This is a genomic window from Luteibacter sp. 621 (assembly GCF_050435445.1).
Taxonomy (GTDB): domain Bacteria; phylum Pseudomonadota; class Gammaproteobacteria; order Xanthomonadales; family Rhodanobacteraceae; genus Luteibacter.
Genome location: NZ_JBNDKI010000002.1, coordinates 1 through 115,343 on the forward strand (window position 1 = coordinate 1; position 115,343 = coordinate 115,343).

84 protein-coding genes and 2 riboswitches (1 of these 86 running past the window's edge) are annotated in these 115,343 nt (G+C 65.3%); of the genes, 23 read left to right on the forward strand and 61 right to left on the reverse strand.

The window, feature by feature from the left end:
- Positions 1–201: 201 nt before the first annotated feature.
- The 5 genes from ABIE56_RS02305 to ABIE56_RS02325 all read right to left on the reverse strand — a co-directional run bounded on the left by ABIE56_RS02305 (position 202) and on the right by ABIE56_RS02325 (position 8,468).
- A complete protein-coding gene (locus tag ABIE56_RS02305) occupies positions 202–3,558 on the reverse strand; it encodes a GH92 family glycosyl hydrolase (protein WP_429242225.1) in 3,357 nt (1,118 codons plus the stop codon).
- 102 nt (positions 3,559–3,660) lie between these two features.
- Positions 3,661–5,988 (reverse strand): DNA internalization-related competence protein ComEC/Rec2, encoded by a 2,328-nt coding sequence (locus ABIE56_RS02310; protein WP_429242226.1) that lies wholly within the window; start codon positions 5,986–5,988, stop codon positions 3,661–3,663.
- Between the two features lie 82 nt (positions 5,989–6,070).
- Positions 6,071–6,667 carry a hypothetical protein gene (locus ABIE56_RS02315; RefSeq protein ID WP_429242227.1) on the reverse strand — a complete coding sequence of 199 codons (597 nt, stop codon included), beginning with the start codon at positions 6,665–6,667 and terminating at the stop codon, positions 6,071–6,073.
- Between the two features lie 108 nt (positions 6,668–6,775).
- Complete coding sequence (locus tag ABIE56_RS02320; protein WP_429242228.1) at positions 6,776–7,696, reverse strand: hypothetical protein; 921 nt, start codon at positions 7,694–7,696, stop codon at positions 6,776–6,778.
- Positions 7,697–7,859: 163 nt separating this feature from the next.
- Positions 7,860–8,468 carry a rhomboid family intramembrane serine protease gene (locus ABIE56_RS02325; protein WP_429242229.1) on the reverse strand — a complete coding sequence of 203 codons (609 nt, stop codon included), beginning with the start codon at positions 8,466–8,468 and terminating at the stop codon, positions 7,860–7,862.
- Between the two features lie 132 nt (positions 8,469–8,600).
- Here ABIE56_RS02325 and ABIE56_RS02330 point away from each other — a divergent pair, with 132 nt between their 5' ends.
- Positions 8,601–9,476 (forward strand): PhzF family phenazine biosynthesis protein, encoded by an 876-nt coding sequence (locus ABIE56_RS02330; RefSeq protein WP_429242230.1) that lies wholly within the window; start codon positions 8,601–8,603, stop codon positions 9,474–9,476.
- Positions 9,477–9,480: 4 nt separating this feature from the next.
- On the opposite strand, the gene ABIE56_RS02335 is transcribed toward ABIE56_RS02330, so the two are convergent.
- The 4 genes from ABIE56_RS02335 to ABIE56_RS02350 all read right to left on the reverse strand — a co-directional run bounded on the left by ABIE56_RS02335 (position 9,481) and on the right by ABIE56_RS02350 (position 12,855).
- Positions 9,481–10,335 (reverse strand): dimethylarginine dimethylaminohydrolase family protein, encoded by an 855-nt coding sequence (locus ABIE56_RS02335; RefSeq protein ID WP_429242231.1) that lies wholly within the window; start codon positions 10,333–10,335, stop codon positions 9,481–9,483.
- A 62-nt stretch (positions 10,336–10,397) separates the two neighbouring features.
- Entirely contained in the window at positions 10,398–10,679 is a 282-nt protein-coding gene (locus ABIE56_RS02340) for a hypothetical protein (RefSeq protein WP_429242232.1), read from the reverse strand.
- 100 nt (positions 10,680–10,779) lie between these two features.
- The gene (locus ABIE56_RS02345; protein WP_429242233.1) at positions 10,780–11,664 is read right to left on the reverse strand and encodes an NAD(P)-dependent oxidoreductase; all 885 of its coding nucleotides are present in this window, start codon (positions 11,662–11,664) and stop codon (positions 10,780–10,782) included.
- 15 nt (positions 11,665–11,679) lie between these two features.
- On the reverse strand, positions 11,680–12,855 hold the full coding sequence (locus tag ABIE56_RS02350) for an NAD(P)/FAD-dependent oxidoreductase (protein ID WP_429242234.1): 1,176 nt from the start codon (positions 12,853–12,855) through the stop codon (positions 11,680–11,682).
- 89 nt (positions 12,856–12,944) lie between these two features.
- Between ABIE56_RS02350 and ABIE56_RS02355 the strand changes: the two genes are divergently transcribed.
- Positions 12,945–13,427 carry a YajQ family cyclic di-GMP-binding protein gene (locus ABIE56_RS02355; protein ID WP_429242235.1) on the forward strand — a complete coding sequence of 161 codons (483 nt, stop codon included), beginning with the start codon at positions 12,945–12,947 and terminating at the stop codon, positions 13,425–13,427.
- A gap of 715 nt (positions 13,428–14,142) precedes the next feature.
- Here ABIE56_RS02355 and ABIE56_RS02360 read toward each other — a convergent pair.
- From ABIE56_RS02360 to ABIE56_RS02375, 4 genes are all read right to left on the reverse strand, one after another.
- Positions 14,143–17,232, reverse strand: a complete 3,090-nt coding sequence (locus ABIE56_RS02360) for a ligand-binding sensor domain-containing protein (RefSeq protein ID WP_429242236.1) — start codon at positions 17,230–17,232, stop codon at positions 14,143–14,145.
- Positions 17,222–18,766, reverse strand: a complete 1,545-nt coding sequence (locus ABIE56_RS02365) for a putative bifunctional diguanylate cyclase/phosphodiesterase (protein ID WP_429242237.1) — start codon at positions 18,764–18,766, stop codon at positions 17,222–17,224. Before ABIE56_RS02365 ends, ABIE56_RS02360 begins: the two co-directional genes overlap by 11 nt.
- A 247-nt stretch (positions 18,767–19,013) precedes the next feature.
- A complete protein-coding gene (locus ABIE56_RS02370) occupies positions 19,014–21,068 on the reverse strand; it encodes a S9 family peptidase (RefSeq protein ID WP_429242238.1) in 2,055 nt (684 codons plus the stop codon).
- Positions 21,069–21,245: 177 nt separating this feature from the next.
- Positions 21,246–21,536, reverse strand: a complete 291-nt coding sequence (locus tag ABIE56_RS02375) for a GNAT family N-acetyltransferase (protein WP_429242239.1) — start codon at positions 21,534–21,536, stop codon at positions 21,246–21,248.
- A gap of 126 nt (positions 21,537–21,662) precedes the next feature.
- Here ABIE56_RS02375 and ABIE56_RS02380 point away from each other — a divergent pair, with 126 nt between their 5' ends.
- The 4 genes from ABIE56_RS02380 to ABIE56_RS02395 all read left to right on the forward strand — a co-directional run bounded on the left by ABIE56_RS02380 (position 21,663) and on the right by ABIE56_RS02395 (position 25,413).
- Positions 21,663–22,088: an OsmC family protein gene (locus tag ABIE56_RS02380; protein WP_429242240.1), complete on the forward strand. Its 426-nt coding sequence runs from the start codon at positions 21,663–21,665 to the stop codon at positions 22,086–22,088.
- A gap of 60 nt (positions 22,089–22,148) precedes the next feature.
- Positions 22,149–23,111, forward strand: coding sequence for a CorA family divalent cation transporter (locus tag ABIE56_RS02385; RefSeq protein ID WP_429242241.1), 963 nt, complete (start codon positions 22,149–22,151; stop codon positions 23,109–23,111).
- 3 nt (positions 23,112–23,114) lie between these two features.
- Complete coding sequence (locus tag ABIE56_RS02390; RefSeq protein ID WP_429242242.1) at positions 23,115–24,041, forward strand: oxygenase MpaB family protein; 927 nt, start codon at positions 23,115–23,117, stop codon at positions 24,039–24,041.
- Positions 24,042–24,345: 304 nt separating this feature from the next.
- Complete coding sequence (locus ABIE56_RS02395) at positions 24,346–25,413, forward strand: GGDEF domain-containing protein (protein WP_429242243.1); 1,068 nt, start codon at positions 24,346–24,348, stop codon at positions 25,411–25,413.
- A 152-nt stretch (positions 25,414–25,565) separates the two neighbouring features.
- Here ABIE56_RS02395 and sodC read toward each other — a convergent pair whose 3' ends face one another.
- The 3 genes from sodC to ABIE56_RS02410 all read right to left on the reverse strand — a co-directional run bounded on the left by sodC (position 25,566) and on the right by ABIE56_RS02410 (position 28,035).
- The gene (gene sodC / locus ABIE56_RS02400) at positions 25,566–26,096 is read right to left on the reverse strand and encodes a superoxide dismutase [Cu-Zn] SodC (RefSeq protein WP_429242244.1); all 531 of its coding nucleotides are present in this window, start codon (positions 26,094–26,096) and stop codon (positions 25,566–25,568) included.
- Positions 26,097–26,242: 146 nt separating this feature from the next.
- A complete protein-coding gene (locus ABIE56_RS02405; RefSeq protein ID WP_429242245.1) occupies positions 26,243–26,947 on the reverse strand; it encodes a pseudouridine synthase in 705 nt (234 codons plus the stop codon).
- Positions 26,947–28,035, reverse strand: coding sequence for a class I SAM-dependent methyltransferase (locus ABIE56_RS02410; RefSeq protein ID WP_429242246.1), 1,089 nt, complete (start codon positions 28,033–28,035; stop codon positions 26,947–26,949). Before ABIE56_RS02410 ends, ABIE56_RS02405 begins: the two co-directional genes overlap by 1 nt.
- A gap of 133 nt (positions 28,036–28,168) precedes the next feature.
- Between ABIE56_RS02410 and ABIE56_RS02415 the strand changes: the two genes are divergently transcribed.
- Positions 28,169–28,990: an alpha/beta fold hydrolase gene (locus ABIE56_RS02415; protein ID WP_429242247.1), complete on the forward strand. Its 822-nt coding sequence runs from the start codon at positions 28,169–28,171 to the stop codon at positions 28,988–28,990.
- Between the two features lie 137 nt (positions 28,991–29,127).
- Here the strand turns inward: ABIE56_RS02415 and ABIE56_RS02420 are convergent, their stop codons facing one another.
- Entirely contained in the window at positions 29,128–30,681 is a 1,554-nt protein-coding gene (locus ABIE56_RS02420) for a protein adenylyltransferase SelO (RefSeq protein WP_429242248.1), read from the reverse strand.
- Between the two features lie 166 nt (positions 30,682–30,847).
- Between ABIE56_RS02420 and ABIE56_RS02425 the strand changes: the two genes are divergently transcribed.
- A complete protein-coding gene (locus tag ABIE56_RS02425) occupies positions 30,848–31,474 on the forward strand; it encodes a hypothetical protein (protein WP_429242249.1) in 627 nt (208 codons plus the stop codon).
- On the opposite strand, the gene ABIE56_RS02430 is transcribed toward ABIE56_RS02425, so the two are convergent.
- The 16 genes from ABIE56_RS02430 to ABIE56_RS02505 all read right to left on the reverse strand — a co-directional run bounded on the left by ABIE56_RS02430 (position 31,459) and on the right by ABIE56_RS02505 (position 59,650).
- Positions 31,459–33,135, reverse strand: a complete 1,677-nt coding sequence (locus tag ABIE56_RS02430) for a putative bifunctional diguanylate cyclase/phosphodiesterase (RefSeq protein ID WP_429242250.1) — start codon at positions 33,133–33,135, stop codon at positions 31,459–31,461. The two genes, ABIE56_RS02425 and ABIE56_RS02430, sit on opposite strands and share 16 nt — an antisense overlap.
- 135 nt (positions 33,136–33,270) lie before the next feature.
- Positions 33,271–34,212: a general secretion pathway protein GspK gene (locus tag ABIE56_RS02435; RefSeq protein WP_429242251.1), complete on the reverse strand. Its 942-nt coding sequence runs from the start codon at positions 34,210–34,212 to the stop codon at positions 33,271–33,273.
- A complete protein-coding gene (locus ABIE56_RS02440) occupies positions 34,209–34,856 on the reverse strand; it encodes a prepilin-type N-terminal cleavage/methylation domain-containing protein (RefSeq protein ID WP_429242252.1) in 648 nt (215 codons plus the stop codon). The genes ABIE56_RS02435 and ABIE56_RS02440 overlap by 4 nt, the downstream gene beginning before the upstream one ends.
- Positions 34,853–35,290, reverse strand: coding sequence for a hypothetical protein (locus tag ABIE56_RS02445; protein ID WP_429242253.1), 438 nt, complete (start codon positions 35,288–35,290; stop codon positions 34,853–34,855). The genes ABIE56_RS02440 and ABIE56_RS02445 overlap by 4 nt, the downstream gene beginning before the upstream one ends.
- Before the next feature lie 125 nt (positions 35,291–35,415).
- Positions 35,416–36,732, reverse strand: coding sequence for a substrate-binding domain-containing protein (locus ABIE56_RS02450; RefSeq protein WP_429242254.1), 1,317 nt, complete (start codon positions 36,730–36,732; stop codon positions 35,416–35,418).
- 326 nt (positions 36,733–37,058) lie between these two features.
- Entirely contained in the window at positions 37,059–49,904 is a 12,846-nt protein-coding gene (locus ABIE56_RS02455; RefSeq protein WP_429242255.1) for a filamentous haemagglutinin family protein, read from the reverse strand.
- A 20-nt stretch (positions 49,905–49,924) separates the two neighbouring features.
- Positions 49,925–50,335, reverse strand: coding sequence for a hypothetical protein (locus tag ABIE56_RS02460; RefSeq protein WP_429242256.1), 411 nt, complete (start codon positions 50,333–50,335; stop codon positions 49,925–49,927).
- 86 nt (positions 50,336–50,421) lie between these two features.
- A complete protein-coding gene (locus tag ABIE56_RS02465; protein ID WP_429242257.1) occupies positions 50,422–51,048 on the reverse strand; it encodes a hypothetical protein in 627 nt (208 codons plus the stop codon).
- A gap of 9 nt (positions 51,049–51,057) precedes the next feature.
- On the reverse strand, positions 51,058–52,764 hold the full coding sequence (locus tag ABIE56_RS02470) for a putative porin (RefSeq protein ID WP_429242258.1): 1,707 nt from the start codon (positions 52,762–52,764) through the stop codon (positions 51,058–51,060).
- 44 nt (positions 52,765–52,808) lie between these two features.
- Positions 52,809–53,489: an energy transducer TonB family protein gene (locus ABIE56_RS02475; RefSeq protein ID WP_429242259.1), complete on the reverse strand. Its 681-nt coding sequence runs from the start codon at positions 53,487–53,489 to the stop codon at positions 52,809–52,811.
- A 4-nt stretch (positions 53,490–53,493) separates the two neighbouring features.
- A complete protein-coding gene (locus tag ABIE56_RS02480; RefSeq protein WP_429242260.1) occupies positions 53,494–53,901 on the reverse strand; it encodes an ExbD/TolR family protein in 408 nt (135 codons plus the stop codon).
- A gap of 10 nt (positions 53,902–53,911) precedes the next feature.
- Complete coding sequence (locus tag ABIE56_RS02485) at positions 53,912–55,696, reverse strand: DUF2341 domain-containing protein (protein ID WP_429242261.1); 1,785 nt, start codon at positions 55,694–55,696, stop codon at positions 53,912–53,914.
- Positions 55,697–55,730: 34 nt separating this feature from the next.
- Positions 55,731–57,338 (reverse strand): ShlB/FhaC/HecB family hemolysin secretion/activation protein, encoded by a 1,608-nt coding sequence (locus tag ABIE56_RS02490; protein WP_429242262.1) that lies wholly within the window; start codon positions 57,336–57,338, stop codon positions 55,731–55,733.
- A gap of 136 nt (positions 57,339–57,474) precedes the next feature.
- Positions 57,475–58,443 carry a FecR family protein gene (locus ABIE56_RS02495; protein ID WP_429242263.1) on the reverse strand — a complete coding sequence of 323 codons (969 nt, stop codon included), beginning with the start codon at positions 58,441–58,443 and terminating at the stop codon, positions 57,475–57,477.
- Between the two features lie 5 nt (positions 58,444–58,448).
- Positions 58,449–58,991, reverse strand: a complete 543-nt coding sequence (locus ABIE56_RS02500) for an RNA polymerase sigma factor (protein WP_429242264.1) — start codon at positions 58,989–58,991, stop codon at positions 58,449–58,451.
- A complete protein-coding gene (locus ABIE56_RS02505) occupies positions 58,988–59,650 on the reverse strand; it encodes a secretin and TonB N-terminal domain-containing protein (RefSeq protein WP_429242265.1) in 663 nt (220 codons plus the stop codon). Before ABIE56_RS02505 ends, ABIE56_RS02500 begins: the two co-directional genes overlap by 4 nt.
- A gap of 182 nt (positions 59,651–59,832) precedes the next feature.
- Here ABIE56_RS02505 and ABIE56_RS02510 point away from each other — a divergent pair, with 182 nt between their 5' ends.
- Positions 59,833–60,183: a hypothetical protein gene (locus ABIE56_RS02510; protein WP_429242266.1), complete on the forward strand. Its 351-nt coding sequence runs from the start codon at positions 59,833–59,835 to the stop codon at positions 60,181–60,183.
- 114 nt (positions 60,184–60,297) lie between these two features.
- Here the strand turns inward: ABIE56_RS02510 and ABIE56_RS02515 are convergent, their stop codons facing one another.
- From ABIE56_RS02515 to fusA, 4 genes are read right to left on the reverse strand one after another with little or no spacing between them, the layout of a single operon-like run.
- Positions 60,298–60,636: a DUF7009 family protein gene (locus tag ABIE56_RS02515; RefSeq protein WP_429242267.1), complete on the reverse strand. Its 339-nt coding sequence runs from the start codon at positions 60,634–60,636 to the stop codon at positions 60,298–60,300.
- The gene (gene mobA / locus ABIE56_RS02520) at positions 60,633–61,163 is read right to left on the reverse strand and encodes a molybdenum cofactor guanylyltransferase (protein WP_429242268.1); all 531 of its coding nucleotides are present in this window, start codon (positions 61,161–61,163) and stop codon (positions 60,633–60,635) included. The genes ABIE56_RS02515 and mobA overlap by 4 nt, the downstream gene beginning before the upstream one ends.
- On the reverse strand, positions 61,160–62,356 hold the full coding sequence (locus ABIE56_RS02525) for a molybdopterin molybdotransferase MoeA (protein ID WP_429242269.1): 1,197 nt from the start codon (positions 62,354–62,356) through the stop codon (positions 61,160–61,162). Before ABIE56_RS02525 ends, mobA begins: the two co-directional genes overlap by 4 nt.
- A 17-nt stretch (positions 62,357–62,373) precedes the next feature.
- The gene (fusA, locus tag ABIE56_RS02530) at positions 62,374–64,440 is read right to left on the reverse strand and encodes an elongation factor G (protein ID WP_429242270.1); all 2,067 of its coding nucleotides are present in this window, start codon (positions 64,438–64,440) and stop codon (positions 62,374–62,376) included.
- 504 nt (positions 64,441–64,944) lie between these two features.
- On the opposite strand from fusA, the gene ABIE56_RS02535 reads away from it, so the two are divergent.
- Positions 64,945–65,925, forward strand: a complete 981-nt coding sequence (locus tag ABIE56_RS02535; RefSeq protein ID WP_429242271.1) for an aldo/keto reductase — start codon at positions 64,945–64,947, stop codon at positions 65,923–65,925.
- Between the two features lie 89 nt (positions 65,926–66,014).
- On the opposite strand, the gene ABIE56_RS02540 is transcribed toward ABIE56_RS02535, so the two are convergent.
- A complete protein-coding gene (locus ABIE56_RS02540) occupies positions 66,015–67,313 on the reverse strand; it encodes a glycosyltransferase (RefSeq protein ID WP_429242272.1) in 1,299 nt (432 codons plus the stop codon).
- 49 nt (positions 67,314–67,362) lie between these two features.
- Positions 67,363–67,584: riboswitch (cobalamin riboswitch) on the forward strand.
- A gap of 193 nt (positions 67,585–67,777) precedes the next feature.
- On the opposite strand from ABIE56_RS02540, the gene metE reads away from it, so the two are divergent.
- The 3 genes from metE to ABIE56_RS02555 all read left to right on the forward strand — a co-directional run bounded on the left by metE (position 67,778) and on the right by ABIE56_RS02555 (position 72,322).
- Positions 67,778–70,063, forward strand: a complete 2,286-nt coding sequence (gene metE, locus ABIE56_RS02545; protein ID WP_429242273.1) for a 5-methyltetrahydropteroyltriglutamate--homocysteine S-methyltransferase — start codon at positions 67,778–67,780, stop codon at positions 70,061–70,063.
- A gap of 255 nt (positions 70,064–70,318) precedes the next feature.
- Positions 70,319–71,539: a methionine adenosyltransferase gene (gene metK, locus ABIE56_RS02550; protein WP_247432923.1), complete on the forward strand. Its 1,221-nt coding sequence runs from the start codon at positions 70,319–70,321 to the stop codon at positions 71,537–71,539.
- A gap of 258 nt (positions 71,540–71,797) precedes the next feature.
- Positions 71,798–72,322 carry a DUF4142 domain-containing protein gene (locus tag ABIE56_RS02555; RefSeq protein ID WP_429242274.1) on the forward strand — a complete coding sequence of 175 codons (525 nt, stop codon included), beginning with the start codon at positions 71,798–71,800 and terminating at the stop codon, positions 72,320–72,322.
- A gap of 111 nt (positions 72,323–72,433) precedes the next feature.
- Here the strand turns inward: ABIE56_RS02555 and ABIE56_RS02560 are convergent, their stop codons facing one another.
- The 5 genes from ABIE56_RS02560 to xylA all read right to left on the reverse strand — a co-directional run bounded on the left by ABIE56_RS02560 (position 72,434) and on the right by xylA (position 79,193).
- Entirely contained in the window at positions 72,434–73,579 is a 1,146-nt protein-coding gene (locus tag ABIE56_RS02560) for a sugar ABC transporter permease (RefSeq protein ID WP_429242275.1), read from the reverse strand.
- Between the two features lie 39 nt (positions 73,580–73,618).
- Positions 73,619–75,166: a xylose ABC transporter ATP-binding protein gene (locus tag ABIE56_RS02565; protein ID WP_429242276.1), complete on the reverse strand. Its 1,548-nt coding sequence runs from the start codon at positions 75,164–75,166 to the stop codon at positions 73,619–73,621.
- Positions 75,167–75,314: 148 nt separating this feature from the next.
- The gene (gene xylF, locus ABIE56_RS02570) at positions 75,315–76,325 is read right to left on the reverse strand and encodes a D-xylose ABC transporter substrate-binding protein (protein WP_429242277.1); all 1,011 of its coding nucleotides are present in this window, start codon (positions 76,323–76,325) and stop codon (positions 75,315–75,317) included.
- Between the two features lie 32 nt (positions 76,326–76,357).
- On the reverse strand, positions 76,358–77,863 hold the full coding sequence (gene xylB / locus ABIE56_RS02575) for a xylulokinase (RefSeq protein ID WP_429242278.1): 1,506 nt from the start codon (positions 77,861–77,863) through the stop codon (positions 76,358–76,360).
- Positions 77,864–77,876: 13 nt separating this feature from the next.
- The gene (xylA, locus tag ABIE56_RS02580) at positions 77,877–79,193 is read right to left on the reverse strand and encodes a xylose isomerase (RefSeq protein ID WP_429242279.1); all 1,317 of its coding nucleotides are present in this window, start codon (positions 79,191–79,193) and stop codon (positions 77,877–77,879) included.
- A 152-nt stretch (positions 79,194–79,345) separates the two neighbouring features.
- Between xylA and ABIE56_RS02585 the strand changes: the two genes are divergently transcribed.
- The 3 genes from ABIE56_RS02585 to ABIE56_RS02595 all read left to right on the forward strand — a co-directional run bounded on the left by ABIE56_RS02585 (position 79,346) and on the right by ABIE56_RS02595 (position 83,580).
- On the forward strand, positions 79,346–80,524 hold the full coding sequence (locus ABIE56_RS02585; protein WP_429242280.1) for a XylR family transcriptional regulator: 1,179 nt from the start codon (positions 79,346–79,348) through the stop codon (positions 80,522–80,524).
- A 28-nt stretch (positions 80,525–80,552) separates the two neighbouring features.
- The gene (locus ABIE56_RS02590; RefSeq protein ID WP_429242281.1) at positions 80,553–81,596 is read left to right on the forward strand and encodes an aldose epimerase family protein; all 1,044 of its coding nucleotides are present in this window, start codon (positions 80,553–80,555) and stop codon (positions 81,594–81,596) included.
- 103 nt (positions 81,597–81,699) lie between these two features.
- On the forward strand, positions 81,700–83,580 hold the full coding sequence (locus ABIE56_RS02595; protein WP_429242282.1) for an ATP-binding cassette domain-containing protein: 1,881 nt from the start codon (positions 81,700–81,702) through the stop codon (positions 83,578–83,580).
- A gap of 13 nt (positions 83,581–83,593) precedes the next feature.
- Here ABIE56_RS02595 and ABIE56_RS02600 read toward each other — a convergent pair whose 3' ends face one another.
- Both ABIE56_RS02600 and ppc read right to left on the reverse strand, forming a co-directional pair.
- A complete protein-coding gene (locus ABIE56_RS02600) occupies positions 83,594–85,579 on the reverse strand; it encodes a methyl-accepting chemotaxis protein (RefSeq protein ID WP_429242283.1) in 1,986 nt (661 codons plus the stop codon).
- Positions 85,580–85,820: 241 nt separating this feature from the next.
- Positions 85,821–88,526, reverse strand: a complete 2,706-nt coding sequence (gene ppc, locus ABIE56_RS02605) for a phosphoenolpyruvate carboxylase (RefSeq protein ID WP_429242284.1) — start codon at positions 88,524–88,526, stop codon at positions 85,821–85,823.
- A 95-nt stretch (positions 88,527–88,621) separates the two neighbouring features.
- A riboswitch (S-adenosyl-L-homocysteine riboswitch) is annotated at positions 88,622–88,709 on the forward strand.
- A 19-nt stretch (positions 88,710–88,728) separates the two neighbouring features.
- Here ppc and ahcY point away from each other — a divergent pair.
- A complete protein-coding gene (ahcY, locus tag ABIE56_RS02610) occupies positions 88,729–90,162 on the forward strand; it encodes an adenosylhomocysteinase (protein ID WP_429242285.1) in 1,434 nt (477 codons plus the stop codon).
- Between the two features lie 62 nt (positions 90,163–90,224).
- Here the strand turns inward: ahcY and ABIE56_RS02615 are convergent, their stop codons facing one another.
- On the reverse strand, positions 90,225–90,710 hold the full coding sequence (locus ABIE56_RS02615) for a DUF4232 domain-containing protein (protein WP_429242286.1): 486 nt from the start codon (positions 90,708–90,710) through the stop codon (positions 90,225–90,227).
- Positions 90,711–90,807: 97 nt separating this feature from the next.
- On the opposite strand from ABIE56_RS02615, the gene metF reads away from it, so the two are divergent.
- From metF to ABIE56_RS02635, 4 genes are all read left to right on the forward strand, one after another.
- Positions 90,808–91,632 carry a methylenetetrahydrofolate reductase [NAD(P)H] gene (metF, locus tag ABIE56_RS02620; RefSeq protein WP_429242287.1) on the forward strand — a complete coding sequence of 275 codons (825 nt, stop codon included), beginning with the start codon at positions 90,808–90,810 and terminating at the stop codon, positions 91,630–91,632.
- Positions 91,633–91,721: 89 nt separating this feature from the next.
- A complete protein-coding gene (locus tag ABIE56_RS02625) occupies positions 91,722–92,231 on the forward strand; it encodes a DUF4124 domain-containing protein (RefSeq protein WP_429242288.1) in 510 nt (169 codons plus the stop codon).
- 75 nt (positions 92,232–92,306) lie between these two features.
- Positions 92,307–93,224 (forward strand): branched-chain amino acid transaminase, encoded by a 918-nt coding sequence (locus ABIE56_RS02630; protein ID WP_429242289.1) that lies wholly within the window; start codon positions 92,307–92,309, stop codon positions 93,222–93,224.
- 215 nt (positions 93,225–93,439) lie between these two features.
- A complete protein-coding gene (locus ABIE56_RS02635; RefSeq protein ID WP_429242290.1) occupies positions 93,440–93,910 on the forward strand; it encodes a DUF2846 domain-containing protein in 471 nt (156 codons plus the stop codon).
- Positions 93,911–93,991: 81 nt separating this feature from the next.
- Here the strand turns inward: ABIE56_RS02635 and ABIE56_RS02640 are convergent, their stop codons facing one another.
- The 8 genes from ABIE56_RS02640 to ABIE56_RS02675 all read right to left on the reverse strand — a co-directional run bounded on the left by ABIE56_RS02640 (position 93,992) and on the right by ABIE56_RS02675 (position 103,956).
- Positions 93,992–94,867, reverse strand: coding sequence for a hypothetical protein (locus tag ABIE56_RS02640; protein WP_429242291.1), 876 nt, complete (start codon positions 94,865–94,867; stop codon positions 93,992–93,994).
- A gap of 13 nt (positions 94,868–94,880) precedes the next feature.
- A complete protein-coding gene (locus ABIE56_RS02645; RefSeq protein WP_429242292.1) occupies positions 94,881–96,386 on the reverse strand; it encodes an esterase-like activity of phytase family protein in 1,506 nt (501 codons plus the stop codon).
- On the reverse strand, positions 96,386–98,707 hold the full coding sequence (locus tag ABIE56_RS02650; RefSeq protein ID WP_429242597.1) for a TonB-dependent receptor: 2,322 nt from the start codon (positions 98,705–98,707) through the stop codon (positions 96,386–96,388). The genes ABIE56_RS02645 and ABIE56_RS02650 overlap by 1 nt, the downstream gene beginning before the upstream one ends.
- A 261-nt stretch (positions 98,708–98,968) precedes the next feature.
- Positions 98,969–100,246: a sensor histidine kinase gene (locus tag ABIE56_RS02655; RefSeq protein ID WP_429242293.1), complete on the reverse strand. Its 1,278-nt coding sequence runs from the start codon at positions 100,244–100,246 to the stop codon at positions 98,969–98,971.
- On the reverse strand, positions 100,230–100,916 hold the full coding sequence (locus ABIE56_RS02660) for a response regulator transcription factor (RefSeq protein ID WP_089975032.1): 687 nt from the start codon (positions 100,914–100,916) through the stop codon (positions 100,230–100,232). Before ABIE56_RS02660 ends, ABIE56_RS02655 begins: the two co-directional genes overlap by 17 nt.
- 184 nt (positions 100,917–101,100) lie before the next feature.
- Positions 101,101–102,036, reverse strand: coding sequence for a 30S ribosomal protein S6--L-glutamate ligase (gene rimK, locus ABIE56_RS02665; protein WP_429242294.1), 936 nt, complete (start codon positions 102,034–102,036; stop codon positions 101,101–101,103).
- Positions 102,033–102,482: an ATP-dependent zinc protease family protein gene (locus ABIE56_RS02670; RefSeq protein ID WP_429242295.1), complete on the reverse strand. Its 450-nt coding sequence runs from the start codon at positions 102,480–102,482 to the stop codon at positions 102,033–102,035. Before ABIE56_RS02670 ends, rimK begins: the two co-directional genes overlap by 4 nt.
- Before the next feature lie 166 nt (positions 102,483–102,648).
- Positions 102,649–103,956 carry an MFS transporter gene (locus ABIE56_RS02675; protein ID WP_429242296.1) on the reverse strand — a complete coding sequence of 436 codons (1,308 nt, stop codon included), beginning with the start codon at positions 103,954–103,956 and terminating at the stop codon, positions 102,649–102,651.
- 134 nt (positions 103,957–104,090) lie between these two features.
- On the opposite strand from ABIE56_RS02675, the gene ABIE56_RS02680 reads away from it, so the two are divergent.
- On the forward strand, positions 104,091–105,956 hold the full coding sequence (locus tag ABIE56_RS02680; protein WP_429242297.1) for a DUF1302 domain-containing protein: 1,866 nt from the start codon (positions 104,091–104,093) through the stop codon (positions 105,954–105,956).
- Positions 105,957–105,976: 20 nt separating this feature from the next.
- On the opposite strand, the gene ABIE56_RS02685 is transcribed toward ABIE56_RS02680, so the two are convergent.
- The 3 genes from ABIE56_RS02685 to ABIE56_RS02695 form a co-directional block, all read right to left on the reverse strand.
- On the reverse strand, positions 105,977–106,582 hold the full coding sequence (locus ABIE56_RS02685; protein ID WP_429242298.1) for a hypothetical protein: 606 nt from the start codon (positions 106,580–106,582) through the stop codon (positions 105,977–105,979).
- Complete coding sequence (locus tag ABIE56_RS02690; RefSeq protein WP_429242299.1) at positions 106,579–106,884, reverse strand: hypothetical protein; 306 nt, start codon at positions 106,882–106,884, stop codon at positions 106,579–106,581. The genes ABIE56_RS02685 and ABIE56_RS02690 overlap by 4 nt, the downstream gene beginning before the upstream one ends.
- A gap of 130 nt (positions 106,885–107,014) precedes the next feature.
- Positions 107,015–107,791 (reverse strand): HAD-IIA family hydrolase, encoded by a 777-nt coding sequence (locus tag ABIE56_RS02695; RefSeq protein WP_429242300.1) that lies wholly within the window; start codon positions 107,789–107,791, stop codon positions 107,015–107,017.
- Positions 107,792–107,983: 192 nt separating this feature from the next.
- Between ABIE56_RS02695 and ABIE56_RS02700 the strand changes: the two genes are divergently transcribed.
- Complete coding sequence (locus tag ABIE56_RS02700) at positions 107,984–110,941, forward strand: bifunctional diguanylate cyclase/phosphodiesterase (protein ID WP_429242301.1); 2,958 nt, start codon at positions 107,984–107,986, stop codon at positions 110,939–110,941.
- On the opposite strand, the gene ABIE56_RS02705 is transcribed toward ABIE56_RS02700, so the two are convergent.
- The 4 genes in view from ABIE56_RS02705 to ABIE56_RS02720 are tightly spaced (at most 59 nt apart) and all read right to left on the reverse strand, a layout consistent with a single transcriptional unit that may run on beyond the window.
- Positions 110,942–112,720, reverse strand: a complete 1,779-nt coding sequence (locus ABIE56_RS02705) for a tetratricopeptide repeat-containing diguanylate cyclase (protein ID WP_429242302.1) — start codon at positions 112,718–112,720, stop codon at positions 110,942–110,944. It abuts the gene before it with no gap.
- Positions 112,717–114,489, reverse strand: a complete 1,773-nt coding sequence (locus ABIE56_RS02710) for a diguanylate cyclase (protein ID WP_429242303.1) — start codon at positions 114,487–114,489, stop codon at positions 112,717–112,719. The genes ABIE56_RS02705 and ABIE56_RS02710 overlap by 4 nt, the downstream gene beginning before the upstream one ends.
- A 9-nt stretch (positions 114,490–114,498) precedes the next feature.
- Positions 114,499–114,813: a hypothetical protein gene (locus ABIE56_RS02715; RefSeq protein ID WP_429242304.1), complete on the reverse strand. Its 315-nt coding sequence runs from the start codon at positions 114,811–114,813 to the stop codon at positions 114,499–114,501.
- A 59-nt stretch (positions 114,814–114,872) separates the two neighbouring features.
- Positions 114,873–115,343, reverse strand: the 3' portion of a protein-coding gene (locus tag ABIE56_RS02720) for an SAM-dependent methyltransferase (protein ID WP_429242305.1). The gene runs 360 nt beyond the window's last position; 471 of the gene's 831 nt are visible here — the last part of the coding sequence; its start codon lies beyond the right edge, outside the window; its stop codon occupies positions 114,873–114,875.

A 115,343-nucleotide genomic window follows, 5' to 3' on the forward strand; every position in this document is an offset into this window, starting at 1 on the left:
GCTTGTGGGTGGGGGGGTCTGTTTGGGGCTCCGCCTGGGCCCCCCCCGCGGCGCCCCCCCCCCACCCCCCGCCCCCCCCCCCCCCCGGCGCGGGGGCGGCGCGGGGGGGGGGGGGGGGGGGGCGCGCCCCCCCCCCCCCCCCCCCCCCCCCCCCGCTCCTACAGGTACGGGCGTGTGGAACGCCCCGTGGTGCGGCTGGCCTTAGCGGGCCAGCAGTTCCAGTTCGGCCACGGCCGCGGGGCCGGTGCCATCGAGCGTGAGACGGTAATGAGCGTAGGCACCCGGCTTGGCGATCGCGAACGCTCGGGTCTGGCGGTGCCACGGGAAGCTTTCGCCCTGGCGGGCATCCAACACCTGCCAGTGCTTGCCGTCGGTGGAGCCCTCCAGCTTCCAGGCGGTCGGCACGGCGGCCGCGGCACCGGAGCTGATCGTGTACATGGACACGTTGGCCGGCTTGGCCAGGCGATCCACGATCACGGCCTTGCCGGTGGGCAGCGCCAGCTCGGTCGAGGAATCGTTATCGACCGCCGCCGCCAGCGAGGCAGCCTTCTTGCCATCCAAGGTGAGGTCGGCCGCCTGGAGCACATCGTGCAGCGGCGACGGCTTCGCGCCCTCGGCCGTGATCGATGCCGGGAGCGCATCGGCCCCGGTACCCCAGTTCGACGGCGCCGAACCCATGGTGAACTCCAGCGTCGCGCCCTTCGCCAGCAGATCGTGCGGCAGGGTCAGCTTGTTCCACGGCTGTCCGTTCACCTTCAGCGACTGGACAAAGCGGTTCGTATCACTGACGCCCGGTGCGCGGATATCCAGCGTGGCCCCGTTCTCGAGCTTGATGCTCATGTGCGGGAAGTACGGCGCGCCGATCACGTATTCCGGGGTACCCATGCGCAACGGGTAGAAGCCTGCCGCACCGAAGATCCACCACGCCGACATCTCGCCGTTGTCTTCATCGCCCGGATAACCCTGGCCGATCTCGCTGCCGACGTACAGGCGTGACATGGCATCGCGCAGCTTGTCCTGGGTCTTCCAGGGCTGGCCTGCTTCGTCGTACATCCAGATGATGTGGTGCGACGGCTGGTTCGAGTGGCCGTACTGGCCCATGCGCACGTCGCGGGCCTCGAGCATTTCGTGGATCTCGCCGCCGTAGTCGCCCACGTCGTAGTTGCCAGGTGCGCTGAAGAACGCATCCAGCTTCGCACCCAGCCCCTCGCGGCCGCCATAAAGCCCAGCCAGGCCGGCACCGTCCTGCGGCGCATCGAACGCCATGTTCCAGGCGTTGGTCTCGGTGTAGTCGCCGCCCCAGCGGATCGGGCTGAAGTCCTTCGCGGTCCAGCGCCACTTGCCGGCCGGATCGCGGGCCACGAAGAAACCAACTTCCGGCTCAAACAGGTTTGCGTAGCCCACGGCGCGGGCGCGATACCACTGCGCGTCGTCGGCATAGTTCTTGTAGGCACCGCCGTTGGCGCTGTCCTTCGCAAGCGCGTCGGCCAGGTTGGCAATACCGAAATCGTTGATATAGCCGGCCGTCGACCACGACAGGCCTTCCTTCACGTTGTCATCGGTATAGCCGTTGAACAACGAGCGCTCGATGCCCTTGCGGCCCGCGCCCTTCACATCGGTGCTCACCGTGGAGGCGTTGCGGATGGCCGACAGGTAGAAGTTGGCCACATCGAAATTGCGCACGCCCTTCAGCCACGCATCGGCGAACGCCACGTCGGAGCTGGTGCCCACCATCAGGTCGGCATAGCCTGGCGAGGTCCAGCGCGCGATCCAGCCGCCGTCGCGGTACTGCTGTACGAAGCCATCGATCATCTGCCCGGCTTCGGTCGGGGTGAACAGCGCGTACGCCGGCCACGCCGTGCGGTAGGTATCCCACAGGCCGTTATTCACGTACGGCTTGCCATCCACGATGCGCGCGCCGGTGTGGGTATCGGTGTTCTCACCCGTGGCGGCGGAGAACGGGCTGGCGTACTGCCACTTCGGCGCATCCTTCGTGCCGGTGTTCTCGTAGGCCTGGTTCGGGTACAGGAACAGGCGGTACAGGTTCGAATACAGGATGGTGCGCTCATCGCGGCTGGCGCCTTCCACCTGGAAGCGGCCAAGACGATCGTCCCATGCCTTGCGGGCGCGTTCGCGCACGCTGTCGAACGTATCGTTCGCCGCGACTTCCTGGCCCAGGTTGGCCTTCGCCTGTTCCACGCTGATCAGCGAGGTGGCGATGCGCATCGTCACCTGCTTGCCGCCCTTCTTCGCCGTATCGAAGCCGAACCATGCCGAGGCGGCGTCGCGCTTTTCACCGGCCAGGCGGCCGCTTTCGGCGACCGGCTTGTCGAACTCGGCGTAGAAGAACATGCGGGTGGCACCGGTGGAGAGGCCACTCTTCACGTCCGACCAGCCCTGGATGCTGCGGCCTGCCGGATCCAGCGTCACCGACGCCTTGTCGTTGAGGTTATCAAACACCAGCTGCGCACGCTTACCGGTGAACGTGAAGCGGAACAGAGCGGCATGGTCGGTCGGGGTGATTTCGGTGCGGATGCCGTTATCGAAATGCACACCGTAGTAATCGGGGTGCGCGGTTTCTTCATCGTGGGTAAACGACAGCGCACGCGTTTCGCGCTTCAGCGCCGGCGCACCGCTTTCGGCCTGGGCCGGCATGACCTGGAAGGTCTGGCGCTCACCCATCCACGGGCTGGGCTCGTGTGAAAGCTGGAAGGCCTCGATGCGCGGACGGTTATCGTCGCCGTTACGGTCCTGGTACTGGTACAGCCAGTTGGAGCCCGAGTTGGTGACCGGCGTCCAGAAATTGAACCCGTGGGGCATGGCCACGGCCGGGAAGTTATTGCCACGCGAAAAATTCGCGTTGGCGTTGGAACCGCGACGGGTATCCACGTAGTCGGTCGGATGGCTGCTCTGGAACGTCGGCTGGGCGGCGATGCGGATATCGTCCACCCAGCCTTCGAATGCCTTGCCAGCCGGTGCATCGGCCGCCAGTTCGATCGATTTGACCTTGCGGCCCTTCGCTACCGCGCCAAGATCGACGCTTACATAGTTCCACTGGTCCGGGTAAAGCACGCGGCCTTCGCCCTGGCCCTTGGCCGTCGCCGGCACGCGGTGCTGGTCACGGGCGCCGGTGGCCGAAAGCTTCGAGCCGTCATCGAACACCACGTCCACGCTGACGTAGTTGGCCGGATTGGCCAGGTCATCCTTGTTGGAACGCGGGAATACCAGCCAGGAAAGTACCGTGTCGTCGGCCACCGGGACGCTCGTGGCAAACAGGCGCGCCGTGAGCGGCGAACCGGTGGAGGTGCCGGCGTAATGCAGCGAGTGGGTACCGGTGAAGCCGACATCCGGCTTGGCCGTAAGCACCACGTCCTTCGGCGGGCCGCCGGCGATCTGGACGTCCAGCCCGCCAAACGCCGCGGCGGAGAGCGCGGGATCACCGGCCTCGAACGAGCTGTGGAACCCCGGCGTGGCCGCCAGCACACCTGCCGGCACCACCAACGATGCGATTGCGAGGGCAAGCGCCGCCCTGCTCCATCCCAGCTTCGTTTCGACCACGCGCTGTTCCCCTAAGTTTTATGGATCGCGCATTTAAATCGTTCTAAATCGCGAATGTCAAACCGCAGTGCAACACATGGAACCCCGCTGTGATGCCTGTCGCTATTCCCTCCAGTAGCGATCCGCCGGCCGCCGCCATTCGCGCATAACGCTTGGCGCACCTGCCTTAGGCACATCGATGCGGACTGCGCCGCTGCGCGCCGTGTCATACACCTGCGACCCGATCGCGGCGTGCCGGTCCACGACCAGCGGGTGCGGATGGCCAAAGCGGTTGCGCCACCCCGAGGACGCCACCGCCACACGCGGCCGCACCTTGCGCAGCCAGGCCGCGGAGGATGAGTGGCGACTGCCGTGGTGGGCGATCGTCGTGATGGTCGGCACCGCGGAGCTCAGCTCCTCGACGGCCATGCGTGCTTCTGACGACGCGCCGATATCCCCCGTCAGCAGCAACCGACCGCCGGCACCCTCCACCGAGAGCACGCAGGAGCGCTCGTTCGCCTTGACCTTTCCCTTCGGCGGAGCCGGCACGGCCAGGAAGTGAAAGCGGACGCCATCCCACTCCCAGGGCGCCGTACCGGCACACGGCTCGGCGGGAAAGTGCAGCCGGCCCGGCTCACCAGCAAGCGCGCGCGCGTTGGCGTAACGGCGTTGCACCGACCGCGCGCCGCCGGCGTGGTCATTGTCACCGTGGCTCACCACCAGCGTATCGACGGGACCGATGCCCAGCGCGGTAATCGCGGGCAGGACGATGCCAGCTCCCGCATCGTGGCCAGCGGCGAACTCGGGGCCCGCGTCGTACACCAGCGTGTGCGTTCGCGTGCGCACGATCACCGCCAGCCCCTGGCCGACATCGAGCACCCATGCGCGAAACGCACCATGCGCCGTTGAGTCGCGCAGCGGCACCAGTAGTGGCAGGAAGCACAGCGCCGCGAAGCCCCGCAACGGTACGCCGCGTGGTGCAAATACCCACGCTGCGGCGACCGTGGCGAATACGACAGCCCATGGTCCCGACGCCGGCACCACCACGTGTGCGCCGGGCCACGCGGCCATCGACACGAGTACGCGCCAGAGCCCGTGCATGACGGCGGAGGCCGCATGCAGCAAGGGCGACGCCACGGCGCCGAACGCCAGCCCCGCACAGCCGGCCAGGGTGAGCGGGATGACCGCGAAACTCACCAGGGGCGCCGCCAGGAGGTTTGCCGCGAACGAAACCAGCGACGCGCTCCCGAACAACCACAACGACATGGGTAGCAAGGCCACGCTCATCACGGCCTGCGTGCGCAGCATGGATACCAGGTGGGCGCGCCAGCCGTTTCCCGCCGGCGCCACGCATGCCATGAGAAAGGCGACGCCCGCGAACGACAGCCAGAACCCCGGCGAAAGTACCGCCAACGGATCCACGGCGAGTACGGCGACCAAGGCAAAGGCCAGCAGCGCAAGACCACCCGCCCGACGCCGTACCACCGCCGCGACGACGAGGACGGCGACCATGAGCAGCGCGCGCACCGTGGGTAATCCCATGCCCGCCAGCAAGCCATAGGTAAAGGCGACGCCCAGGCCCAGCAGGGCCTGGGTGATCCGCCGCGGAACCCGGGTAGCCAGCCACGGCGCCAGGAAATACAAGCCGCGTGCGAACAGAACACCACCGCCTGCGGCGACACCCACGTGGAAGCCTGAAATGGCGATGAGGTGCGAGGTACCGGTCGAGCGCGCCACATCCCAGTCCGCCGCGTCGAGCCCACGCGTATCGCCCACGGCCAGCGCCTTGAGTACCCGCGCATCGCGAACACCCAGTACGCCATCCAACCGCTTGCCGATGGCATCACGCCAGCCATCGATACAACGTCCGTGGGCGACGCGGGCATTCAGCGGCGAAGCACGCACATAGCCAGTGGCGACGATACCCGCCGTGAGCGCGCTGCGCTCGGCATCGCTGCCACCAGGATTGACGACGCCGCGAGGCCTGCGCAGGCGCACGGTGAGGCGCCAATACTCACAGGGCGCCGGTGACTGGTTCGCGCGGTACCACGTGAGGCGCAGCGGCCCGGCGATGTGCGCCTCGCCCGCGCGCGGCATGGGCTGGAACAGGAATGCGATATCACCACCGCGGCGCCGGGGCAGATCGGCAATGCGACCCGTGATGACGAGATCGCTACCTTCCAGCCCGGGCTCCAGGCGGTTGGCCATGCGCTGCGTGGCGTGCAGTGCTGCCCAGCAGGCGAACACGAGCATAACCGCAGGCAGGCGAAGCGCCGCGGCGCGCCGTACCGCAAGGACCAGCAGCGCCAGCACGGCCACGGCACACAGGACCGGCACGGAAGGCAGCGCGGGAAACACCTGCACGACGGCGCAGCCCGCGAGCGCGGCGAGGGCGAACGTGCATAACGTGAAGGGGGGCGCGCGAAACGACACGACGGCCTGCGATGGCATGGGGAGATAGCCAGCGTAGGCGGCAACACGCAGGCAATGGCCCTACGCGCCGTGTCAGCGCAGGGCGCTAAACCATGTCAGGTCAATCGCTCCTGCCACGCGAACCGCCGCGATCACCGCGATCACCGCGGCCGGGTGAGCCTTGTGGTGGCCGTTGGCCACTACCCACGTTCGAGGGGGGTGAAGGCCGGTTGCCGCGCCACCCGCCGGGCGGTGACTGCGGTCGGTCCCCGTTCCGCCAACCTCCCGGCGGGGGCGAGCGATCACCGTTGCGCCAGCCACCTGGCGGTGGACGGTGATCATCGCCACGCGAGCCCCAGCCCCCCGGCGGCGGCGGACGACCATGGCCATCACCGTCGCCCCGGCCAGGGCGGTTGTTCCAGCCACCCGGCGGTGGACGGCCATGGCCGTAACGATCGCCGTCATAGCGCCGGCCGTACGCATCGCGGTAAATCACCGTGGTACCGCCGTAACAGCAGCCGCCATAACCGTAGTAACCGTAATCAGGGCCGTCGTAATAGCCCACCCCGCCGCCCACCACCGTGGTCGTGGTTTGCGTTCCGTAATACGCATCCGCACCCGTGCCGTTACGCACGTACCCGTAACCGGGGTCGTAGTAACACCCGGTGAGCGCAAGGCACACCGGTAATGCCAGCAGGGAAAGCGAGAGTCGGCGCATAAGTGCCTCGGCGTGTGTGATTCCCACACTGCGCCGCATTCGTTGAACGCGCGCTAAAAAAGAAAGGGCCGCGAAAGCGGCCCTTTCCCTTCGTTCAGGCGACGCGGATCAGCCCTTGTTCTTCTGCTGATCGCCACGCTCGTGCGCGCTGTTGGAATAACTGGCTTCCGGCGATGGCACCTTGGGCGCGGCCGTCTCGTTACCGGGCTGCGCACCCGGGTTGCCATTGCGGTCGCCCGCGGGCCACGGCGGCGGCTGCCGATCGCGCTCCTTCTTGGCTTCAAGCAGCGCCTGGATGTGCGCTACCGCCTCTTCCTGGGTGATGTGCTGCACCGGCTCGTTCGCCGGTTCCGCCGGCTTGGCCTTTGGTGCAGGGCGCGGACGCGGTGCGGTGCGGGCTGCTTTCGGCGGCGTCGCGACAGGCGCGGCGGCCTTCTTCACCGGCGCCTTTACTGGCGCCTTCCTGGGCGCCGACTTAACGGCGGCAACCTTACCCGCGGCGGCCTTACGGCTTGCGGTCTTCGGTGTGGCGCCCACGGAAACCTTCTTTGCTGCGGTCTTGCGGCTGGCTGTCTTCGGCGCGGTACCGACCGCTACCTTCTTCGCAGCGGCCTTGCGGCCTGCGGTCTTCGGCCGGGAGCCGACCGACACCTTCTTTGCGGCTGCCTTGCGCGCTGCGGTCTTCGGCGCCGCCTTGCGAGCGGCGGCCTTTTTCGCGGTGCGTGCCGGTGCCGCGCCACGCTTCGGCGCCGCTTTCTTCGCGGTCGCTTTCTTCACCGCGGTTTTCCGGGCCGGTGCCTTCTTCGCCGCCGCCTTACGCGGCGCCGTCTTCTTGACGGCCTTCTTCGCCGCGGCCTTGCGTGCCGGGGCCTTCTTCACTGCCTTCTTCGCGGCCGGGCGTGCGACCTTGCGTGCGGTTTTCTTCGTGGCAGCTGCTTTTTTGACCGAGGCTTTCTTTACAGCGGACTTCTTCGTTGCCGATTTCTTCGCCGTGGACTTCTTCGCGGCAGACTTACGGGTGGTTGCCATGCGCTCACTCCTCCTGCGGTAGTAGCCGACGCGAACCGTCCCCCAGCGGGGAAACCCGCGTGCATGCCGGACGATCAATGCGATCAAAAGGATCCGGTAGTCGGATGATCTAACACATGTCGACGGAAGTCACATCAATTTGTCGGAAAAGTTCAGTTCCGAATCAGAAAGCGCCGGGCTGGGAGATCACGTTGAGGAAATGCGAGATCACATCCGGGCGCAGGATGATGGTGAACAACACGCCGTATGCCGCGCCCCACAGGTGAGCGCCATGGTTCACGTTATCGCCGCCACGGCGGTCCATGTAAATCGAATACACCACGAACAGGATGGCGTAGAGGATCGCAGGCATGGGGATGATGAATACCAGGATCTTCGACCAGGGGGCGATCAACACGTAGGCAAACAGCACAGCTGACACTGCACCCGAAGCGCCCAGGCTCGTATAGCCGGCGTTCTTACGGTTCTTCATGTAGGTCGGCAGGATCGAAAACAGCAGCGCGCCGATGTAGAAGGTGACGAAGCCCAGCGGGCCCATCGAGGCGGTGTACAGCTGCTCCATCACCCGGCCGAAGAAGAACAGGGTGAGCATGTTGAAGAACAGATGGCCGAAATCCGCGTGGACCAGGCCGTAACTCACCAGGCGGTAATACTCGCGGCTGCGGTTGATGGCCGGCGGCCACAGTACCAGGTCATCCATGAGGCGACGGTTCTGTAATGCGATGAACGAGACCACACAGGTCACGAGGATAATGAGGATCGTGGTGATCATGCGTGACGACTGCGTCCTGGAAACGGCTAACCAGCGCGCATCTTGGCGGCATCGCGCGGCATTGTGAACCCCGCCGCGCCCCCGATGGGGGCTATCATTCACGACTTCCCCCCCCCTGCCCCACCCCTGCCGATGTCCTCCATCCGATACAAGCAGCTCGATGTCTTCGCCGCCCGCCATGGCGGTGGCAACCCCCTTGGCGTGGTGATCGATGCCCAGGGCTGGTCGGACGAACGCATGCAGCGTTTCGCCCATTGGACCAACCTGGTCGAGACCACCTTCCTGCTCCCGGCGCGTGCCGAAGGCGCCGACTACCGCGCGCGTATCTTCACGCCCAGTAAGGAAATTCCCTTCGCCGGCCACCCCACCATCGGCAGCGCACACGCCGCGTTGGATGCGGGCCTGATCACCCCGGATGCGGCGGGCGTGGTGTGGCAGGAATGCGGCGCCGGCGTGCTTCCCATCCTGGTGGAAGGTACCGGCGCCGACCGCGAATTGTTCGTGCAATCGCCCAGGGCGCGCGTCGTCGGCGATGCCTCGCGCGGCGGTGAATGCCTTTCTAGCGTGCTCTATGGCGTGGCCCTGGGCCCGCTCAAGCCGGCGTGCGTGGAAGGTGGCCGCCGCTGGTGGGTAGCCGAGTTCGCCGATGAAGCGGCGCTACGCGGCTGGCGCCCGGACCACGCGGCCATCCGCGCCCTGGCGCTGGCCACCGATACGCTGGGCCTGTGCATCTTTGCACGCACCCATGAAGGCCTGGCCGTCCGCGCCTTCCCGGCCGGCGTCGGCATCGTTGAAGATCCCGCCTCGGGCGCCGCCAACGGCCTGATTGCCGCTTACGTCGCCACGCATGACACCAGCGGGGCCCTGGCCAAGGGTTATGTCGTCAGCCAGGGCCGCGAAGTAGGCCACGATGCGCGGATCATCATTCGCATCGAAGGTGAGCACGTCTGGGTCGGCGGCCGCACCAACACCATCATCGATGGCAACGTGGACTGGCGCGACGCCTGACCGGTTACGCGCCCACCGCCTCATCCAGGCGCAGGGTGAGGCACTTCGCCGCTCCACCGGATTTCATGTACTCATCGAGGGCCACCTCGATGACCATGAAACCGGCGCCCTCCAGCCGCGAGCGCAGGTTCGCGCTGGCCCGGTTCAGGATAACCACCCGGCCAACATTCACCGCATTGCAGGCGAACTCCACGGCATCGTGCTCATGCACGATGATCCGCTCGGAGGGCGGCACATGCCGTTCGATAAGCGCAAGCGATGCCGCATCGAACGCGGCCGGGAAGTACAGCAGGTAGCCATTAGCCAGCGGGCAGAAGCACGTATCCAGGTGATAGAAGCGCGGATCGGCCAGCTTCAGTGGCAAGACCTCGACATCCAGCAGGCGGGCCAGCGTCGGCGCGGCATCCAGGTCGGAACGGTGGCCATGGCCCATCCACAGGCGGCGGTGGGTGCCGCGATCGAACAGGGCATCGCCGGCGCCTTCGAAGAAGATGCCTTCGGGCAGTTCCACGATATCGAAGCCGTGGCGGGCGAAGAATGCGTGGTTGTGCGGCTCCTCGCCCTTGCGCTCGTCATAGCGGAAGCGGCTGGGCACGAAGGTGTTGCCGAACACCAGGCCGGCATTGGCCGCGAACACCATATCGGGCTGCCCGGCGGCGGGCGGCTGGATCACCACATCGGCGTGGCGCTGCACCGTCTCACGCAGCGCATCCCACTGGCGCTCGGAGCGCTCGCTGGTGGTGTCGTGCACATGGCCGGTCATCCAGGGATTGATGACGTAGCTGACCTCGAAATACGTGGGGGCGCACATCAGGATGCGAGGCACCGTGCGCTCGAAGGTCGGGGTCGTTTCTGCCATGGAAGCCGTGCGCCTTGACGGGGGAACGAGCCCCCATCATGGCAGAACGGCGCGGTGACCCGTCAAGCCAGGCCGTGCAGGATGTCCGTGACCGACTTCGACGAGAAATGCAGTTCCTTCAGGGCTTCCTCCAGCGAATCGCGCGAGTTCACCTCGCTCTCCACTTGCTCGCCGACACTGGCGGGTGACACGTGGACGAATCGCGGGCCGTCCTGGTAAGCAATACCCTCATCGTGGACGGTCTGCTTGGTCAGCACCTTGAAGGTACCGTCGTTCGACTCGCGTACGGTCACCGCCCGGCCCTCGTGCTGGCCCTCGTACACCGTTTTCCAGCTTGCAGTCATGTTTTCTCGCCTGGGAAGCCGCACAACATCGTGCCGCCTGATTGTCGCCAACCCGGCGGCCTAGCGATTGTGAAGACGTGCGTAAAAACGCTCTAACGCTTCAATCCTTCAGGTTGGCCCGGGCGGCCGCCACGCGGGCCAGGCCGGCCCAGTCGATATCGCCATCGCCACGGCCCAGTGATTCCAGCAGGGCATCGTGCAGCACGCTCGCGACGGGCATGGGCACGCGCCTGGCCTCGGCCGCGGCGCGGGCCAGGCCCACATCCTTGAAGCCCAGGCTGAGCTTGAACCCGACTGGCTCGTAGCGGTTCTCGGCGATCATGCCGCCGTAGATCTTGTACACCGGGGCGGAGAACAGGGTGCCCTGCATGACGTCGAGGAAATCCTTCGCCTCCACGCCATAGGAACGGGTCAGCGCACTAGCCTCGGCCATGCTCTCGATCGCTGCACCGATCAGGAAGTTGCCACCGATCTTCACCACGGCGGCGCGGATCGGATCATCGCCCATGGGCCACACCTTCGCCGCCAGCAGCTCGAGCAGCGGCTGCACCTTCGCGATGGCCTCGGGCTTGCCGGAAGCCACCATGTTCAGCTCGCCAGCAGCGGCCACGGCCGGGCGTCCGAACACCGGGGCGGAGACGAAGCCGACGCCACGAGCCTCGTGGCTGTCAGCGAGCTCCTGCGCCAGCGCCACCGAGATGGTGGCGTGGTTGACGTGCACGGCGCCGCGCGCGAGCGCCTCCAGCACCCCGCCGCTACCCAGGATCACGTCACGCACGGCCGCATCGTTGGCCAACATGTTGTGGACGACCTCCGCGCCCTTCGCCGCTTCCGCGGGCGTGGCGGCTACACTGGCGCCCTGCTCTGCCAAGGGTTTGGCCGCGTCGGCACTGCGGTTCCACACCACTACCTCGTGGCCACCCTTGATCAGGTTCGCGGCCATGCCCGCGCCCATGCTGCCCAGCCCGATAAAACCGATACGCATTGCGAATGCTCCTGTTTAGAGGGCCTGGCCGGCGGCGTGGCCGGACGCCCAGGCCCACTGGAAGTTGTAGCCGCCGAGGTGGCCCGTGACATCGAGCACTTCGCCGACGAAGTACAGGCCCGGCTGGCGTTTGGACATGAGGGTGGCGGACGAGACCTCATCGGTATCGACACCCCCCAGGGTGACTTCGGCCGTGCGGTAGCCTTCCGTGCCGCTGGCGACCAGCGGCCAATCCTGCAACTGTGCCGCAATGTCCTTCAATTCGGCGTCACGGTACTGGCGCATGGGCTTGCTGGGGATCCATACCTCGCACAGCCGTTCGGCCAGGCGGCGCGGCAGCAGGCCAGAGAGCACCGTGCGGAACTCGGCCGCCGGGCGCTCCTCGCGGCCAGCGCGCAAGGCCTCGTAGCCATCCGTACCGGGCAACAGATCCAGCCGCAGATCCACCCCGGGCTCCCAATACGACGAGATCTGCAGGATGGCGGGGCCACTGATGCCGCGATGAGTGAACAGCATGGCGTCACGGAAGGTGGCGCCATTGGCCCGAGCCTCGATGGGCAATGCCACGCCTGCCAGGCCATCGTAGCGTTCCTGGTGCTTACCGCTCAGGGTGAGCGGCACCAGGCCGGCCCGCACGGGCAATACCGAGTGACCGAACTGCTTTGCGACGTCGTAGCCGAAGCCGCTGGCCCCCAGGCTGGGGATGGAAAGACCGCCCGTGGCGATGACCAGCGACGGCGCGCGCACGTGGCCCAGGGGCGTATCGCAACCGAACCCGCCCTCGGCCGCCTTCATCCGCTGCACCGCCGTGTTCAGCTCCACGCGCACGCCCGCGGCGGCGCATTCATCGAGCAGCATGCGCACGATGAGCTTGGAGGATTCGTCGCAAAACAGCTGGCCGGGGCTTTTTTCGTGGTACTTGATCCGGTGCTTCTCGACCATGTCGATGAAGTGCCAGGGGGTATACCGGGCCAGGGCCGATTTGCAGAAATGCGGGTTGCGGCTGAGGAAATTGGCAGGCGTGGTGTTGGTATTGGTGAAATTGCAGCGCCCGCCGCCGGACATGAGGATCTTTTTGCCGGCCTTGTTGGCGTGATCGACCACGAGCACCCGCCGGCCGCGCTGGCCAGCGACGATGGCGGTCATCAGCCCGGCGGCGCCTGCGCCGATGATGATGGCATCGTATTCCATGGGTGGGGGCCTGCCTGGTGGTGCAAACGCATATGGTAGCCGGGTCGCGTAAACTTGTCGGCTGTAACCCCTAGCGAGGATTTTTCCCCATGCCTTCTTTTGACATCGTTTCGGAAGTCGACAAGCACGAATTGAGCAATGCGGTGGACCAGGCGAACCGTGAGGTTTCGAACCGTTTTGACCTTAAGGGGACGGGGGCGAAGTTCGAGCTGGAGGAAAACGTGATCACGCAGAAGGCGGAGAACGAATTCCAGATCAAGCAGATGCACGATATTTTGCGTGCGCGCCTGGCGGCCCGGCAGATCGACCTGCGGGCGCTGGATGTGGGCAAGGTGGAGACGAACCTGGCGGAGGCGCGCCAGAAGGTGACGGTGAAGCAGGGTATTGAGCAGCCGGTCGCGAAGAAGATCATTGCGAAGATCAAGGAAGCGAAGCTGAAGGTGGAAGGCCAGATCAATGGCGAGAAGGTGAAGGTCACCGGCAAGAAGCGCGATGACCTGCAGGACGCGATCGCCCTGCTCCGCAAGTCCGATTTCGAACTGCCGCTGCAGTTCGAAAACTTCCGCGACTAAGGGCTCGCCTTCGGCCTCGCGCAAGCTGATCGGTTCATTCGCTTTCGCGAATGCATGTGACCAGCGGCGTTCGCCGCCTCGCTCGTTAGGGCTTGAGGCGAAGAGCCGTCGGGGCCCACCCTCGCTGCTCAGAGTTGATGGATGGGAGAGCCGCGGCGTTGTTTGCGATCGACGTGCGCCTTCCTGGTGAAGACCGTCTTTACCGCTGCCGCGCTGACCTGCAGGCTGGTGATGGGGCCATTGGTGACGGCGAGTCCGGCGCAGGTGGCGACGACGTGTACGGCCGCTGCCGAGTGAGGCGATATAGCGCCAGCGCTACGCTGCGTGGCCGTGCGCAGGCGCGCTCCTACAGGGCCGGGCGTGTGAGCGACGAGCTCGCCGGCACGCAACCTCAGTGATGAAAAGAGCCGTCGGTGCCCACCCTCGAGGCGAGTTTCGGAGGCGAGGGTGACGGGAGGGAATAGCCCGCAGGGGGACGGCCATGGAGGGCCGTTCCTTTTTGACGAGACAGGACGTCTCGTCGAAAAGCCCCTCACGGCACCCGGTTCGCGGCCGTAGGCCAAATAAGTACACGGCCGCGGAGCGGCATCCTTATCGAACGCTGGAGACCTGTCTGAGCAGCGAGGGTGGGCACCGACGGCTCTTGCCCTCAACACCACCAGAACAAGGCGGCGCAAGCCGCTGGTTACACGCATTCGCAAAGCGAATGAACCGCTTAAAGCCCAGCAATACGGCTACGGTTACGCCCGTCGTTCTTCGCCTCGTACAGCGCCTCATCCGCGCGGCCAAGCAGCGAATTCAGCGACTCCGGTGCGCGCCACATCGCCACGCCCGCACTCACCGTAATCCGGATACGGTAATCCCCGTGCACGATCACCTGCGATGCCAACGCATGGCGCACCCGCTCCGTAATATCCAGCGCATGCTCCGCCAGCGCCCCCGGCAAACACAGGATGAACTCCTCGCCGCCAAAACGCCCCGCCAGGTCATCCGCACGGCACATCGACGAAATCACCCGCATCGTCTCCCGGATCACCGTATCTCCCGCCAGGTGCCCGAACGTATCGTTCACCGTCTTGAAGTCGTCGATATCCAGCAACACCATGCTGAACGGAATACCATCCGTCGCCGCGCCCTGGCGCACCCGCTCCGCCTGCTCCAGGAACCGGCGACGGTTCAACGAACCGGTCAGCTCATCCGTACCCGCCAGGTGATCCAGGCGCTCGTTCGCCGCCTTAAGGTCGCGTGTGCGCGCCTCCACCTGCGCCTGCAATAGCTCCGCCCGGCGGCGCAGGAACAGCGTGCGCAAATACACCAGGCCAAAGAACATCGCCACCGCCACTGCCACGCCCAGCAACAGCGTCCACGGGCTCTCATACCAGCGCGGCACCACTTCCACCCGCACCGACGTCTCGATCGTGCGCGCATCCAGCCCGCGCATCGTCGCCCGCAGGCGCAGCGTGTACGTGCCGCTGGCCAGGTTCGTATAGATGGCGCTGGGCGGGATGCCACGTGCCACTTCATTCCACGCCGAATCCGCCTCATCCATGCGGTACGCGTAATGGGTCTCCTGCGGTGCGCGGAAATCGAGCAGCGCGAAGTCCACGCGCAGGTTGCGGCCATCGCCATCCAGCTTGATCCGGCCACCCTCGGCCGGCAACGACGCCAGCGGCACGGATTTATCGTTCATCGCAATGTGCGTCACCGCCAGGCGCGGCGTCGCAACTTCGGGCGCCACCCAATAGGGGCGAATCACCGTCAGGCCGCCCAGGCCACCGAACATCAGTTCGCCGCCCGGCGCTTCCGCGGCAGCGCGGTGGATATAGCTCGGGATGCGCAAGCCGTCGCGAATACCCAGGTCGAACACCCGATGGCTCGCGGCATCCACCATCGCCACGCCGTTGGCCATGGATGCCCACACGCGATCATCGTGATCGACCAGCAGCGCGTTGATCTTGGTGTTCACCAGGCCCTCGCGGGCACCGATCAGGCCGAAGCGGAACGGGCCGCGCTCCTGGAAATCATCCAGGTACGCAATACCGCCGAACGTACCGAGCCACAGCCGGTGGTGCGAATCGAACGCCATCGAGCCGGTGTAATCCTGCGGCAGGCTCTTCGGATCCGCCGGCTCATGGCGGATGTTCACGAAGCCCGGTTCACCGTCATACGCGATGCTGATACCGCTGATGGTGGCGAACCACCACGAGTGCGCCATCCGCACGATGTGCCGTACCTGGTCACCGACCAGGCTGTGCGGGTCCTTGTCGTCGTGACGCATCTGGCGCAGCTCGCGCGACACGGTGTTGTAGCGGAACAACCCATCATACGTGCCGATGAGCAGATCGTTACCATCGCGCTGCATGGAAAGGATGAGCCGGCCGTCGAGCGACGGGATCATGGAGCTCTGCAGCGCAAAGCTGTTCGGGTCGATGCGCGACACACCCTGCGCACCCGCCCAGATCGAACCATCCGGTGCCACGACGAACGCCTGTACATCGCGTTCGGCCTGTTCACCGCCCAACTGCAGGTGGCGCATGCCGCCCGTGGCCAGGTCCAGCACGTCGATGCGGCCCATGCCCAGGCCAAGCCAGATGCGCCCGCGTGGATCGACGAAAACGGAATGCACGTTCGCGTTCGACAACGTGTGCGATTGCAGCGGCGAAGGCAGTACCGAGAAGACCTTGCGGCCGTTCGGATCGTAATGCGCCGCGCCGAGCTCGGTCGCGACCCAGATATTTCCCGTGCGGTCCTGGAAAATATCGCGGGTGATATCGCCCGGTAGCGACGAGGCCATCGCCGCGTCGTGCGAAAGCCCACGCAGCTGCCCGGTGTTGAAATCGTAGGTGACGACGCCCGCGCCATCGGTCGCTGCCCACAGCACGTGTTCGGGCGTTTCACGGAATGCGCGGATCGTGCGCCGCCGCGCCACGCCGCCCTTGCCCGAATAACCCGGCACCGAATGGGCATGCCAGTCGGCCGTCACGTACACCGCACCCGATTGGCCGGTGCCGATCCACATGCGCGACTGGCTGTCCTGGTAAAGCGCCCAGACCTGGTCGTGCAGGATCGGATCGATCTCGGGATCAGTCGACACCACGCGCTCGAAATGGCCACCCGGCTTGCGGACGAACACGCCATTATCGAGGCCAAGCCAGAGGTTGCCGGCACGGTCCTCACTCACGGCGAACGTGCGCGGCACCATGGAGGGATCATCCCCCGGCTGCCCCGAGACGCGCGTGATCACACCGGTGGAGAGCTGGAGCTTATCGAGGCCGCCTTCGGTGGCGATCCAGAACACATCCGGATCGCGCGAGCGTGCGATCGCGAAGATCTTGCCGTTGGCGGTGCCACCCTTCCCCACCGGGTACAGGTGAAAGCGCACGGTCTTCGGATCGAAGCGCAACAGCCCGCCGGCATTAGTGCCCACCAGCAGGCCGCCATCGTCCAGCGGCATCAGCGCACGCACATATGCATCGGGAAGTACCGCGCCACCGTAGGAATCCGGCTCCTGGCCGAACACCTGCATGCGGTACCCGTCGTACCGCGCCAGGCCTCCGAACGTACCGATCCAGATGACCCCGGCCTTGTCCTGCACGATGGCCGTGGTAGTCGAGTGCGGCAACCCATCGGCCACGCCCACCGAATCGAACCACGCCGTTTCGTAGGCCGCCCACGGATCAACGCCTACCTTGGGCGCCACCTGCGCGGCGACACCGCCGATGCACAACACAGAGGTGACAAACAAAGCCAGCAGGGCGCGCAACAGCAGGAAGCGGAAGGGCCGGTGCGGACGCTCAGCCTGCATAAGCCATCGAAGGGTCGAGGTAACGGCTGAATGCGTCAGCCGTCATGGGGCGTGCGAAGAAATAGCCCTGGCCGACATCGCAGCCCAGGCCGCGCAGCCAATCGGCCTGCGCTTCGGTTTCCACGCCCTCGGCAATGGTCCGCATGTTCAGTTTCTTGGCAAGGCTGACAATCGCCTCGGTAATCTCGCGGTCGGCCAGGTTTGAATCGCTACCACGCACGAAGCTCTGGTCGATCTTGATGGTGCCCACCGGCAGTTCGCGCAGGTGGCTGAGGTTCCAGTAACCCGCGCCGAAATCGTCGATCAGCAGATCGAACCCGTGCGAGCGCAGCTTCACCAGCTGGCGCAGGGTTTCCTCCGGCTCGCGCATGGCCGTGGATTCGGTCAGCTCGAAACGGATGCGCGTCGGGTCCACGCCGAACGAGCGGACGACACGATGCAGCGTTTCGACGAAGGCCGGCCGGCTCAACTCGTGCATGGAAAGGTTGATTGCCACGTAATCGACGTGGCGATCGGCGGTATCCCAAAGCTGCACCTGCGCCAGCACGGCGCGCAGCACGTACTCGCCCAGCGCATGGATTAGCCCCGAGCGCTCGGCCACCGCCACGAAGACTGAGGGCGGGACATCGCCGCGCACCGGGTGGTGCCAGCGGGCGAGCGCCTCCACCCCGGCGAGCGTGCCGTCGCGCAGGTTGCGCTTGGGCTGGTATTCCACGTTCAGCTCGCCACGCTGCAGGGCTTCGCGCAGCTCGACGGTGAGCGCCAGGCGCTCGCGGGCGGCCTCGAGCATGCCCTCTTCATAAAAGCGGAAATCGGCCTTGCCGGTCTCCTTCACCGCGTACATGGCGGCATCCGCATTGCGGATGAGCGCCCCGGCCTCGCGGCCATCCTGCGGGGCAATGGCGATACCGATGCTGGGGCTCACGGCGACGAGCTGGCCTGCGACACTGACCGGCTGCGAGACCAGGTCGAGCACCTTGCGGCACACCCGCACCAGGTTCTCCATGCCACCGTAGGACTTCACCACCACGACGAACTCATCGCCGCCGAAGCGCGACACGGTATCGCGCTCGCGCACGCTGCTGCGCAGGGACGTGGCGACGGCCCTCAGGAAGGTATCGCCCGCCTCGTGGCCCAGGGTGTCGTTGATCGATTTGAAGCCATCCAGGTCGATAAACATGACGGCCAGCATGCTATCGCGCGGCTCTTTCAGGGCCTCTTCCAGCTCATGCATGAGAAACGCACGGTTGGGCAGCCCGGTCAGGGTGTCGTGGTAAGCGTGGAACTGCAGGGCCCGGCGGGCCTCCTCACGCGGATCCTTCAGCCGGGCGTTCAACTTGCGGCGCTGGGCCACGAGCATGCCGATCACCAGCGAAGCGACCGCGCAGACCACGACCAGGGTCACCAGCCAGCCAAAACCGGCGCCGCTGGTGCTGAATCCGGAACAGCCAGCCCCGCCCGACCCCGTGAAGGGCCAGCGTGCGCAGTTCGAGACGGCATGGTGCATGCCGTTTTCGACGCTAATTGTCAGCACGCCTCGCTCCGGCCCGGCATTGCCAGGCGCTGGGACCAACCAAACATTGTGACCTCGCCGAGGAGCCTGGGGATAGCCCGGACGCGGTACGACTCATCCGTGTCTTATCGGCCATGGGCGCTCCCAACTTTAATGCCCCTGCGATACCGCATCCCGCCGTCTTCACATGTCGTGAGATCGGCGGGTCCGGTACGCATGATGCTGTCTCGGCGAAAAAACGCAATCCGTGCCGTTCGTCCCGTACCGGTCAGCGGCCCTTGGCGGGCGGCGCCAGGTAGGTATCGAACCAGGCCAGCGCCCGCGCCAGCACGTCGCGGCGGCTGGCATCCCGGGCAAAACCGTGGCCTTCGCCGGGATAAACCACCAGCGAGGTCGGCACGCCCTGGGCGCGCAGGGCGTGCCAGAACTCGAACGACTGCGGGGCCGGGGTCTCGGCATCGCGTTCGCCCACCACCACCAGGGTGGGGGTTTTCACGTTCTTGATGTAGTTGATGGCGGAACTCTTGCCGTAAACGCCCGGATCGTCATACACCGAGGCGCCGAAATACGGCTTCATCCACTGGTCGATCAGGTTCTGGCCGTAATAGCTCTGCCAGTTGGAGATGCCGGCGCCCGCCACGGCCGCCTTGAAGCGGTTGGTCTGGGTCACGCCGAACATGGTCATGAAGCCGCCATAGCTCCAGCCGGTCAGGCCCAGGCGCTTGTCATCCACCGGGTGGTTCTTCTCGATCGTATCGACACCGGCCAGCACATCGCGCAGGTCGCCATAGCCGAAATCCTTGCGGTTGGCCTGCACGAAGGCTTCGCCCTGGCCATAGCTGCCGCGCGGGTTGGGCATGAACACGAAGTAGCCCAGGGCCGACAACGGTGCGGCGCCGTAGCCGCTGCCGGGCCAGCGCGGGAGCACCGCCGCGGCCGGGCCGCCGTGGATCGATACGATCATGCCGTAGCGCTTGGCCGGGTCGTAGTTGGCCGGGTACAGCAGCCAGCCCTGCACGTCGTTGCCTTCGTTTTTCCAGGTGATGGATTCGGCCTTGCCCCACGACGGCTTCAGCCCCGCGTTGAACGAGGTCACGGCGACCGGGGCGGCCTTGGCCGCAAGGTCGGCTACGTGCACCTCGTACGGCTTATCGAACGAGCTGGCGATGAACGCCGCGTGGCTGTTGTCCTGGCTCAGCGAAAGCGACATGGAAAGGCGGCCATCGCCCATCGACATGGGCAGGTCGAACAAGGTGGTCGGCGTGGCGGCACCCTCGGCCGGCACGGCATAGCTGGACACGCGGCTGGCACCGGCCACCTGCTCGGACACAATGAGCTGGTCGTTGCCGCTCCACGACAGCCACACCGGCGTCGTGTGGGTGCCTGGGGTGATGTCGGTCGGCGCGCCGCCGGCCACCGGCACGGTCCAGATATCGCCGCCGGTGGAGCCCTGGTCACTCATCAGGCCGCCGATGAAGGCAATGCGCGAACCATCCGGGGAGAAGCGCGGCACCGCGACCTGCAAGTCCTTCAGCGCGCCCTGCAGCTTGTTCGTATCAAGGATGACATTGCCTTTCGCGCCAGCGCTGGCCGGTTGGACGTAAAGCTCGGCCACCCACCAGTTGTTGTCGCCCGGCGGCTCGGCGGCCACGTAGGCCAGCTGCTTCGCATCGGCGGAAAGCGCGTATTCGTAGACATGCAGGCCGGCCGGCGTGAGCACGCGTACAGCACCGCCCTTCGCATCGACCGTCGCCACCTGCTGCACTTCGAGGCCTTCTACGCCGATCTCGCCCAGCTGCGGCTTGGCCGCCGCGGTGGCGCTGGCGCGGCGGGTCGCGTTCGGCACGTAAAGGAAGGCGAGCTGCTTGCCATCGGCCGACCACTCCAGGCCGCTGACGTAGCCGGTGAGGTGGGTCAGGCGCTGCGGTGGTGCCTTGGTGGTAGTGTCGACCACCTGGATATCGTTCTGCTTGCCCTCCTCCACGCCCGCGGTCTTGCCGGCACAATCGGAGAGGAAGGCCAGGTGCTTCGAATCGGGCGCCCAGGCGACGCTGGTTTCGCTGCAGCCCTTCGCGGCGGTCACGCGGCGCGCGTTGCGGCCATCGGCATCGGCCACCTGCAGCACCGGCTTGCCATCGGTCTTCACCGCCCAGGCCAGGTGCTTGCCATCGGGCGAGAGCGCCACCGATTCGACGGTGCGGACCTTGCCCAGGTTCTCCAGGATGGCGGCGATGCGCGGATCGTCAGCTTTCGGGGCGGGTTCGGCCTGTGCGGCAGTGACACAGGCAAGCGCGACGGCGGCGGCGATCCAGGTTGTACGCATCGGTTTGGCTCAGGATGTTCAGGAGCCGTGAAACCTAGCACACCTCCCGGGCCCGACCGAACTGCCGGTCGTCCTGCCCGTTGCTGTAGGAGCGCGCTTGCGCGCGATGGGTGCGCGCCGTAACCCCAGATCGCGCGCAAGCGCGCTCCTAGAAGGGCGGGTGCCAGGCCGGGCTGGTCAGACCAGGAGGTTCTTGAACTCCGTGTTCCGCTCGAACCAGCGCACAGCGTAAGAACATGCCGGGTGCACCTTCCAGCCGTTGTGGGCCGCCACCTCCACCGCCTTGCGGGTAAGCAGGTTGGCGATGCCGCGACCGGCCACCGGCTCGGGCACGCCCGTGTGGGTGATGGTCATGGTCTTGCCGTCCAGACGGTAGTCGAGTTCACACTCACTGCCATCCACGTTCACCAAAAACACCGTATTGACCCGGTCGTGGGTAATTTCCAGCGGTTTCGGGTTCGCACTCATCGTCGTTCTCTCCAAGCCAGCAGCAGCGCCGTTTCGCATTCTGTCGATGGACCGGGCGCTAAGGTCACCGAGTGCAGAGCATGCGCGCCTTCACGTACACAATCCATCACCCACCGGAGAACCACCATGCAGAAATGGGGCAAGGCAGTCTGGACAGGCAACATCAAGGAAGGCCAGGGACTTATCTCGAGCCAGACCGGGGTACTCAAGGATGCACCGTACGGCTTCGCATCGCGTTTCGAGGATGGCCCGGGCAGTAACCCGGAGGAACTGCTGGGCGCCGCGCACGCCGCGTGCTTCACCATGGCGCTGTCGCTCATGCTGGGTAACAACCACCTCACGGCCGACCGGATCGAAACCCGTGCCGACGTGACCCTGGCCAAGGATGGCGAAGGCTTCAGCATCACCAAGGTGCACCTGACGACCAAGGCCAAGATCCCCGGCACCGACCAGGCGACGTTCGCCGAGATCGCCAAACAGGCGAAGGAAGGCTGCCCGGTCTCCAAGGTCCTGAAAGCCGAGATCACGATGGACGCCACGCTGGAGGCGTAAACTGCCCGCGCTGCCGGGTTCGCCCGGCGGCGCTTCCGGCAGCAAGGGACCCGAACGCACGTGCTTATCGTCCACGAACACGGCCAACACGAACGCCCGACCATCTGGCATGCGGGCATGGGCAAGCCCAAGGCGCCCATCTGGATCGACCTGCTGGAACCCAGCGACGACGAACGCCGCTGCGCCGCCGAGATCACCGGCCTGCGCGTACCCGAGCGCTCCGATATCGTGAACCTGGCGCTCTCCAGCCGCATCCGCACGGATGACGACGCCATGTACCTATCGATCCCCTACTTCGCCGACACGAACAACGGCCACGCCGCGCAACCGGTGGGCATCGTGGTGACCAACCATGTGCTGATGACGCTGCGCTTCACCGAATCGCCGGCGTTCGACCTGGCCAATGCCAGTTGCGAGCACCAGAAGTGGGAATCCAGCGCCGATGTGCTGGCCACGTTGATCGAAGCGATCGTGAACCTCGGCGCGCAACGCATGGAAGATGTCTCCGCGGAACTGAAGAAGCTTTCCGACCGGGTGTTCACTCCTGAGCGCCTGGGTACGCCCGTGCTTCGCGACTGCATGTTGGAGGTGGGCCGCCTGGAAGGCATGCAGGCGCGCAACCGCTCCTCGATGCTTGGGGTGCAGCGCATCGTCTCGTTCGTACGGGCGAAGAAGCCCGACTGGATGGCCGATGCGGTGGAAGTGCGCCTGCGCGTGGTGGACCACGACCTGCGCACGCTGGATGAGTTCGACGACCAGCTCACCAACAAGCTGCAATTCCTGCTCGATGCCACCCTGGGCTTCATCAGCACCGATCAGAACCACGTGATGAAAGTGCTGACGGTCACCTCCGTCGCCACCATTCCGCCGCTGATCCTGGCTGGCATCTGGGGCATGAACTTCAAGGACATGCCCGAGCTCAACTGGCACTGGGGCTACCCCATGGCGATCGGCGTCATGCTCATCAGCATGGCGCTGCCCGTGCTGTTCTTTAAGTGGCGTGGCTGGTGGTCGGGGGACTAAAGCATGCTCGGCCACCTGCTACGCCCTGCCACCGCGCCGATCCGGCGCTGGGTCATGACCGCGTTCCCCAAGCCGCCTTCGGGCGGGATCGATTACGAGCACCCGGCGGGTGACCCGGGCCTGTTCGGCCCCGATTCGGTCACGTGGCGCATCCATAACGATTTCTGCGGCATGCTGGCCGGCGGGCTGTGCGCGCTGTACCTGCAGACCCTGCACCCACGCGCGCTGGCGGGCGTGTGGGATCACTCGAACTTCCGCACCGACCTCGTCGGCCGACTGCGCCGCACCACCGCGTTCGTGGGTGGAACCACCTACGCGCCCACGGCGGAAGCCCACCGGATGATCGCGCACGTGCGTGGCATCCATGCGCAGGTGCGTGGCGTCGATGAGGCTGGCGCGCCCTACTCCGCCGACGACCCGGACCTGCTCACCTGGGTGCACGTCAGTGAAATGGCGAGCTTCCTGGCCGGGTTCCGCACGTACGGCCCGATGGCGGTACCCCGGGCGATGGCCGACGCCTATTTCAATGAAACCCGCCGGGTTGCGGAAGCACTGGGCGCACGCGATGTGCCCGGGTCCGTTGCCGCGATGGATGACTACGTACGCGATGTCATCCCCACCCTCGCCTACACCGAGCGCACGCGCGTGGTGCTCGAGGTACTGGCCGACCTGGACCTACCGGTCCCCCTGGCCGGGCTCTCGCGCGATGTGTTCCTGCATGCGGGCGCGCACCTGTTGCCTGCGTGGGCCAGCGAACTGCTGCGCCGCACCCCGGCCGACCAGCTAAAGGGGCGCATGGCCGCCGCGACCCTGCGCGGCATGGCGCCCCTGTTCCGTGCGGCGCTGAACGAAGGCGTCGCCACCCGCTCCTGCCGCCGCGTCGGCGTCGACCGCGGGATCCTCACAACGTGGCCCAGGGCCACCGTGTAGGAGCGCGCTTGCGCGCGATGGGTGCTCGCGGCAAGAACCATCGCGCGCCAGCGCGCTCCTACAGGGGCTCTCCTGATATGTGAAGGCCATCCTATGAGACCTGCATCGCAGTTCTCACCCATTCGTGAGAAATTGCATTAAAGTTGTTGGCTTGCCGGTCGCTATACGTAAGTAAGGGGAAGTGGGCAGCTTCCCGGTGCGTCGCGATCACCAGGCCTGACAGGGGGCCTTCTCGGGGGAGGATGGGTTCGGTGCGACTTCTTACGTTCAACGGCGGCCATGGGGTCGCGGGCACGGGCCTGCTGTGACGGCGCCCTGGCATTCGCTCGCCGGTGGCATGCCGGAATCCCGGCTGCTCGCCTCCGTGGCCGAGTTCACCCATCACCGCGATATCGATGCACTGGATCACAGCCTGGTGCTATCCATGGCCGAGCTGGTGGCGGTGAAGAACGTCACGCTATGCAAGGCGGGCGATAGCCTGCAACACCCGGTGGAATCGCTCACCGTGTGCACGCGCAACGACGATGGCCGCTGCGTGGTGGAAGCCGTGGAGCCCATGCGCGATGGCGACCCGGTGGACACGATCGTGTGCGCCATGGAAACGCTGGAAGTCATATCCGATGTGACCGACGAGGGGCGTTGCCGCCTGGTGGTGCCGATCATCCGCGAGCATGTCGCCATTGGTGCGCTCATGCTCGAAGCCGACGACACGCTGGATAACGTGCGGGTGATGGTGGAGGGCTTTGCCCGTATCTACGCCAACTACATTGCCCTGCTCAACGAGAGCGAGCGCGACAAGCTCACCGGCCTGTACAACCGCCGCAGCTTCGAACAGCGCCTGCAGCGCCTCCTGAAGCTGCAACGCCAACGCGCCCGCGTGCTGCGCAAGGATGAAGAGCGCCGCCTGGCCTGTGACGACGTCGCGCAGATCTACCTCGCCATCCTCGATATCGACCACTTCAAGCGGATCAACGATACCTGGGGCCATGTCTATGGCGACGAGGTGATCCTGATGCTCGCCCAGCAGATGCGCGCGTGTTTCCGCCAGAACGACGTGCTGTTCCGGTTCGGCGGCGAAGAATTCGTGATGCTGATCGCCTCGGAAGACGAGGCCGCGGCCGCCGGTGCTCTGGAACGGTTCCGTGAGCACGTGGCGAACTGGGCGTTTCCGCAGGTCGGCCACGTCACCGTGAGCATTGGCTATGCGCGCATCAGTGAGAACGACTACCCCGAGATCGTGCTCGATCGCGCCGACAAGGCGCTTTACTACGCCAAACAGAATGGCCGGAACAGCGTGCAGGGTTTCGAAACGCTGACCGAACGCGGCCAGCTGGGCGCGCCGGTGGCACTGGGTAGTATCGATCTGTTCTAAGCCAGTGGCGCGCTGCGACAACAGCCGTCCTTTAGGAGCGTGCTCGCGCGATCCACGCTGCGGCAACGCCCATCGCGTGCAAGCACGCTCCTACACACGCAACCCTGTAGGAGCGCGCTTGCGCGCGATCCGATGTGCGATATCGCCCAGGCTTACTTCACCACACCGCACGCAATGCGATCCCCGCCACCGCCCAGCGGTTTCGGCTGGTCGGCGTAGTTATCGCCACCGGCGTGGATCATCAGGGCATGGCCCTTCAGCGTGGCCAGGCTCTTCAGGCGCGGCGCGGTCACCGCCGTGGTGTCCGTGCCATCGGCGCCCACGGTGATCTTCGGCAAATCGCCTTCATGGCCGGCGGCCGACTCCGGGCCCTCGTGCTTGCCGGTGTGTTCCGGATCGAAGTGGCCGCCCGCGGCCAGCGCAGCGCCCTTCTTGCCATCCTTCTCGCCCGGGGCGCAGCTCGGCTTCTCGTGCAGGTGGAAGCCATGCTCGCCAGGTGGCAGGCCCTTCAAGTCCGGCGTGAAGACGAGGCCGCCGGCGCTTTCGCTGACGGTGACCGAGCCCACGGACGTACCCGTGCCATCGGTCGAGACCATGGTCATCGGCACGGTCACGCTCTTGTCGGCGGCCTGCGCGGCGCCACACACCAGCAGCCCTGCGGCGATCAGTACGATCTTTCTCATCTTGCTCTCCCAGCGTTGGATAAGGCGTAGCCCGGGATACTGCACCGGGCGTGCACGTCGCGTCCACAGGCGGCCGCAACACCTGTAGGAGCGCGCTTGCGCGCGATTAACGCTTCCGCGAGCACCCATCGCGCGCAAGCGCGCTCCTACAGGGTCCCGAAGATCGTGTTGATGTCGTCCTGGGTCAGCAGGCGCCATTTGCCGGGTTCCAGGCCACCCAGCGTGAGCCCGCCAAGGGCGACGCGCTCCAGGGTTTCGACGTGGTTGCCGACGGCAGCGAACATGCGGCGCACCTGGTGGTAGCGGCCCTCGGTGATGGACAGGCGCACGTGGCGTGGGCCAAGCACCTCAAGCGTTGCGGGCTCCAGCGGATCGGTTTCGCCCTCGAGCATGAGCGTGCCCGCGGCGAACAGCTCACCTTCGTTGCCAGCCAGGTCTTCGGCGAGCGTGGCTTCGTACACCTTCGCCAGCGCGCTCTTCGGCGAAATGATTTTGTGCAGCAGCTGGCCATCGTCAGTGAACAACAGCAGGCCCGAGGTATCCCGGTCCAGCCGGCCCACCGTGGAAAGCACCGGATTACGCACGCCAAAGCGCGGCGGCAGCAGGTCATACACCAGCCGGCCCACATCCTTGCGCGAACAGGTGAAGCCGGTGGGCTTGTTGAGCATCAGGATCAGGCCCTGCGGCGGATCGAGCGGCTCGCCCTCGAAGCGCACGTCGGCGTGTTCCACCTTGTCGTCGGCGTAAAGCACCTCACCGGAGGCATCAGTGACCAGGCCTTCGCGGAAGAGCTGAGCCACCTGCTTGCGGCTGCCGTAGCCGAGGTTGGCGAGAAGACGTACGAGTTTCATCAGCGGGGATCCTTAGCTTCTATCACCTTGAAACCATCGCGCTCGACCACGGTACGTACTTGCCCGAAGCAAGCACCCAGCGTGGCCTCATAAGCGAGATGGCGGTTGGCGACCATCCAGAAGCGGCCACCCGGCGTCAGTGCGCGGGCAGCGGTAGCGATAAAGGCACGGCCCAGATCAGGTTGATCGGCACGGCCCTGGTGGAAAGGCGGGTTGGAGACGATGGCGTCGTAACGGCCGTCGATGCCGAGGGTGACATCGTGCCATTCAATACGCGTGGCGATGTCGCGGCCACTACGCGCCACGGCAGCGGCGATGTTGGCGCGGGCCGGTTCAATGGCGCGGCCTTCGGCTTCGAACAGATCGACCGACGTAACTGCCGCGCAGCGGTCGATCACTTCGCAGGCGAGGTAACCGAACCCGGCGCCGAGATCGGCGACGCGGCCACGCAGGTCAGCGGGCAGCACGCTGGCGAGCAACGCTGATGCGGTATCGATGCGATCCCACGCGAACAGGCCGCGGCGACTGATGAAACGACCATCGGCGATCGGCAGCGGTGCGTCGAGTGCGAGCCAGTCCGCAAGGAGCGCAGGATCCGGCTGAGCGCCAGGGCGCGTCCAGAAAACCCGGCACTTGTGCTTGGAAAGCTGCCCCACGCCGCCAGCCAGTAGCGCCAGGTCGGACTCCGCCGTTTTCGCGCCTTCCGCATTGGGGACGCTGGCGACGACAACACCCGTGGGCGCCACGAGTTGCATGGCCTGGGCGAAGAGTGCGCGGGATTCTTCGCGTTGGCGAGTGGGGAGGATGAGGATGGTATGAAACGTTTCGGCGGCGCCGATCGCGCGCAAGCGCGCTCCTACAAGAGCAGGGTCCGCGACCACGTCGTAGCGGTGGCGGGCCAGGGCGTTGGCCGCGGGGGCGAACGATTGCTGCAGCAGCCAGCCGGGGCGGATGTGTTCGCGTAGCGCCACGCCTTCTCGCGCGCGCAGCACGAGCACGCCACCCTCCGGGGGCAGCGCGAGCTCGCCCGTCGCAAAGGGAACGAACAGCGCTTCTAGGGCGGCGTCGGAGGCGGTACCGGCGGACAAAGGGGGACTCTCGAAAAGGCTTGGACCTCCCATTCTATCTTTTTGTGCGCCACCCGCATTTTTGTCCAATAACACCGCGGCGGCAGCGGCGAGACTCTGCCTTCCCGACTTTCCCCCATGGAGATGCACCCCCATGCCTTATATCAAGGTCAAAGACGGCACCGAAATCTTCTACAAGGACTTCGGTAACGGCCAGCCGGTCGTGTTCTCGCATGGCTGGCCGCTCAGCGCCGATGCGTGGGACGCACAGATGATGTTCATGTCGAACAACGGTTTCCGCACGATCGCGCACGACCGCCGCAGCCATGGCCGTTCGACGCAGACGTTTGATGGCAACGACATGGATACGTATGCGGACGACCTGCATGCGGTGATCGAGGCGCTGGACCTGAAGGACATCATCCTGGTCGGCCACTCCACCGGTGGTGGCGAAGTAGCGCATTACATGGGCCGCCATGGCACCAAGCGCGTCGCGCGCGCCGTGCTGGTCGGCGCCGTGCCGCCACAGATGATCAAGACCGAAGCCAATCCACTGGGGCTACCGAAGGCCGTGTTCGATGGCATCCGCGATGGCGTGTGGAACGATCGCTCGCAGTTCTACTGGGATCTCTCGCTGCCGTTCTACGGCTTCAACCGCGAGGGCGCAAAGGTTTCCGACGGTGCACGCCGTTCCTTCTGGATGCAGGGCATGCTCGGTGGCCTGAAGGGCCAGTACGATTGCATCCGCGAGTTCTCCGAAGTGGATTACGGCCCGGACCTGGACAAGATCGATGTCCCGGTGCTGCTGATCCACGGCACCGATGACCAGATCGTGCCCATTGATGCCGCTGCCCGCTCGGGCGTGAAGCGCCTGAAGAACGGCACGCTGAAGGAATACCCAGGCGCCCCGCACGGCCTGGTGACCACCGAGCAGGACAAGTTCAACGCCGATCTGCTGGCGTTCGCGCGCGGCTGAGGCCCTGCACCGTTGTAGGAGCGTGCTTGCACGCGATCCACGTTGCCGCAAGCACCCATCGCGCGCAAGCGCGCTCCTACAGCAGGCCACCCGCATTGTAGGAGCGCGCTTACGCGCGATCAGGGTTTACCGAACCGTCAGCTGCTACAGCTGAGCATCGAACACCCCACCCGATTCCTGGCCCACTCCGGGCGGCGGCCAGCCAGGTGGCCACGGCCCGGTTGTTCATCGTACGGATCGCGCAGGGTTTCGAGCAGTTCGAGCACACCGTTGTTATCGCCCTGCTCCGCTTTGTCGATCGCCAGTTGAGCCAGGTAGTTGCGCAGCACGTAGCGCGGGTTGCTGGCATGCATCAGCGCCAGGCGCTCGCCCTCGCTCGCCTCATCGTCGCGCACGCGTGCGGCGTAACGGGCCAGCCATGCCTCCAGCGCCTCGCCGACCGCCGCGCGCTGTGTCTCGCTGTAGAACGCGGCCCCCACCACGCCAGCATGCGGCTTGCCCACATCAAGCAAGGCCAGGTCGCGGTAGAAGATCGTCATATCCATGCCGCCCGCCGTGAGCACCCCGCGCAGGTCGGCCACCAGGTCGTCATCGCCTTCGCGGGCATGCAGCAGGCCCAGCTTGGCGGCCGAGTACGCCGCATCCGTCGCCTCGAACACGTCCACGTAGTGATCGAGCCCGGCCTGCAGCGCGGCCGCGCCATCGAACAGGGGCGACAACGCCTGGGCCAGCGCCTGGAGGTTCCAGTAGCCGATGCGTGGCTGGTGGCCGAAGCGGTACCGGCGGTGCGTGCGGTCGGTGGTGTTCGGCGTCCAGTCCGGGTCGAAGTCGTCAACCCAGCCGTACGGGCCGTAATCGATGGTGAGCCCAAGGATGGACATGTTGTCGGTGTTCATCACGCCATGGACGAAGCCCACGCGCATCCATTCGGCCATGAGCCGTGCCGTGCGCGCACAGACCTCACGGAAGAACGCCGCATGGCGCTCACTTTCCGGTAGCGCGTCGACCGCCGGGAAGTGGGTGCGGATGGTGAAGTCCACCAACTGGCGCAGCAGCGCCGTATCCCCTCGGGCTGCCGGTAGCTCGTAGCTGCCGAAGCGCAGGAAGCTCGGTGCCACCCGGGTCACGATCGCACCGGGCTCGGCGGCGGGGTTGCCGTCGTACATCACGTCGCGCACGACCTGGTCGCCCGTGGCCACGATAGCCAGGGCGCGCGTGGTCGGCACGCCCAGGTGGAACATGGCCTCACTACACAGGAACTCACGAATGGACGAGCGCAGCACCGCCCGGCCATCCGCCCCGCGCGAGTACGGCGTGCGCCCGGCGCCCTTCAGCTGGATTTCCTGGCGGCCATCGTGGGCGGTCAGCACCTCGCCCAGCCCTATGGCGCGGCCATCACCGAGCTGCCCCGCCCAGTGACCGAACTGGTGACCGCCATAAGCCATGGCATAGCCGGTCATGCCGGGCAGCGAGGCGTTCCCGGCAAAAACCTGCGCGAAGTCCGGCCGCGCCGGGTCGATGCCGAGCATCGTGGCCACATCCTCGGCGACCGCCACGTTCCGTGGAGCGGCCACGGGAGTGGGCTCAACCCATGAAAACGCGGCACCGGTCACCTGGCGCGGGGCGAGATGGGTATCGGGATCGGCGGGCAACTCACGGCTGAAGGCATTGTCGAAGCGGAGATCTGTCATCGGGGTGGGGACTTGGGCGTTGCTACCTATATCCGGCCACACGATGGCTGCGACAACCCCTGTAGGAGCGCGCTCCTACAGGGGGCCACGGCGAAGGGATACCGGCTCACCACACCATCGCGAAAACGTGCACACTAGCGCCCCCGAACCTGTACCGACGGCCCCGATGCGTTCGCCAATTGCCACCGCCGCGTTGCTTGCCCTGCTGGTCGCCGCGCCAGTGGGCGCCGCCGTGCCGCCGCGCAGTGACAAAACCCTGGTGGAGCTGATCGAAGGTACGATGGGGACCCTGCCCAACGCGGTGAACCAGCTTTCGGCCAAGGTGCCGGGCGGCCTTCATTCCACGCCCGATGCCCCGCCGCAGATCGTGCGCAGCGCGCCCTTCGTCACCCGTGACGGGTTCCGGGTATCCGCCCTGGAAGTGCGGGGGTTCAACGAAGGGGGCGACGTGCCCATGGCCCGGTTCACGTCCATCCAGCTCGAGCAGCGCCCCTGCTTCACCCGGCAGGACATCGCCGAGCACTTCCACGTGACCAGCTCGGAAACCGCCCTGCCCTCGGCGCCCTCCATGCTGCCGAACCGCTACACCATGATGCAGATGCCCTGGGGCCGGCTGTCGTTCGGCACCTCGCAGGAAAGCGGCAGTTGCGTCATCGCCATCGTGGGTGATGCCACGGGTGGCCTGGCCGGCGCACAGATGCCCCTGCCGTTGCCGCAACCCACCACCATGCCAGGCATGCCCGACCTGCGCCGGACCTGGCCCATGCCAGTGAGCGCTTACCCTACGGAGTGAGCCGCGACCAGGGTCGGTACCAGGCCGCTTACCCGTTCAATGCGATCCTCCGGCACCGCCGCCGAGAACAGGTAACCCTGTAGCTCGTCGCACCCGGCATCGCGCAGGAATTGCCGCTGCGCCTCGGTTTCCACGCCTTCAGCCACCACGCACAGGCCCAGCGCCGAACCCAGGTTGGAAACGGCGCGCACGATCGCGGCAGAGTCCTCGGCCAGCGGCGCCATCTGTACGAACGAGCGGTCGATCTTCACCTTGTCCACGTCCAGGTCTTTCAGCAGCGTAAGGCTGGAATAGCCCGTGCCGAAGTCATCCAGCGAGATGCGCACACCCGCCTTGCGCAGCCGCTTGAGTAAGCGGACGGCAGCACCATCGGCATTGACGATGGCGGTCTCGGTGATTTCCAGTTCAAGCCGCCGTGGCGGCAGGCGCGTATCGGCCAGCACCTTCATCACGGTATCGGCGAAACGATCATCACGCAATTGCACTGCACTGACGTTCACCGCGATAAACAAATCATCGACGGCGGCCATGCGCGAACACGCCGTCCGCAGTACCCATTCGCCGAGCCGCCCGATCAAGCCCGTTTCCTCGGCCACCGCAACGAACTGCACCGGGGTCACGACGCCCAGCTTGGGGTGCCGCCAGCGCGCCAGTGCTTCCAGCCCGATCACCTTGCCGTCGCTCGCCCGCACCATCGGTTGGTAATGGCAGCTGAGCCCTTCGCCGCTCTGCAACGCTTCTTCCAGCGCTACCTCCACTTCGCGGCGGTGGGCCAGCGAGGCGTCCAGGGCATCGGTGTAGATCACGTAACGGTTACGGCGTTTCTTCGCCTCGTACAACGCGCTATCGGCCTTGCGCGCCATCTCGCCCGAGGCAACGGCATCGCGGCCCAGCGGGACAACGCCCACGGAGGTACCCACGAACGCCCGGGCGGAGAGCACGTCGAACGGTATGGCCGCCAGGGTAAGCATCTTCTCCGCCAGGCCATCCATATCGAGATCGCCGCTGTCTTCCGCCAGCACGGCAAACTCATCGCCACCAATGCGGGCCACGACATCGTTGCCGCCCACGGCGTGGCGCAAGCGCTGGCCAAACTGCACCAGCAACTCATCCCCCACCAGGTGGCCGAACGTGTCATTTACCTTCTTGAAGCCATCCAGGTCCAGGTAGTAAAGCGCCGCCTGCGCGGTGCCTTCGGCGGCGCGCGCCACCGCGGCATCCAGGCGGCTGAACAGCGCCGTGCGGTTGGAGAGCCCGGTCAAGGCATCGTGGCAGGCCAGCCAGCGCACGTGCGCTTCGGATTCCCGCAACTCGGTGATATCCGTGACCGAGGCGAGCACATGCGGCTCGCCATCCAGTTCGATGCACGTCTTGCGGGTAAGCAGCGTGCGGGAGCGGCCCACCAGGTCGTAGACCGATTCCTCGGTTTCGACCACCTCGTGGCCGCGCAGCACGACATCATCGCCCTTGGCAAACCGTTCGGCCTGCTCGGGCGGAAACAGCTCCGAGTCCTTCTTGCCCAGCACGTCACCGGGGGTGATCCCGAAGTACTCACAGCCGATCCGGTTGACGAACACCCATCGGTGTTCCGCATCGCGAACGAACATCGCGGTGGGCATCAACTCAAGGACTTTTGACCAACCGGCAAGGTCCTGGATCACGTGCACCCCCTACAGCTGCATGAGCGGCCAATCTGCGACCCGCGTCGTGATGCGGGTGTGTGCATTGCCGTTTATCTGCGCGTCGGGATGCGGGAAATGCACGAAGTCGGCAAGAGCGCTGTGCCGCGGCCTGTTTCAAGGGGATGCGGGCGGGCCGTCGTGCCAGCGCACGATGGTAAACAGGGGCTGGTGGGGGATGCGCTCGGGGGTCGCCGTGGGGAATTGCACCGTCGCCTCCACGGTGGCGCGGGCACCGGTGCCGTCGTCGGCCACGGCATGAAAGGTCATGGCGTTGCCGGGCAAGGCGCCGCCCAGGCTGATGCCGCCGGGCAGGTTTGGCACGAACGTGCCCGGCGGCACGCTCTCACGCGCCGCCAGCACCGCGCGCGCGGTGGCCACGTCCAGGCCGCGCACCGCAGCCATGGCCAACGCCGGCGCGTAATCCGGTTGGGGCGCGCCCTGGCCCGACCAGATCGTGATCGCCGGCTCCAGCCGCGTGTACAGATCCGGATCCATGCCGCGCAGCCCCTGCAGCTCCTCGATCGCGGCGAACGGTGTGTACCGCGCGGGCGTGGCCGCGGCTACCACGGTGCCGGGTGCGGGCGAACCATCATCGGCGGTGCCACCCACGGTTGGGCCGCGCCAATCGGTCACCGCGCGGGTGAGCGCAGCGGCCTTATCACCCGAACACCCCGCTGCCACGAACAACGCCGTGAGCGTGCGCGGTTCGGCGGTGTTGATATCGACCTTGCCGGTTTCGTCCACCATGCCGACCGCCACGTGCATGGTTTCGAACGCGAACGCCAGTGTGCGGCCATCCCCCGGCAGGCTGGCGGCGGCGGGCGCCTGCCCGTTCATTTCCGCCAGCAACGCCTGCCGCCGGCGCGCCTCGATGGTGGCAATCGCCTGCATGATCCCGGCTTCGGCGGCGTACCGTGCGCGTTGCTGGCCCAGGGTGAAGCGCGTCTGCAATGCCTCGACGCGCGCGATGCTGGCAAACCCGCCCACCAGGATCGCCAGCAAGGTGCACGCCCACAACACCACAAGGAGCGCGATCCCTTGTTGCCTTCGCTTCATCGGTTGGCCTCCGGCAGGCGGTGCACGGCGGCCCGCACGTTGACGGCATCGGGATCCTGGCGGGGCGCGACGATAAGCACGGGCCAACCCTCTCCCCCCTCTTCGGGCACCACGCTGATCTCTACGGCGCCCGGTAACGACAGCGGATCGTTCCAGCCATCGTGCCACTCGGATGAACCGCGGGCGGCATAACGCAGGCGTACCGCGCTTACGCGCGTGAGCAGCACATCGTGTGCACCCTCGGTCACGGTGACCTGGCTGCCTGGAAGCGGTGCGAAACGCGCTTCGAGCGCGTGGCCGTGGTGCTCATCCTCAGCCAACCGCACCTCGATCACCTGCGGGCCAAGCTTGCCAAGGTAGCCCGGGAGCGCGGATACGAAGCGCAGGTGTTCACTGTCACCTTCGAACACCACCGGCATGCCACCCTCCCGTGTCTTCCATGGGAGCGCGGTGGCGGATGCGAGCTGCCGGCGAAAAAACTCGCGCGCGGCACGCACCTCATCCAGCCTGGCGATCACCGCCGAACCGCGGCTCGTACTCAACGTGGTCGAACGCACGCCGGAATACACGCCCAGCAGAAGGATGGCCAGCAGCGCCAGCGCGGCAAGCACTTCCATCAGGCTGAAGCCGCGCGCGGGGTTCATGCGCCAGCGACCGACGCAGCGGGTGCCGGGGCGGGCTCGTCCTGCAGGCGTAGCGTGGCGAAGTGCGCCTTGCGCTCGTTGCGCCCATCGCGCCAGGTGATATCCAGGTCGAGCCGGTACGCGTGCAAGTCGGGTGTCTGGCCGGGCATGGGCGGCTGTGCGGTGACTCGTAGCTGCCATTGGTAGCGCGTGTCGTACCAGCCTTCCTGGCGGCCCTCACGCAGCGGCGCGCGGCGCCCCGCGCTATCCAGCGTCGTGTCGGCGAACATGGCCACGCGGTTGAGTTCACGCACGTGCCCGGTCACTTCGGTCGCCGCACCCGCCACATGCATGACGGCGCCAAACGCGAGCGCCAGCAGAAGGATGGCCGCAATGGTCTCCAGCAGGCTGAAGCCCGCGACGGCAGAGCGACGATAGTTGGCGAAATGAGCCATGTTGCGAGGCTTGCACCACACTGTTTCAATCACGCGTCGTGACACGGCGCGCGGGTGTGACAACACGAAGGGGCGCGCTTGCGCCCGCCCCTTCGCCCATCCTTCCTGGATAGTTACCGCTTTGATCAGTTGACGCAGCTGTTCAGGCGAGCCTGGATACCGGTGGTGGCGTCCGTGCTATCGAGCACCACGGAGTCGCTCAGCCAGGAGTAACCCGTACCGACGCGGCCGATCTTGGTGACCGACGGGCGGGTGGTCTTGTTGTACGGCGAGAACAGCAGGCCCTTCACACCAGCGGCGCGGGTACCGTTGTTCTGGCCGTTACCCAGCAGGTAGGTCACGGCAAGGATCGGGTAGCCCGAGGTCGGGTTGGCGTAAGCGGACGGATCGACGACCGCAACGCACTGCGGGCTGCCCGCCAGCGCGGTCAGGACCGGACGGCCATTCGCATCCGGCGCATCGGCGATCGCCACGCCGAACGAGAGCGACACCGGCAGCGCGGTGGTGCCAAAGCCCGTGGCCGGGTTCACCGAAGCGCCGCTGTTGGTGTTCTTCACCGAAGCGAAGCGAGCCGGCGCGGTGATCGGGTTCGCGGCTTCGGCGTAACCGATCGAGCCATCCGTGGCGTTCACCGCGGCGACGAGGCCGGCGTTACCGCCGGTGGCGCCGTTGGTCGGGAGCGCCGAAGCGTACGAACCGATGTAAGCCGAAGCACCCGTACCGTTCCAGAACGACTGGGCGGTCTTGAACTGGGTGGCAGCGAGCTTGCCGGTGGCAACGTTAGCCGCCAGCGGGCACACGGCCGACAGGTGGTTGAGGAACGAGAACGACGTGCCGCTGTTGTCGTTGCGGTACACCACGTTGATGTTGCCGCTCACGCCAGCCGGGATACCCGCTCCCGTCAGGGCGGTGTCGTTCCAGGTCTTGATCTGACCGGAGAAGATGCCGCAGATCTGGCCTTCGGTCAGGGTCAGCGTCGAGACGCCGGTCTTGTTGAAGGTGATGGCGATGGCGCCCGAGATGGCCGGGAACTGCACGGGCGTACCCGTGGAGGCGTGGCCAGTCTGGTAGGCGGAGTACTCGGTCACCGACATCGGCGCATCGGAACCCGCGAAATCAGCCTGGGTCAGGCCGGTGCCGCCGAAGCCGAGGTTGGCCGTGGTGCAGGCGTTGTTCACCTGGGCCGTCGCGTCGTTGCCAGCGAGGATCTTCTTACCAGCGCCGCTGCCGGTCGGGCAGTAGGTGGCCGTCGTGGCGCTGGACGTGCTGTCGCCATAAACCTTAAGCAGCGAACCCGCACCCGGCGTGATCGGCAGGTTGGTCGGAGCGGTGGCGCTGCCGGTGTAACCAATGGCCGGAAGCGTAGCGCCGCCGCCGACCAGCGACTGCGCGCCAGCCACTGAAGCGAGGCTCATCAGAACAGCGCCCGCAATGAACTTCATGCGGGTGTTTCCCATCGAAAAATCGCAACGCATGGTGTTACCCCTTGCATAGAAGCCCCCCAAGTGGGGGCCTTGCAAGCATCGCGCTGCGTGATGACCCGATCATGCCAGTGCGGTGTCGGCGAATATGTTCGCATCATGACTTCGGCAAATGCGTAAAACGATCGCGTCACACGTGTTGCGGAACCGACATATCGGCCGTCATGAAGCGGCCGCCGTGTGTAGAAACACGAAGGCCGCGACATCCGTTCGCCAAATCGCAACATGGGCTGTCACGCCGAACGAAGTGATGTCGCGGCCGTGGCCGCGTTTACGGTTGCCGTTGGTTACATACGGCGAAGTGCCTTGCGCTCGGCATCAGTGAGTTGCGTGTTGGCATCGTTCCGGCCGAGCACCTGCACGGGCGATGCGTTGTCATAGCGGGTACGCGGCGTAACGGCCGATGTGTTATCGCCATCGCGCAGGACGCGTACCGAGATCTCGGAGGGCATCTTGCTCCGCGCATCGTTCTGCTGCTTCCGCGCCACGTCTTCGGCCGCCTGCGATGCGGCGGTGGCCGCGGCGCTGGCAGCGTTCAGCGCGCCGACGTTCACCGCCGCCGTCACCGGGATACCGATGGCATCGCCCTTCACCTGGATGTTATCGGCGTTGGCGACGCGCGCCGCGGCAATCACCAGGTTACCCGATACGCGAATGCCTGCATCGCCCGCGTCCACGGTGCCACGAGGTGCAACCAGGTACGCATTGCCTGCCGGGGCGCCTTCGACGGACTGCAGCGTCGCAATACCTGCGCCGGAGACCTGCCCGCGCGCATCGATACGGCACCAGGCATCCACATCACACAGGAACGTAGGCGGCGGCACTTCGGTGGTGGTCTTCGCGCCCTGGCCGGCGTTGATATCACCGTTGGAGCTCCAGATGGTGATATCACCGCCCTGCTCGGTAAACACACGGCTTTGTGCCAGCAACAGGCTGCGGTCAGTGAACACATTCACGTTGCCGGCTTCGAGCGTAAGCAGGCCCATGGAGCTCGGCTTGACGATCACTTTGCCGCTGGGGTCGGTGAATTGCGCCGGTGCGCCGGTGCTGCCGATGAGTGCCTGGCCACCGGGGCCGAGCAATGTGACATCGCCGCCCTGCTGGGTCTGGATGGTAGAACTACGGATATCGAGATCGCCCGTATCCACGGTGGCCGCGGCACCGTTCAAGCCGCCCTGGCCGGTGCCGTTGGAGGTGTAACCCTGCGAGCTTGGGAACAGGCTATCCAGTGCCGCGTATCCCCTGGCGTATTTGCCTGCGTAGGGGCTCGATGCCGTGTTGTAGTCCGCACCCACCTGCGCCAGCAGCTTGAACAACTCGGTCTCGGCGAACATGCGCTGCACCACTTCCGGTTCCTGGGCGAACAGCTCACGCGCCTGCTCCGTGCCAAGCGGTGCAAGCACATCATCGCTGGCGTGGCCGGTGGCCGTCGCACGGCCTGCGATGCGCTTCTGCATGAAGGTCACCAGGTCGGGCAACAGGCTGGGCAGGCCGTCGGTGCCCTCAAGATACGTGCCGAGGAAGCCGGCCACGTTCACGCCCGGCGAAATGCCGAAGTTCACCAGGATGTTGGCACTCTCGTGCGGAAGGTACGGGTTGTACAGGTTGCCAACGGCCTGGATGCCGGTCATGGCCGAGCCGCCACCTGCGAGCTGCTGCACCAGGTCCGCCTGGCTGACGAACGGGCCGATGTCGCGCCCCGCATCGACCACGAAGCTACCCGGACCACCGACGACCAACGACGGGGCGACCAGCCACGACCAGGTGTAAGGGCCGACCGCGCTGGCAGCGTATGGCGTGTCATACAGGTCGCGGCCCGCAGAGATATAGGTGATGTCGCTGCGGCGGGTCTGTTGGCCCACCAGGGCCAGGTTGACGATATCGCGCCCGGCACGGATATCGGCCTGCTTGGCGGGATAGAGGGTCAGCACATCGAAATAGAAGCCAGCGGGGTTCGGCTCACCATTGGTGATATCGCCACCCAGTGCGTAGATCCGCACCGGGTCCGTGTCATCCGCGTGCAGGGCATCCGGCTGGTGGAATACCTCGTTCCGCTTGGGCGTAGGGTCGGTACCCAACCAGGTCGACGCGCTCTGCCGGAGAGGGTTGAGTGGCGAGGGCATATTGTCCGGTGACGAGTCGATCAACCCCAACGACCTGCCCGATATGGCAGCGGCACTCTGCGACAGGTGAATGTCATCCGCCGCCAGCAAGGTCAGGTTGCCTTGCGCCGATGGGAACAGTTCGCCGCCCGTGAGGATATCCAGGCTCCCCCCCAGGGCCGTCAAGGCAACCGTCGCCGGCAGCACAGGGCCCGCGGAATCCGCCGGGTTGAAAATGGCGCTACTGGAGAACAGGCTACCCTGAGAGAACAGCGAGCCAAACGCCACATCACCACTCGATGCACTGGCCTGGAACGACGAATCCGTCGAATAACCCTGGCTATCGGCATGCTGCGCCGGGAACATTGCCGCCGTGTTCGTCGAAGTGAAGTAGGACGGATCGTATACGCCGCCGATATCCACCCCCTGGCGGGCGTTTACGTTCACCTGCGCATCCTGCAGGCCGAACAAGGTGGCGACCGGCATGCTGACCGGGCCGGTTGACGAGACATAGCCCGAGCTGATGTCGGCCATGGATGGCGACCCGCCGATGGTGCCATCGGCGCGTATATCCGCCGTGCCCTTCGCCACGAAATAGGTGCCGCTGAGGATATCGCCCCCTGCGTGTACGGTCAGGTCGCCACCGCCCACCGTCGTGATCGACTTGCCGTCGGCCTGCTTGTACCAGGTGGTCGGCAACGACACATTCAGTTCGCTGACATCGCCCGCGGCGTCTACGTCGACATTGCCGCCCACGCTCATGACCCCTTGGTGGAAGTTCGCAAAATCGATCGATGAGCTCGACCCATCGGCGGCATTGCCAATCTGCATCCACTGCCACCAGTACTGTGCAACCGATTTCCCGGGCGCCCCCCTGGTCTGCGTACCATCCAGGTCCACGACGTTCTGGATGCCCTCGATACTGCCACCGGCATGCAATTGGATATCGCCCGCGTGATCGGGGTTCACCAAACCACTCACCAGCATATCGGGGGCGCCCAGAGCACCCGGCGCCACCTCGGACGGCCTGAGCACACTGATCGACGAGGCGGCCGTCGTACCGTCGGCCGGTGCACCCGCGGTGTACACGGTGGCCGGTGCGGCCTGGTCCAGCCAGCGGATATCACCCGCGGAGACGATATCGATATCGCCGGTCCCCGTGCGGATGGTCGTAGGGAAATAGAGCGTCTTGCCGGCGAATGAGCTGCCTGGCGTCACGACCGTCGGATCGGTCACCGTATCCTTGACCACAAAGTGGCCATCGAACGACACCTGCGCCGTGGAACCCGCCAAGGTGGAGAGCGGATCGGCTTGTGCCGTATCCGCGCCCGCCACCCACCGGTAGGACGTGCTGGAGCCGCCTAGCAAGGTGGCGGATGCCAACGATGCGGCGTTACCGAGCGAGGGCATGTTGGATGGCGAGTTGTTTGGCGCCGCCTTGCCAGGCGACACGCTCGGCGGGAGCGAGAGATCCGGATCCAGGCGCGGTGCAAACGGGGCGTAGAACAGCTGCGTGCCCGTGCCTGGGTTGCCTACGAACGCCGAGACCCAGAAATAGTAGTTGAGGTGCCCGGCAATGTAGGTGTCGTAGTTCGCCGACCAGGCGGTGTAATCCTTGTCGATCGGCAGCAGCAGCGGTGCCGGGGTCTCGTTCGAGCCCAGGCCAAAGCCAAAGTTGGGCGTGAGGTAATCGTTGTAGTAGCTGTTGGAGTAATCGGTATACGTGGTGAAATCGCCGGGCTGCGGTGCGGGCAGCTGGCTCGGGTTGTACACCAGGAACCCCGCGCCACTGTTCTGCTGCACAAAGGTCCAGGCCCACATCCCCGTGCTGTCGTCGCCCACCTCGTTAATGTACTTGGTGTAGTTCGTGTAATACGCATCCGTCTGCTTGGTGGCGGGTGCGATCAACGGCTGGTAGTACGGATCCTTGGTGATGTCGGCGATGCCGCCGCCCGGCGTCATCGCATCGGCCGGGTCGCCATCGGCGAGCTTGATGCTGCCGTTCCAGCCACCGTTGGCATCCAGGTACGCCTGTGACTTCTGGTAGGCGGCCAGGGCCGCCGTATACGCCGGGTTGACCGGCACGGTGGGCTTGGCATCGAGCTTGGGCGCGAACGGCGCGTAGAACAGCTGCGTTCCGGACGACGGATCACCCACGAACGTGGCCACCCAGAAGTAGTAGCTCAGGTGGTTGGCGATGTACGTATCGTAATTCTGCGACCACTTCGTGTAATCGCTATCGATCGGCAGCAGGATGGGCGCTGGCGTCTCGTTGGTGCGGAAGCCAAAGCCGAAGTTGGGCGTCAGGTAATCGTTGTAGTAGCTGTTGGCGTAGTCGGTGTACGTGGCGTAGTTACCCGGCTGCGGTACGGGCAACTGGCTTGGGTTGAACACCAGGAAGCCCGCACCGTTGTTCTGCTGGATAAAGCTCCAGGCAAACAGCGAGGTGGTCTCGTCACCGAATTCGTTGATGTACTTCTGGTAGTTCGTGTAGTAATCGTCCACCTGCCCCTTCGCCGGCGCGGTCAACGGCTGGTAGTACGGATCCTTGGAAATATCCAGGGTGCCACCGCCCGGCGTCATGTAACTGCCCGGGTCGCCATCGGCCAGCTTGATCGTGCCATTCCACGCGTTGTTCGCGTCCAGGTAGGCCTGCACGTGTTCGTAGCCGGCCAGCGCCGCGTCATACAGCGGATCGTCGGCACCGCCGCCGTCGCTGGGCGGGTCGTTGAGCACCGCACCGTCGTTCGACTGGTAGAAGCCATCGGTGATGCTGGCCTTGATATCCAGGTTCCCGCCGGCGCGTACGGTGAGGATCGGCGCTTCGCCGTTGTAACGATAGGCCAGCTGCGCCTTGCCATCCGTATCGGTCACGCCGGCGCCCAGGTTCCAGTTGGTCAGTACCTTGATATCGCCGCCGTTCGCACCGTCGGTCGGGTTGACCAGTTCGATGCCGGGGCGCAGGTGAATATTCGCGATGCCGGCAAAGCGGTCGCCGAAGGTGAAGCCCGGCTGCTGTACAAACCCCATCAGCGTGCCCGGACCATTGGCAGGATCGCCGCCCAGGTAACCGTAGAACCCGGCGTGGTCGGTGTTGATCGCATCGGGCACGAAGTAGTTCTGGCTGAGGTAGGTGGCCAGCTGCGCATCATCGGCCGGCGGCTCCAGGGCCGCGCCCTTGCCGTCGTACCACTGGCCAGCCACCATGGATCCCCCACCGTTGGCGAACCAGCCGGCCGGATCGATGACGCCATCGAAGTGCTGCGCCGGCGATGCCGAATTGTCCTTCGTGCTCCAGGTGGCATACGCCTCGATAGTTACCGCGCGCGCGCCATGGATCGATGCCGGGTTATCGATCGTCACCGGGACATCTCCGCCTGCGAGCAGTGGCGCACGGATACTGACCGCGCCGCCGGCAAACGCCGTATCGGCGCCGCCCGCGACATTGATCTGCGCGTTCGTACCGACATGCACGTAGCCGGCATCGGCGCGCTGCACCTGCTCGTAGCCGTATGTCGGGTCCAGGCTGCCATCGCTCGTGCCGGTCGTGCCGAGCACCACATCGCCGCCACGCTGTTCGGGCGTAGTGACATGGGCATCCAGCGTACCGTTGATATCCACGCCGTGGCGGCCCCACACCTCGATCCGGCTGGCGGCGGGTGCGCTGGCGTCCACCGTGCCGTCAATGCGGGCGCTGCCGCCGTTGGCGTAGAGGTACACCTTCTGCGCGGTGAGCGTCTGGCCGGCGGAAAGCGCCAGATCGCCCTGCCCGCTTGAGATATCGACCAGGCCGGTGGATCCGCTTGCGGCCGCCAGGTGGGCCAGCGAATCAAGGTCAAGGGCGCCACCGGTGCCGACCGTGAGATAACCGCCGCGGTAACCCGCGGATGCGTGCCCATCGTAGGTGCCGCCAAGCCGCAGGTTGCCACCGGCCTGCGCTTTGAACGAACCCGCGTCGCCCGCCTCGGCGGCGCCACCGTAGCGAACCGCCGCGCCGTCATCGAGGGTAATATCGCCCGCCGCGCTCAACGCCAGGCTGCCACCGGGTGCGTAAGCGGACGTATCGAAGAACTGCCGCGTTACGCCAGCCACATCGAGCGTGGCGCCCCCTTGCACATGGAGCCCGCCCTGGGTGGCATCCAGGGTCAGGCCGCCCGCGGCCGCCGTGAGGTTCATGCCCGCGTCGATGCTGGCCGCACGCAACGTGAGCGCACCACCCAGGCCATCGCGCGTCAACGGCGTGCCCGCCGCTGAACGCAGGGTCATCGCGCCGGTGGTTACAAGGGTCGTCGCGGCGCCGCCATCGGCGACGAATACCGGCGCGGAAAGATCCACCGCTGCCGCCCCAAAATCCATGCTGCCCTTCGACGTGGCGACCAGGCCCGAGGTTGCCGTGGCATCGAACACGCCAAAACCGCGCAGCGATGTGCTGCCTGCGCCGAAATCGATCTCACCGGCATCGACCTGCAGGGTCCCGCCACCCGCCAGCGCATCGCCCGCGGCGGCGCCGAGCAGGTTCGCAAAGGTCACCGTACCGGCATGCAGGTGGATATCGCTGCCATCGCCGCTCAGTGCACCGGCGCTAAGCACGAGGCTGTTATCGACGCCGATATCCTGCGTGCCAAGGAAATCGATCGTGCCTCGGCTGCGCAGTATCAACGAATCCGCCGTGCGCCACTGGGCGAGCGTGGCACCACCCACCGCAAGGCCATCATCGGGCGCGCTCGCGCCGGTTCCCACGAAGGCAATGCGGTTCGCCGTGGCATCGATATGGTCACCGCTAAGCAACGCGAGGTCGTCAACACGCACGCGCCCCGTGGCATCAAGCGTCAACGCGTTGCCACCGCTGACCGTCGCACCGGCATCGATCGCCAGCGCGCCCGCACCAGCGTTGTCACCCAGGCCCAACCGCGTGACCGGCGCCGGGCCGTTCTGCGAGACACGCAACAAGGCACCGCTTCCGTCCTGTGCGGCGATGGCGTTCCCGCTGGCGTCCGTTCCGGCATCACGCCCGAACACGAGCGGCTGGCTTGCCACCGGGTTACCGTCGCCGCGCGCGGTCAGCACGCTACCGCCCTCAAGCGTGATGCCATCGCCGCCGGCACCCGCCACGAGCACGATCTCCTGGCCAGCCAGCGGGTGCGCGGCATCGTTGGAGAGCAAGAGGCTCTGCGCCGTCACATCCACGTGGTCGCCATCGGTATCACTGCGCCGGGTGCCACCGAGCAGCAGGCTACCCGCACCCAACGCGGTCAGGCCATCCGCCGAGATCCCGAGGTAACCATCGCGCGCGGTGTCATCCGCTCCGAGCACCTGGATGGCCTGCCCGGCGATATCAACCTGCGACGTACGCCCTCCCTTGGCCGGGGTGGCATCCAGCGTCGCGCCAAGCGCCAGCTCGTGGCCGGCACCGATCTGCAAGCGACCGGCATCGGCCGCAAGCGGCGGCGCCACCTGGCCTGCCTTGGCAGCGGCGGCGTTGAAATAGCTATCGGCATCGGTGAGCTTGTACTGCGAGTATTGCTGCCACGTCGCCGCCGATTGAACGACGAAGAGGCTGGTGCGCGCATCGTGCGCGCCGGTGAGCGCATCACCGTAATAACCGCCCACGGCATAACCGCCGTCGGCCGCCATCGCGGCGCGGCCAATCGCGGGATCGCGTGCCGTCGTGTCCTGGTAGATGCGCATCGCGCCCGGCAAGGTCGCGTACTGCGCGGGCAACAGGGTGTAATAGCCGGCGGCAAGGCCGGGCACGCCCGACAGGTACACCTGCTTGCCGATACCTGGCTGGGCGATGCCATTGGCATCCATCGCCATGTCAGTGGCGGCAATCGCCCCATGGTAGCCCGGCACGATCGCGTACACCGTCGCACCATTCGGCGCCGCCGCGAGCAGATCGCGAGTGCCACCGGTGCCCGCTACGAATTCGGATGCCTGCAGGTGGCCGCCACCATCCAGGTCGATCGTGGCGCCTGCATCGAGCGCCACGGCATCGCCCTGCACCTGGATCTGTTTGGCCGGCGGCGCGGCGACGATCGGTGCCGGACGCCCCGTCTGCAACGCGTAACGCCAGTCCACACCATCCACGGTATTGCCATAGGGCACGGTCAGGCCATCGAGCGACACGGAGGTGATACTGCCCGGCGCAAGATGCACGCTGCGAGTGTTGGCCAGGGGCAGCGCCCCGGCAGCGAAACCGAAATCGACGGCATCAGCGGCCGGATCCGTCGTACCGAGAACCAGCGAACCGGATGGGACACGGATCGTCCCCTGCTGTTCGATGTGGTCGGCACTGACCAGCAAGGCGCCGCCGGCGGAGAGCGGGGTGGCTGGCGTCTGCCCGGAAGCGAGGAAGGTGATGGTGGTTTCGCGCGTGTTGCCGGCGGCATCGGGAAGGCCCGATGCATTGGCATCGATCGCGAAGCGATAGTCGCTACTGGGGTAGACCTGCCCCGCCGTAAACACAAGATCACCGGTGGAGAACAGCATGCCTGGCAACACGGCGGAGCCATCCGTTGCGACAAACGAAGGCAAGGTGAAGCGGATATCGTCGCTGGCGTTGAAACTCGCCTGGCGCCAGCCCTGCAGGTTCACCATACCGCCCATGTCGATATTGGCGGCGTGGATATCGAGCATGCCATCGCCCGCCACAGCTACCGGCGCCGCCGAGCTACCCGTGATGTGCACATAGGGCGCGCTGATGGTCACATGACCGGTACCCTGCAGGTACCCCGCCGGCATGCCCACCGTATGGGCATCGTTCGAAAGCGCTTCGATCGCCGATGCGTTAATGATGAGCTGCCGCCCCAGCGTGAGGTTCACATTCCCCGCGAAGCCGAGCGGGAGCACCTGACCAACGCCTACCGTTCCGCCGATGCCCGGACCAAACTGCAGCGTGCTGATACCCGAACCATCCAGCACATCCGCCGCGAACACCAGCGTGCCATCGGCACCACCGGCCACATCGGCGGCATCGGCGAAGGCGGGCCTGCCATCGTACGTTTCGCGTACCAGGATGCCCTTCGCCCGAACCTTGGCGCTCACATCGTTGTGATCCAGGGCCACCACTTGCAACGACCCGCCTTCGGCGGCGGGTGCGCCGCCGTGGGCATCCAGCGTCGCCGCCATATACAGGCCGGCCGACGCGCCAAACACGATGCTGCCGGCATCGCTCCAGACTGCGGTCGGCTCGACAGTGAGCGTATCGCCATTGAGCCTGCGCGATGCGCTCGGTAGATCGAACGTATCCGCTGCGCCGGAAACATCGATGCGCGAACCGATATCCGCGACGATAAACGTTTCATCCGCACCGTTCAGCGCCACTGAACCGCCGGCCAGCACGTCGCCCGTACGCGGGACCACGCGCCCAGCCGGCCCGTTCGCGGGTGCTGCGGCACTGTTTACCAGCGCGATGCCGCTGGCATCCAGCACACCATCGCTGCCCAGCCACACGCGCGATGTCAGGCCGGTGTCTGCCGTGGGCTCGCTGGTGCCGAGGTTGATGGTGCCACCGCGGGCCGATAGCGTGCCGTCCACGTTCACGTCGTGCCAGGCATTGAGATCAATGAGCCCGCCGGCGTCAACCTGCACCGTGGCGCCCTTGCCCACGCTGAGCGTGCCTGACACGCCCGGGATGATCCGCGGACCCTTCGAAGGATCACGGGGATCGATCGGCCAGTTGATGTAATCGCCGGCCTGCAAGGTGAGCCCGGGGGCCTGGTCCGCTGCTGTCCCACGCGTTGCCCAGCGTTGCCAGGCACCCAGCGTGCCCGTGCCTGTGATGGCCGGGCTGGTGTAGAGGTCAGAGCCCGTCGGTAGTGCGCGGAGGGCGTTGATATCGCCAAGCAGGTTGGCGGGCTGCACGACCACCTGCGCGCCATCGGCGATCGCCAGATCGGTCGCGGAGATCAGGTTATAACGACTGAACCCCTGCCCCGAGAAGAATGCTGGCGATAGCCAAAGGCCATTCGCCAGGGCCAGGTCGGAGGGATCGCCGCCGACCTGGATCTGGGCCGCACGCAAGGTGAGCGCGCCACCGCCCGCGAAACCGAAGCTGCGGATGTCGCCACCCATCTGGATCGTGCCGCTGTCGATTCCCAATGGGACGAATAGCGCAAACGAGTCAAGCGGGCCTAAGGCGTATGTTTCGAGGCCGACGTTACCGCCGCGACCACTGGGCATGCCGTGATCGAGCGCGACGTTGCCGTGCGTATCGACGTAGCCACCACTGGAAACGTCGATCGTGCTTCCCGCATCCAGCACGATCGAACCCGTACCATCACCGCTGTTGCGCTGCGCGCTGCCCGCCTGGAACGTCGTGAGGGTGACATCGCCGCCATTGATCCAGCGATCGCCGCGCAGTTGCCCGGCGCTCAGCCCACTGTCGTTCACCCACTGCCCGTTAGCGCTAAGGCGTGCGCCGTCGTGCAAGGTAATGTCCGCGGGCTGGTTCGGTGCCGAGTCCGGCTGACCGGGGGCGGGGGTAGGTGCCGATGTTGAAAGTTTTATCGAACCAGCCGGCGCCTCGATACTCCCGTAAATATCGATCCGCGAGCCGGTGATGGCGACACTGCCGCCCGGCTGCACCACCAGGTGCGTGCCGGCCGTTTCCTCAATGGCGCTACCTCTGGTCCCGCCGCTGTTACCGGCGGTCAGGCTCAGGTTGCTGAAACCCGCCTTGCCCAGGGTGTCCGCGCTCACGACCATCCACGCGCCGTCGAAGCCGGATGCAACATCCAGGTCGCTCCACAGGGTGTCGCTGTCGAAGCCCGGCAGCATCGATTCGAGCGTGCTAGCCACCTGCTGGATGCGTAGACCTCGCACCCCACCATTGGCAGCCGATGCGGTGGCCGGATCGAGCACGAGGGTACCGCCATCGGGCTGGGTGCCGTCGCTGGTCTGGCGCGTTCCGGGCGTCGCCTGGGCGGAAATGTTGCCATCGAGCGCCACCGCGTCGGACGCATGCACCGTCAGGGTGCCCGCATCCGCGCCCTTGACGAAGCCTTCCTGGTACCGTTTCGCGCCACCGAGCAGAGGCGAGTTGAAGGTCTGGCTGACACCCCAGCGCGCATGATCACTGGTGAACTGCCCCGCGAAGCCCACATAGGCGACATCCGGGTCCGCCGAGGCAATGTTATGGATGAGCCCATCGGCGCCCAGCAGGTTCGGCGTGGTGACCCAGCCCGACTGGTAGGCGAGGTAACCGCCGTCCAGGGCGATACGCGACCCCGACCGGGCGATCACCTCCGCGCCATCCAGCGTGACGGCTCCGCCACGGGTGAGCATCTGTTCGATGTCGCGCGGCATGTTCTGCACATAGCCTGCCGCGTTCAGGATAGGGCTGCCGATCCAGTCCAGGCCATCCGCGCGCGTGCCTGAAACGGTGCTGTCCAGCAGCACGTTTTTCTGTGTGTAGAGGAAACTGTTACGCAGCAATGGCGAATCCGCCAGCTCGTTCTGGCCAATGCGCGGGATGCTGACGAGCAGCGCCGACATCGGCAGCTCGACGTTCGCCAGTCCCGACACATCGATGGTCGCGCCGCTGTCAATGTAGACGCGGCCGTCGTTAGGTAGCGCGCTCAGGCCCGGGCTTATGGCCTGCAGCGTCACGTGGGCCCCGGGCGCCTCGATCAGCGCGCCATGGTCGAGCGTCACTTTTGAACCGGAGACCGTGATGTTTCCGGTCTGGAACGTTTTGTCCGCTTCCGCCGTCGATGTCGTGGTCGCCCCATCCTTTTCCGGCAGAACCGCCGTTACCGACCCCGTGCCGAATTCCACAGGGCCAGGCAGGACAGCCACGCGCCCAGTCAACGAGATACTTCCCGGCCGCGAAATGCTTGTCGACGCAACGACAACGCCATCCTGCTGTACACGCGGACCAAACATCGAAATGGAACCGCGACGCGCCTGGATCAGGCCCGTATTCTCAATACCGTGCGCGGGGTCCTCGGGGCCCGGCGCACTTACGCCACCGACGAATGAAAGACTGCCGTCGATACTGGTAGAAATGATGTTCCTGTCGGACATCAGCAGCACCTGGCCATCATCGGCGATGATCGATCCCGCGTTGGCGACCTTCGGGGCCGCGACGATCACGAAACCATCGCTGGCGCCCGTGATGGACGCGCCCTTCTGGACGATCACATCCCCGCTACCACCGGGCAATGCGCTCACGGTGAAGACCGGCTGGCTGGGGCGGGCAGGATCGGCAATCCCCGAATTCAGAAACGTACTATTGCTGGTCTTCAGGTCACTGGAGAACAGATCCATGGAGCTGGCGAGCAGCGAGCGCGTATTCACCTGCGCGCCCTGGCCGAAGATCACGCCATTGCGGTTCAGCACGTAAACCGTGCCTTCGGCCTTCATCGCCCCGAGGATCTGGCTCGGCCTGGCACTCGGATCGTTGACGCGGTTTAGCGCGATCCAATCGTTGCCGCCCCCGGAGAGGTTGCCCGCGCTCTGGTTGAAGTACAGCGTGGTGTCGCGGCCGACATTGAAACTATCCCAGGTCAGGATGGCCTTCTTCGCCGTCTGCTTCACCTCCACGGTGTGCTTGCCAGCCGCGACCGTATCGGTGGGTGCCTGCGCGTTCTGCCAGAGCGAAGGATCCGCACTGATGCCCGCGGCGGGCTTCAGGCCGCCATCGCCAAGGCCGTTGGGCACGGTCGATACGAGCTGCGCCGCGGCGGCTTGCGCATCCTTCTGCTGCTGCATCTGCGCGGCGAGCGCGGCGGCCGCGTTGTTGAGGTTGGTGATCGATTGCTGCACGCGCTGCTGCAGCAACGCGCTGCCAGGCGTGTAGCTCACCGTGTTGCCCGTGCCACCGGAAGGCTGCGAGGGTGCCGTGGCCGCCTGCTGCTGTTTTGCCGCGAACCAGGCCTGGCTGAAGGCGGGTGGCGTGGCCGCGTGAGCGGCGCCACCGCCGAACAGGGCCACCGCGATGAACTGGCACATGGCCCGGCGGCGCAGGGTCGGCCGCGGCGTCGGTGCCGGGCGGCGGGGGGTGTTGGCAGGCTGGTGGCGAACGATCATGGCAGGCCTCGTGGAACGTGTTAGGGCTGGGCGTCGGTTGACGGAGCGATTCCGCCCGTGAAATCGCTGGTCATCGACGCCACTTCATCGTGGATGTCGGGCAGGTGGGCGAGCTCGGTGAGCTCCCCTACGCTGAGTTCGCGCAGTACGGCGCGTATGGCTAGCCGGCGGCCATCGTGCAGCCAGGCGTTGAGCACGGCCGCGAGTGCGCGCAACGTGGCGTGCTCGCTATCCTCGGCCGAGGGTTTACGGTGGCGCAGGCTGTCTTCCACGGCATAGCGCACGCGTGCACCGAGGAACGCCGAGGATTCCCCCAGCAGCTGCTCCAGCGCCGAGCGCGGGACGCGCTCAAGCAGGATGTCGGCCGCCTTGGCCTGCCGCGCCGTGTACAACTGGCGCAGCATTTCGGCGAGGGCGTGCAGGCTGCTCATGCGGGCCTCGGTAGGGGGACTTCCCTGTCCATGGCGGGATCCTCTGTCGTCCATGGCGACCCTCCGCGGGGCTGACTTATCCTTGATCATGGGCTGGCACTGGCCTGGCCGGTGCGTGGATCAAAACGCTGGTCGTACAACCGGTCGCCAAAGGACTGTGCCGCGGTTTCCAGCTTCACCCGCGATTTCGCGGCGAAGGGTTGGCGCGAAGCCAGCACATCACCCACATCAAGATTCTCGTAGGCCGCGATCACTTCCTGGCCTACGCGGTACATCTGGATATTGCGTGCCGTGCAGGCATCCACCTGCCCGTTGGCGGCATCCAGCGCCTTGGCCAGCCGCGCCCGCTCGGTCTCTGCCGTGCGCAATGCCACCGCCGCGGTATCCGCATCCATCTTGCCCTTCTGGGCGGCCGTCTCTGCTGCCTCGCGGCGTTGTTTCTCCGCCGCCAGCGCACGGCTGTTGTCCGGAGCAACCGCACCACCCTTCTTCGCCTCGGCACGCGCCGTTTCGGCATCGGCCTTCGCAGCATCGCGCTCTTTTTCCAGCTGGGCCTTCTCGGCCACCCAACTGGCTTGTTGTGCCTGCAGGTCCTGCAATTGCGTGCGCGTCTCGCGTAACTGATCGCGGATGCGGCTTTCCAGGCTGGCCTGCTGCGCGAACACGGCAGGCGTCATGGCAAGCAAAGCGATGGCCATAAGCGAACGTTTCATGTCGCCTCCTTAGAACCGGGCATTCATTTCAAGCTGGAACACGTCGATCGAGAGCGGCGGGCCAAACACTTCCTTCGCGTTGAAGTAGCGCAGGCTCAACCAGGAGTACTTCGAGATGCCGTAGCTGCCGCCGAGGATGAAACCCTTCGCATTGGTGCCACCCAGGTGGAAGTCCGGGTCGTTCAGGCCATCCAGCGTGGCATCGGGCTGCAGGTACTTGTAGGCCAGGCTCACGTTCCAGTCGCCGGCCGCGTGCGGATCGGGGTTACCCAACGTGGCACGGAACATCCAGCCCACCGGGCCGCTCTTGTACGTGGCCTCCGAGACATCGCCCGAGCCGAAGTTGTTCACCAGGCGATTGATGCCCACGTCATCGCGGAACGCATCCCTGCGGTGGTAAGCCATGTTGCGGATGTAATCGCCTTCCAGGCGCAGCGGCGTATCCGCCACGTTCATGTCCAGGCGGGTGGTGGCGTTGGCCACGTGGTAGTCGTACACCAGGCCCACGAACTGCGGCTGCGCGTAGCTGCTGGGCGAGTTCGGATCGGGAACGATTTCGCGCAGGAGGAACAGCGAGTTGCCCTTCTGCATGAAGGTCGGGCGCGTGGCATCCGTGCTGCAGTACGTCACGCCCAGGTAGATCGGGCATGGATCAGAAAGCTGGCCCTGCATGTGGTCGAAGCGGTAGTACGCCAGCGCGAACTTCCATTCCGCGTCATCGGCGAACTTCCACGATGCACCCACCTGTGCGCCGGTCATCCACTTGTCGCGGCTGGCGTTCTTGGCGCCCGATTGTGACGGGAAGTCATCCGACTGGTATTCGATCGGGAACATGCCCACGGTGGCGAACGTCTTCACGTCGTCACTGGCCGCTACATCGAAGTGGCTGGCGATGCCGTCAAAGTTCAGGTCATCGGCGTAAACGAGGTTGGTGCTGAGGAAAGGATTGGGCATGCGGCCGCCGGTGACCTTCACCCATTCGGCCGGGCTCCATGCCAGCCACGCCTGATCAAGCCACACGTTCTTCTTGCCCAGGCCACCGCCGAGGTTCTGCGTGGTGGAAACCGGGTTGTTGTCGTTGCCGGTGCCCAGGCGGATGCCGGCGGTCACGCCATCACCCAGGTTCACGTTCACGCCAAGGCGTGCGCGGATGCGCAGCGAGTTGGTGCGGTTTTCCAGCGTGTTGAGCTGCGGCGGCGGCACCACCCCATTGAGGTCGTACGGGCCATTGCGGTTGAGCGCGGCGAAATCCACCACCTGCGACGCGTTGCCCTTGTCGTAGTAGTGGAACTCATCGCGAACGCGCATATCGCCCGTCCACTCGATGCGGTCCAGCCACTCGGGCAGCTTGCCTGGCTCGGCCCAATGTTCGTTCTTCGCTTGCGCCACCACTTCCTGGCGCAGCTCATCCTTGATCTGGTTACGCACCACCTCGGGCACGTAGGTAACCCGCACCTGGCCCGGCGTGGCCGGCGCGGCGTTGGCGGTACCGGCCGCCTTCTGCGCGGCGGTGGCATCGGCGTTGGCCTGCGCGATCAGGCCATCGGCATCGGCCTGGGTCAGCACGCCGCGCTTCACCAGCAGGCGTACCAGGTTGATGGTGGCGTTTTCCGACGGCGCGGACTGGGCGTGCGCGCCTCCGGCGCAGATGGCCAAACCGATGGCGGCGGCCAGCAGGGCGCGCGTGGGTCGCTGGCGTGCCTTTCCGATGGTCATGCGGAATCTCCGGGAAACAAGGGGCTTGGATGGGGTGGCGTGGTTCATGCGGGGCGTTTCCCGCGGATGGACACGCGAAGGGGGAAATGCAGTGACGAAGGCGGCGCGACATCAATACGGGGCATCGCGCGCAACGCTTCGATCAGCGCTTCATCGGTTTGCGGGTTACCGCTGGATTGCGAAAGCTCGGCACGGATGAGGCGGCCATCGGCATCCAGCCACACATCGGCATGCACATCGAACGACAGGCGGTTGACCTTGTCGTTGCGCTGGATCGCCTGCTGGATCGCATAGCCCAGGTACTGGTCGTAGCTGCCGGTGCCGGTGCCATTGCCGCCACCGGAGCCGACCATGCCGCCACCGGTGCCCGCACCAATGTTGAAGCTGTCGCTGCCGGCCTGGGCATCGGCGTTCATCGTTACCGCCTTGGCCACGTCGTTGCTGGGCTTGGGTGCATCCACTGGTTTCTGTGGCTGGTCCAGCGGCTTCTCTTCCACCGGTTTGATCTTTTCTTCGGTCTTCTGCGGCTCCGGCGGCTTTTCCTTCGGCGGCGGCGGGGGCGGTGGCAGCGGCGTGATGGTCGCGACCCGCGGTGCCTCGCGGCGCACGCCCACCGTGCTGGCCGCGAAATGCCAGATCAGGGCGATAAGGCCGAGGAACACCACCGCGGCGACGGCCGGGCCGAGCCAGCGGCGTGGTGGGCGGCGTGGTTCAAAAGCGTCCACGCCATCAACCCTTCGGCGCCTTGCCGGTCACGAGGCCCACCTGGGGCAGATCCACCCGGCGCAGCAGATCCAGGATGTCCATCACCTTCTGGTACTGCACGGTGGAATCACCCTTCACCACCACCGGGAAATCCGGCGTGAGCGCCTTGAGCGAACGCAGGCGCTGTTCCAGTTCGGCCAGGGTCACCGGGTACGCATCCAGGTACACCTGGCCGGTATCGGAGATGGTGATGGCCTTGGTCTGCGGCTTGGCCATGCTCACCGCCGCCGAGGCCTTGGGCAGGTTCACCTTGATGCCCTGTACCGACGCGGTGGTCATGATGATGAAGATGACGAGCAGCACGTACGCCAGATCGAGCATCGGCGTGATGTTGATATCGTCATACGGCTTTTCGTCGTCCTGCGCGCGCATGGCGGCAACCTCAAGCGGCGACCGCGGCGGGGGCCACGGTGCGCTGCTGCTCGGCCAGGCGGGTGACGAACTCATCCACGAACACCTGCATGTTGGCGGTGACGTTTTTGTTGCGGATGAGCAGGTAGTTGTAGCCAAACAGCGCCGGGATGGCGACGAACAGGCCGGCCACGGTGGCGAGCAGCGCGGCGGCGATACCCGGGGCGATGGCGTTGACGTTCACATCGCCTGCCGCAGCGATCGCCGCGAAGGTGATCATGACGCCGACCACCGTACCGAGCAGGCCAAGGAACGGGCCGCCGGAGATGGCGATGGTGAGCATGACCATCGACTTGGCCAGGCGCTGGTTCTCGCGCACCATCGTGGAATCCATGGTGGCGCGGATCGCTTCGATCGATTCCGGGGCGATATGGTCGTGGCCATCGGCATCGCGGCGGTTCCACACTTCACCCGCACCCACCTTGTACAGGCGGTAGAGCGAAGCATCGCCAAGGCGTGCCGCCGCCGGATCACGCGATAGGGCCAGGATGTTGCGGCCCTGCTTGCGGAAGGCGTCGAGGAAGTCCTCGTTGGCACGGCTGACGCGGTTCACGTACGAAGCGCGCTGCCACATCACCACCCACGAGATCACCGCCATGATCAGCAGGATGCCGATGACCACCCACGCATCGGCGGTCACCGACTTCACGATGATGCCGAAGTAACCGAAGCCGACGCCGGCCTGCTTCTCATCCGTGCCGTAGGCCACCAGCTTCGATTCGGCGCCCTGCGCCTGCGCATCCACCGCGATGAGCGCGGCAGGCCGGGCAATGCGCGAGAGGCGCACTTCATCCATGAGACCCGCAAAGGCCGCGCCCGCGTTCGGCGCATCGGCACTATCGCTGCCAAGCGTGGCTTCCGTGTTCAACGCCGGCAGCGCGGCGGCGAGCGTCGCGTACGGCTTGCCATCCACGTAGAGCTGGATATTGCCATCGGCGGCCGTTACGGCCAGGTGCGCCCACGCAGCGGCCTTCAGCGGCTCGCCAGGCGTGCTGGCGGGTGCGGCATCGCCCTCGCCCACCTGCACGAACAGCGCGCCATTCTGCAGGCCGATAATCAGTTCCTGGGTGCCCTGGCGGCGCGCGTACAACGTGACGCGCCCGTCGCTTACCGCATCCGGCTTCACCCAGGCGCTGAACGTAAACGCACCGCCCTGGGCCAGGGCCATGGAGACCGCCCCGGGAATCTTGAGGCCCTGCTTGCCATCGAAGCGGGCAGCCTTGCCGATGATGCCGTCCACGGTGGCAACACTGCCGGCCGCGTTGTTCGCGTAGGCGGTGGCATCGCGCGGGGCGCTGCCGGCGGCATCTTCAAAGTGGTAGACCGCCGCATAATCGGCATCAAACGTGGCGGCGCCCTTGTCGGCACCCTGTGCCTTGGGGTTGCCGTAGTACATCCACACCTGCTGCTGCGCATCGGCGCCCAGCTGCGGTACATCCACCCATACCAGTGCCACGCCCAGCACAGGATCGAAACTCTCAACCTGGTAATTCAGCGGCGTCTTGTCATCGGCGGCGACAAAGCGGATGTCGCTACCGGTTTCCGACACGCCATCGAACGTGAAGTTGCCCGAGTGCAGGCGGATCAGCATGGGCACGCGGCCCACGGCCGTCGATACATTGCCGCCCTTGGCGGTGGTATCGAGGGTGATGGCCTTGCGGTAAGCAAAATCCTGGTTCCACCACGACGCATCGGCGGCATGGGCGGCCGGCGCGAGGCCAATCAACATGGAGGCGAGGAACAGAAGTCGTTTCACGGTGGTACCCCTGGGTGGTTGCCCTTGTGCCCGGTCAGAGCTCGGCCTTGAGAGAAAAATGGATACGGGTGTCGTGGGCCTTCGTGGCCTGCCCGTTGTTGAACGGGTAGGCGATCTCGAACGCGCCGGTGGCGATGTTGAACAGCTGGAAGCGCGTGCCCACGCCCACGCTGGAAAGGTCGTAGGTCTTCACGGTGCGGCTGCCGGCATCCGGGTTGCTCGCATCGATAAGCTGCGGCAATGCGTTCATCAGCTGCAGGTGCGCGCCATCGGCAAACGCGAGGAAGCGCCAGTCGTTCACCCAGCCACCGATATGCGAACCGATCGACGGGGTGCGCAGTTCCATGGAGCCGATAACGCCGTGATCGGCGGTTTCTTCAGCTTCCAGGTAGCCGCGCACGGTGCTCTCGCCACCGGCCGCGAACTGCTCGCTGGACACGAGCGACGACGTGGAAAGCTGCAACGCAAGGCGCCCGACCAGGCTCCAGCCACTATCGAAGTTACGGGTATGCCCGCCTTCGGCTTTCAGGTAGAAGAAGTTCTGCCGCGCCTTGTAGCGCTGGTTATCGAACTCCGCCGCGCTGCTGCCGCCGGCACGGAAACCGGCCACGCCGCCCAGCGACATGGTGCTCAGCGACTTTTCACCCACGCGCTGGCCCTGGTAAGTCACGCTGATGGGGATATAGGTGATCGGCGCCTTCGAAGTGTCTTCGCCCAGGGTGAGGTTCTGGTCGAAGTGCTTGCGGGTAATACCCAGCGATAGCGATTGCGAGTAATCGCCGTGCGTCGGCAGGTTACGCACGAAGGTAAAGCCAAAGGCGTTGCCCTTGCCCAGCACGGTGGTACCGCCCACGGCGTTGGCATTGCTGTTGGACTTGTAGCCCGAGGTAAGCATGCTCCAGTCGGTGTTGAACGGTATGAGGTACGAACCGGCCCACACTTCCGAGCTGTTGCGGTCCTGCGGCGCCACGATATAGGTGAGCGACGCGGCGTGGCCCTGCTGGAACAGGTTGTCGTCGCGGATGCTGGCGACCGTGCGCAGCTCCGGCGTGTTCACGCTGTGGTCGTTGTTGACTTCCAGGCTCGCGGTGAGGGGCTTGTTGTCATTGACCTTCAGCGTCACATCCATGGTGTTCGGCAGCTTGCCCGGCGTAAGCACCGGCACCACCTGCGCACCGGCGCGGCGGTTCACATCCGTGAGCTGTTGTTGCGCGGCACTGAAGTTCGGCACATCGCCTTCGGCAAGCGCCGGCACGCCTTCGCGAATTTCCTTGGGCGAGCGGTACGTCGCGCCTTCCACGCGCACGCGGCCGATGGTGTTCTCGGTGACTTGCAGGCGGATCACGCCTTCCTTCACCTGCTGCGGTGGGATATCGACCACCACGGACTGGAAGCCGTGCGCCTGGTACACCTTCTGCAAGGCATCGCGTGCGCCACTCACGTCGTTCATCGATTTGCCGGGACCCAGGAACGGATACACCGCGGTTTCGATATCGAGGGCTTGCAGCGTGGTGTTGCCATCGACGACGTATTCGTTCACGTCGAACGATTGCGGCGCATCCTGCGCGGTGGCATGGGCGGTGAGCCCCAGCGCGATGGCGGTGGCCAAGGCCAGCGCCCGCGGGTTTGCGGCACGCTTCATGCGTTCACCCGTAGTGCTCGTGTACCCACGCGGACTTTCCCCTGTGTTCCGTTTGCCCCTTAGACGCGTGGGCTGGGGTGGCACTGAACCGGTGTCACGAAAAATTCATGCGGCCCCTCCCTGGCCTGCGCGTGCCTTAACTCAAAAGTACCCAGCCGCCCGGCAAGTGCGTCGCATGTGCGCCATAGGCATCCTCGATCAACGTGGCGACCTCGCCCATCTGATCGAGCGTAAAGCGCGCATGCACACGGCGCTCGCCGAGCGTACGATCGGTGATGACGATGCGGCCGGGGCGGTAGCGGTTGATGTCGGCGACGACATCGGCCAGCGGCTGGTTGTCGTAGATGAGCACGCGATCGCGCCACGCCAGCGCCGTATCAAGATTCACCGCGACAGGCGCACCGATACCATCGTCGTTGAAGGCCACCTGTTGCGACGGTTTCACGGGCACGTTGGCGCCCGCGCGGTTGATCACGGTCTGACCGCCCAGGCAGGTCACGGTGGCAGTTGCGTCCGCACAGCGAACAGCAAACGACGCACCCGGCGCCGAGAACAGGCGGCCATCGGCCACTTCGACCACGAACGGCTCCTTGCGCCCCGCATCGATCCGGACCACGGCCTCGCCCTGGCGCAGGTGCATGCCGCTCACCTTGCCACCCTGCTCGCGCACGGCGATATCCGTATCGGTGTTCATCTCCAGCGATACGCCGGGGGCGATGGAAAGCGATTTCTGCTGGCCTACGCGTGTCCGCAGCGTGCGGCCATCGGGCTCGGAGCCCTGGCTGAGCACATCGCTGCGGACCATGAGCAGGCCCACCACCGAGGCGGCGAGCGCGCCGCCAATGAACGCGCGGCGCGACATACGCACATCGTGCCTTGCCCGCGCCCTGCCCCGCGTGCGTTGCTCGTGCTCGCGCAGCGCGGCGGCGGGCCCAAGGGCCTCCCATAGCGCGCGTGCCCGCGCGAACGCGAGGGCATGTTCCTGGCTTTCCGCGCACCAGCGGCGGAAGGCCTCGCCATCCTCGCGGGTGGCGGTGCCGGACGTAAGGTGGACCAGCCAGGCATGCGCGTGGCTGTCGCTGTCATGGCGGTGTAAGGGTTCCATAACCGTCAAGACGTTTCCCGCGCCCCGGGACCGAACCGCTGGTACGCACGGCGCCCCGTTTTCGTGGCACAGGTCTCAAGTGCCTTCTTCAGTTCCTTGCCCACCATGCGCACCGAAATGCCGTGGCGGGCGGCAATATCGGCCTGCGGAAGCTCATCCACCCGTGCGGCGACCAGGATGTCGCGCTGGCGCCGGGTCAGCGCATCCAGTGCGAGGCTGAGCGCGGCGATATCCTGTTGTGCGGCCAGCACCGCCGAGGGTTCGATCACGTCATCCACGGCATGCAGCAGCTCATCGACCTCTTCACCGGTCAACAGCCGCCCCTGGGCACGGTGGTGGTCCGCGGCCATGTTCAGGGCCATGCGGAACAGGTAACTGGTGGGGTGCGTGGCGTGGCCGTCAGGCATGGCCAACTTTTCGACGCGCAGGTAGGTCTCCTGCATCACGTCGTCGGCCAGGTCGTCCGAGCGCAGGCGGCGGCGCAGGCGACGGCGGAAATCCTCGTAGTTGGCGAGGAACAGGCCAAGCAGTGATGCATCGCTACTCATGCGGCCCCGCAGGCGTCAGCGCGCGATGGGGCGAGCAACACCGTAAACGGGCTGGCAGCCGCGAGATGCGCCGGCACGCGGGCACGGCGGATGGCGCCGAGCACGCGCGCATCGCGCTGGTCGTCATCGGAAGGGGCTAGCGCCACCACATCGGCGACGTGACCACTCGCATCGATCCAAATTTGCAGCGCAAGACGAAACGTACCGGGGCGGGTATCGCGACGTACGCAGAGCACCTGCTCCACGGCACGCTGGAGCTCGGCGGCGTCGCTTTCGGCGAGTTCAGGCGCCTGTGGCGGCAACGCGGCCTCGCTTTCGGCCGTATCGGCAGGCGTGGCGTTGACGGTAAACGCGTTCATCGAACTGAAATGCGCAGTGAGGCCGGTACCGACCAGGAGAATGCGCAGGCCATCACGCGGGTTCGCTTCGCCGTGCAGGCCTGGCGAGTCACGCCCTGCCACCAAGGCGTCATCGAACAGCACTGCGATACCCGAGGTTTCGCTGAACGCACGCAACGCGCCGGCCAGCGGCTGCGCGTCGATATCAAATCGCGTCGGTCCATGCGTTATCCCTGGCGGTGCTTCCCCTCCCCATGGCGCCGCCTGCGCCGTGCTGAAGCACAGCACGCAGGCCAGTAGCGCGAGGACACAACGTGTCACGATCAGTCCTCGCGCAAGCCAACGCATCACGGGGTTATCTGGCGCAAGGCTAGGTAGCGCAGATGACACAAAGGCGCCGGTTCAGTGACAAGGTTGATGACACCACGGTGACAGGTGTGACGCACTTCCCCGTGCGGGTCGTGACGTGGTATCCAACGCGCCGACGCTCATGGAGAAGGCTTATGCGTATTCGGCAAGGTTGTCTTTTGCTTGTCGGCTTGTCCGCCGCGGCGAGCGTGCATTCGCAATCCGTGGTGGAACTTCCGGGCGTTCACGCGCAGGCGACCACCTCATGCGTGGAGCCCGCGCACGCCGGTAGCGCCGCTCTTTCTTATACGTGCCTGAACCAAGCGCTGGCCACGGCGGCGCCCATGCCCTCACCACTGGATGCCAACGACGTGCGCAAGGTGCCGAGCAACAAGCTGGGCCTCTACAACGCCGCCGCACTCGGCCACCGCATGGGCACGAACCTGGGGCAAAGCGTGCAGCCCTACAGGCCGCCCGCCCCGGTCTACCCCTCACCCGTCCACTAAACGTTGCCCCTGTAGGAGCGGGGGGGGGGGGGGGCGGGGGGGCGCCCCCCCCCCCCCCCCCCCCCCCCCCCCCCCCCCCCCCCCCCGCTCCTACAGGGGCGACGTGAACGGGGATCAGGAGCGGCGGCGCTTGATGCTGTCTTTCACGTCCACGTCGAACAGCACCGTGGTTGCCACGGTGTCGTGGCCGGCGATATCGAACACCAGGCCCTCCTTGCTCGGCAGGCGTGATTTCAGATCCAGCAATTGCGTGCGCGGCACCAAAAGGCGCCATTCGTGCGCGTTGCCTTCCAGCTCACACGCCGTGGCTTCGGTGGCATCCACCGAGTAGCGCATGATGAACGCCCGGCCAAATGTCGTGGAGCCCAGCAACGCCACGTTATCGAGCAACTCACCCAGTTCGTCTTCATCGATCCGCACACGGATCGTGTCGTTTTCCAGCTGCACTCTCATGCGTTCGCCTCTCGCCATTCATCCGGAGTATTGCAGTTCGCCAGCGCGCGTGGATTGGCGCGATCGATCGACAGCGTGGCCATGCCCACGCGGGCCTGCAGGGCAGCGACGGAGCAAGCGCGCCCTTCAAGGCCGATAAGCTCGGCCAGCGTCGCACGCGTTTGTGCATCGAGGGTCAGGCGCATGGGTAGGGGATGGCCGGCCCAGCGCGTGGCGCGCATGCGGCGTTCATCGCGCAGCGGTGCGAGCGTCGCGGCATCGATGCGGGGCATGTCGACCGGTACGACCATCAGCTCGCCATCATCGAGTTCCGCCGCGACGCTGGCGATGCCGCCGACAGGGCCTTTCTCCGCCCAGCGGTCGGCGATGCCACCCGGGCGTGATCCACTGATCACCACGCGCTCCGCGCCGGCCTCGACCAGCACATCGCGCGTGCGTTCGAGCAACGTGCGGCCATCGATCCTTAGCAGCGCCTTGTCTTCGCCCATGCGCGACGATAGCCCGCCCGCCAGGATGATGCCGATCACGGCGCCCACACCGGGTCAAGCGGCCACGCGTCGACAACCTCGCCGAATGCATCGTCGGCGGTAAGCCATGCGTTCGCCTGGGTGAATGGAAGGATGCGATACGCCGCCTGGTTGCGCTGGACGTGTGCAACCTCCCTGCCCTCACTATCGGCTTCTACCCGGCCCAGGGCGAAGTGCTGCAAACCCGGGCGAACGTCGTAGCCTTCGACGAGGCGCACACGGCGCGGGGTCTCGGGTGCCAGGCCGGCCATACCGCGTAACACTGGCGCGACGAAGAAGCGGTGGCCCACCGCCACGGCGATGGGGTTGCCGGGGAGGCCGAGTACGAGTGGCCCACCCTCGAACCTTGCCGCAAGGAGGGGCTTGCCCGGGCGGATGGCGACTTTATGGAATAGCTCGCGAGCACCCATGGCCGTGAGGGCCGACGGCACAAAATCGAACCGCCCCGCGGACACCGCTCCGGTCGTGACGATCAGGTCGGCACCCGCGCGGCGTGCGTCGTCCACGGCCTTGCCAAAGGCATCACCGGTATCGGGCACGCGGTGTCGCATAAGCAGGTCGGCGCCCCAGGAAGCGAGGGCTGCCGCAAGGAACGGGCCGTTCGAATCGTGGATACCGCCTTCAGGCAACGGCCCGCTCGCATGCAGCTCGCTGCCCGTATTGATGATGGCTACGCGTGGCCTTCGCACGGCGTCGATGGCTTCGACGCCCAGCGCAGCCAGCAACATGACCGCGGCGGCGTCGATACGGCGCCCCGCAGGCAGCGCAGCATCGCCGTGGCGGATATCACCGCCGGCGCGCCGGATGTTCTGGCCACGCTTTTCATCTTGAACAACGCGCACTCGCTCGCCATCGCGCTCACAGCGCTCGACCGGGATGACGGTGTCGAAGCCATCGGGCAGACGTGCGCCGGTTGCGATCTCGCAGGCGTCGGCGCCGGGATATGCGGTGGTGCCATCGCCCGCGGCTTGCATGCCGCCGACCATGTACATCGATCCGGAGGGAATGTGGCCCTCGCCGCCGCGGATGGCGTAGCCATCCATCGCCGAGTTATCGAACGAGGGCAGCGACAGGGGGCTGGAGACAGGCTGGGCGAGGATGCGGCCCATGGCAACGGAGAGGCCCACCCGCTCGGCATCGAGCGGGTGGGCCTCCTTCAACAGCACGGCCAGGGCATCGGCATAGGTAAGCATGGGTGAAGCCTACCTTGTCACGCCTGCTTGCGGGCCTCCTGCACCGTGGCCGGGCGGTAGGCGTGGAACGCCACCGTGGCCGAGGCGCGGCCCTGGCTCAGGCTGCGCAGCGCGGTGCTGTACCCATCGAGCTGGGCCAGCGGCACATCGGCTTCGATCTCCGTGCGTTCCTGCTTGTCGGTAAGGTTCACGATCTGCCCACCGCGGCGCTGCAGGTCGCCCAGCACATCGCCCACCGCCACGCCCGGTGCCGAGACCGATACACGCATCACCGGCTCCAGCAGTACGGTACCGGTGGCTTCGAGCGCCGCCCGCACCGCGATCTGCGCGGCACGGTGGAACGCGGCTTCGTTCGAATCCACGGCATGCGCCTGGCCATCAAGCACCAGCACTTCGGCACCCACCACCGGGAAACCACGCGGGCCTTCCAGCAGCGCCTGCTCCGCCCCTTTCTGCACGGAGGTCTGGAACTGCTTCGGAATGACGCCACCGGTCGTACGGTCCTCGTAGCGGTTCGCATCGCCTTCGATCGGCGACACGGACAGCACCACACGGGCGTACTGCCCACTGCCACCGGTCTGCTTGGCAACTTTGCCTTCGATCGGGCCCGACGGCTTCGCTGGCGTCTCCTGGTAGGCCACGCGCGGCGAACCCGTGCGCACCTGCACACCCCACTCGCGGCGCAGGCGTTCCACCATCACCTCCAGGTGGAGTTCGCCCATACCCCAGACCAGGGTTTCACCGGTTTCCGGATCGGTACTCACGCGGAACGACGGATCCTCCTGGGCCAGGCGCGCCAGCCCGTTGCCGAGCTTGAGCAGGTCGGCCGAACGCTCCGGTGACAACCGCCACGACAACACCGCCGGCTGCGCCTGGATGGTTTCCAGCCGCAGGTGGTGATGCTGGTCGGCCAGCGTTTCACCGGTCGCCACGTCCTTCCAGCCCATGATCGCCACGATATCGCCCGCCTCGGCTACTTCCACGGCTTCGGTGTCATCGGCGCGCACCACGGCAAGGCGGCCAATACGCTGGACGCGATCGGTACCGCTGCGCCATACAGCATCGCCCACATGCAGCCGTCCCGAGTACAGGCGGATGAAAGCAAGCGGACCGTGCGACTGGTTGACCACCTTGAACACGAGGGCGGAAAGCGGCGCATTCGCATCTGGCGCCACCTGCACATCACCGTGATCGGTATGCGCCACCACGGACGGGCGATCGAGCGGCGAAGGCAGGTAGGCCACCATGGCATCCAGCAGCGGTTCGATACCGACGTTACGGAACGCCGAGCCGGGCAGCACGGGCTGGCCTACGCCAGCCAGCGTGCCACGGCGCAGGGCTGCGGTGAGTGCCGCCGCGTCCACGGGCTGGTCCGCCAGCCATAGTTCCGCCAGCGTTTCGTCCTTGTCGGCTACCGCCGCGACGAGTTCCGCACGTGCATTCGCATGCGCCGCACGCTCGTCGTCGGTCCACGGCGTGATCACGGGCGTGCCCTTGTCGTCAAAGAGCCACGTACGCTCACCCACCAGGTCCACGAGGCCCACGATGTGTTCGCCTTCGATCACCGGTTGCGCGACCACCCAGGGGTTGGCCCCAAGCTTTTCGCGCATCTGCACCAGCGTGGCGTCAAAGTCCGCGCCAGGGCGATCCATCTTGTTGACGAACGCCATCAGCGGGACGCCATGCCGGCGCGCCTGGTGCCACACGGTTTCGGATTGCGGCTGCACGCCGGCGACGCCGGAGAAAACCACCACCGCGCCGTCGAGCACGCGCAGGGAACGCTCCACCTCGATGGCGAAGTCGATATGCCCCGGGGTATCGATGAGCGTGAGGCGATGCGGCAGCCCGCCTTCCGGCGTCCAGTTGGCGCGCACGGCAGCGGCGCCGATCGTGATGCCACGCTCGCGCTCGAGTTCCATATGGTCGGTGGTGGTCGCGCCATCGTGCACCTCACCGGTGCGATGGATCGTGCCGGTCTTATAGAGCAGGCGCTCGGTGAGCGTGGTTTTACCCGCGTCGACATGGGCAATGATGCCTAGGTTGCGCCAACGGCCGACGGGGATGGTGGTATCGCGGGTACTCATGGTTGAACAGTTCCATTCAGGGCGCCAGGGGCTCGATACGCTTCGAGCGAGGCATTCCCCGAGGCTTCACCGTCGCCCCTGGCGTGGGTAGGACGGATCAGGATCGGGGATCGCGGCAGTTCTTCATGGCACGGTGCTCCGGGTAAGGGCTTGGAAAATTCAGGGGTTGGAAAAAACACGGGCGAAAAAAAAGCACCCTTGCGGGTGCTTTTGGTATGCATTCGAGGCCGGGCGCCTTACGGCGTAGGGCCTGCCATGGCGCGCGCGCACCCGCGACGCGCCCATGGGGCGATCGTTGGCAGGTGGCTCAATGCGTGCTTGCAGGCAAACATGATTCGGTCTCGATGGATTGGGGGCGGATCCTACGCCTGCCCACGCGGGTGGGCAAGCGGCTGGCACCTAACGTAGGGGCGCCAAATCGGCTTTCAAGGGGGCGCGGAAAGGCATAGCTGCCATGTACCCTAATCAGGTTCGCTCCCCCCTTCCCCCTCGCGGAGTTCCTCCATGCGATACGTGAAACTGGGCAAGACCGGCCTTGAGATCTCACCCGTGATCCTGGGCTGCATGACCTACGGTGAGCCCAAGCGCGGCAACCACCTGTGGACGCTGGACGAAGAACAGAGCCGGCCGTTCATCCGCAAGGCGCTCGACCTCGGTATCAACACATTCGACACGGCCAACGCCTATTCCGATGGCACCTCGGAAGAAATCGTGGGCCGCGCGCTGAAAGATTTTGCGCGGCGCGACGAGATCGTTATCGCCACCAAGACCTTCTTCCGCTGGCACAAGGGGCCCAATGGCGGTGGCCTGTCGCGCAAGGCCATCTTCCAGTCGGTGGATGATTCGCTCGGCCGCCTCGGCACCGATTACATCGACCTGCTGCAGATCCACCGCTTCGATTACGACGTGCCGATCGAGGAGACGCTCGAAGCCCTGCACGACGTCGTCAAGGCGGGAAAGGCGCGCTATATCGGCGCCTCGTCCATGCACGCCTGGCAGTTCGCGAAGATGATCTATACCTCGCGCCTGCATGGCTGGACGGAATTCGTGAGCATGCAGGATCACTACAACCTGATCCAGCGCGAGGAAGAACGCGAGATGATTCCGTTCTGCGTGGACCAGGGCATCGGCGTGATCCCGTGGAGCCCGCTGGCCCGTGGCCGCCTTACGCGTGATTGGGACGAGACCAGCACGCGCCAGGAGAAGGATGTCTTCGGCGGCACCCTTTACAACACAACGGAAGAGTCCGACAAGGCCATCGTGGCTGCGGTGAAGGACGTGGCGGAGGAACGTGGCGTGCCGCGTGCGCAAGTCGCGCTGGCATGGGTGGCGCAGCGGCCGGGTATCACCGCACCGATCGTGGGTGCCTCGAAGCCGCACCATCTTGATGACGCGGTGGCGGCGATCGACCTGAAGCTTAGCGACGAAGAGATGAAGAAGCTGGAGGCGGCATACGGTCCGCATCCGGTCGCGGGCTTCGAGTAAACGTTGCCTTTGTCGGGGCGGGGGGGGGGGGCGGGGGGGGGGGGGGGGGGGGGGCGCGCCCCCCCCCCCCCCCCCCCCCCCCCCCGCTCCTACACACCGCGTTTTTCGATGGCTGCCTCGATAGCATCGGCGGCGATGCGTGCGCCCTGCTCTTGTTTCATGCTTCGGCCCACTTCTTCGGCCCGCGCACGTAGCGGCACATCAACAAGCAGCCGGGCAAGCTTTGCTGCCGCGCGGTCGGCGCGGTAGCGCGTGGCGGGCAATACATCGCCCACGCCCAGCCGTTTCACCCGTGCTGCGTTATCCGGTTGATCGAAGCCGTGTGGCACGATCAGCGAGGGCCGCCCCGCACGCATGGCCTCCTGCGTCGTGCCGACGCCACCGTGATGCACGACCACGGAGGCGCGGGCGAACAACGCGCCATGCGGTGCGTAGTCGACGGCGAGAACGTCACCACCGTTGAGCGCAAGGCGCTCGCGCAACGCAGGTGATCCCGTGAGAAGTACGGCGCGAAGGCCGAGCCGCCTTGCGGCTGCAACGCTCTCGCGCAAGAACCCTTCGCTTGCGTGAACGGCCGCCGAGCCCAGGGTAAACACGATGGGCGGGGTCCCCCCATCAAGCCAGCGTAGCAAGGCGCCGTCCAGCACATCATCGAACGGAAGATAACGAGCCTGGCCGGTAAGCACGGTATGCGCGGGCGCATCGGGTGGCAGGCCACCCAGCAGCGGTGAATACATCGCGAGCACGCCATCTCGCCCGTGCTGGCCGCGATGGAACGGATCGCCCGTGGGCGCAACCGGTGCGAGGCCCAGATGACGGCGGAACGCGCGCACCGGCGCGGTCCACGGATGGGTCAGCCGCTCCACGATGCGCGTCAACCAACGCGAACGGCGAGGCGATGCTCGCAGCCATCGATCAAGGGTATCCATGCCCGTCGCGGGCGGATCGAACGGCGACAGGAAGACCGACGGCGACAACACCGCGGAGAACCATGCGGCGGGCAGCGTTTCGCCGAGGATCTGCCCGGCGAACGCCAGGGTGGTGGTCACCAGCGCATCCGCTTCCATGCAGAACGTCTTTAGCGCGTGGTAACTCGCCGCCACATCGGCGGCGGCGAGGTCACGCACGACAAAGCGCGGCCCCCGCCACGGATGGAACGCCTTTGCCGCGAATGCCGCCTTGTCTTCGGGCTCAGCGATGCCGCTGGCCATGACGAACTCCAGCCCGGCATCCCGCACCGCATCACGATGGATCGCATGCGCGCCAACGGTTACCCGGTGGCCGCGCGCGACGAGTTCACGGCCCACGGCGAGCAGGGGGAACAGGTCACCCTGCGATCCCACCGTCGCGAACACGATGTGCCGTTCCGCCATGCCTTCCTCCGCCATGCACCAGGGCTCCATCGTCGCGCATTTGACTTCGGCCGTCCGGACGGCTAATTTCGCCGTCGCCAGCGGTCTTTATCTTTGTATTCGAATAGAGAGATAAAGCTAAGAGGGAAGCCGGTGAAAATCCGGCGCTGCCCCGCAGCGGTATATGGAGACGACGTCCGTCACAGGCACTGGGCCCTCAAGCCCGGGAAGCGACGGCGAAGGCGGTATCCCCTAGGGGATGCCACATCCTTGAGCCCGAAGACCTGCCGCCAGCCGGCGCGCCAGCCCTGTCATGAGGGCGTGCGCGCCGCCCGACCTGACGGGCCGCCCCACGGCAGCCCGGCGGTTCGCCCGCGGGGGCGAAGGTCGACGGTCAGCCCGCATGACGCCCAGCCTGCCAGCGCGGTGTGCCGCGGTGGCGCAGGGTCGTCTGCGTGCACCGCCCTTCCCTCCTCTTTTATCCAAAGAGGAATCTTTCCATGCCGCACGTGACCTACCTCGGTTTTCCCCGCATCGGCCGCCGCCGCGAACTCAAGCGCGCGCTGGAGGCTTATTGGAAGGGAGATGCGACGTCTGCCGAACTGCTCGACACCGCAGCCACCCTGCGCCAGCGCCACTGGCAACTCGCCCGTGACGCGGGCGCCGACAGCGTTCCGGTCAACGATTTCTCGCTCTATGACCACGTGCTCGATGCCGCGGTGGCACTCGATGCCATTCCGGCGCGCTATCGCAACCTGCACGATGCAGATGCGCTGGCGGGTTACTTCGCCATGGCACGCGGCCACCAGCGCGGTGGGCACGACCTGCGCGCGCTCGAGATGACCAAGTGGTTCGATACCAACTACCACTACATCGTGCCCGAACTGCATGCGGGCCAGGTATTCCATGCGCGGCCGGAAAAGGCGGTGGCGGAGTATCAGCAGGCGGTTGCCGCAGGCCACGCCGCCCGCCCCGTGCTGCTCGGCCCCGTGACCTTCCTGCTTCTTTCCAAGACCGTGGATGGAAGCCATCCGCTTGGGCTACTCGATGCGCTGCTCCCGGCGTGGCTCGGCCTTGTCGATGCATTGGTCGCCGAGGGCGCGGAATGGATCCAGGTCGACGAACCGGCGCTGGTGCTCGACCTGGAGGTGGGCGCCCGCGACGCGTTCCGCCGCGTGTTCGAGGCACTGGCCGCGCACTCACCCGCCAAGATCTTGCTGGCTACGTATTTCGGTGGCCTTGAATCCAACCTGGGCCTGGCCACCTCGCTGCCGGTGGCGGGGCTGCACGTTGATATCGCACGAGCCCCGGCACAGCTTGATGCCGTACTCGACGCCCTTCCGGACGGGCGCGTGCTCTCCGCCGGCCTGGTCGATGGCCGCAATGTCTGGCTCAGCGACCCGGCCACCCTCCTTCCACGCCTGGAGACACTGCGCACGCGCGTTGGCGGCGATCGCTTGTGGATTGCGCCCTCGTGTTCACTGCTGCATGTGCCCATCGACTCAGCCGAAGAGAAGCAGCTGCCGGGTGAGGTCGCGCAATGGCTTTCGTTCGCACGGCAAAAAATCACCGAACTGCGCCAGTACGCCAACGCCGTTTCGGGAGACGCAAAGGCCGTGCAGACCCTGGCTCGCCAGCACGAGATCGTCGCACAACGCCTGACCTCGCCCGAGGTCGTCCGCGCGGACGTGCGCGCCCGCGTCCGCGGGCTCACCCCGCAATTCAGCCAGCGCCGCTCGGGCTACGCACACCGCGCCGCGGTGCAACGCGAACGCTTTGGGCTGCCGGCGCTACCCACCACGACAATCGGTTCATTCCCGCAAACCGATGACCTGCGCACGGCACGCGCCGCGTTCCGCTCGGGCAGGCTCGATGCCGCGGCGTACGACGAACGCCTGCGCGATGAAGTACGTCGCGCGGTGAGCTTCCAGGAGGAAGCCGGCCTGGATGTGCTCGTGCATGGCGAACCCGAGCGCAATGACATGGTTGAGTACTTCGGTGAGCAGCTCTCGGGTTACGCCTTCACGAAGTACGGCTGGGTGCAGAGCTACGGGTCGCGCTGCGTGAAGCCGCCCATCATTTACGGTGACGTGGCTCGCCCCGTGCCGATGACCGTGGCGTGGTCCAGCTTCGCGCAATCGCTCACCGAGCGCCCGATGAAGGGCATGCTCACCGGCCCGGTAACCATGCTGCAGTGGTCGTTCGTACGCGACGACGTGCCCCGCGCCGACGTGTGCCGGCAGATCGCGCTTGCCCTGCGCGATGAAGTGCACGACCTGGAGCGCGCTGGCATCGGCATCGTGCAGATCGATGAGCCCGCCTTGCGCGAGGGCCTGCCGCTACGCCGCGCCGACTGGCAGGCCTACCTGGCCTGGGCCGTGGAGGCGTTCCGGATCACCGCCGGGGGCACCAGCGATAGCACCCAGGTGCACACCCACATGTGCTACTCGGAGTTCAACGACATCATCGAGGCCGTCGCCGCCATGGACGCCGACGTCATCTCGATCGAGACCAGCCGCTCGCGAATGGAGCTGCTGGAGGCCTTCACCCGGTTCCGCTACCCCAACGGCATCGGCCCCGGCGTGTATGACATCCACTCCCCACGGGTACCCGCCGAGGCGGAAATGGCTGACCTGGTGGCCCGGGCCCTGCAGGTCCTCGAACCCGAGCAGCTCTGGATCAACCCCGATTGCGGGCTGAAAACCCGGGACTGGAAGGAGGTGGGCGACGCCCTGAAAGGCATGGTGGCCGTGGCAAGGGCGGCCCGGGAACGCCTGCCCGCCTGAAGCCAAGCCCGCCGGGCTGGGGCGGTTCGGCTGCCCCAAGCCCTTGTAGGAGCGCGCTAGCGCGCGATTCGGGCTGGCGGCAAGCACCCATCGCGCGCAAGCGCGCTCCCACAGCGGCCGCCCGGGGCCCGGGCCTGAATGTCCATGCAATCGTCACCCCCGGGGCGTACCCTTGCCGCTGCAAACCCGCCTAGGTGCGTGTATCATGGCGCGCCCTTTTATCTCTTTATCCGTAAAGAAGGATATATACCCGCGATGAGCAGCTACCTCTTCACCTCCGAGTCGGTCTCCGAAGGCCACCCGGATAAAATCGCCGACCAGATCTCCGACGCCGTTCTGGACGCCATCCTGGCCCAGGACCCGCGCGCGCGCGTGGCCTGCGAAACGCTGGTGAAGACCGGCGTTGCCATTGTCGCGGGTGAAATCACCACCAGCGCCTGGATCGACCTGGAAGCCCTGACCCGTAAGGTCATCCTCGATATCGGCTACGACTCCTCGGAAGTCGGCTTCGATGGCGAGACCTGCGGCGTGCTGAACCTGATCGGCAAGCAGTCCCCGGATATCAACCAGGGCGTGGACCGCAAGAAGCCCGAAGAACAGGGCGCTGGCGACCAGGGCCTGATGTTCGGCTACGCCACCAACGAAACCAGCGAATACATGCCGGCGGCGATCCACTACGCCCACCGCCTGGTTGAGCAGCAGACCAAGGTCCGCAAGAAGAAGAACTCGCCGCTGCCGTGGCTGCGCCCGGATGCGAAGAGCCAGGTCACCCTGCGTTACAACGAGGCCGGCGAAGCCGTCGCCATCGATGCCGTGGTGCTTTCCACCCAGCACGATCCGGGCGTGAAGCAGAAGGACCTGATCGAAGGCGTGCGCGAGCTGATCCTGAAGCCCGTGCTGCCGGCGAAGCTGCTGCACAAGGACACCAAGTTCCACATTAACCCGACCGGCAAGTTCGTGATCGGCGGCCCGGTGGGCGACTGCGGCCTGACCGGCCGCAAGATCATCGTCGACACCTACGGCGGCTGGGCCCGTCACGGTGGTGGCGCATTCTCGGGCAAGGATCCGTCCAAGGTCGACCGTTCGGCCGCTTACGCTGCCCGCTACGTCGCCAAGAACATCGTGGCCGCCGGCCTGGCCGATCGTTGCGAAATCCAGGTCAGCTACGCCATCGGCGTGGCCGAGCCGACCTCGATCTCGGTCACCACCTTCGGCACCGGCAAGATCCCCGACGAGAAGATCGAGAAGCTGATCCGCAAGCACTTCGACCTGCGCCCGTACGGCATCATCAAGATGCTCGACCTGGTGCACCCGATCTACCAGCCGACCGCTTCGAATGGTCACTTCGGCCGCAAGCCGTACGAGATCACCGGCGCCGACGGCAGCAAGTACACCGCGTTCTCGTGGGAAAAGACCGATAAGGCCGACATCCTGCGCGATGCCGCTGGCCTGAACGGCAAGGTCGCTCGCCGCTAAGCGACGGCTGCTTTGTTCGAACGAAAAGGGGCGCCCAACTGGGCGCCCCTTTTTTTATGGCTGTAGCGCCCGTTTCTTCCGCTGCTGTAGGAGCGCGCTTGCGCGCGATTCACGTTGTCGCAAGCACCCGATCGCGCGCAAGCGCGCTCCTACAGGGGCATGCCGGCCATGCCGCGTGGTGGCTACATAGCCGCCAGGGTCACGGCGGTTTCATCGCCCGGGTGAGACACCAAGGGCAGCTCAAACGGAGACGCCCCCATGACGATGCCCCTTCGCCCCCTGCTACTCGCCGCCAGCCTGGCCCTTGCCCTGCCCTTCACCGCGACGGCCGCGCAGGAGAAGGACAGCCAGGGAGGCACGCCCACCGATGCCGGCTTCTACCAGAACGCAACCGGGGCCAACGTGGCCGAGATCGAGCTGAGCCAGCTTGCGCTGAAGCAAGCCTCATCCGCGAAAGTGAAGCAGTTTGCCCAGCACATGGTGGATGACCACACCAAGGCCAACGAGAAGCTGGAAAGCCTGCGCAATGGAGACAAGGGCTATTCGACCACGACGGCCCCGCCCCCGGATGACCAGAAAGACATCAACGCGTTGAAGCTCCTAAACGGAAAGGCGTTCGACAGCCAGTACGCAAAGGTGATGGTGGCCGGCCATGAAAAGGCCGTGGCGACCTTCGAGGTGGAAGCCGAGAAAGGCTCAAACCCGGCGCTGAAGGCCTTCGCGAAGGAGACCCTGCCGACGATCAGGCAGCACCTGAAGATGGCGAAAGCCCTGCCAAAGTAACGTAGACATGTAGGAGCGCGCTTGCGCGCGATGGGAGCTTGCGGCAAGCACCCATCGCGCGCTTGCGCGCTCCTACAGGGCATAAGGAAGGGCGTCAGCGCACACGCCAGATCAAGCGTTGCGGTTGCTTCCGGAGAGCACGTCGACCCACACGGCCAGCACCAGGATCACGCCCTTGATGATCATCTGCCACGAGTTGTCGACATCCATCAGCTGCATGCCGCTATCCAGGCTAGCCATGACCAGGGCGCCGATCAGCGCGCCGTAGACCGTACCCGAGCCGCCACGCATGGAGGTGCCGCCGATGAAGCACGCCGAGATGGCGTCCAGCTCACCGCCGGTACCGGCGGAAGGCGAGCCCGAACCGGTACGCGCCACCGTGATGATGCCCGCGAACGCGCACATCAGGCCCATCAGCGCGAACACGACCAGCTTCACCCGGCCAACGTTCACGCCTGAGAGGCGGGTCGCCTCCATGTTGCCGCCCACGGCATAGATGTGCCGGCCGAACACGGTCTGCGTCGAGACGTAGGTAAACACCGCGAGCAGTGCCAGCAGGATCATCACCGGGATGGGGATGCCGTTCGCATCGTTCAGCATGCGGATGAAGCCGAAGATCACCGCGCCAATGACCACCAGGCGGACGATATCGATCCACATTGCCGCCTGCTGCAGCCCGAGCTTCGTCCGGCGCATACGGCGACGAACGGTAAGGCCAATCATGGCCACGAAGATGATGAGCCCGACCCATTGCGAGAGTGCCACGGGCACGAAGCCCTGGCCCAACTGCACCAGGTCATCCGGCGCGGGCGCGATGGTGGAGCTACCCGTGATGTAAAGCACGATGCCGCGGAAGGCGAGCATGCCCCCCAGGCCCACGATGAAGGAGGGCACCCGCATCTTGGTCACGATGAAACCGTTGAACGCGCCAATCAGCATGCCCAGCACCAGCACGGCGCCGATCGATGGCCACGTTCCCCACCCCATGTTCACCGTCAGAATGGCGACCACGCCACCTAACAGGCCCAGCTGCGAACCAATCGAAAGATCGATCTCACCCGCGATGATGATGAACACCATGCCGCACGCGAGCATGCCAGTGATCGCCATCTGCCGGAACAGGTTGGAGAGGTTGTTGGGCGTAATGAACGCCTGGTCCGTCTTCACGTGGAAGAACACCCAGATCACCGCCACTGCGATAAGCAATGCCAGGATCTTGTAACGGACGAATAGTTGCTGGACTTTCTGGGACTGCATGGAAGGCTTCCCTGGTAACGCGTGGAATAGTGGTAAAGGTCAGGCCGCGTGCGCGGGCCCTTCAGCGGCATGCGATATCGCCGCAGCAAGGACCTGCTCCTGGGTCAGGCCAACATTCTTGAAATCGCCCCGCAGCTTGCCTTCGCCAACCACGAGGACGCGATCGCTGACACCCAGCACCTCGGGCATCTCGGACGAAACCATGATGATGGCCACACCCTTGGCGGCGAGCTCGAACATGAGCGTGTAGATGTCGTACTTGGAACCGACATCCACGCCGCGGGTCGGCTCATCCAGGATGAGCACCTTCGGTTCGGGCAGCAGCATCTTGGTCAGCACGGCCTTCTGCTGGTTGCCACCGGAAAGGCCCTGGATCGCGAGCTCGGGGCTGGCCGTCTTCACGCGCAGGCGCTTGATCTCGGCATCCACCACCTGCAGCTCGGCCTGGCGGTCGATCTGGCCGGCGTGCGCATAGTGGGACAGCGTGGCGAGGGTGATGTTATCGCCCACGCCCAGCAACGGGACGATGCCCTGGCGCTTGCGATCCTCGGGCACCAGCGACAGGCCGGCCTTGATCGCCTGCTCGGGGTTCTTCACCTTGATCGGCTTGCCTTCGAGGATCAGCTCGGCCTCGTAGCGGCCCGGGTACGCGCCAAAGATAGCCGAGACCAGCTCGGTGCGACCCGCGCCCACTAATCCCGCGATACCTACGATCTCGCCGCGACGCACCTCGAACGAAATATCGTCGACGCGCTTGCGGTTCGGGTTGGCGACATCCCAGCACGTAACGTGCCTTGCCTCGAAGATGACCTCGCCGATCTCGTGTTCCATCTTCGGGAACAGGTTCTCGATCTCGCGGCCCACCATGGCGGTGATGATGGAATGCGTCGTCATCTCGCTCATGGGCTTGGTGACGATGTGCTTGCCATCGCGAATAACGGTGACCGTATCGCACACGCGCGCTACTTCATCGAGCTTGTGCGAGATATACACGCAGGCCACGCCATCGCGCTTCAGGTCTTCGATGATGGACAGAAGCGTATCCGTCTCGGCCGAGGTCAGCGACGACGAAGGCTCATCGAGGATCAGCAGGCGCGCATTCTTCACCAGCGCCTTGGCGATCTCGAACAGCTGCTGATAGCCGCCACCGTAATTCATCACCGGCGCGGCTACGTTCACATCCTTCAGCTTCAGGCGCGCCAGCAGGGCGTCGGCCTTGGCATACATGGCATCGTAATCCATGACGCCGCCAAACTTGCGGATCTCGTTACCGAGGAAGATGTTCTCGGCCACGGAAAGCTGCGGCACCAGCATCAGTTCCTGGTGAATGATGACGATGCCGGCGTCTTCGCTATCACGCACCGAGTGCGCTTTCAGCGGCTTGCCATCGAACAGGATCTCGCCTTCCCATGTGCCATACGGATACACACCGGAAAGGACTTTCATGAGGGTGGATTTACCGGCGCCGTTTTCACCGCACAGGCCCACGCACTCACCCGGCCGCACGGCCAGGTTGATGCCATTGAGCGCGCGCACGCCAGAGAACTCCTTGACGATGTTGCGCATCTCGAACAGGTATTCGCTCACCTTGGAACCTTCCTTAACGTGGGCCCGTCGGCGGCGCGCCGCGCCGCATCGCGTGCAAGCACGCTACTACCGGAGCATGCGCGGGTCTTGTGCAGGAGCGCGCTTGCGCGCGATAGCCCGAAGCGCGCCCTACAAAGACCTGCAAGGTTTACGGGCCGACCTGCGCCTGCGTGTAGAACCCATCCTTCACCACCAGGTCGACGTTCTGCTTTGTGAGCAGGGTCGGGGTGAGCAGGATGGTGTTCACGTCGATCTTGCCGTTGTTGAGCTTGGAGGTGAAGCTCGGTGTTTCACCCTTGGCGAACTGCACGGCAAGCTCGGCGGCATCGGTGGCGATGGTCTTGATCGGCTTGTAGACGGTCATGGTCTGCGTGCCGGCCTTGATACGCTTGATGGCGGCCAGATCGGCATCCTGGCCGGATACGGCGACCTTCCCGGCCAGCTTCTGGCCATTCAGCGCCGCGATAGCGCCACCCGCGGTGCCGTCGTTGGACGCGACGATGCCCTGGATGTTGTTCTTGTTGGCGGTGAGCGCGTTCTCGATGATCGACTGGGCGTTTGACGCCAGCCACTCGTTCGTCCACTGCTGGCCCACGATCTTGATATCGCCCTTGTCGACCAGCGGCTTCAGGACCTTCATCTGGCCCTCGCGCAGGATCTTCGCGTTGTTATCAGTCGGTGCGCCGCCGAGCAGGAAGTAGTTGCCCTTGGGTGCGGCGTTGACCACGCCCTGCGCCTGCATCTGGCCGACCTTGTCGTTGTCGAACGAGATATACGCATCGACATCGGCATTGAGGATCAGGCGATCGTAGGAAATGACCTTGATGCCCGCCTTCTTCGCCTCGGCCACGACGGTGGTCAGGGTCTTCGCATTGAACGGCACGATGACAATGACATCGACCTTGCGCGAGATCAGGTTTTCGATCTGCTGGATCTGCTTCTGCTCGTTGGCGTCGGCGGACTGGATCGAGACGGTGCCACCCTTGGCTTCGACCGCGGCCTTGAAGTAGTCACGATCCTTCGTCCAGCGCTCCACGCGCAGATCGTCGATCGAGAAGCCGATGACCGGCTTATCCTTGCTTGCGTGGGCCTGCGGTGCGAAAACACCGGCGGCCACCATCGATACGGCCAGCAACGTGTGTAGGGCCTTCTGCTTCATGCTGTTCTCCATCTTCTTATGGAATCGCCCTTTCAGGACGGGCGGAAATCGTCGCCACGGGCGGCGTCTAAATACAGCGGCTTGAGTTGCTCGTAGGAGCGGCGGAACAAAGGGTGGCGCGTTTGCAGGAAATAAGCATGACGCGCTGCATCGGGCTCGTATACCGCGGTGGCCGGTGGCATGGGGCAAACCTCCTCCAACGAGGCCCCCGGCTGCACCGCCAGGCGGGCCAGCCGGGCCGCGCCCAGCGCGGGGCCCACCTCGCCACCGGCACGCAATACCAGGGGCTTGCCGAGGATATCGGCGAGCATCTGGGTCCAGTACGCACTGCGTGAACCACCACCGATCACCGTGATTTCTTCCGAAACCAGCCCTGTTCCCTCCACCGCCAGCAAGCCATCGAGCAGCCCCAGGCCGACACCCTCGAGCGTGGCATGAGCCAGGTCGGTACGCACGGTATCGGGGCCCAGGTTGGTGAACGAGCCGCGGGCATGCGGGTTGTTGTGCGGCGTACGCTCACCGGTCAGGTAGGGCAAGAACAGCGGCCCACCCTTCTTCCAGCCAGCGCGCTCCGCATCGGCCAGCAGTGCGGCCACATCCGGATAGCCCGTGAGGCGAGCGGTGAAATCCAGGCAGCTGGCCGCGTTCAGCATGACCGACATGAGATGCCAGGTGTCCGGCAACGCATGGCAGAAACTATGCACGGCCGTTTCGGGGCTCGAACGGAAGCCATCCGAGACTGCGAAATAGACGCCCGATGTGCCTAGTGACAGCATGGCCTGGCCGTTGCGGACGATGCCGACACCCACCGCGCCTGCCGCGTTGTCGCCGCCGCCCGCCGCGACAGGCACGGTGTGCATGCCCCAGCGATCGGCGAGCTCCTTACGCAGGCGCCCCGCGGGCTGGCTGCCTTCGAACACCTCCGGCATATGCGAACGATCCAGCCCCGTGGCGGCCAGCATGGCATCGCTCCATTGGCGCTTGCGCACATCCAGCCACAGCGTTCCCGCGGCATCCGAGGCATCGGTCATGTACTCACCGGTGAGCCGCAGGCGGAGGTAATCCTTCGGCAAAAGCACCTTGGCAACGCGGGCGAACGTCTCAGGCTCGTGCTTGCGAACCCAGGCCAGCTTCGGCGCGGTGAACCCGGGCATGGCGAGGTTGCCGGTGACCTCGCGAAACCCGGGCACGTTCTCGAGTTCAGCGCACTCCACATCCGAGCGGCCATCGTTCCAGAGGATGGCCGGGCGCAGGACCTGGTCGGCCTTGTCGAGCAGCGTTGCGCCGTGCATCTGACCGGAGAGGCCGATAGCGGCGACGCGTTTGCCTTCCACGCCCTGCAGCACCTCGCCCACCGCCGCCTCGGTGGCAGCCCACCACGCCGCTGGATCCTGCTCGGACCAACGCGGCCTGGGGTGCGATACCGTGAGCGGGCTGGACGCGCTGGCGCGCACGGCGCCAGCGTCGTCGATGAGTACGGCCTTGACCGACGACGTGCCCAGGTCAATGCCGAGGTACAGCGGTGCCGATGCTTCCATGTCGGGTTTCATATCACCCATAGATATAGCGGTTGACGATATTTTCGAGCAACTCCTGGTGGCCGGAAGCGTGCTTCGGGTGCAGGTCGCGCGCGATGGCTTCGTCGGATAGCGAAGCAAGCGTGAAGCCGCCGTTGAGGATCTTCGTACCGAAATCAGCCTCCCAGCCGGCGTAGCGTTTCGCCTTCAGCTCGGCCAGCGTGTCCTTCTCGATCATCTTCACCGCGCGCTCAAGGCCGAGTGCCAGCGTATCGATGGCACCGATGTGGCCATGGAACAGATCGGCCGCCTCGTGGCTCTGGCGGCGCACCTTGGTATCGAAGTTGAACCCGCCGGTGGTGAAACCGCCCGCCTTCAGGATCTCGTACGTGACCAGCGTCATCTCTTCCACACTGTTCGGGAACTGGTCGGTATCCCAACCGTTCTGCGGATCGCCGCGGTTGGCGTCGATCGAACCGAACAGACCCAGCGCGATCGAGGTGGCCACCTCGTGCTGGAAAGAATGGCCGGCAAGCGTGGCGTGGTTCGCCTCGAGGTTGGTCTTCACCTCGTTCTCGAGACCGAAATCCTTGAGGAAGCCATAGACCGTGGCGCTGTCGTAATCGTACTGGTGCTTGGTCGGCTCCTGCGGCTTGGGCTCAATGAGGATCGTGCCCTTGAAGCCGAGCTTGTGCTTGTGCTCCACCACCATCTGGAAGAACCGGCCCAGCTGCGCGCGCTCGCGTTTGAGATCGGTATTGAGCAGCGTTTCGTAGCCTTCGCGGCCACCCCACAGCACGTAGTTCTCACCGCCCAGGCGGTGGGTGGCTTCCATGGCGTGGCGCACCTGGGTCGCCGCATAGGCGAACACTTCCGGCTGCGGGTTGGTCGCGGCGCCCGCGGCATAGCGCGGGTTGCTGAAGACGTTGGCCGTGCCCCAGAGCAGCTTTATGCCGGTCTCGGCCTGCTTCTTCTCCAGCACATCGACCATGGCCGCGAAGTTATTGCGGTACTCGGCCAGGCTATTGCCTTCCGGCGCCACGTCGGTGTCGTGGAACGTGTAGAACGGCGTGCCAAGGCGGGTAAAGAAATCGAATGCCGCGTCGGCCTTCTCACGCGCCTTCGCCATCGGCTCGCCCGCCTGCTGCCAGGGCCGGTCGAACGTGCCGGCACCGAACACATCGGAGCCCGGCCACACGAACGTGTGCCAGTAGCAGACAGCAAGCCGCAGATGCTCGGCCATGCTCTTGCCCAGCAGCTTGCGGTTGGCATCGTAGTGATGGAATGCCAGCGGGTTATCGGAACCCGGGCCTTCGAAGGCGATTTTCGGAATGCTGGAGAAGTACGACATAACAATTCCTTGACGAACGTGGGGACGAATCCTACCGATGCTCGCCATCGGCGCGATCCGGCGCAATTGCGATTTCCAGTAACCCCTCCTGCCTTTTTCCTGCCGCGCTGCGTCATGGCCTCCCGCCGCAATCCCTGCTAGTTTTCCCGTTCATGGCACCGCATCGCATCGCACTGTTGTTCAATGCCAACAAGGTCTATGACCGCCAGGTCATCGCCGGTATTGGGCATTACCTCAATAGCACCCGCGTCGAGTGGGATCTCTTCCTCGAAGAAGATTTCCGCAGCCGCATGCGTGACATCCACCAGTTCAAGGGTGATGGCGTCATTGCCGATTTCGACGACCCCGAGGCCGAAGAAGCACTGCGCGAGCTGCACATTCCCGTCGTCGCCGTAGGTGGTTCCTACCAGGACCCCGCCCACTACCCGGCCGGCGTACCCTACATCGCCACCGATAACGCGCGTCTTGTACGCCTTGCCTACGATCACCTGATTGAGCAGGGACTCTCGCGCTTCGCCCTCTATGGCATCCCGGCCACCACCGGCAGCCGCTGGGCGCAGGAACGCGAGAACGCCTTCCGTGCCATCGTCACGGCGGAAAACGTGGAAGGCATCGTGTACGAAGGCTCACCCACCAGTGCGGGCGGCTGGGGCGAGGCCGTGGAGCACCTGGTGGAATGGCTGGCCAGCCTGCCCAAGCCGATCGGCATCATCGCCGTGACGGATGCGCGTGCCCGGCAGTTGCTGCAGGCCTGCGTCATCGGCGGCATTGCCGTGCCCGAGCAGGTGGCGATCGTGGGTATCGATAACGACCCCATGGCGCAGCTGCTGAACCGGATACCGCTGACTTCCGTGATCCAGGGCGCCGAAGAAATGGGGCGCACGGCGGCGCATGTCCTGCACCAGATGCTGCGCGGCATGGATTGTTCCACCACGCGGGTCATCGTTCCGCCGGTGGGGATCAACGTGCAGGTATCCAGCCGGTTCCAGCCCATGCGCAGCCCGCACGTCATGCGCGCCAGCCACTACATACGCCAGTACGGCTGCCTGGGCATCAAGACCGAACAGGTCGCCGATTATGTCGGCGTATCGCGCACGGTGCTTGAAGAACACTTCAAACGCGAGCTGAAGCAGACCGTGCACCAGGCCATCCTGAAGCACAAGCTCGATACCGCCTGCGACCTGATCATCAACGGCGACACCACGCTTGCGGACATCGCCGTCCGCTGCGGCTTCACGTCGCTGCAGTACATGTATGCGGTATTCCGTCGCGAGTACGACTGCACGCCACGCCAATACCTCGAATCCCACCGCAAGACGGCCACCTCCTGAAGGTCGCCGGCACGGACCGTTTTTCCCGATGCCTATTTCCGAACCCACCGCCTGGGGCAGCCTGCCCGACGGACGCCCCCTCCATCGCTGGACATTGCGCAATGCGCGCGGCACGCGGGTCGATATCAGCGACCTGGGCGCCACCCTGCTCTCCTGGCAATCGCCCGACCGGCAAGGCCAGTTGGGCGAAGTGGTGCTCGGCCACCCCGATGCCGCGCACTACCTTTCCGCCAGCGCCTTCATGGGCGGTATCGTCGGCCGCTGGGCCAACCGCATCCGTGGTGGCCGCTTCTGCCTGGATGGGATTGAGCACAAGGTGGACCGCAACGACGGCGACAACCACCTGCATGGCGGCCACGATGGGTTCCACGCGCGCCGCTGGGATGTGGAGCGGGATGGTGAAGCGCTATGGATGAGCCTCGTATCCCCTGAGGGCGATGGCGGCTTTCCCGGTGAAGTGCAGGTAAAGCTGCGCGTGGCCCTTGGCGACGATGGGGCGCTCGAACTGCGCTACGAGGCAAGCACGGATGCGCCGACGCCGTTCAGCGTCACGGCGCACCCGTACTTCAACCTCAACGACCGCCGGCCGGATATCCGCGACCACGTGATCCGGATCGATGCGGAGGAATTCCTTGCCACGGACGAACAGGCGATCCCGGTTGAACGCCGGCATGTCTCCGGCACGGCGTTCGATTTCCGCGAGCCCGCGCCGATCGGATCGCGCCTGCACTGGCCCGACGCGCAATTGCGGGTGGCCGGTGGGTTCGATCATTGCTATATCCCGCACGGGACGGCCCTGGGGACGCCCCGGGTGGTCGCCGTGGTTACCGAACCGTCGAGCGGCCGCCGTCTCACCGTGGAGACGGACCGGGCGGGACTGCAGTTCTACAGCGGGCAGAAACTCACCGGCCAGGTGAACCGGGACGGGCACCCGTATGCGGCGTTCGCCGGTTTCGCCCTGGAAGCGCAGGCCTTCCCCGATCAGGTGAACTCCGCGCTGGCCGAGGCAGCCATCCTGCGTCCCGGCACTCCCTACCGCCAGCTGACCCGCTACCGCCTGGATACCCTGTAGGAGCGCGCTTGCGCGCGATCCGGGCCTCGCCGCGAGCACCCATCGCGCGCAAGCGCGCTCCTGCAACGGGCCGCCCGCCCCCGGGGCCAGCTACAATAGGCGGATGTCCCTAATCCAGATCCTTGGCCTCGACTACAGCGTCGGCGGCCCCCTCCTGCTTGAACAGGTCGATCTTTCGCTCGACCTGGGCGAGCGCGTCTGTATCGTCGGCCGCAACGGCGCCGGCAAATCCACGCTGATGAAGCTCATCGCGGGCGAGCTCAAGCCCGATGACGGCGAGATTCGCCTGCAAGGTGGCACGCGCGTGGCGCGGCTCACCCAGGAAGTGCCACAGGACACCGCCGGTAGCGTGTTTGACGTCGTCGCCGATGGCCTGGGCGAGCTGGGCCACCTGCTGGCCCGCTACCACCACCTGCTCGAAGAAGGCGACATGGATGGCCTGGGCGATGTGCAGGCGCAGATCGAGGCTCACAACGCCTGGGATCTGGATGCACGCGTACAGAACGTCATCGAACGCCTGGAACTGCCGGAGCATGCCGATTTCGCCGACCTGTCGGGCGGCATGAAGCGCCGCGTGCTACTGGGCCAGGCGCTGGTGCGCGACCCGAACCTGCTGCTGCTCGACGAGCCCACCAACCACCTCGATATCGAGGCCATCGCCTGGCTGGAAGGCTTCCTGAAGGGCTTCGCCGGCGCCATCGTGTTCATTACCCATGACCGCAGCTTCCTGCGCTCGCTGGCCACGCGCATCGTCGAGATCGACCGCGGCAGCGTCACCAGCTGGCCGGGCGATTACGACAACTACCTGCGCCGCCGCGAAGAGCGTTTGCACGCCCAGGCGCAGGCCAACGCGCATTTCGATCGCAAGCTGGCCCAGGAAGAAGTGTGGATCCGCCAGGGCATCAAGGCCCGGCGTACCCGCAACGAAGGCCGCGTGCGCGCGCTTAAGGCCATGCGCCGTGAGCGCTCGGAGCGCCGCGAGGGCACCGGCAACGCCAAGATGACCATGGCCAATGCGCAGGCATCGGGCCGCAAGGTGGTCGAAACCAAGCACGTCACCCAAGCCTACGACGGCCGCACCCTGATCCGTGATTTCTCGACCGTGATCATGCGCGGCGACCGCGTCGGCATCATGGGCCCGAACGGCGCGGGCAAATCCACGCTATTGAAGATCATGCTGGGCCAGCTCGCTCCGCAGGAAGGCACCGTGGTGCTGGGCACGGGCCTGGAGATCGCGTACTTCGACCAGCACCGCATCGCGCTGGATGATCGCCTGAATGCGCTGGATAACGTGGCCGAAGGCCGCGAGTACATCGAGCTCAACGGGCAGCGCAAGCACATCATCGGTTACCTGCAGGATTTCCTGTTCTCCCCCGAACGCGCCCGCGCACCTATCACCCGCCTTTCCGGTGGCGAGCGTAACCGCCTGCTGCTGGCCAAGCTGTTCGCCCAGCCATCCAACCTGCTGGTGATGGACGAACCGACCAATGACCTGGACGTGGAAACGCTGGAGCTGCTCGAAGAGTTGCTGGGCGAATACAGCGGCACCTTGCTGCTCGTCTCCCACGATCGTGACTTCATCGATAACGTCGTCACCAGCACGCTGGTGCTCGAGGGCGATGGCGAGATCGGCGACTACGTGGGTGGGTACAGCGACTGGCTGCGGCAGAAGCCGATCGTCGCGGCGGCGAAGGCTGCCGCAGCGGCCACCGCGAAGCCCGCGGCTGCGGTAGCCGCCCCGCCTGTGCCTGCACCGGTAGCGGCGAAGAAGAAGCTCTCGTTCAAGGAACAGCGCGAACTGGACCTGCTGCCCGCCAAGCTTGAAGAGCTGGAAACCGCGATCGCCAGGCGCACCGAGGCGATGAACGATCCGAAGTACTACCAGCAGGATGCCGCGACCATTACGCGCGGCAATGAGGAGCTGGCGAAGTTGCAGGCCGAACTGGATGCCGCGTTCGCTCGGTGGGAAGAACTGGAGGGGTAATACCCCTCCCGTTTCAGAGCCGGAACACCTCAACCACCCGCGCCAGCTCGGCCGCCTGGTCTTCCAGGCTCTTCGCGGCCGCCGCAGCCTCTTCCACCAGGGCCGAGTTCTGCTGCGTGGAATCATCCATGCGCGATACCGCGTGGTTGATCTGGCCGATCTGCTCGGACTGGGCGGTTGAGGCGCGGCTGATATCGCCCATCAGCGCGGCGACATCACGGATGCGTCCGATCACTGCCTGCATGTTGTTCCCTGCTTCGGTCACCAGCCCGTGGCCGGTATCCACCTGCTCCACGGATTCGGTGATCAGCGCTTCGATCTCCTTGGCCGCCTTGGCGCTGCGCTGGGCCAGGTTGCGCACTTCCTCGGCGACCACGGCAAAGCCCTTGCCCTGTTCACCCGCACGCGCCGCTTCCACGGCGGCATTCAGCGCCAGGATATTCGTCTGGAACGCGATGCCGTTGATGATGCCGATGACATCGGCGATGCGCTGTGCGGAAGCCTGGATGCCATTCATCGAGGCCACCGCTTCGGCCATCGCACCGGCTTCCTGCTGCACGGCGACGCTGGCGCCTTCGGCCAGTGTGCTGGCCCGGGCTGCATTGCCAGCGTTGTCGCGCACCGTGCGCGTCAGCACGTCCAGGCTCGCGGCCGTCATCTGCAACTCGGCCGCCTGGCGCTCGGTACGCATGGATAGATCGGTATTGCCCGCCGCGATCTCGGAGGTACTTCCGGCCATGCTTGCCGTGGCGCGCCGTACGGATTGCGCGATCGAACCCAGGCCATCACCGATGCCATCAATGGCGTTCATGAGCTGGCCGATTTCGTCGCCACGTGTAGAAGCAAGGCGCGCCGTGAGATCGCCCTCGGCCAGGCGGCTGGCCGCTTGTACCGCCGACGACAGCGGACGGGTGATGCGTACGCGAATCGCGATGAACAGCAGCACGCACAGCACGGCGATGATGACGAGACTGCTTCCAATAGCCATGTTGCGCAGGTGCCGAACGGGCGCGTACAGCTCATCCATATCGACGGTTCCGGTCACCATCCAGTGCCACGCCGGATCCGTGGCATACACCGCGAGGCGGTCGATGTCGTGCCCCGCCTCGGCCACGCTATAGCGCGTTTCGCCCTTGCCCGCCGCAAGCATGAGGCCATAGAACGACTGGCCATCGGTATCCAGCGCCTTGAGCGCCGCGCCATCCGCCTTGCCTTCGGCAACGCTAAGCGCCGGATCCACGATGTAGGAGCCATAGCGCTTGCCCGGGCTCGCATCGATTACCGAGTAGTGGCCCGTCTCGCCGATGCGGATGGACGAAATCTGCGCCTGCAGCGCACTCATTTCCTGGCTGATCTCCACGCCGACAAACCAGGCGCCGATGACGTTGCCTGCCGCATCGTGGATCGGTTCGTAACGGGTGATGTAGGGCTTATCGAACAGGATGCCCGGGCCGCCGTAGCCCTTGCCGGAGAGCAGCAGGGGAAACGCCGGGTGCGCATGATCGATGGAGGTACCTACCGCGCGCGAGCCATCCTGCTTCTTCAGCGACGTGGTGACCCGAATGAAATCCTGGCCATCGCGCACGAACATGGTGGCGACAACGTGGGCGCGGGCGGAGAATTCATCCACCGTCGTGAAGTCGCCATTGATCGCCTTGCCGCCCATGGCCATGACCGGCACGGTGCGGTCACCCATCTTCACCCGCTTCATGGGATCCACAGCGAGCGTCCCGGCGGGGAAGTAGCTTTCGAACACGGTGAGGAACCGGTCCGACTCCGCCAGCAGCGCGCCACTGAAGGTGTTCACCATGGCGATGATCGCGTGGTTGCCGCGAGCCAGGTCATCGCGTGACCGCGTCTCCAGCTCCCTTGAGACCATGGTCGTGACGAGCAGGGTCAGCAAGGCAATGCCGAGGGAAACGATGGCCACGACCAAAAGCGTGAGGCGCGCGCCCACGCTCAGGCCGCGCCAGCGGGCGCGACGGAGGGTGTCTTTCATGAGGAACCTGCTGAGGAAACTGACCCGTAGCAATTTACGGGGCATGTAACGTCGTTTTCGGCAGGGTTCTAGCCAGCTTTAGCCGCAGAGGGGTATGAGACCGGGATCGCGCGCGAGCGCGCTCCTACAGGGAAGCTGGGGGTCTGTGGCGGGCTGGGAATCGCGCGCGAGCGCGCTCCTACAGGAGGATCGGGCCTCACGGCCTTTTGTAGGAGCGTGCTTGCACGCGATGGGCCTGGGCTCAGCCCGTATTCTGCAACCCCTGCGACACACCATTCACGCAGGCCACCAGCGCATTCAGCAGCGCATCGTCCTTGCCACCGGTCGCGCGCCAACGCTTCAGCAGGTCGACCTGGAGCAGGCTCATCGGGTCCACGTACGGGTTGCGCAGGCGGATGGAGGTGGCCAGGCGCGGCTCACGCTGGAGCAGCTCGCTGGCGCCCTTCAGGCGGAGCACCCAGGACACGGTCCGCTCAAACTCCTCACGGACTTTGGGGAAGAACCGCTCGTGCAACGGCCCGGCCAGTTCCGAGAACGCCTCCGCGATATCGATGTCCGCCTTGGCCAGCACCATTTCCACGTCATCGAGCATGGTGGCGAAGAAAGCCCACTCTTTCGCCATGCGCCCGAGGGTGTCCTCCCCGCATTCCTTCGCCACCGTTTCCAGCGCGCTGCCCAGGCCATACCAGCCGGTAAGGACGGCGCGGCACTGCGTCCACGAGAACACCCACGGAATGGCGCGCAGGTCTTCCACCCCCTTCATGCTGCGCCGGCGTGCCGGACGCGAACCGAGCGTCATGCGCTCGATCACATCGATGGGCGTGGCGCCGCGGAAATAATCGACAAAGCCTTCCATGTCGACAAATGCGCGATACGCCTTGCGGCTCTCGTCCGAGAGGCGAACCATCACGTCCTTCCAGCCCGATTCACGCACTTCGGCGACGCGCGGGCGGAGCGACGCGCGCATCACCGCACCCAGCGTCTGCTCCAGGTTGCGCACCGCCAGCGCGCGAATACCGTACTTGCGATGAATGACCTCACCCTGCTCGGTAACACGCAACACACCGCCGACCGATCCGCGCGGCGACGCCATGAGTGCAGGGGTGATGCGTGAACCACCGCGGCTGGCGGAACCGCCACGGCCATGGAAGAACGCGACACGGATGCCGGCCTTCGCGGCGACTTCCAGCAGCTCCACCTGGGCACGCTGCAGGCTCCACTTCGAGGCGACCGTGCCACCATCCTTGCCACTGTCCGAGTAGCCGAGCATCACCCACTGGCGATCGCCACGCGCCTTCAGGTGCGCGCGGTACACCGGGTCGTCGAGCAGCGCCTGCAATGTTGCCGGGCCGCCCTTCAGGTCATCGATGGTTTCGAACAGGGGCGCCACGTCCAGGGGCACACGGCCGTCTTCGAGCAAGCCGCCGCGGCGCGCCAGCGCAAGCACGGCGAGCACATCCGCGGCGGTCTCGGCCATGCTGATGATGTACAGGCCAGTGGCCTCCGTGCCGTAGCGCTTGCGCGAATCTGCGAGGGTAGCGAACACGTTGCGCAGCATGCCGGCGGCATCGTGGTCATCGCCCGCGACGAAACTGCGCTCGCCGGCAGCGAAAGGACGCAGGACTTTCACCCGCGCGTCGGCCTCGCGGTCCGCCCAGCCTGCATCATCGAGCAAGGCGGCGAGCGCTTCATCGTGGACGCGTGCATCCTGGCGCACATCCAGCCGCGCCAGGTGGAAACCGAACGTGCGCGCACGCCACAAAAGGCGGCCCACCGCATAGGCACCGGCGTGGCGACCACCATGGTTGAGCAGGCTCTTCTCAACGAGCGCAATGTCGTCGATGAACTCCGCCGCCGAGGCGTAGGCGTCGTCGCCTTCGTGCAGCGTCGCTTCAAGCCGCTCGGCGACGAAGGTAAGGAACGCGCGGTACGGCATATCCGCATGGCGCGGACGAATGCGTGCGGCCGCCGCAGGCATCTGTTCGCGGTAATCGTCCAGGCGCCGGCCCAGCTTGTCGTCGAGCGAGACGCGATCGTCGGTCTGGCTGAGCAGCCGGCCGAGTTCGTTCACGCCTTCGACATAGCGCTCGAGCACCAGCGAGCGCTGCGCGGCAAGTGTCGCGGCGATCGTATCGGCATTGACGTTGGGGTTGCCGTCCATGTCGCCGCCCACCCACGTGGCGAAGCGCAGTACGCGCGGTACGGTGACCCCGTCGCCGTAGTGCTCGGCAATGGCCTGCTCCAGCGATTCGTAGAGCGCCGGAAGTACGCGGTAGATTGGGCGGGCGAGATAAAAGCCGACGTGGTCGAACTCGTCCGAGACGCTGGGCCGCACCGGCGAGGCTTCCGCCGTCTGCCAGCCCGCCGAGAGCGCCATCAGGATGCGCGCGTCATCATCGCGCAGTTCCTGCGGTGTGCGGGTCGGGTCGAATTCATCGACCAGCGCGCGGACGATTTCCTGCTCTTTTTCCAGCAGCGAGCGGCGTACCGCCTCGGTCGGGTGCGCGGTGAACACCGGCTCCACATCGAGCTTGCCCAGCAACGTGGCCAGCTCCTCGGCGGTCACGCCTTCATCTTTGAGCTGGCCCACCACCGCAGCCAGCGATTCCGGCTGCGGCGCCCCGCCCTCCCGCTGGTAATCGCGGCGACGACGGATACGGTGGACGCGTTCGGCGGTGTTCACGGCCTGGAAATAGGTCGCGAAGGCCCGGGCCAGGGCCTCTGCATCGTTGGCGCCCAGCCCGGTCAGGGTGCTGGCCAGGGCATCGACCGCAGCCCCGCTGCGACGGCGGTGGATCGCGGCGGTGCGTACGGCCTCCACCCGTTCGAAGAAGGCCTGCCCGCCCTGCTCGGCCAGCATCTGGCCTACCAGGGCGCCAAGGCGGCGTACGTCCTCGCGCAGGGGGCCGTCATGGGGGAGGAATTCGGGATCGCGTGCGGCTTCCATCAGTCACTCTGGTCGGGGACGAACCCCGAGAGTACCTAAAAAAGTGTATTCATCTGATCATCCGGATTCCGCGATATAATCGGCGACTGTTCTTGCCCGCCGAGGGGCGCTGCGACCGGAGGGGTTTTTCGCCCCCATGGCCAGGCTCGGCGCGGTTTCCCGTGCAAACGGCGCCCCCGTAACCATCCGGAGCTACGCCACCATGAACGCTGTCACCAAAGACAACGCCAACCAGGACTTCAACGTCCGTGATATTTCCCTGGCCGACCTGGGCCGCCGTCGTATCCGCATGGCGGAAGAGGAAATGCCGGGCCTGATGCAGATCCGCGCCCGCTACGCCGTCGAGAAGCCGCTGAAGGGCGTGCGCCTGTCCGGCTCGCTGCATGTCACCAAGGAAACTGCCGTGCTGGCGGAAACCCTGCGTGAGCTGGGCGCCTCGGTCCGCTGGGCCTCGTGCAACATCTTCTCCACCCAGGATGACGTCGCCGCCGCCCTGGCCGCTGGCGGCCTGCCGGTCTTCGCCTGGAAGGGCGAATCGCTGGAGGAATACTGGGATTGCACCCTCGATATGCTGACCCACCCGGGTGAGCTCGGCCCGCAGCTCATCGTGGACGACGGTGGCGATGCCACCCTGTTCATCCACAAGGGCGTGGAGCTGGAAGACGGTTCCGACTGGGTGAACACCCCGAGCGGCAACCACGAAGAGCAGGTCATCAAGGACCTGGTCAAGAAGACCGCCGCCGCCCGTCCGGGCTGGTTCAAGAAGATCGCCGCCGAATGGAAGGGCGTCTCCGAAGAAACCACCACCGGCGTGCACCGCCTGTACCAGCTGGCCGAAGCCGGCAAGCTGCTGGTCCCGGCGATCAACGTCAACGATTCGGTCACCAAGTCGAAGTTCGACAACCTCTACGGGTGCCGTGAATCGCTGGCCGACGGTATCAAGCGCGCGACCGACCTGATGGTCGCCGGCAAGGTGGCCGTGGTCTGCGGTTACGGTGACGTGGGCAAGGGCTGCGCACATTCGCTGAAGGGCTTTGGCGCTCGCGTGATCGTGACCGAAATCGATCCTATCAACGCCCTGCAGGCCGCGATGGAAGGTTTCCAGGTCACCACGATCGAAGAGACCCTGGGTCTGGGCGATATCTATGTGACCACCACGGGCAACAAGGACATCATCACGCTGGAACATATGGCGAAGATGAAGAACAACGCCCTAGTCTGCAACATCGGCCACTTCGATAACGAGATCCAGATGGACCGCCTGAACGGCGCGAAGGACGTCACCCGCGAGAACATCAAGCCGCAGGTAGATCGCTACACCTTCGGTGCCACCGGCAACAGCATCTACATGCTGGCCGAAGGCCGCCTGGTGAACCTCGGCTGCGCCCACGGCCACCCGAGCTTCGTCATGTCGAACAGCTTCTCGAACCAGACCCTGGCCCAGCTCGACCTGTGGGCAAACAAGGACAAGTACGAGAACACCGTGTACCGCCTGCCGAAGAAGCTGGACGAGGAAGTCGCTCGCCTGCACCTGGAGCAGATCGGCGTGAAGCTCACCGTGCTGACCCAGGAACAGGCCGATTACATCGGCGTGCCGGTGGAAGGCCCGTACAAGCCGGATCACTACCGCTACTAAGCAGCGGTGGTCGTGCGGTAACGAAAGAGGCGCCCGATGAGGGCGCCTCTTTTTTTTCGCCTTCAGGTATTCCGCGTCAATGGCGATTGTTCAAACGCGACAGGCTGCCCGCTTTCACCACACAGGTGCCCTGTCATTCCCGTGGCCAGCACCTGGTTGCCCATGCGCACCTCCACGCGCGCCGCATCCACACATCGCCCGTTGTCGTAAACATCGCCCGATACCCAGCGCAGCGATGCCCGCGCACTCGCGCCGGGCTCCAGCCGGAGCGGCACCACCACCGGTCCCGGGTGCATGCCCACGGGCGCCTGCCGCTTTACCGGCAGCACCAGGCCCTTCGCATCCTTCATCGATACCGACGGCAGGCCGAGCAGCGTGCAGGCCTGCCCGCTCTTGTTGGTCAACACGAGGTACGTGCCGGCATGCGACATGCCGTTGAGATCGCCGCCACGGTCATCGGTGGCCAGCGTGATCATCTCGGCGGTGCAAGCCGGGACATTGGGCGTGAAGGCGGGCATGGCGCGGTTCTCCGGAGCGGACGAGGGCATGCAACATCTTGCCCGATGGACGTGAATGGGCAATTAGCCATCTTTCCATCTGGATGGAAAGATATATACTCCACGCATCGCTTCCAGGTGCCCGCCCATGCCCGCTGTCAGCTTCGAATTCTTCCCGCCCAAGACCGATGAACAGCGTGACCAGCTGGATAAAGCGGTTGAGCGACTCAAGGGCCACTCGCCCGACTATGTGTCGGTGACCTTCGGCGCGGGCGGTTCAACCCTCAGTTACACGGGCGATACGGTCCGCCAGTTGCGTGCCCAGCACGGCCTTTCCGTGGCGCCACACCTTTCCTGCATGGGGGGCACCAAGGCCGAAATTCGCGCCCTGCTCGATGAGTACAAGGAGCGCGGCTGTCGGCGCATCGTGGCCCTGCGCGGCGACCTGCCCTCGGGCATGGCCACGCCAGGCGATTTCCGCTATGCGGCCGAGCTGGTCGCCTATATCCGTGAGCACAGCGGCGATCACTTCCATATCGAAGTGGCCGCGTACCCCGAGACCCACCCCCAGGCAGAGAACGCGCTGGACGATCTGCGCCACTTCAAGGCCAAGTGCGATGCGGGCGCCAACGGGGCTATCACCCAGTACTTCTTCAACCCCGATGCGTACTTCCGCTTCGTGGATGACGTGACCCGGCTCGGCGTGAACCTGCCGATCGTGCCGGGCATCATGCCCATCGCCAATTTCAGCCAGCTGCGCCGGTTCTCCGAGCAGTGCGGCGCGGAAATTCCCCGCTGGATCGTCAAGCGCATGCAGGCGCACGGGGATGATGCCGCGGCGGTGCGCGAGCTGGGCGCCGACGTGGTGGCCGAACTGTGCCGCCGCCTGCTCGATGGCGGCGCCCCTGGCCTGCACTTCTATACGATCAACCGGGCCCGGGCGACCACGGCGGTCCTCGAACGGCTGGCGTAAACGCGTGATGGCAAACGTGCGCGCCGTCACCGCGCGCTAAGCCACGGTCGCGGATGATGGCGCCTCCTGTGCCACCAAAGCGCCCACCCGTGATCCGCGCCACCCTCCTGCTGCTTTCGCTCCTACTGCTGTTCGCCGCCACTCCCGCCGCCGCGCAGACCGAGGTCCACCGCTGCGTGGGCAAGGACGGCGGCCCGGTGTACACCGACCAGCCCTGCACCAACCTTGGCGCGCGCTCGATCGCGCCCCCAGCTGCCTCCAGCGCGGCCGCTCCCGAAGGCACGGCGCCCTCCACGGGACTGCTTTGCGCCCAGGACATGGCGACCCTGCGCGTGGCGGTGGCCCAGGCCTTCAACCGCCGCGATGCCAACCGCATCGGCGGGCTCACGCTGTGGACCGGTTACGGCAGCGGCGGAGCGGTGGACAACATCCGCAGCCTGGATAGCGTGGTGAAACAGACACTGCTCTCGCTGGAGGGCGATGAGGCCGACGGCATCGATGCCGTGACCCGGATCCCCGGCGCGGGGGAAGCCTCGCATCACGTGCATTTCGGGGTGGTCCGCGAATCGGGCTGCCTCTGGCTGCGCCCGCCGGCATAAGGCCGGATGGCGCGCCGCGCCATGTGAACCCCCCTCCCACCCGTTATCATGGGCGGTCCCCTCCGGAGCGCTCCCATGTCGCAGAACTACCCTGAATGGATCTGGCAGAACGGGCAGATCAAGCCCTGGCGCGATGCTACCGCGCACGTCATGTCCCACGCCCTTCACTACGGCTCGTCCGTGTTCGAAGGTATCCGCAGCTACGAGACGCCGGATGGCGCGGCGATCTTCCGCCTCACCGACCACCTGAAGCGCCTGTTCCTGTCGGCCAAGATCTACGACATGGAACTGCCCTACACCCTCGATGAGCTGGCCGAGGCCTGCCGCGCGGTGATCAAGAAGAACGACCAGCGCGCCTCGTACCTGCGCCCGGTGGCTTACCGTGGCCTGGGCGGTTTTGGCCTCTCGGCCGAGACCCCGATCGATGTGGCCGTGGCCACCTGGCCGATGGGCCCGTACCTCGGCCCCGAGGCGCTCGAGAACGGCATTGATGCCTGCGTGTCGAGCTGGCAGCGCTTTGCCCCGAACACCATCCCGGCGGGTGCCAAGGCCGGCGGCAACTACCTCTCCGGCCAGCTGATCGCGCGTGAAGCACGCCGCCTGGGCTTTGGCGAAGGTATCGCCCTGGCCTCCACCGGCCTGCTGAGCGAAGGCGCGGGCGAGAACCTGTTCCTCGTGTTCGATGGCGCCCTGCACACCACGCCGGCCAGCGCCTCCATCCTCACCGGCATCACCCGCCACACGCTGATCACGCTGGCGCGCGAGGAAGGTATCGAGGTGATCGAACGCGACCTGCCGCGCGAGTACCTGTACCTGGCCGACGAGATCCTGATGTGCGGCACCGCCGCCGAAGTCACGCCGATCCGCTCGGTGGACAGCAAGAAGGTGGGCAGCGGCAAGGCTGGCCCGATCACCCGCCGCCTGCAGGAGCTCTACTTCGGCCTGTTCAGCGGCAAGACCCAGGACCGCTGGGGCTGGCTCGAACCGGTCTGATTGACAGCGGGGCCCCGCGCCCCGCCCTTGTAGGAGCGTGCTTGCACGCGATGGGGGCTTGCGGAAAGGCCTATCGCGCGCAAGCGCGCTCCTACAAGAGCCCGCTTCGAACGAAAGGCCTATTGCGCCCCTCCCCTGCCACCGCGTTATCTTGCGGCCCGCCAGGGGGTGTAAGCCAAGCTCGGACTGGCTCACGTTACTAAGGGGAACAAAACATGAAGTTTTCGTACCTCGCCGCGGCGGCCATCGCCGTGGCTTGCCTTGTTTCGGGCTGCGCCAGCGTCAACAAGGCCAGCGATAGCGCAAGCGCACAGGCCAAGACGTTCACGCCCGTGACCGACAAGGCCGTTGTCTACATCTACCGCAACGAAATCCTCGGCGCCGCGATCAAGATGCCGGTGAACGTCGATGGCATGCTGGTGGGTGAAACCGGGCCGAAGTCGTTCCTGCGCCTGGGCGTCGCGCCAGGCAAGCACACGATCTCGTCGCTCGCGGAAAAGAATGCCGACCTCAATATTGATCTTGAAGCCGGGCACACGTACTACGTGTGGCAGGAAGTAAAGATGGGCCTGATGTCGGCGCGCACCCAGCTGCATCTCATGACGCCGACTGAAGGCCAGAAGGGCGTCCGCGAATGCGACCTGCTGGAGACCTCGGCACCGGCCATGCGACTGGCTTCGCCGTAACGGCCTGCTTGTGTAGGAGCGCGCTTGCGCGTGATGGGCCTTGCCGCGAGCACCCATCGCGCGCAAGCGCGCTCCTACCTATTAATTGCAGAAGCCGTTGGGGTAGCTCGACGACTTGTACGCATAGAGCCAGCTGGTCTTGCCGCCATCGTTGGCGATATTCCAGCTGTTGCCGATCGAGCCGATCGCCTGGTTCAGTACCTGTGAGCGCTGCAGCACCGGCGTGGTGAAGTATTTGTCGGCATCGGCTTCCACACGGAACGAGAGTTCCGCCAGCGTCGGCGTGGTCGCACCATCCACGTACCACAGGGTGAGCGTGAACTCGGCGACCGACTGGCCCAGGTCCGAGGTCGGGCCATCGTATTCCTGCTGGGTCACCGTTACGCCAGCCACCTTCGACAGCGAACTGCCGGAGATATCCGAGAGCGCCGAGGCACCCGGGAACTGCTTGATCAGGTCCGCCACCGTCGTGGGCGTGGTCGTCGCATCCTGCTTGGTGGAATGCGCCAGCACCAGGTTGCCCGGCGTCACATCCGTCTCGAGCTTGGTCTCCTTGTTCTTGCCCGCGCCCGAGACATCCGTCCAGTACGAGAGCTCTTCATCCGCATGGCGGAACTTGAACTGGATGTCGGTGTGGTCGCCAGCGCGTGTGCGCACCGAGTAGCCACGACTCATCAGCTGGCAAGTATGCGGCGTATCGATGTAAGTCAGCGTATCGCGATCACCGGCACTGAAGCTGCCCGCGATGGTCTTGTCAAAGCCAAGCGTGGAAAGCCTCGCGGAAAGGTTGCTCAGCAACGTGGCCGCCGCACTGGACGGGTTCGCTGCAAAGCGCGACGGATCGATCAGCGCCTTGTATTCCTTGCTATCCACATACGCCGGTGAATTGGCGTGGGCGGCAGCCGAACCCAGGAGCAGCACGCCGGCAACCAGGGATGACAGCTTACGTTTCATCATGCGCGGAACCCTTCTAGTGGTGGGGAGCGGTGGTGGAACGCATGCCCGGCAAGGTGAGCCGGTACACGAGGATGCGGTTGTCGTTATCGATCGGCGAATCGCAGGCCTGGCCCTCCATGACGCAGTGCTTCGCAATGAAGTCGTTGTCGTTGCCGACCAGGAGGTACCAGTCGTCCGGATGGGCCGGATCCAGCACGGGTAGCAGGTCCATCGCCTCCCACTTCTCGGAGAGCTGAGCAAAACCACCGCGACCAGGCTCAAGCGAGAGGCCTGCGCGCGCGAGGTCACCGGGATCGAGCATGTTCACCAGCGGTTTCCACGCAGCTGCATGGATATCCGGGCGCAGCGCGCCGTCCTTCCCGATCACAGGCGCTACGCCCGTCTCGTAGCGCGTACCGGCCAGGTTCGTTGCGCCATCGGTATCAACGACGAGCACCGACTTGAACACGATGGGCTTGCCGCCCTCGGCGCCCCAGCCGTTGCCATCGCGGGAGAGCATGATGAAGCGGTGGTTATCGAGCATGCGTATCTCACTCTGCGCGGCGGTTCGGTTCGGTGCGCCACCTGCGCCGCGATCGTCGTAGACGGGCAGCTGTACTACGTAGTGCCCCACGGGTTTGGCGGGCGCCTTGTTGCGCGAGACGTCATAGACGAGCACCCGGGTCGAGGCGCGGCCAGAGGCGTCTGCTCCGAACGAATCCTGAAGCAATGCGCTCTGCAGCATCACAAAGAGGCGCGTGCCATCCGGCGAGAGCGCCATGCCTTCCACGCCCTGGTTGTTGCGGCGCCCTGTGATAGGCGGCTTCAGCGAGGTGAAGTCGGGCTTGCCGTCCTTCCCGGCCGGGCGAACCGCCTTGGGCGGAACAAGAACGTCGATCAGCTTTCCCTTCGCATCGAAGCGGTACACGTTGGCCGCGTACTCATCGCCGATGTAAAAGCCGCCCCCGGGGATGAACTGTAGGGATTCGGCATCCAGGGAGATCTTGCCTGCGCCGATGCCGCTCGCGGGCGAAGGCAGCACGATGCCGCGCTGGGTGAGCGTGCCCGCGCCGGGCTCGGCGCCCGTGAACGGTTTGCCGGCGAAGTCCTTCAGCTCGATGCCGCCATCCGGCGTCAGTGTCACCTTGCCGACGCTCTGCTCCGGCGCCACCGCCATGGTGAACCGCATGCGATTCACCCTCCCCGCATAATCAAAGAATACGTTGTGCTCGGGATCGTTTCGCCCGCGGTCGGGCAGCGTCCACAGCACGCCGGTATAGGTATCCCCTTCCCGCTTCCACGATCCTGGTTCGATCGCCAGCGATGAAAACGAGCCGAGGGTATCGCCGAGGAAATCAACGGTGCCCGCAGGCAGCGAACCTGCGGCGGCCAGCCCCTGGTCGACGTAGGTGGTGCCACCCACCTCGACGCGGCGTGGCAGCGGCGAGGTGGCGATATCCGGATGGCGCACCTCAAGGGACTGCGCCGCGGCGCCCCCAGCCAGGCAGGCAGCGATGAGTCCCCCGAGCAACGCGCGCATCAGAAACGGACGTCCAGGTTAGCAAAGTACTGGCGCGGCGCCGACGCATGGAACACGTAGATCGTGCCGGTCGGGTCGCTTGGCGCAAACACGCTGGAATCAAAGTTGCTGGCGTAGCGCTTGTCGCCCAGGTTGGTCACGTTCACCGACAGGCGGATGTCCTTCGCGAACCAGGCCGAACCGAAGTCGTAACCACCGGACACATCCCACACGGTGAAGCCGCCGAAGCCGCGATCGTTCGTGTAGGTGTAGTAGCGCTTGCCGGTGTACTTGCCGCGCAAGGACGCGAACCAGGGACCCTGGTTCCAGTCGATCTGCGTGGCGAACATCTTGGTCGGCGTGTCGGTCTGGATCTTGCCCTTCGTGTGCTGCACCACACCTGCCTGGGTGTAATCGCTGGCGTAGGTGGAACGGTTGTACGACGCCGAGTTGAACCAGCGCAGGCTCTCGATCGGCGACCACACGAGGGTCAGCTCGACGCCCTGGCTGTCGACGCCACCCACGTTGTAGAAGCGGTTACCGCAGGTCGGACCCACGGGGCTGCGCGAATCGCAGGGGTTGTACTGCAGCAGGCGATTATCGAAACGTACCTTGTAAGCCGCCGCGGAGGCCGCGATCGATCCGGTCTCGATACGATAACCGGCTTCCAGGCTGCGCGACTTCTCGGGCTTGAGCGAGCCCTGCGAATCCCAGGTCGCCTGGCTGACGGCCTGAGGGCCCAGCTTGAAACCACCCTGGAACATGGCGATGTTCTTGGCGAAGCTGGCAAACACTTCCTGCTTGTCATCCAGCTTGTAACGAACGCCCACCTGCGGCAGCAGTGCCTTGCTCGCGCTCAGCTTGCCCGTGGCGAACTGGTTGTTCGAGTTTGCCGGGATCGGCTTCACCGCATCGCCCGGCAGTGCCGTGGCATCGGAAGTGACATGCGGGCTCTTCACCCCCGCATCCACCGTAAGGCGGTTATCCAGGAAGTTCATCGTGTCCTGCAGGAACGCCTGGCGGGTGTTCCACACGGTGCGCTGGTCGAACACACCCAGGTCCGGCGTCGCATCGATCGGCGCGCTGAGATCACGCGGGCCGGTGACATAGCTGCTGTAACGCGATGCGGACGAGATGTTGTGTTCGTACCATACACCCCCTTCGATATGGTGGTTATCGAGATCCCAACCCGCAGAAAGAAGCGCACCGCTGCGGTTGATCGTGTACAGCGTATTGCGGAAGATGATCGGCAGTTGCTGCGGCGTACCCGGGTACGAATAAGTACCACTGTTCCAGTTGTGGCCTTCGCCCGCGTCCTCATGGTGGTAGACCATCGCGTGGATGGTGACCGCATCGCTGGGGAAGAAATCGCCCGCCAGGTAGTACAGGTCGTCGTTACGCAGGATCTGGCCCGCGGTGAATGCGCCATCGGCATCGGTATCCGCGCCCGATCGGTCGCACAGCTTCGCGTTGAGCGTGCCGGCGTTGCAGTATGCCTTGCCGATGGCCTTGTTCCAGTCCGGTGCCGAGCCGCCCCAATCCCAGCCGAGGCCGCGGGCCATCTCGCTCTTCGAAAGATAGAAGTAATCGGCCTGCGACGTCCGCGAGGTATCGGCGAAGCCGGTGATGCGCGCCCAGTCAAAATCCCACACGGCCTTGCCATTGAACTGCTTGGTGGTGGACTTGTTATAGGCGGACTGGTTATTCCACAGGTCCGATTCGGTGCGCGCACCGGACAGGTACATCGAGAAGCCGTTGTACTCGCCCGTATCGAAGCGGGCGAACGTACGACGGTTCTGGTCGCTGCCGAAGGTCTGCACGACGCGGCCGCCCATGGTCTTCAGCGGATCGTTCGAGGTGTAGGCGATGGTGCCACCCAGGTTGCTGGTGGATGGCGTGCCGAGGTTGCCGATGCCTTCAGAGAGCTCTGCGCCAGCGAAGTTCTCGGAGATCAACGCGCGGTTGATCGAAAGGCCGTTGTAGTTGTTGTAAGCGCTATCGCCCAGCGGCATGCCATCGAGCGTGTAGCCCAGGCGCGTGCCACTGAAGCCACGCAGGCTGAGCGTCATGGATTGTTCGTTGGAACCCAGCGCATCGACGGACTGTGCGTTCACACCCGGCAGCGTGTTCAGCACCTTCTGCAAGCTCGTGCCCGGCGGCAGCGCCTTCTGGTCCTGCGGGCGCGAACGCTGCACCTGGCGCGATTCGCCGGTGCCGATGACCGAGACCGCATCAAGGTCCTGGGCCTTCTCGCGCTTGCTCGCCACGGTGGTATCCGCCGTGTCGGTGGCTGCGGTGTCCGTCGCATGCACGACGGGAGAGAGGGCCAGGGCGAGCGCCATGGCCAGGACAGTCTGCTTCAACAAGGGCCTGCATCCTTTCAACGCAGGCGCGTCGCGGCCAGCCTCCCCTGAGGCGACCCATCACGCGCCGTAAGAGCCTGCGATGGTCGGACGTCTAAATGAAATCTTGATGACAGCTGAGACTACAGCTTGCCGAACTGTGCGCTGCGGCGTGATGAAAAGCATCGCGCGCAAGCGCGCTCCTACAAGGGCACAGCAGATCTTTTGTAGGAGCGCGCTTGCGCGCGATGCTTTTTAGGGTCAGCGGAAATCGATGGTAGAAATGGCGCCCGCCATCTCGGGGCGCGGTCGCAGCGACACATCCCAGCCATACAGTTCGCACAGGCGGCGCACGATAGCGAGGCCGAGACCCGCACCGCCACCCGTGGCGCTTTCACCGCGAATGCCGCGCTGGAACAGCTTCTCGGCGTCCTCCGGCTTGATACCCGGGCCCGTATCGATCACATCGATACGGCCATCGAGCACGCGCACCGTGACCTGGCCTTCCATCGTGTACTTGATCGCGTTACCGATCAGGTTGGTCAGCGCCACGGACAGCACGGATGCGGGTGCGTTGACCGCCACCGTGCCATCAGAAATGAGTTCTATCTCAATCGGCTTGCCGCCCATCTGCGGCCGCTGGCTTTCAATGACATCGCTGGCCACCTTGGCTACATCGGTGACCTCCCCGCGCGTGGGCCCACGGCGCTCGGCGCGCGACAGCAACAGCAAGGCCTCAATCAGTTCCGTCGCCTGGCGCGAGGCACGCTCGATGCGCTTCAGGCGTTCACGCAGCTTGTCGGTGAGGTCGGGCGAGCCTTGTAGCAGTTCGGTGGTACTGGCGATCACCGCGAGCGGCGTGCGCAGCTCGTGGCTCACATCGGAATTGAATTCGCGGTCGCGCTCGACCACGGCGGTGAGCCGCGTGGCGTACTCATCGAGCGCAACGGCCAGTTCGCCCACTTCATCGTCGGCGAAGTGCGGCGCCAGTGCTTCGGCCTTACCCACGCGACGGAAATCGCGCAGGCGGCGGGCCAGGTCGGTGACCGGGCGCAGCACGCGCGAGGAAAGCCACACGCCCAACACGAGCGAAAGCAGGCCAAACAGGAACACCGCGGCGATCACACTGGTCATGAGCTGGCGCTTGCCCAGCTCATCACGCGATACATCAAATTCAAGGAAGCTGATGATGCCACCTTCCTTGCGCACCGCTACCTTGTAATGGTGCTGTTTACCGTCGCTGCCGACATCGAAGATATCGTGGACGCCGGTATCAAGGTTCTGCCAGGGCAACGGCGCCTTGTAGATTGTGCGATCACTGAAGGTCGCTCCCTTCAGGATCTCGAAGGACACCGGCTGGTGGTTAAGCACCTTCTGGTTGAGCGAATCGACCTCGTCCTGCAGGGCCGAGTTGATCAGCTGCTCTTCGACGCGCGTGCGGATATTGAGCGCAGCGAATGCGAAGAGCGCACTCAGGCTGAACCCAAACAGCGTGAACGTAACGATCAGGCGGAAACGGAGCTTACGTCGGGACCGCATCCGGATCGACCATGCGGTATCCGATGCCGTGGCGCGTATGGATCAACGGCTTCTCGAAGGGTTTATCAATAGCGGCACGCAAACCGTGGATATGCACGCGCAGCGAATCCGAATCGGGCAGCTCTTCGCCCCACACGCGCTGTTCGAGATCCTGGCGCGTCACGACGGACGGGCTGGCTTCCATCAGCGCCTGCAGCAGCTTCAGGCCGATCGGGTTCAACTGGATGGACTTGCCTTCGCGGGTGACCGTGAGGGTATCCAGGTTGTAGGTGAGGCCGCCTACCTTCAGCACGCGGCTCTGCGGGCCCTTGCCACGGCGCGCCAGGACTTCCAGGCGGGCGGCCAGTTCCTGCAGGGCGAACGGCTTGGTCATGTAATCGTCCGCGCCGGATTCGAAGCCGGTGAGCTTGTGCTCCAGCGAATCGCGGGCGGTGAGCATGAGTACGGGGGTCTGCTTGTGGGCTTCGTGGCGCAGTTTCTTCGCGACATCGAGCCCGTCCATACCCGGCAGGGTAAGGTCGAGCACGATCACGTCGAAATCGTGAACCACGGCCAGGTGCAGGCCGGTGACGCCGTCGCCGGCAAAATCGACGACATGGCCCCGGTCCTCGAGGTAGTCCCCGATGTTGGTGGCGATGTCGGTGTTGTCTTCGATGACCAGGACGCGCATTTGCGGCACTCCGTTGTGCTGTCGCAAGAGTATTGCGACAACAAGCTTAACGGGGATTCTGTGAACCGGACAGCATTAAAAGAAAGGCCCGGACGGAAACCCGCCCGGGCCGAAAGAACTACTGCCCCGATACCGTCACTCCGACTCGCGGAATCACAGTAGGTTCTTTATAGGGGGTAGCCGTTTAAATCGCTGTTAACCCCTTGGGGGACCTGGGCTTGCGGGCCTTCGGGGCCACCGGACGGGCGGCGTGGCGGGCTTCGCAGTGGGCGATGATGGCCCCTGCGACATCGACACCGGTGCTGCCCTCGATCCCTTCCAGCCCCGGCGAGGCGTTCACTTCCAGCAGGAGCGGGCCGCGCGAAGAGCGCAGCAGGTCCACGCCGGCCACCTCAAGCCCCAGGGCCGAGGCCGCCTCGATCGCCACCCGGCGCTCCTCGTCGGAGAGCTCCACCGCTGCGGCGCTGCCGCCGCGGTGCAGGTTGGCCCGGAACTCGCCCGGGGCCGACGAGCGCTGCATGGAGGCCACGACCTCGTTTCCGACCACGAAGCAGCGCAGGTCGCTGCCGTTGGCCTCGCGGATGAATTCCTGGACCAGGAAGTTGGCGTAGAGGCCGCGGAAGGCCTCGATGACGCTCTGCGAGGCCGAACGCTTCTCGGCCAGCACCACGCCGGCACCCTGGGTGCCTTCGTTCAGCTTGATGATGTGCGGCGGGTCGCCCAGCATGGCCAGCAGATCGCTCGTATCGTCGGGGTTATCGCCAAAGGCCGTCAGCGGCATGTCGATGCCGCGGGCGGCAAGCAACTGCAGGCAGCGGAGCTTGTCGCGGGCGCGCAGGACGGCATCGGACGGGTTCGGCGTGAGCACGCCCATCAGCTCGAGCTGGCGCAGCACGGCAGTACCGTAGAACGTGCTCGAGGCGCCAATGCGCGGGATCACGCAATCCAGTGGGCCCAGCGGCTTACCCTTGAAGTGGATGGCGAACGATTGCGGCGCGATGCTCATGTAGCAGCGCAGCGGATCCAGCACCTTGACCGTGTGCTTGCGCTTGCGCGCCGCCTCGACCAGGCGCTGCGTGGAGTACAGCCGCGCGTTGCGCGACAGGATGGCGATCTTCATGTGGGTTCCCGGACGGCGCGGCGCGGCGTCTGCGAGTAGGAAAGCGAGGGGTCGACACGGAACCGCCCGAGCAGCGCGGTCCGGCCTAGCAATAGGGGAAAGAGCATGTGCCGGCGGTCGGTCAGGTTCACCTCGGCGGTGAAACGCTGGCCGGCCACCTCGATGTCGGTTTCGATGAACCAGCGCTCGGTGGTGTGGCCGCCCGAGTCCGTGACAAAGCGGCGGCCGAGCGCCCTGGCCTCGCACGGTTCCGATAGCCCGCCCCGGCGGGTCGTGCGCACCTGGAACCGCAGCCACGTGCCGTCGGCGCGTTCATCGACCTCAAGCCACTCGACATGCAGCGACGACGAACGCGCGCCCGTATCGAGCTTGGCCTTGAGGATGGCGACGCCGAGCGACGGGAGTGCAAGCCGTTCGCGCCAGCCTAGGGTGATGACGTCAGTCATGGGTCTGGAGCGAAGGTGGGGTGTGGGGACGGCGTGGCCGTTGGGGAACCGGCCGGTAGATAGCGAAAGCATGCCGAAGGCAGGGGCGCGAATGCAACAAGGACGGGGCCGCCCCCGAGGGACGCCCCGTCACGCCGATGAAAAGGCCGTGAAGCCTGGCCCCGGCTTACCGCTGGTAGAAGGCCCGGCGGGTGACCAGCAGGTAAATGGCGCAGCCGATGCCGACCAGGGACACGGCCCCGACATAGTGGGCCGGCCCCATGCCGCCGGCCGTCTTGGCCAGGAACCCGACCAGCAACGGCGTGGCCGCGCCGCAGATGGCGTAGGCCACGTTGTACGAGAGGGAAATGCCCGAGAACCGGATGGCCGGCGGGAATGCGGCCACCAGGATGGCGGGGATGACCCCGGCCACGCCTGCGAACAATCCGGCCAGCGGGTACAGCAGCATGAGGTTCGCGCCGCCGGCGTGCAGGTCGAAGTACAGCAGGTAAGTCGAGGCTGCCAAGCCCACCGAACCGATCAGCATGGCCAGGCCACGGCCGATACGATCGACCAGCAGGCCGCCAAAGAAGCACCCGAAGCACAACGCCAGGGCCGCAAGGCTGCCGCCGCTGAAGGCGCGCGCCTGCTCAATCTTGAAGGCCGTCTGCATGAGCGTGGGCGTCATGAGGATATCGACCACGATGGCCGCCGTAAGCACCCACGTGACGAGCATCGAAAGGATCACGCCCGCGCGGTGATCGCGCAGCACCACCCAGGCCGGGAGTTCCGCGCTCAGTTCCTTGCGCTCGCGCATGCGGGCAAACACAGGCGTTTCGCTTAGCCAGCGGCGCACGTACACGGCGAAGAAGCCAAAGATGCCGCCCAGGATGAACGCGATGCGCCAGCCATAGGCGAGCATATCCGCCTCGGGCAACCGTGCACTGAGGCCAGCAGCCACCAGCGAGCCGATGAGAATACCCGCGGTGAGCCCCGACGTAAGTGCAGCGCAGGCCAGGCCCACGCGGTTGGGCGGTACGTGTTCGGCAACAAACACCCACGCGCCCGGGATCTCGCCACCGATGGCCAGGCCCTGCACGATACGGAACAGCGTGAGGAGGATGGGCGCGAGCAGCCCGATGCTTGCATACGTAGGCAGCAAGCCAATAAGCAGCGTTGGCACGGCCATCATGAACACGCTGAGCGTGAACATGCGCTTGCGCCCCACCCGGTCACCAAAGTGCGCCATGACGATGCCGCCAAGCGGCCGCGCGAGGTAGGCCACCGCAAACAGGCCAAACCCTTGCAGCTGCGCGATGAAATCAGACGCGCCCGCCGGGAAGAACAAATGGCCAATGGTCTTCGCAAAGTAGACGAAGATCACGAAATCGTAGAACTCGAGCGCGCCGCCAAGGGCTGCGAGAACCAGTGTTTTAGCGTCGCTACGGCCCAGCGGGCGGTGATCGACCAGATCGGTATCGAGGGTTGCGCTCATGGGTGGGAAATTAGAAACCTGCGTGGAGTGGCCGGCCATTGGACCAAGGTATAAGGATTCGGACGTCCAGACGGCCTTGCGCGCAATATAGCTGTCATGACTAGAATGCGGTCAAGTTTTCTTCGGAACATCTGATGTATTCACGTTGTCGCCTGATAGCCATGGTGTCGTTCGCGGCGCTCTTGTCCCCTGCCCTGCATGCCACTGACTTTACGCTTGCAGGCGGCGAGGTGAAAGGAACCCTGAAGACACGCGTGGTGGCCGGGGCCGGCGTACGCCTGAATGATCCATCAAAACACCTGGTGGGCAAGGGCTTTCGCTCCGATGGCAAGCCCAAGGGCGGCGATGGTGCGGATACCGCCGATGATGGCAACCTGAACTACGGCAAGGGCGATGTGTACTCCAGCCTGTTCAAGGTGGTGAGCTCGCTGGATCTTTCGTATAGGAACGTGGGCATCGTCGCCAGCGCCCGCACCTGGTACGACAACACGCTGGAAAACAAGAACGTGCCGCAGGGCAGCGGCGCCAGTGCCTTCGCAGCCAACCAGCCACTCGACGACCACGGCCTGTCGAAGTCCAACCATTTCTCCGGCTTCATGTGGCTCAACGCCTACGCATACGGCCATTTCGCCATGGGCGATGAAAGCGCGCTGGACCTGCGCGTGGGCAAGCAGACCGTGAAATGGGGTGAAGGCCTGTTCCTGCAGGGCATCAACCAGGTCAACCCGACCGACTACACCACCCTGCATCGCCCCGGCACCGATCCCGTGACCGAGGCACAGCTTCCCGTGGAGATGCTGTGGGGGAAGGTGACCTTCAGTGAGCACTGGAGCGCCGAAGCCTTCTGGCAATGGAAGTGGCGGCCGTCGGAACTCGATCCCTGTGGCACCTTCTTCTCCGGCACCGATCTGGGCATCGACCCCGGGTGCGGTGGCATCGAGAGCAACGCCTACTACCCCATCAATGCCTATAGCCCCGGCGCTGGCCAGTGGCTGAGCGATGGTTATCAGTATTCCGTGGGCGGGGTGCTGCCGCGCTACGACAACATCAAGGGCAAGAACAGCGGCCAATACGGTGCGACGCTGCGCTACACGTTTGATAAACCCGCCACCTACCTGGCCGCCTATTACCTGCGCTACAACTCGCGCAACCCGATCCTGGATGCCACCACGATCGATCCGTCCCTGCAGAACAACAACCTGGTGCCGGTACTGGTGGCAGCGGGCGCGCCACTCAGCGATGCGCAGCTATCGGCCCGCCTTTCTTCCATCCACGTGCTGTGGGAATACCCCAACGACATCCGCCTGTGGGGAATTTCAGGCAGCACCATGCTGGGCGGCTGGAAGCTGGGCGGTGAGCTGAGTTACACGCAGGATCTGCCCGTGCAGATCAATACGGCCGATATGTTCGCCGCACTGACCCGCAGCGGCGGGCCGATCGGCGTACGCAACACGCTCACCGCGCCCGGCGGCATCCTGTATGGCTACGACCGCTACGACCGCACGCAGCTGCTGCTGAACACCACGCACGCGTTCAAGGACGTGCTCGGTGCCGACACGGCCACCCTTGCCGCCGAAGCCGTGTTCAACCACACCGATCTGCCGAGCCTGGCCGACGTGCGCTACGGCCGCGGCTTCCACTGGGGCTTTTCTACCGAGCTGAATGGCGGGGGTTGCCCCGCCGTGCAGAACCCGGCGGGTTGCCGCAACGGCGGTTTCTACACACGTGATGCGTGGGGCTGGCGCGCCAAGGGCACCCTGAACTACGCGGTAGGCCGCTGGGCGCTAAGCCCCTCGCTAGGCCTGGGCCAGGATGTGCACGGCTATTCGGTGGATGGCCAGCTGGTCGGTGGCCGCAAACAGGCCAGCGTGGGGTTCATCGCCACGCTGGATAAAACCTGGTTCGCCAACCTCACTTACACCAACTACCTGGGCCACCAGACGTACGACAACCTGGCCGACCACGATTTCGCGACACTGTCGTTCGGGGCCAATTTCTAGGCCTCGGGCGCGGGTCGCCGTCAGGCTTTCAGCACCTGGGCGAGCAGGGAGAGCTCGGGCAGAAGGGGCGGTGATGCCGGCTCCACGAGATCTTCGCCGATCTTTGCAATCAGTGCCTTGGTGAGGTCGGTGCGATTGAGCCCTGTCCTGGCCATGGCGGCCGCGAGCAGCCTCGCGGCAGATGACGAGAGCTTGAACGAAAGCCGCCGAGTGGGCATACCGGGCCGCGCACCGACATCCTTACTCAGGATGGCATTCAGCTCATGCATCCGGTCTTCCTCGCGAACGTAGCGCGCCAGGTAGTACACGAGCACCCGTTTGCGCATCTCCGCATTCGCTTCAGGATCGACGCGATAAACGGCGGCATCGATCATATCCACGTAGATCGCGGGCAGGTTCAGCTCCAGCGATGCCACAGCCCTCTGGCGAGCATCGCGGATCGCAGGCGAACTCTGCTGCGGTATGCCGATGGTCTGGTCGCAAATATCGCAGACGCTGACCAGAACATTCCGCACCACGCCGAGGTCGTCTTCGAGTGTGTGGTCACGATAACGCAGCGTGGCGCGCACCCGGCCATCGTCCTCGCACAGACCATCAATCTTCTCGCCTTCGTGAAACAGTTTCACGACTCACTCCTGTGCACGCTGAGAAATTCCACGTGATCATCCAAAAGCACGAACTTGAGGTACCAGCCGGCACGACGCAGTACGTGAACAACGGTGGACGGGTCACGATGATGAGGTGAGCAGGCGTGTTCGTTTCCACGCGCCTTCCGTACGATGTCCACGACATCGGCCGGGCAAAGCACACCCATATCGAGCAGATTTTTTTCCTGTCGATCGCGCCGGAACGCATGGATGACACGACCGCTGAGTAGCGCATCGAGCACGCGCTGCCTCACATCCCTGAAGCCAAGCTTCGCCTCCATGCTATACGACACCTCTCGTATTCATCAACCCCATCCGGCTGGATGGGGCAGACACGTTAGGTTCGTTATGGCTTGCGGGCAGTCAGCCTTGTGCTCGCGCGCGTGTCAGCGATTACCGCGAGAGGTGCTGTCAGGAATCCAGCAGGTCGGCGACGGAGCTGAGGATTTCGGCGGGGCGGAAGGGGTAAAGCTCCACTTCTTCGCGGGTGGCGATGCCGCTGAGTACCAGCACGGTGTGCAGGCCGGCCTCGATGCCGGCGACCACGTCGGTATCCATGCGGTCACCGATCATGCCGGTGTTGTGCGAGTGGGCGCCCAGCTTGTTCATGGCGGAACGGAACATCATGGGGTTCGGCTTGCCCACCACGTAAGGCTCGCGGCCCGTGCACTTGGTGATAAGGGCGGCCACGGCGCCCGTGGCCGGCAGCGGACCTTCGGAGCTGGGGCTTGTCGCATCGGGGTTGGTGCAGATGAAACGCGCACCGTTGCCGATGAGGCGGATGGCCTTGGTGATGGCAGCAAAGGAGTACGTGCGGGTCTCGCCCAGCACCACGTAGTCCGGCGCGGTGTCGGTCATGATGAAGCCGGCCTCGTGCATGGCCGTGGTCAGGCCCGCCTCGCCCATGACAAAGGCCGAGCCACCGGGCGACTGATCCTTCAGGAACGCGGCCGTGGCCAGTGCCGAGGTCCACAGCTGGTCTTCCGGTACGTCCAGGCCCGAGCGGCGCAGGCGCGCACTCAGGTCGCGCGGCGTGAAGATCGAGTTGTTGGTCAGCACCAGGAACGGGGTTTCGCGTTCGCGCCACTGGCGGATCAGTTCAGGGGCACCCGGGAGCGCCTTGTTTTCATGGACAAGCACGCCATCCATGTCCGTCAGCCAGCAGGCGATATCATTGCGGTCGACCACGGGAACTCCTTGGGGACGGTAAGGGATCGTTGGCCCACAAGCATAGCGCCATTGATTAAGGGTGGCCTTGGCCGGATCGGTCCTTGCACACGAAAGTTTTCCACGTGTGGTAAACGTTACCCTCGCGGGCCCAGGGGGGAGCCGCGGGCATGGCTCGCTTCCGCGGCGGGTTCCGGACCGAGCAGGGGCTTCATGGCAGATCTTCCGTCGCGCCACTCCATTCGCCTGATCCGCACGGCGGGCATCATCGTGGGCGTTGCCCTCGGTGCTGTGCTGGCGGCGGTCCTTATCCATGACTACTCCCGCCGGGCGGCCGCCGCTCGCAGCCAGGGGCATGCGCTTGCCCGGGGCGCACAGCGCCTGCTGGATGCCCAGTTGCACGGGTTGCAACGCGCCTTGCAGGGCATCGTACGGGACGTGCAGGACATCGATAGCACCGCGCCCGGCCTGGCTGGCCAGCTGATCGCCAAGAACATCGCCGGCGTGGGCGAGCGCAAGACCGAACTCCGTGACCTGATGCTGGTGGACGCCAATGGCCAAGCCCTCACCAGCGGCACCCCGGATCCACGCATTCGCGAGTGGGCCACCACGCACGTGGGCGATGCCGCCGCGCTGGCACTGGGCCCCCTGACGAAGGGCGCCGACGGCCGCTGGAACATGCCCGTTGCCCTGCCCATGCCGCATGGCGGGTGGGTATTTGCCCGGGTCAACCAAGCCCAGTTCCAGGACGTGGTGGACCACATCGATGCCGGGCGGCACGGCGTCACGGCGATTACCGATCGCTTCGCGGTTATCGTGGCGCGCACCGGCTCCGGCGATGACGTGGCGGGGCAGCCGGTCTCCGTCCTCTGGGCGCCCGGGGGACTGGGCGGCGATGTCGGCCTGAGCAAGCTCGATAACACCGAGCGCCTGGTCGCATCGAACGATCCTGCGATGTACCCGCTGGGCGTGGGCGTGGGCATCGCCGTCCGCGACTTCATGGGGCCCTGGTACAACTTCCTCGGCGTGAGCATCGCCATATGGGTGCTTTACTGGCTCGGCTTCGCTTTTCTGTACCGGCGCGTGGCGGAAGCGGATATCGCCCAACGCCACCACGTATCGGAACTCACCGAGGCCACCGTGCGCTGGCGCCAGGCGCAGCGACTGGGCCACACGGGGACCTGGCGCGCGGATGCCCGGCGTAATCGCCTCACATGGGATGCCCAGGTGGAAGGCATGCTCGGTGTGACCGCCACTGGCGAAGGTATCGACGACGCCACGTTCTACGGTTACATCCACCCGGAAGACGTAGAGCGCTCCCGGGAGGCCTTCGTGCACGCATGGAGAACCGGCGCGACACTGAATCTCGATTTCCGCTGGATGCGTCCCGACGGTACGCAACGCTGGATTTCCGGCACTGGCGCGATCGTCGAGATCGAGGGTGAAAAAGCCATGACCGGCACGGTGGTGGATGCCACCAGCCGCATCGAAACCCAACGCCAGTTGGCCGAAGCCGAACAGCGCTTTCGCCTGATGTTCGAGCGCACGCCCCTGCCCGCCTGGGTGTTCGACCTGGACAGCCTGGAGTTCCTCGAGGTGAATGCCGCGGCCATGCGTAACTACGGCTACTCGCGTGCCGAGTTCCTGCGCATGGCGGTGATCGATATCCGCCCGGAATCCGAAGTCGCGCCGTTGCAGCACGCCCTCGCCACCCAGGATACGGCGACGATGATGGGCCGCACCTGGGTGCACCGGCGCAAGGATGGCAGCCTGCTGGATGTGCGCATCCACACCACCGCACTGGAATTCATGGGCCACCACGCCCGGCTTGTCCTGGCCGAGGACGTAACCGAGCGCAGCCGTGCCGAGCGCGACCTGGCCTGGCGCGCCACGCACGACATGCTCACGGGCCTGGCCAACACCGAGGCACTCACGGATTTCCTCGACCGGCGCTTCGGTACACGGCGCTGGTACGAAGTGATCTACGTACACCTGCGCGGGCTTGACCTGATCTCCGACACCTACGGGCTGGAAGCCGGGCGCACCGTGCTGCAACAGGTGGGCCGACGTTTTGCCACGCTGGGTACCGACTTCGGCATGGCGGCGCATCGGCCGAGCGAGCGGTTCCTGCTGGCCGTGATGCAACCGGATAAGCGAGAGCGAGCGATGGAAGCGCTGACGTCGGCCGTGAGCGAACCCGTGCTGCTTGATGGCACCTGGCACGCCCTGGATCCGGAAATCGGCGTGGCGACCCACCCGGCAGATGGCACAAGCGCCGAACAGATCATCGCCGCCGCAGCCATGGCCGCCCATTTCCACGGCGAAACCTCGGGCCTGCCCCGCCCGTTCGACGCATCCATGGCCGAGCGCTCGATCGAGCGCCTGCGCATGGCCTCGCGTATTCGCCAGGCCATCGACCAGAACGAGTTCACGCTGCATTTCCAGCCGATCCTTGATACCAACACCGGCCGCGTTCAGAAGCTCGAGGCGCTGCTGCGCTGGCCTTCCGTCGACGGCACGTTCGTATCGCCCGAGGACTTCATCCCGCTCAGCGAAGAAACCGGACTGATCGTCGAGATTGGCCGCTGGGTCTTCGAGGAAGCCGCGCAATGCCACGTGGCACTCGAGCGTGCTGGCCATGGTGCACTGACGATCGCGGTCAATGTATCGGCCGTGCAGTTCCAGCGCACGGATGTCGCCACAGATGTGGGCAACGCGATCGAGCGTTTCGAACTGCCCCGCGGCGCACTGGCTATCGAACTTACTGAAAGCAGCCTGATGGCTAACCGGCGCTCGGCCATGGCAGCCATGCGTCGGCTCAGCGCACAGGGTACTCATGTTTCGCTCGATGATTTCGGCACGGGTTTCTCGAGCATGGCGTACCTGCGCGATCTGCCGATTGATTCCTTGAAGATCGATCGCGTGTTCGTCAGTGATGTCTCCACCAACGAGCGCTCGGCGTCGATCTGCCGGGCCATCATTACGTTGGCGCACACCTTGGGCATGACCGTCGTGGCCGAAGGCGTGGAGACCCAGGCGCAGTTGGCATGGCTTGCCGCGGCGGGTTGCGACAGCGTGCAGGGCTTCCATCGGGCCAGGCCGATGGCCTTTGACGCGCTGGTGGACTTCCTTCGTGACCAACCCAAGGACGATGTCGCCATCCCAGGTTGATCAGACCTCGATGGTGCGGTCTGCCTGCATGCCAGCCACGACCCTGTTTCGTCCGCCTCGCTTGGCTTCGTAAAGGGCACGGTCGGCGTCGTTGCGCAATCGCTTCAGGTCGTGACCCGAGAAGCGGGTTGAGGATACGCCAGCGCTGGTGGAGCACTGCACCACCACGCCATCGACGGTCGCTGGGTTCTGGTCGAGCGCTTTGCGGATCCGCTCGGCGGCGGCGAGCCCCTGCTCAGGCAGGCAATCAGGAAGAAGCACGCCGAATTCCTCGCCACCAAGGCGCCCCAGCAGATCGCCCGGGCGCAGCTGTGCGCGGCACACATCCACCACGTGCTGAAGGACAATATCGCCCATGGCATGCCCGTATTGATCATTCACCGCTTTGAAGTGATCGAGATCGAGCAGAACGACGCAACCTGGCACATCGCGCTGGCGCATACCGGCCAAAGTCGCCTCAAGCTCGGCCATGAACTGCTGGTGTGTAAGCGTCCCGGTCAGCGCATCATGATGGGCCAACCACTGAAACCGGTTCCGCGAACGCCTCACTCGGACAAACCACACGGCGACAGACACGAGGACGATACCCAGCAGAGCAATGTAAAGCCTGCCGATCTCCACCGACTTCAACGTCAGCAACTGTTCGGCACGCAATACATCGTTCTGACGCGCCAGGTTTTCCGACTCCACCCTCGCCACAAGCGTCCGCTGCCGCACGGCCTGGTAGGCAAGCGAACGTGCACGCTCGTCATCCATGTTGCCATGATCCTGCTCTGAGAACTTCTTGAAATACTCAAGGGCCGCCGCCGAGTCACCGCGCCGTTTCGCGACGTTGTAGAGCACCTGGTACGCGTCGCGAAGCCATACGTCGATATCAGCCACGTCGTACATCCCTACCACCTCGAGGGCCCGCTGCTGGGCCTCGTCATCGCGTCGAAGTGCATCAAAGGCCTGCGCGCGTTGTGTGGCCAGCGACGTGAGCGCCGCATGGAAGTTCGCCTCGACCACCGACGGCGCGATCCGGTCAAGGACCGCGAGGGCCTCAAGCGGCTTGTGCTCTTCGACGAGCAATTCGCTGTGGGTTAGCCACAGCATATTGGCGAACACCTTGTCCCCCATGACGTTGCAGGCGTCGATCGCCCGCTTGAACTTCGGATCATCCGAGCGGAGCTTGTGCGTTTCGTACCGGGCGGCAAGCTCCGTGGCGAGGGGGCGGCACATCGTTTCACCCTCGGGTACCACCTCGGCCATCATCAGGGCATAGCGCACGGCGATCTCGGGTTGACCGGAGAACGTCATCGACTGCGACAGATTGTTGAGCAGGGCGTAGCGCGCTTCGCGATTGTGCGTGCGGTCCAGCATGGTGACCGCCTGCTCGGCTAGCGTGAACACGTCTTCGTAGTGCTTGGTGAAGGCATAGGCCGATAGCAACTTGCCCATGGATCTGGCAGCAAGCACCTCATCACCGGAATGGTTCAAGATGTCCTTGTAGGCATCCGTCGCTTCCAGATACCTCCCATTGAAGCTCGCCTCCCACGCATCCAGGTACCGCAGCTTCCATTTCTGCGCAGGCGTCATCACCGGGTTGTCGGCGTGGATCTGCGCCAGCATGGCCGCAAAGCGCGGGTGATCGGTCAGCTGGATCGCCTGGGCTTGTACAAGGAACGCGTCTACGGTCCCTTCGGTCGAAGACGTAGCGCCAGCGGTAACAGCAAGGAGTGCGACGAATGCCCGGGCAAACCACGCTGGGCCGCGAAAATCAACGGAGAAAAACTTCACGCGCTGACGAGGCCGCCATCCTGGAAATCGGCCATTACGCGGTTGCGTCCCATGTTTTTTGCGCGATAGAGCGCGGCGTCAGCTTCGCGCCGGATTCTCTGCAACGTGTATCCCGACACCTTCGTACAAGCCACGCCGATGCTGGCGGAATACGGGACGACATATCCATCAACCGCAACCGGTGCGGCCTCCATCGCTGCGCGAATGCAATTCGCGATGACAAGGCCCTGTTCAGCCGGACATTCAGGCAATAGTATGCCGAACTCTTCACCACCCAGTCGGCCAAACAGGTCGACGGGACGTAGCTGCTGACGGCATGCCGCCGTGGCACGCTTGAGCACTGCATCGCCGATGGCGTGACCGTACGTATCGTTCACACGCTTGAAATGATCAAGATCCAGCAGCACGAGGCAAGCGGGAGCTTTCCGCCGCTCCAGCTCCTGCAATTCACGCTCGAGCTCAGTCATGAAGTGCTGATGATTGGCAATACCGGTGAGTCCGTCCTGGCATGACAACCGCTTGAACCGCAGTTGCGAGCGCTTGGTGCGTAGCAGCCAGAACAGGACGGAGGCGAGGAGCACGACCAGTAATACAATGTAAAGGCGTCCCGCCTCGACGGCCTTGATTGTCAGCGCTTGCTCGAGCTGGAGGACGCTGTTTTGCTGCACTAACTTTTCACTTTCCATTCCTTCAAGTATTGCGTGCTGCTGCACCGTTTCATAAGCCAGCGCGCGAGCCGTGAGATCATTTTGATTGCCACGCTCCTGGGCGGCGTACTGCTGGTAGTAGGCGAGCGCAATGGTGTCGCGCTTCTCGCGCTTCTCCACTTCGTATAGCACCCGGTACGCATCCATCAGAAATGCATCGAGATCGCCCGGATGAAACAGGGCTACTGTCGCCAACGCGGCCTTACGCGCATCGCCGATGCGATTCAGCGCCAAGTAGACGCTTGCCCGCTGGCTGTAAAGCGATGCTCGCCCCTGGAGATAGCCTTCCTTCTCAACGGATGGCGCAATTCTATCCAAGATCGCCAATGCCGCCTGCGGCTTTTCCTCTTCGCCGTAACGGGCACTCTGCGTAAGCAGATTCGCGTTTGCCCAAACGGTAAAGCCATCGCGTGTGCACTGCGCGATAGCCTCCTTAAGCTCTGGACCGTCAGGCGACAAGTTCTTCTGCGTGTACCGAGCGAACATTTCCTGCGACATGGCACTACACGCGGATTCACCGGGCGCGAGATCGGCCCGCATCATCTGGGCATACTTCAACGCGAGCTCGGGATGCCCTGCGGTGTTCATGGTATCGGCCAGATTGCTGAGCAACGACTGGCGTGCCACTGAATCCTTCACCCCTGGAAGCAAGGCGACTGCGCGCCGCGCCAGCGTGAACGCCTCTTCGTAACGATGATTGATGGCGAGGTTTTGCAGCAACATCCCCATCGCCCTTGCGACCAGCCCTGGATGCCCAGAGTGGTCAATGACATCACGCGCTGCTTTTTCCGCGTCCGCGTAGTTTCCCTGGTACTGTGCCTCTGTAACTTCCATCTGGCGAATCCGCCAGTGTTGCCCCTGTGTGACTGGGGGCTTCTGTGCCAGCAACTGCGCAAGGATCGCAGCGTAACGCGCGTGATCTGTTCGCCGAATGGCTTCGGCCTGGTCGATGAGCGCCGTTACATCAATAGGCTGCGCGGCAGCAAGCGCATGCTCCGCCGAACACGCAAGGAGGGCTCCTGCAAGCCAGACCATTGCGTGCCGCCGGAGCATCGTCTTCATATGTTTGCCTCAGTGCGCCCTGGGTCCAGCGGACGAGCTCTTCGGCACGTCGTCCGCATCGTCATCGTCTTCGACGCCGCCGGGGGCCGGTATCTCCAGCTCGTCCGGGTTGTCGTGAAACGTATCATTACCGTGGTTCGGTCCCACCAAGACACGGGAGCCGAATTCCGCACAAAGAACAGTGCCATCGCGCTGCTCGGCAGCGGTGGCCAGGACGGCAGACGCACCAGCCGCTTTCAGGCGCTGGGCAAGTTCATCAGGCGGCAAGCGACGCAACGACGCGTCACGGCCGACGGCTTCGAGCAGATCGATCGAATCGGACATCTTTCACTTCCCCTTAAACGCGGGGAGCCCCCTGCTCCCCTCGCGTTATGCCGATTATGTCACGCTTCCGTGACGGTCTCCGCCACCTTGTCCAACGCCTTCACACGGGCCCATACCTCGGGGATGGGCCGCATTTCACGCGCTGGTGGAACTACGACCGTCTCCGATACCGTCATCTTTACCCACGGCAGGTCACGCAAGGCAACACGTTCGATACGCGGTGCCTCGATGGCGAGGGTCGCGCATCGATAGACAATCACTTCGTGTTCGAGCGGGTAATCCTGGGCCAGGCGATCGACCAGAAGCTGACGGTATTCGGGCCCGGTGCCCCCGAGCCTGCCCAAAGTGGTATCGCCGGCCAGCGCCACCTGCCAGAGCACGAGGTAACTGGCATTATCGATACGGTGGTCGAACAGCATCAACTGGCTCGCCTCGAAATGCTGGCAGCCGTAGCGGCCCGGATCGATGCCCAGATCGGCGTAGAGGCAATCCTCGGACGATACGCCCGCCTCCATATGCGCCTCAAAGCC

Excerpts from the sequence above, each read along its gene's own strand:
- ABIE56_RS02700 (WP_429242301.1), top strand. The coding sequence starts at position 107,984 with ATGGCAGATCTTCCGTCGCGCCACTCCATTCGCCTGATCCGCACGGCG.
- ABIE56_RS02650 (WP_429242597.1), bottom strand. The coding sequence starts at position 98,707 with ATGGCGCTCGCCCTGGCCCTCTCTCCCGTCGTGCATGCGACGGACACC.
- ABIE56_RS02615 (WP_429242286.1), bottom strand. The coding sequence starts at position 90,710 with ATGCCCTCGTCCGCTCCGGAGAACCGCGCCATGCCCGCCTTCACGCCC.
- ABIE56_RS02535 (WP_429242271.1), top strand. The coding sequence starts at position 64,945 with ATGCGATACGTGAAACTGGGCAAGACCGGCCTTGAGATCTCACCCGTG.
- ABIE56_RS02490 (WP_429242262.1), bottom strand. The coding sequence starts at position 57,338 with ATGAAGCGTGCCGCAAACCCGCGGGCGCTGGCCTTGGCCACCGCCATC.
- ABIE56_RS02540 (WP_429242272.1), bottom strand. The coding sequence starts at position 67,313 with ATGGCGGAGGAAGGCATGGCGGAACGGCACATCGTGTTCGCGACGGTG.
- ABIE56_RS02675 (WP_429242296.1), bottom strand. The coding sequence starts at position 103,956 with ATGAGCGCAACCCTCGATACCGATCTGGTCGATCACCGCCCGCTGGGC.
- ABIE56_RS02330 (WP_429242230.1), top strand. The coding sequence starts at position 8,601 with ATGTCCTCCATCCGATACAAGCAGCTCGATGTCTTCGCCGCCCGCCAT.
- ABIE56_RS02495 (WP_429242263.1), bottom strand. The coding sequence starts at position 58,443 with ATGGAACCCTTACACCGCCATGACAGCGACAGCCACGCGCATGCCTGG.
- xylA (WP_429242279.1), bottom strand. The coding sequence starts at position 79,193 with ATGTCGTACTTCTCCAGCATTCCGAAAATCGCCTTCGAAGGCCCGGGT.
- ABIE56_RS02560 (WP_429242275.1), bottom strand. The coding sequence starts at position 73,579 with ATGCAGTCCCAGAAAGTCCAGCAACTATTCGTCCGTTACAAGATCCTG.
- ABIE56_RS02690 (WP_429242299.1), bottom strand. The coding sequence starts at position 106,884 with ATGGAGGCGAAGCTTGGCTTCAGGGATGTGAGGCAGCGCGTGCTCGAT.
- ABIE56_RS02405 (WP_429242245.1), bottom strand. The coding sequence starts at position 26,947 with ATGAAACTCGTACGTCTTCTCGCCAACCTCGGCTACGGCAGCCGCAAG.
- ABIE56_RS02465 (WP_429242257.1), bottom strand. The coding sequence starts at position 51,048 with ATGAAACGTTCGCTTATGGCCATCGCTTTGCTTGCCATGACGCCTGCC.
- ABIE56_RS02710 (WP_429242303.1), bottom strand. The coding sequence starts at position 114,489 with ATGAAGACGATGCTCCGGCGGCACGCAATGGTCTGGCTTGCAGGAGCC.
- ABIE56_RS02450 (WP_429242254.1), bottom strand. The coding sequence starts at position 36,732 with ATGAAGTTCATTGCGGGCGCTGTTCTGATGAGCCTCGCTTCAGTGGCT.
- metF (WP_429242287.1), top strand. The coding sequence starts at position 90,808 with ATGCCCGCTGTCAGCTTCGAATTCTTCCCGCCCAAGACCGATGAACAG.
- ABIE56_RS02380 (WP_429242240.1), top strand. The coding sequence starts at position 21,663 with ATGCAGAAATGGGGCAAGGCAGTCTGGACAGGCAACATCAAGGAAGGC.
- ABIE56_RS02500 (WP_429242264.1), bottom strand. The coding sequence starts at position 58,991 with ATGAGTAGCGATGCATCACTGCTTGGCCTGTTCCTCGCCAACTACGAG.
- xylB (WP_429242278.1), bottom strand. The coding sequence starts at position 77,863 with ATGGAAGCATCGGCACCGCTGTACCTCGGCATTGACCTGGGCACGTCG.
- ABIE56_RS02460 (WP_429242256.1), bottom strand. The coding sequence starts at position 50,335 with ATGAGCAGCCTGCACGCCCTCGCCGAAATGCTGCGCCAGTTGTACACG.
- ABIE56_RS02340 (WP_429242232.1), bottom strand. The coding sequence starts at position 10,679 with ATGACTGCAAGCTGGAAAACGGTGTACGAGGGCCAGCACGAGGGCCGG.
- ABIE56_RS02670 (WP_429242295.1), bottom strand. The coding sequence starts at position 102,482 with ATGACTGACGTCATCACCCTAGGCTGGCGCGAACGGCTTGCACTCCCG.
- ABIE56_RS02355 (WP_429242235.1), top strand. The coding sequence starts at position 12,945 with ATGCCTTCTTTTGACATCGTTTCGGAAGTCGACAAGCACGAATTGAGC.
- ABIE56_RS02455 (WP_429242255.1), bottom strand. The coding sequence starts at position 49,904 with ATGATCGTTCGCCACCAGCCTGCCAACACCCCCCGCCGCCCGGCACCG.
- ABIE56_RS02470 (WP_429242258.1), bottom strand. The coding sequence starts at position 52,764 with ATGACCATCGGAAAGGCACGCCAGCGACCCACGCGCGCCCTGCTGGCC.
- ABIE56_RS02425 (WP_429242249.1), top strand. The coding sequence starts at position 30,848 with ATGCGTTCGCCAATTGCCACCGCCGCGTTGCTTGCCCTGCTGGTCGCC.
- ABIE56_RS02515 (WP_429242267.1), bottom strand. The coding sequence starts at position 60,636 with ATGAGAGTGCAGCTGGAAAACGACACGATCCGTGTGCGGATCGATGAA.
- ABIE56_RS02435 (WP_429242251.1), bottom strand. The coding sequence starts at position 34,212 with ATGAAGCGAAGGCAACAAGGGATCGCGCTCCTTGTGGTGTTGTGGGCG.
- ABIE56_RS02640 (WP_429242291.1), bottom strand. The coding sequence starts at position 94,867 with ATGATGAAACGTAAGCTGTCATCCCTGGTTGCCGGCGTGCTGCTCCTG.
- metK (WP_247432923.1), top strand. The coding sequence starts at position 70,319 with ATGAGCAGCTACCTCTTCACCTCCGAGTCGGTCTCCGAAGGCCACCCG.
- rimK (WP_429242294.1), bottom strand. The coding sequence starts at position 102,036 with ATGAAGATCGCCATCCTGTCGCGCAACGCGCGGCTGTACTCCACGCAG.
- ABIE56_RS02595 (WP_429242282.1), top strand. The coding sequence starts at position 81,700 with ATGTCCCTAATCCAGATCCTTGGCCTCGACTACAGCGTCGGCGGCCCC.
- ABIE56_RS02335 (WP_429242231.1), bottom strand. The coding sequence starts at position 10,335 with ATGGCAGAAACGACCCCGACCTTCGAGCGCACGGTGCCTCGCATCCTG.
- sodC (WP_429242244.1), bottom strand. The coding sequence starts at position 26,096 with ATGAGAAAGATCGTACTGATCGCCGCAGGGCTGCTGGTGTGTGGCGCC.
- ABIE56_RS02445 (WP_429242253.1), bottom strand. The coding sequence starts at position 35,290 with ATGGCTCATTTCGCCAACTATCGTCGCTCTGCCGTCGCGGGCTTCAGC.
- ABIE56_RS02630 (WP_429242289.1), top strand. The coding sequence starts at position 92,307 with ATGTCGCAGAACTACCCTGAATGGATCTGGCAGAACGGGCAGATCAAG.
- ppc (WP_429242284.1), bottom strand. The coding sequence starts at position 88,526 with ATGGAAGCCGCACGCGATCCCGAATTCCTCCCCCATGACGGCCCCCTG.
- ABIE56_RS02320 (WP_429242228.1), bottom strand. The coding sequence starts at position 7,696 with ATGGCAACCACCCGTAAGTCTGCCGCGAAGAAGTCCACGGCGAAGAAA.
- ABIE56_RS02645 (WP_429242292.1), bottom strand. The coding sequence starts at position 96,386 with ATGCGCGCGTTGCTCGGGGGACTCATCGCTGCCTGCCTGGCTGGGGGC.
- xylF (WP_429242277.1), bottom strand. The coding sequence starts at position 76,325 with ATGAAGCAGAAGGCCCTACACACGTTGCTGGCCGTATCGATGGTGGCC.
- ABIE56_RS02590 (WP_429242281.1), top strand. The coding sequence starts at position 80,553 with ATGCCTATTTCCGAACCCACCGCCTGGGGCAGCCTGCCCGACGGACGC.
- ahcY (WP_429242285.1), top strand. The coding sequence starts at position 88,729 with ATGAACGCTGTCACCAAAGACAACGCCAACCAGGACTTCAACGTCCGT.
- metE (WP_429242273.1), top strand. The coding sequence starts at position 67,778 with ATGCCGCACGTGACCTACCTCGGTTTTCCCCGCATCGGCCGCCGCCGC.
- ABIE56_RS02635 (WP_429242290.1), top strand. The coding sequence starts at position 93,440 with ATGAAGTTTTCGTACCTCGCCGCGGCGGCCATCGCCGTGGCTTGCCTT.
- ABIE56_RS02325 (WP_429242229.1), bottom strand. The coding sequence starts at position 8,468 with ATGATCACCACGATCCTCATTATCCTCGTGACCTGTGTGGTCTCGTTC.
- ABIE56_RS02415 (WP_429242247.1), top strand. The coding sequence starts at position 28,169 with ATGCCTTATATCAAGGTCAAAGACGGCACCGAAATCTTCTACAAGGAC.
- ABIE56_RS02350 (WP_429242234.1), bottom strand. The coding sequence starts at position 12,855 with ATGGAATACGATGCCATCATCATCGGCGCAGGCGCCGCCGGGCTGATG.
- ABIE56_RS02480 (WP_429242260.1), bottom strand. The coding sequence starts at position 53,901 with ATGCGCGCGCAGGACGACGAAAAGCCGTATGACGATATCAACATCACG.
- ABIE56_RS02310 (WP_429242226.1), bottom strand. The coding sequence starts at position 5,988 with ATGCCATCGCAGGCCGTCGTGTCGTTTCGCGCGCCCCCCTTCACGTTA.
- ABIE56_RS02375 (WP_429242239.1), bottom strand. The coding sequence starts at position 21,536 with ATGAGTGCGAACCCGAAACCGCTGGAAATTACCCACGACCGGGTCAAT.
- ABIE56_RS02370 (WP_429242238.1), bottom strand. The coding sequence starts at position 21,068 with ATGCGTACAACCTGGATCGCCGCCGCCGTCGCGCTTGCCTGTGTCACT.
- ABIE56_RS02585 (WP_429242280.1), top strand. The coding sequence starts at position 79,346 with ATGGCACCGCATCGCATCGCACTGTTGTTCAATGCCAACAAGGTCTAT.
- ABIE56_RS02345 (WP_429242233.1), bottom strand. The coding sequence starts at position 11,664 with ATGCGTATCGGTTTTATCGGGCTGGGCAGCATGGGCGCGGGCATGGCC.
- ABIE56_RS02680 (WP_429242297.1), top strand. The coding sequence starts at position 104,091 with ATGTATTCACGTTGTCGCCTGATAGCCATGGTGTCGTTCGCGGCGCTC.
- fusA (WP_429242270.1), bottom strand. The coding sequence starts at position 64,440 with ATGAGTACCCGCGATACCACCATCCCCGTCGGCCGTTGGCGCAACCTA.
- ABIE56_RS02600 (WP_429242283.1), bottom strand. The coding sequence starts at position 85,579 with ATGAAAGACACCCTCCGTCGCGCCCGCTGGCGCGGCCTGAGCGTGGGC.
- ABIE56_RS02660 (WP_089975032.1), bottom strand. The coding sequence starts at position 100,916 with ATGCGCGTCCTGGTCATCGAAGACAACACCGACATCGCCACCAACATC.
- ABIE56_RS02390 (WP_429242242.1), top strand. The coding sequence starts at position 23,115 with ATGCTCGGCCACCTGCTACGCCCTGCCACCGCGCCGATCCGGCGCTGG.
- ABIE56_RS02525 (WP_429242269.1), bottom strand. The coding sequence starts at position 62,356 with ATGCTTACCTATGCCGATGCCCTGGCCGTGCTGTTGAAGGAGGCCCAC.
- ABIE56_RS02510 (WP_429242266.1), top strand. The coding sequence starts at position 59,833 with ATGCGTATTCGGCAAGGTTGTCTTTTGCTTGTCGGCTTGTCCGCCGCG.
- ABIE56_RS02315 (WP_429242227.1), bottom strand. The coding sequence starts at position 6,667 with ATGCGCCGACTCTCGCTTTCCCTGCTGGCATTACCGGTGTGCCTTGCG.
- ABIE56_RS02655 (WP_429242293.1), bottom strand. The coding sequence starts at position 100,246 with ATGCGGTCCCGACGTAAGCTCCGTTTCCGCCTGATCGTTACGTTCACG.
- ABIE56_RS02555 (WP_429242274.1), top strand. The coding sequence starts at position 71,798 with ATGACGATGCCCCTTCGCCCCCTGCTACTCGCCGCCAGCCTGGCCCTT.
- ABIE56_RS02360 (WP_429242236.1), bottom strand. The coding sequence starts at position 17,232 with ATGCAGGCTGAGCGTCCGCACCGGCCCTTCCGCTTCCTGCTGTTGCGC.
- ABIE56_RS02440 (WP_429242252.1), bottom strand. The coding sequence starts at position 34,856 with ATGAACCCCGCGCGCGGCTTCAGCCTGATGGAAGTGCTTGCCGCGCTG.
- ABIE56_RS02715 (WP_429242304.1), bottom strand. The coding sequence starts at position 114,813 with ATGTCCGATTCGATCGATCTGCTCGAAGCCGTCGGCCGTGACGCGTCG.
- ABIE56_RS02420 (WP_429242248.1), bottom strand. The coding sequence starts at position 30,681 with ATGACAGATCTCCGCTTCGACAATGCCTTCAGCCGTGAGTTGCCCGCC.